The 115,343-nt window shown below is 44.2% G+C and carries 104 protein-coding genes (2 of these 104 cut by a window edge); 63 read left to right on the plus strand and 41 right to left on the minus strand.

Features of this window, described 5'->3' with window-relative positions; genetic code table 11:
- Positions 1–1,327, minus strand: partial view of a DNA polymerase I gene (gene polA / locus EMP01_RS09815; RefSeq protein ID WP_129021347.1) — the 5' portion only. The gene continues 1,481 nt to the left of window position 1, outside the view; the window shows 1,327 of its 2,808 coding nt (coding positions 1–1,327); its start codon is at positions 1,325–1,327; its stop codon lies off the left edge, out of view.
- Positions 1,328–1,743: 416 nt separating this feature from the next.
- Between polA and EMP01_RS09820 the strand changes: the two genes are divergently transcribed.
- Positions 1,744–3,090 (plus strand): porin, encoded by a 1,347-nt coding sequence (locus EMP01_RS09820; RefSeq protein ID WP_237559514.1) that lies wholly within the window; start codon positions 1,744–1,746, stop codon positions 3,088–3,090.
- A 55-nt stretch (positions 3,091–3,145) separates the two neighbouring features.
- Here EMP01_RS09820 and EMP01_RS09825 read toward each other — a convergent pair whose 3' ends face one another.
- Positions 3,146–4,507 (minus strand): DUF58 domain-containing protein, encoded by a 1,362-nt coding sequence (locus EMP01_RS09825; protein ID WP_129021348.1) that lies wholly within the window; start codon positions 4,505–4,507, stop codon positions 3,146–3,148.
- 10 nt (positions 4,508–4,517) lie between these two features.
- On the minus strand, positions 4,518–5,063 hold the full coding sequence (locus EMP01_RS09830) for an RNA methyltransferase (protein WP_237559515.1): 546 nt from the start codon (positions 5,061–5,063) through the stop codon (positions 4,518–4,520).
- A gap of 87 nt (positions 5,064–5,150) precedes the next feature.
- Between EMP01_RS09830 and EMP01_RS09835 the strand changes: the two genes are divergently transcribed.
- On the plus strand, positions 5,151–5,468 hold the full coding sequence (locus EMP01_RS09835) for an ATP-dependent Clp protease adaptor ClpS (RefSeq protein WP_237559516.1): 318 nt from the start codon (positions 5,151–5,153) through the stop codon (positions 5,466–5,468).
- Here the strand turns inward: EMP01_RS09835 and EMP01_RS09840 are convergent.
- Positions 5,465–5,908 carry a PaaI family thioesterase gene (locus tag EMP01_RS09840; RefSeq protein WP_129021349.1) on the minus strand — a complete coding sequence of 148 codons (444 nt, stop codon included), beginning with the start codon at positions 5,906–5,908 and terminating at the stop codon, positions 5,465–5,467. The two genes, EMP01_RS09835 and EMP01_RS09840, sit on opposite strands and share 4 nt — an antisense overlap.
- Positions 5,909–6,001: 93 nt before the next feature.
- Between EMP01_RS09840 and EMP01_RS09845 the strand changes: the two genes are divergently transcribed.
- Positions 6,002–6,958 carry a hydrogen peroxide-inducible genes activator gene (locus EMP01_RS09845; protein WP_129021350.1) on the plus strand — a complete coding sequence of 319 codons (957 nt, stop codon included), beginning with the start codon at positions 6,002–6,004 and terminating at the stop codon, positions 6,956–6,958.
- A 559-nt stretch (positions 6,959–7,517) separates the two neighbouring features.
- Here the strand turns inward: EMP01_RS09845 and EMP01_RS09850 are convergent.
- From EMP01_RS09850 to EMP01_RS09870, 5 genes are all read right to left on the minus strand, one after another.
- The gene (locus EMP01_RS09850) at positions 7,518–8,003 is read right to left on the minus strand and encodes a DUF6799 domain-containing protein (RefSeq protein WP_129021351.1); all 486 of its coding nucleotides are present in this window, start codon (positions 8,001–8,003) and stop codon (positions 7,518–7,520) included.
- Between the two features lie 113 nt (positions 8,004–8,116).
- A complete protein-coding gene (locus tag EMP01_RS09855; RefSeq protein WP_129021352.1) occupies positions 8,117–8,506 on the minus strand; it encodes an SRPBCC domain-containing protein in 390 nt (129 codons plus the stop codon).
- Between the two features lie 114 nt (positions 8,507–8,620).
- Positions 8,621–9,481 carry a twin-arginine translocase subunit TatC gene (gene tatC, locus EMP01_RS09860; protein ID WP_237559517.1) on the minus strand — a complete coding sequence of 287 codons (861 nt, stop codon included), beginning with the start codon at positions 9,479–9,481 and terminating at the stop codon, positions 8,621–8,623.
- Between the two features lie 19 nt (positions 9,482–9,500).
- Positions 9,501–9,953, minus strand: coding sequence for a ribose 5-phosphate isomerase B (rpiB, locus tag EMP01_RS09865; protein ID WP_129021353.1), 453 nt, complete (start codon positions 9,951–9,953; stop codon positions 9,501–9,503).
- Between the two features lie 89 nt (positions 9,954–10,042).
- Complete coding sequence (locus tag EMP01_RS09870; RefSeq protein WP_129021354.1) at positions 10,043–11,026, minus strand: pyruvate dehydrogenase complex E1 component subunit beta; 984 nt, start codon at positions 11,024–11,026, stop codon at positions 10,043–10,045.
- Positions 11,027–11,220: 194 nt separating this feature from the next.
- On the opposite strand from EMP01_RS09870, the gene rpsP reads away from it, so the two are divergent.
- The 5 genes from rpsP (at position 11,221) to EMP01_RS09895 (ending at position 18,646) form a co-directional block, all read left to right on the plus strand.
- Positions 11,221–11,760 (plus strand): 30S ribosomal protein S16, encoded by a 540-nt coding sequence (gene rpsP, locus EMP01_RS15785; protein ID WP_129021355.1) that lies wholly within the window; start codon positions 11,221–11,223, stop codon positions 11,758–11,760.
- A gap of 83 nt (positions 11,761–11,843) precedes the next feature.
- Complete coding sequence (gene rimM / locus EMP01_RS09880) at positions 11,844–12,371, plus strand: ribosome maturation factor RimM (protein WP_129021356.1); 528 nt, start codon at positions 11,844–11,846, stop codon at positions 12,369–12,371.
- Positions 12,372–12,418: 47 nt separating this feature from the next.
- On the plus strand, positions 12,419–15,148 hold the full coding sequence (locus EMP01_RS09885) for an FtsK/SpoIIIE family DNA translocase (RefSeq protein ID WP_129021357.1): 2,730 nt from the start codon (positions 12,419–12,421) through the stop codon (positions 15,146–15,148).
- Between the two features lie 192 nt (positions 15,149–15,340).
- Positions 15,341–16,972 (plus strand): T9SS type A sorting domain-containing protein, encoded by a 1,632-nt coding sequence (locus tag EMP01_RS09890; protein ID WP_161971306.1) that lies wholly within the window; start codon positions 15,341–15,343, stop codon positions 16,970–16,972.
- 84 nt (positions 16,973–17,056) lie between these two features.
- On the plus strand, positions 17,057–18,646 hold the full coding sequence (locus tag EMP01_RS09895) for a T9SS type A sorting domain-containing protein (protein WP_129021359.1): 1,590 nt from the start codon (positions 17,057–17,059) through the stop codon (positions 18,644–18,646).
- Between the two features lie 59 nt (positions 18,647–18,705).
- On the opposite strand, the gene lptC is transcribed toward EMP01_RS09895, so the two are convergent.
- The 3 genes from lptC to EMP01_RS09910 are packed head-to-tail and all read right to left on the minus strand — an operon-like array spanning position 18,706 to position 21,355.
- On the minus strand, positions 18,706–19,248 hold the full coding sequence (lptC, locus tag EMP01_RS09900; protein ID WP_161971307.1) for an LPS export ABC transporter periplasmic protein LptC: 543 nt from the start codon (positions 19,246–19,248) through the stop codon (positions 18,706–18,708).
- A 51-nt stretch (positions 19,249–19,299) separates the two neighbouring features.
- A complete protein-coding gene (locus EMP01_RS09905; RefSeq protein WP_129021361.1) occupies positions 19,300–20,637 on the minus strand; it encodes a hypothetical protein in 1,338 nt (445 codons plus the stop codon).
- Entirely contained in the window at positions 20,627–21,355 is a 729-nt protein-coding gene (locus tag EMP01_RS09910) for a type III pantothenate kinase (protein WP_129021362.1), read from the minus strand. The genes EMP01_RS09905 and EMP01_RS09910 overlap by 11 nt, the downstream gene beginning before the upstream one ends.
- A 95-nt stretch (positions 21,356–21,450) precedes the next feature.
- Between EMP01_RS09910 and priA the strand changes: the two genes are divergently transcribed.
- Complete coding sequence (priA, locus tag EMP01_RS09915) at positions 21,451–23,895, plus strand: replication restart helicase PriA (RefSeq protein WP_129021363.1); 2,445 nt, start codon at positions 21,451–21,453, stop codon at positions 23,893–23,895.
- A gap of 470 nt (positions 23,896–24,365) precedes the next feature.
- Here the strand turns inward: priA and pfkA are convergent, their stop codons facing one another.
- From pfkA to EMP01_RS09930, 3 genes are read right to left on the minus strand one after another with little or no spacing between them, the layout of a single operon-like run.
- The gene (gene pfkA, locus EMP01_RS09920) at positions 24,366–25,337 is read right to left on the minus strand and encodes a 6-phosphofructokinase (protein WP_202616046.1); all 972 of its coding nucleotides are present in this window, start codon (positions 25,335–25,337) and stop codon (positions 24,366–24,368) included.
- 16 nt (positions 25,338–25,353) lie between these two features.
- A complete protein-coding gene (dut, locus tag EMP01_RS09925) occupies positions 25,354–25,788 on the minus strand; it encodes a dUTP diphosphatase (protein WP_129021364.1) in 435 nt (144 codons plus the stop codon).
- Positions 25,789–25,810: 22 nt separating this feature from the next.
- Positions 25,811–26,575, minus strand: coding sequence for an inositol monophosphatase family protein (locus EMP01_RS09930; RefSeq protein WP_129021365.1), 765 nt, complete (start codon positions 26,573–26,575; stop codon positions 25,811–25,813).
- 330 nt (positions 26,576–26,905) lie between these two features.
- Here EMP01_RS09930 and EMP01_RS09935 point away from each other — a divergent pair, with 330 nt between their 5' ends.
- Positions 26,906–28,579 carry a tail fiber domain-containing protein gene (locus tag EMP01_RS09935; RefSeq protein WP_129021366.1) on the plus strand — a complete coding sequence of 558 codons (1,674 nt, stop codon included), beginning with the start codon at positions 26,906–26,908 and terminating at the stop codon, positions 28,577–28,579.
- A gap of 72 nt (positions 28,580–28,651) precedes the next feature.
- Here EMP01_RS09935 and accC read toward each other — a convergent pair whose 3' ends face one another.
- Together accC and EMP01_RS09945 are read right to left on the minus strand one after the other, a co-directional pair.
- Positions 28,652–30,127: an acetyl-CoA carboxylase biotin carboxylase subunit gene (gene accC / locus EMP01_RS09940; RefSeq protein WP_129021367.1), complete on the minus strand. Its 1,476-nt coding sequence runs from the start codon at positions 30,125–30,127 to the stop codon at positions 28,652–28,654.
- 118 nt (positions 30,128–30,245) lie between these two features.
- A complete protein-coding gene (locus EMP01_RS09945) occupies positions 30,246–30,659 on the minus strand; it encodes a BrxA/BrxB family bacilliredoxin (protein WP_129021368.1) in 414 nt (137 codons plus the stop codon).
- A gap of 131 nt (positions 30,660–30,790) precedes the next feature.
- Here EMP01_RS09945 and EMP01_RS09950 point away from each other — a divergent pair, with 131 nt between their 5' ends.
- From EMP01_RS09950 to EMP01_RS09995, 10 genes are all read left to right on the plus strand, one after another.
- Positions 30,791–31,828, plus strand: coding sequence for a formimidoylglutamase (locus EMP01_RS09950; protein ID WP_129021369.1), 1,038 nt, complete (start codon positions 30,791–30,793; stop codon positions 31,826–31,828).
- 63 nt (positions 31,829–31,891) lie between these two features.
- On the plus strand, positions 31,892–32,689 hold the full coding sequence (locus EMP01_RS09955; RefSeq protein ID WP_129021370.1) for a DUF3822 family protein: 798 nt from the start codon (positions 31,892–31,894) through the stop codon (positions 32,687–32,689).
- Complete coding sequence (locus EMP01_RS09960) at positions 32,680–33,228, plus strand: RsmD family RNA methyltransferase (RefSeq protein ID WP_129021371.1); 549 nt, start codon at positions 32,680–32,682, stop codon at positions 33,226–33,228. The genes EMP01_RS09955 and EMP01_RS09960 overlap by 10 nt, the downstream gene beginning before the upstream one ends.
- 19 nt (positions 33,229–33,247) lie before the next feature.
- On the plus strand, positions 33,248–33,835 hold the full coding sequence (locus EMP01_RS09965) for a hypothetical protein (protein ID WP_129021372.1): 588 nt from the start codon (positions 33,248–33,250) through the stop codon (positions 33,833–33,835).
- Between the two features lie 21 nt (positions 33,836–33,856).
- Positions 33,857–34,672 (plus strand): purine-nucleoside phosphorylase, encoded by an 816-nt coding sequence (locus tag EMP01_RS09970; protein ID WP_129021373.1) that lies wholly within the window; start codon positions 33,857–33,859, stop codon positions 34,670–34,672.
- 3 nt (positions 34,673–34,675) lie between these two features.
- Positions 34,676–34,960 (plus strand): YHS domain-containing protein, encoded by a 285-nt coding sequence (locus tag EMP01_RS15615; RefSeq protein WP_202616047.1) that lies wholly within the window; start codon positions 34,676–34,678, stop codon positions 34,958–34,960.
- A gap of 92 nt (positions 34,961–35,052) precedes the next feature.
- Positions 35,053–36,105 (plus strand): bifunctional diaminohydroxyphosphoribosylaminopyrimidine deaminase/5-amino-6-(5-phosphoribosylamino)uracil reductase RibD, encoded by a 1,053-nt coding sequence (ribD, locus tag EMP01_RS09980; RefSeq protein WP_129021374.1) that lies wholly within the window; start codon positions 35,053–35,055, stop codon positions 36,103–36,105.
- On the plus strand, positions 36,092–36,688 hold the full coding sequence (locus EMP01_RS09985; RefSeq protein WP_129021375.1) for an IMPACT family protein: 597 nt from the start codon (positions 36,092–36,094) through the stop codon (positions 36,686–36,688). Before ribD ends, EMP01_RS09985 begins: the two co-directional genes overlap by 14 nt.
- Before the next feature lie 69 nt (positions 36,689–36,757).
- Positions 36,758–37,603, plus strand: a complete 846-nt coding sequence (locus EMP01_RS09990) for a hydroxymethylglutaryl-CoA lyase (RefSeq protein ID WP_129021376.1) — start codon at positions 36,758–36,760, stop codon at positions 37,601–37,603.
- A gap of 88 nt (positions 37,604–37,691) precedes the next feature.
- On the plus strand, positions 37,692–38,444 hold the full coding sequence (locus tag EMP01_RS09995; protein WP_129021377.1) for a hypothetical protein: 753 nt from the start codon (positions 37,692–37,694) through the stop codon (positions 38,442–38,444).
- A gap of 73 nt (positions 38,445–38,517) precedes the next feature.
- Here EMP01_RS09995 and EMP01_RS10000 read toward each other — a convergent pair whose 3' ends face one another.
- Entirely contained in the window at positions 38,518–39,048 is a 531-nt protein-coding gene (locus EMP01_RS10000) for a TlpA family protein disulfide reductase (protein ID WP_161971308.1), read from the minus strand.
- Between the two features lie 38 nt (positions 39,049–39,086).
- On the opposite strand from EMP01_RS10000, the gene EMP01_RS10005 reads away from it, so the two are divergent.
- The gene (locus tag EMP01_RS10005) at positions 39,087–40,361 is read left to right on the plus strand and encodes a replication-associated recombination protein A (protein ID WP_129021379.1); all 1,275 of its coding nucleotides are present in this window, start codon (positions 39,087–39,089) and stop codon (positions 40,359–40,361) included.
- Positions 40,362–40,372: 11 nt separating this feature from the next.
- Here EMP01_RS10005 and EMP01_RS10010 read toward each other — a convergent pair whose 3' ends face one another.
- The gene (locus tag EMP01_RS10010; protein WP_129021380.1) at positions 40,373–40,897 is read right to left on the minus strand and encodes a DinB family protein; all 525 of its coding nucleotides are present in this window, start codon (positions 40,895–40,897) and stop codon (positions 40,373–40,375) included.
- 78 nt (positions 40,898–40,975) lie between these two features.
- On the opposite strand from EMP01_RS10010, the gene EMP01_RS10015 reads away from it, so the two are divergent.
- The 3 genes from EMP01_RS10015 (at position 40,976) to EMP01_RS10025 (ending at position 45,133) form a co-directional block, all read left to right on the plus strand.
- Positions 40,976–41,626, plus strand: coding sequence for a SanA/YdcF family protein (locus tag EMP01_RS10015; RefSeq protein WP_129021381.1), 651 nt, complete (start codon positions 40,976–40,978; stop codon positions 41,624–41,626).
- A gap of 72 nt (positions 41,627–41,698) precedes the next feature.
- Positions 41,699–43,564, plus strand: a complete 1,866-nt coding sequence (locus tag EMP01_RS10020; protein WP_129021382.1) for an Nramp family divalent metal transporter — start codon at positions 41,699–41,701, stop codon at positions 43,562–43,564.
- A 63-nt stretch (positions 43,565–43,627) separates the two neighbouring features.
- A complete protein-coding gene (locus EMP01_RS10025) occupies positions 43,628–45,133 on the plus strand; it encodes a phytoene desaturase family protein (protein ID WP_129021383.1) in 1,506 nt (501 codons plus the stop codon).
- Here the strand turns inward: EMP01_RS10025 and EMP01_RS10030 are convergent.
- Positions 45,130–45,924 (minus strand): hypothetical protein, encoded by a 795-nt coding sequence (locus EMP01_RS10030; protein ID WP_129021384.1) that lies wholly within the window; start codon positions 45,922–45,924, stop codon positions 45,130–45,132. The two genes, EMP01_RS10025 and EMP01_RS10030, sit on opposite strands and share 4 nt — an antisense overlap.
- Before the next feature lie 434 nt (positions 45,925–46,358).
- Between EMP01_RS10030 and pnp the strand changes: the two genes are divergently transcribed.
- The 14 genes from pnp (at position 46,359) to argH (ending at position 64,153) form a co-directional block, all read left to right on the plus strand.
- Positions 46,359–48,701 (plus strand): polyribonucleotide nucleotidyltransferase, encoded by a 2,343-nt coding sequence (pnp, locus tag EMP01_RS10035; RefSeq protein ID WP_129021385.1) that lies wholly within the window; start codon positions 46,359–46,361, stop codon positions 48,699–48,701.
- Positions 48,702–48,812: 111 nt separating this feature from the next.
- Positions 48,813–50,852 (plus strand): M13 family metallopeptidase, encoded by a 2,040-nt coding sequence (locus tag EMP01_RS10040; protein ID WP_129021386.1) that lies wholly within the window; start codon positions 48,813–48,815, stop codon positions 50,850–50,852.
- Positions 50,853–51,013: 161 nt separating this feature from the next.
- Positions 51,014–51,496, plus strand: a complete 483-nt coding sequence (locus EMP01_RS10045) for an RNA polymerase sigma factor (protein ID WP_129021387.1) — start codon at positions 51,014–51,016, stop codon at positions 51,494–51,496.
- A complete protein-coding gene (locus EMP01_RS10050) occupies positions 51,496–52,308 on the plus strand; it encodes a hypothetical protein (protein ID WP_129021388.1) in 813 nt (270 codons plus the stop codon). The genes EMP01_RS10045 and EMP01_RS10050 overlap by 1 nt, the downstream gene beginning before the upstream one ends.
- Before the next feature lie 6 nt (positions 52,309–52,314).
- A complete protein-coding gene (locus tag EMP01_RS10055) occupies positions 52,315–53,214 on the plus strand; it encodes a porin family protein (RefSeq protein WP_129021389.1) in 900 nt (299 codons plus the stop codon).
- A 208-nt stretch (positions 53,215–53,422) separates the two neighbouring features.
- Positions 53,423–55,375: a tetratricopeptide repeat-containing sensor histidine kinase gene (locus EMP01_RS10060; protein ID WP_129021390.1), complete on the plus strand. Its 1,953-nt coding sequence runs from the start codon at positions 53,423–53,425 to the stop codon at positions 55,373–55,375.
- 542 nt (positions 55,376–55,917) lie between these two features.
- Complete coding sequence (locus tag EMP01_RS10065) at positions 55,918–56,643, plus strand: GNAT family N-acetyltransferase (protein ID WP_129021391.1); 726 nt, start codon at positions 55,918–55,920, stop codon at positions 56,641–56,643.
- On the plus strand, positions 56,636–57,853 hold the full coding sequence (locus tag EMP01_RS10070) for an argininosuccinate synthase (protein WP_129021392.1): 1,218 nt from the start codon (positions 56,636–56,638) through the stop codon (positions 57,851–57,853). The genes EMP01_RS10065 and EMP01_RS10070 overlap by 8 nt, the downstream gene beginning before the upstream one ends.
- Positions 57,840–58,823 carry an N-acetyl-gamma-glutamyl-phosphate reductase gene (gene argC / locus EMP01_RS10075; protein WP_129021393.1) on the plus strand — a complete coding sequence of 328 codons (984 nt, stop codon included), beginning with the start codon at positions 57,840–57,842 and terminating at the stop codon, positions 58,821–58,823. Before EMP01_RS10070 ends, argC begins: the two co-directional genes overlap by 14 nt.
- A gap of 15 nt (positions 58,824–58,838) precedes the next feature.
- The gene (locus EMP01_RS10080) at positions 58,839–59,984 is read left to right on the plus strand and encodes an aspartate aminotransferase family protein (protein ID WP_129021394.1); all 1,146 of its coding nucleotides are present in this window, start codon (positions 58,839–58,841) and stop codon (positions 59,982–59,984) included.
- Positions 59,985–59,997: 13 nt separating this feature from the next.
- Positions 59,998–60,975 carry a Rossmann-fold NAD(P)-binding domain-containing protein gene (locus tag EMP01_RS10085; RefSeq protein ID WP_129021395.1) on the plus strand — a complete coding sequence of 326 codons (978 nt, stop codon included), beginning with the start codon at positions 59,998–60,000 and terminating at the stop codon, positions 60,973–60,975.
- Positions 60,968–61,747, plus strand: a complete 780-nt coding sequence (gene argB / locus EMP01_RS10090) for an acetylglutamate kinase (protein WP_129021396.1) — start codon at positions 60,968–60,970, stop codon at positions 61,745–61,747. Before EMP01_RS10085 ends, argB begins: the two co-directional genes overlap by 8 nt.
- On the plus strand, positions 61,744–62,862 hold the full coding sequence (locus EMP01_RS10095; protein WP_129021397.1) for a M20/M25/M40 family metallo-hydrolase: 1,119 nt from the start codon (positions 61,744–61,746) through the stop codon (positions 62,860–62,862). Before argB ends, EMP01_RS10095 begins: the two co-directional genes overlap by 4 nt.
- The gene (gene argH, locus EMP01_RS10100) at positions 62,855–64,153 is read left to right on the plus strand and encodes an argininosuccinate lyase (protein WP_129021398.1); all 1,299 of its coding nucleotides are present in this window, start codon (positions 62,855–62,857) and stop codon (positions 64,151–64,153) included. The genes EMP01_RS10095 and argH overlap by 8 nt, the downstream gene beginning before the upstream one ends.
- 49 nt (positions 64,154–64,202) lie before the next feature.
- Here the strand turns inward: argH and EMP01_RS10105 are convergent, their stop codons facing one another.
- The 7 genes from EMP01_RS10105 to EMP01_RS10135 form a co-directional block, all read right to left on the minus strand.
- A complete protein-coding gene (locus EMP01_RS10105) occupies positions 64,203–65,495 on the minus strand; it encodes a DEAD/DEAH box helicase (RefSeq protein ID WP_129021399.1) in 1,293 nt (430 codons plus the stop codon).
- A 152-nt stretch (positions 65,496–65,647) separates the two neighbouring features.
- Positions 65,648–66,874: an MDR family MFS transporter gene (locus tag EMP01_RS10110; RefSeq protein WP_129021400.1), complete on the minus strand. Its 1,227-nt coding sequence runs from the start codon at positions 66,872–66,874 to the stop codon at positions 65,648–65,650.
- Positions 66,875–67,020: 146 nt separating this feature from the next.
- Positions 67,021–67,404 carry a DUF1573 domain-containing protein gene (locus tag EMP01_RS10115; protein WP_129021401.1) on the minus strand — a complete coding sequence of 128 codons (384 nt, stop codon included), beginning with the start codon at positions 67,402–67,404 and terminating at the stop codon, positions 67,021–67,023.
- A 32-nt stretch (positions 67,405–67,436) separates the two neighbouring features.
- On the minus strand, positions 67,437–67,907 hold the full coding sequence (locus EMP01_RS10120) for a DUF1573 domain-containing protein (RefSeq protein ID WP_129021402.1): 471 nt from the start codon (positions 67,905–67,907) through the stop codon (positions 67,437–67,439).
- A 384-nt stretch (positions 67,908–68,291) separates the two neighbouring features.
- Positions 68,292–68,948: a CoA transferase subunit B gene (locus tag EMP01_RS10125; RefSeq protein ID WP_129021403.1), complete on the minus strand. Its 657-nt coding sequence runs from the start codon at positions 68,946–68,948 to the stop codon at positions 68,292–68,294.
- A 63-nt stretch (positions 68,949–69,011) separates the two neighbouring features.
- On the minus strand, positions 69,012–69,947 hold the full coding sequence (locus tag EMP01_RS10130) for a hypothetical protein (RefSeq protein WP_129021404.1): 936 nt from the start codon (positions 69,945–69,947) through the stop codon (positions 69,012–69,014).
- The gene (locus EMP01_RS10135) at positions 69,934–70,629 is read right to left on the minus strand and encodes a 2-C-methyl-D-erythritol 4-phosphate cytidylyltransferase (protein ID WP_129021405.1); all 696 of its coding nucleotides are present in this window, start codon (positions 70,627–70,629) and stop codon (positions 69,934–69,936) included. The genes EMP01_RS10130 and EMP01_RS10135 overlap by 14 nt, the downstream gene beginning before the upstream one ends.
- 247 nt (positions 70,630–70,876) lie before the next feature.
- On the opposite strand from EMP01_RS10135, the gene EMP01_RS10140 reads away from it, so the two are divergent.
- The 6 genes from EMP01_RS10140 (at position 70,877) to EMP01_RS10165 (ending at position 77,330) form a co-directional block, all read left to right on the plus strand.
- Entirely contained in the window at positions 70,877–71,419 is a 543-nt protein-coding gene (locus tag EMP01_RS10140; protein WP_129021406.1) for a glutathione peroxidase, read from the plus strand.
- A gap of 14 nt (positions 71,420–71,433) precedes the next feature.
- Positions 71,434–72,513: a DUF5074 domain-containing protein gene (locus EMP01_RS10145; protein ID WP_129021407.1), complete on the plus strand. Its 1,080-nt coding sequence runs from the start codon at positions 71,434–71,436 to the stop codon at positions 72,511–72,513.
- Entirely contained in the window at positions 72,510–74,285 is a 1,776-nt protein-coding gene (locus EMP01_RS10150; protein WP_129021408.1) for a BamA/TamA family outer membrane protein, read from the plus strand. Before EMP01_RS10145 ends, EMP01_RS10150 begins: the two co-directional genes overlap by 4 nt.
- Before the next feature lie 65 nt (positions 74,286–74,350).
- On the plus strand, positions 74,351–75,604 hold the full coding sequence (locus tag EMP01_RS10155) for a DUF1015 domain-containing protein (RefSeq protein WP_129021409.1): 1,254 nt from the start codon (positions 74,351–74,353) through the stop codon (positions 75,602–75,604).
- A gap of 2 nt (positions 75,605–75,606) precedes the next feature.
- Positions 75,607–76,158, plus strand: coding sequence for a DUF1599 domain-containing protein (locus EMP01_RS10160; RefSeq protein ID WP_129021410.1), 552 nt, complete (start codon positions 75,607–75,609; stop codon positions 76,156–76,158).
- Between the two features lie 8 nt (positions 76,159–76,166).
- Positions 76,167–77,330 (plus strand): BT_3928 family protein, encoded by a 1,164-nt coding sequence (locus EMP01_RS10165; RefSeq protein ID WP_129021411.1) that lies wholly within the window; start codon positions 76,167–76,169, stop codon positions 77,328–77,330.
- A 75-nt stretch (positions 77,331–77,405) separates the two neighbouring features.
- On the opposite strand, the gene EMP01_RS10170 is transcribed toward EMP01_RS10165, so the two are convergent.
- Positions 77,406–79,643, minus strand: coding sequence for a Tex family protein (locus EMP01_RS10170; protein WP_129021412.1), 2,238 nt, complete (start codon positions 79,641–79,643; stop codon positions 77,406–77,408).
- Positions 79,644–79,832: 189 nt separating this feature from the next.
- Between EMP01_RS10170 and EMP01_RS10175 the strand changes: the two genes are divergently transcribed.
- From EMP01_RS10175 to ruvX, 4 genes are all read left to right on the plus strand, one after another.
- Positions 79,833–81,782: a peptidylprolyl isomerase gene (locus EMP01_RS10175; protein WP_129021413.1), complete on the plus strand. Its 1,950-nt coding sequence runs from the start codon at positions 79,833–79,835 to the stop codon at positions 81,780–81,782.
- Between the two features lie 132 nt (positions 81,783–81,914).
- Positions 81,915–82,691, plus strand: a complete 777-nt coding sequence (locus EMP01_RS10180) for a carboxypeptidase-like regulatory domain-containing protein (protein WP_129021414.1) — start codon at positions 81,915–81,917, stop codon at positions 82,689–82,691.
- Positions 82,666–83,370: a DUF5683 domain-containing protein gene (locus EMP01_RS10185; RefSeq protein ID WP_129021415.1), complete on the plus strand. Its 705-nt coding sequence runs from the start codon at positions 82,666–82,668 to the stop codon at positions 83,368–83,370. The genes EMP01_RS10180 and EMP01_RS10185 overlap by 26 nt, the downstream gene beginning before the upstream one ends.
- Positions 83,371–83,375: 5 nt before the next feature.
- A complete protein-coding gene (ruvX, locus tag EMP01_RS10190; RefSeq protein ID WP_129021416.1) occupies positions 83,376–83,786 on the plus strand; it encodes a Holliday junction resolvase RuvX in 411 nt (136 codons plus the stop codon).
- Between the two features lie 7 nt (positions 83,787–83,793).
- On the opposite strand, the gene EMP01_RS10195 is transcribed toward ruvX, so the two are convergent.
- Entirely contained in the window at positions 83,794–84,405 is a 612-nt protein-coding gene (locus EMP01_RS10195) for a porin family protein (RefSeq protein ID WP_129021417.1), read from the minus strand.
- 236 nt (positions 84,406–84,641) lie between these two features.
- Here EMP01_RS10195 and EMP01_RS10200 point away from each other — a divergent pair, with 236 nt between their 5' ends.
- Positions 84,642–86,651 (plus strand): T9SS type A sorting domain-containing protein, encoded by a 2,010-nt coding sequence (locus EMP01_RS10200; RefSeq protein WP_129021418.1) that lies wholly within the window; start codon positions 84,642–84,644, stop codon positions 86,649–86,651.
- 513 nt (positions 86,652–87,164) lie between these two features.
- On the opposite strand, the gene ychF is transcribed toward EMP01_RS10200, so the two are convergent.
- Positions 87,165–88,262: a redox-regulated ATPase YchF gene (gene ychF / locus EMP01_RS10205; RefSeq protein WP_129021419.1), complete on the minus strand. Its 1,098-nt coding sequence runs from the start codon at positions 88,260–88,262 to the stop codon at positions 87,165–87,167.
- A 142-nt stretch (positions 88,263–88,404) separates the two neighbouring features.
- Between ychF and EMP01_RS10210 the strand changes: the two genes are divergently transcribed.
- The 7 genes from EMP01_RS10210 (at position 88,405) to EMP01_RS10240 (ending at position 95,740) form a co-directional block, all read left to right on the plus strand.
- Entirely contained in the window at positions 88,405–89,172 is a 768-nt protein-coding gene (locus EMP01_RS10210) for an alpha/beta fold hydrolase (protein ID WP_129021420.1), read from the plus strand.
- Positions 89,173–89,182: 10 nt separating this feature from the next.
- Positions 89,183–90,337: a glycosyltransferase gene (locus EMP01_RS10215; RefSeq protein WP_129021421.1), complete on the plus strand. Its 1,155-nt coding sequence runs from the start codon at positions 89,183–89,185 to the stop codon at positions 90,335–90,337.
- 28 nt (positions 90,338–90,365) lie between these two features.
- The gene (locus tag EMP01_RS10220) at positions 90,366–90,806 is read left to right on the plus strand and encodes a hypothetical protein (RefSeq protein WP_129021422.1); all 441 of its coding nucleotides are present in this window, start codon (positions 90,366–90,368) and stop codon (positions 90,804–90,806) included.
- 61 nt (positions 90,807–90,867) lie between these two features.
- On the plus strand, positions 90,868–91,470 hold the full coding sequence (locus EMP01_RS10225) for a phosphatase PAP2 family protein (protein WP_129021423.1): 603 nt from the start codon (positions 90,868–90,870) through the stop codon (positions 91,468–91,470).
- Positions 91,471–91,480: 10 nt separating this feature from the next.
- Positions 91,481–94,378 (plus strand): DUF5686 family protein, encoded by a 2,898-nt coding sequence (locus EMP01_RS10230; RefSeq protein WP_129021424.1) that lies wholly within the window; start codon positions 91,481–91,483, stop codon positions 94,376–94,378.
- 87 nt (positions 94,379–94,465) lie between these two features.
- Positions 94,466–94,936, plus strand: a complete 471-nt coding sequence (locus EMP01_RS10235; RefSeq protein ID WP_129021425.1) for a hypothetical protein — start codon at positions 94,466–94,468, stop codon at positions 94,934–94,936.
- 84 nt (positions 94,937–95,020) lie between these two features.
- On the plus strand, positions 95,021–95,740 hold the full coding sequence (locus EMP01_RS10240; RefSeq protein WP_129021426.1) for a lysophospholipid acyltransferase family protein: 720 nt from the start codon (positions 95,021–95,023) through the stop codon (positions 95,738–95,740).
- 275 nt (positions 95,741–96,015) lie between these two features.
- Here EMP01_RS10240 and EMP01_RS10245 read toward each other — a convergent pair whose 3' ends face one another.
- A complete protein-coding gene (locus tag EMP01_RS10245) occupies positions 96,016–96,210 on the minus strand; it encodes a hypothetical protein (RefSeq protein ID WP_129021427.1) in 195 nt (64 codons plus the stop codon).
- 241 nt (positions 96,211–96,451) lie between these two features.
- Here EMP01_RS10245 and EMP01_RS10250 point away from each other — a divergent pair, with 241 nt between their 5' ends.
- Both EMP01_RS10250 and EMP01_RS10255 read left to right on the plus strand, forming a co-directional pair.
- On the plus strand, positions 96,452–98,176 hold the full coding sequence (locus EMP01_RS10250) for an amidophosphoribosyltransferase (RefSeq protein ID WP_237559518.1): 1,725 nt from the start codon (positions 96,452–96,454) through the stop codon (positions 98,174–98,176).
- A gap of 289 nt (positions 98,177–98,465) precedes the next feature.
- Positions 98,466–99,533: a 3-oxoacyl-ACP synthase III family protein gene (locus tag EMP01_RS10255; RefSeq protein WP_129021429.1), complete on the plus strand. Its 1,068-nt coding sequence runs from the start codon at positions 98,466–98,468 to the stop codon at positions 99,531–99,533.
- A gap of 89 nt (positions 99,534–99,622) precedes the next feature.
- Here the strand turns inward: EMP01_RS10255 and EMP01_RS10260 are convergent, their stop codons facing one another.
- The 6 genes from EMP01_RS10260 to EMP01_RS10285 all read right to left on the minus strand — a co-directional run bounded on the left by EMP01_RS10260 (position 99,623) and on the right by EMP01_RS10285 (position 108,225).
- Positions 99,623–100,132 (minus strand): hypothetical protein, encoded by a 510-nt coding sequence (locus tag EMP01_RS10260; RefSeq protein ID WP_129021430.1) that lies wholly within the window; start codon positions 100,130–100,132, stop codon positions 99,623–99,625.
- Between the two features lie 10 nt (positions 100,133–100,142).
- Positions 100,143–100,502, minus strand: coding sequence for an arsenate reductase family protein (locus EMP01_RS10265; RefSeq protein ID WP_129021431.1), 360 nt, complete (start codon positions 100,500–100,502; stop codon positions 100,143–100,145).
- Positions 100,503–100,506: 4 nt separating this feature from the next.
- Positions 100,507–102,336 carry a UbiD family decarboxylase gene (locus tag EMP01_RS10270; RefSeq protein ID WP_202616049.1) on the minus strand — a complete coding sequence of 610 codons (1,830 nt, stop codon included), beginning with the start codon at positions 102,334–102,336 and terminating at the stop codon, positions 100,507–100,509.
- 111 nt (positions 102,337–102,447) lie between these two features.
- Positions 102,448–105,771 carry a TonB-dependent receptor gene (locus tag EMP01_RS10275; protein ID WP_202616050.1) on the minus strand — a complete coding sequence of 1,108 codons (3,324 nt, stop codon included), beginning with the start codon at positions 105,769–105,771 and terminating at the stop codon, positions 102,448–102,450.
- Between the two features lie 144 nt (positions 105,772–105,915).
- Positions 105,916–107,445: a GH3 family domain-containing protein gene (locus EMP01_RS10280; RefSeq protein ID WP_129021432.1), complete on the minus strand. Its 1,530-nt coding sequence runs from the start codon at positions 107,443–107,445 to the stop codon at positions 105,916–105,918.
- 147 nt (positions 107,446–107,592) lie between these two features.
- On the minus strand, positions 107,593–108,225 hold the full coding sequence (locus EMP01_RS10285; RefSeq protein ID WP_129021433.1) for an HAD hydrolase-like protein: 633 nt from the start codon (positions 108,223–108,225) through the stop codon (positions 107,593–107,595).
- Positions 108,226–108,381: 156 nt separating this feature from the next.
- Here EMP01_RS10285 and EMP01_RS10290 point away from each other — a divergent pair, with 156 nt between their 5' ends.
- The 3 genes from EMP01_RS10290 to EMP01_RS10300 all read left to right on the plus strand — a co-directional run bounded on the left by EMP01_RS10290 (position 108,382) and on the right by EMP01_RS10300 (position 110,198).
- On the plus strand, positions 108,382–108,648 hold the full coding sequence (locus tag EMP01_RS10290) for a hypothetical protein (RefSeq protein ID WP_129021434.1): 267 nt from the start codon (positions 108,382–108,384) through the stop codon (positions 108,646–108,648).
- 66 nt (positions 108,649–108,714) lie between these two features.
- Positions 108,715–109,839 carry a glycosyltransferase family 4 protein gene (locus EMP01_RS10295; RefSeq protein ID WP_129021435.1) on the plus strand — a complete coding sequence of 375 codons (1,125 nt, stop codon included), beginning with the start codon at positions 108,715–108,717 and terminating at the stop codon, positions 109,837–109,839.
- 11 nt (positions 109,840–109,850) lie between these two features.
- Complete coding sequence (locus EMP01_RS10300) at positions 109,851–110,198, plus strand: YraN family protein (protein ID WP_161971309.1); 348 nt, start codon at positions 109,851–109,853, stop codon at positions 110,196–110,198.
- Between the two features lie 6 nt (positions 110,199–110,204).
- Here EMP01_RS10300 and EMP01_RS10305 read toward each other — a convergent pair whose 3' ends face one another.
- The gene (locus EMP01_RS10305) at positions 110,205–110,858 is read right to left on the minus strand and encodes a murein L,D-transpeptidase catalytic domain-containing protein (protein ID WP_129021437.1); all 654 of its coding nucleotides are present in this window, start codon (positions 110,856–110,858) and stop codon (positions 110,205–110,207) included.
- 93 nt (positions 110,859–110,951) lie between these two features.
- On the opposite strand from EMP01_RS10305, the gene EMP01_RS10310 reads away from it, so the two are divergent.
- The gene (locus EMP01_RS10310) at positions 110,952–112,901 is read left to right on the plus strand and encodes an ABC-F family ATP-binding cassette domain-containing protein (protein WP_129021438.1); all 1,950 of its coding nucleotides are present in this window, start codon (positions 110,952–110,954) and stop codon (positions 112,899–112,901) included.
- Positions 112,902–112,943: 42 nt separating this feature from the next.
- On the opposite strand, the gene EMP01_RS10315 is transcribed toward EMP01_RS10310, so the two are convergent.
- On the minus strand, positions 112,944–113,711 hold the full coding sequence (locus tag EMP01_RS10315) for a class I SAM-dependent methyltransferase (RefSeq protein WP_129021439.1): 768 nt from the start codon (positions 113,709–113,711) through the stop codon (positions 112,944–112,946).
- Between the two features lie 57 nt (positions 113,712–113,768).
- Positions 113,769–114,260, minus strand: coding sequence for a YajQ family cyclic di-GMP-binding protein (locus EMP01_RS10320; protein WP_129021440.1), 492 nt, complete (start codon positions 114,258–114,260; stop codon positions 113,769–113,771).
- A 178-nt stretch (positions 114,261–114,438) separates the two neighbouring features.
- On the opposite strand from EMP01_RS10320, the gene EMP01_RS10325 reads away from it, so the two are divergent.
- A complete protein-coding gene (locus EMP01_RS10325; protein ID WP_129021441.1) occupies positions 114,439–114,891 on the plus strand; it encodes an META domain-containing protein in 453 nt (150 codons plus the stop codon).
- On the opposite strand, the gene EMP01_RS10330 is transcribed toward EMP01_RS10325, so the two are convergent.
- Positions 114,892–115,343, minus strand: the end of a protein-coding gene (locus tag EMP01_RS10330) for a class I SAM-dependent methyltransferase (RefSeq protein WP_129021442.1). It continues 730 nt past the right edge of the window; 452 of the gene's 1,182 nt are visible here — the last part of the coding sequence; its start codon lies beyond the right edge, outside the window; the stop codon is at positions 114,892–114,894.

Here is a 115,343-nt window from a genome sequence, read left to right on the forward strand (position 1 = left end):
CCGGTCCGGCAAGAAATTGCTGATACCATTTCAGTATTATAATATCATATTTGATATTCTGTCCGATCCAGGTAATGGAATCATCGTTGAAGAGTGGGGCGAAAGCGGCAACAGTCCTCATCGCCTCATCCTGGTCTGCACTCACGGGCACGTAATAAGCCGTACCTTTTTCTACGGCAAAGCTCATGCCCACCATCTCTACATTATTTGGATCGGTACCGGTGGTTTCGGTATCGAAACAGATCTCTTTATATTTTTTAAGTTCCTCAATCAATGAGGCAATCGCCTCCGGTGTATCTACAGTATGATACTGGTGTGGTGTGTCTTTTGCGGTTTTGAAGGATACAAACAGCTCCGGGGCAGCAGTTGCTGTATTGCTTTTGCTTTCTGCAACCGCCACTTCATTACCAAAAAGATCTAACTGTACTTTTTCATTGGTGGTCACTTTAAAGGCATCACCCAGTATACGTTTGCCCAGTGTGCGGAACTCCAGTTCGGTAAATACTTCTACCAGATCCGCTTCATTCATTTCGCTCAGGCAAAAATCCTCTTCATGAAAATGCACTCCCGGTACATTGGTAATGATGGTAGCCAGTTTTTTGGAAAGAATCGCACTTTCTTTGCCCGCACGCACCTTTTCCCCTAATGCTCCCTTAATGCTATCCGCATTGGCCAGTACATTCTCCAGTGTATCGTATTCTTTAAGCAGTTTTGCGGCTGTTTTTTCACCCACACCGGCAATACCCGGAATATTATCTACTGCATCGCCCATCAGGCCCAATATATCTATTACCTGCTCACAACGTTTAATATCCCATTTGGCACATATCTTCTCCCCATCCAGAATCTCTTCTTTATTGCCCATATAAGCAGGCTTGAAAATATATACATTGTCTTTGCAGACCAGTTGTCCATAGTCCTTGTCCGGTGTTACCATATACACCTCATATCCGGCATCGGCTGCCTGCCAGGCCAGTGTACCGATGATATCATCGGCCTCGTAACCATGGCTTTCAATAATCGGAATATTGAAGCCTTCTATAATACGTTTAATATCCGGAATAGCGGCCAGCAAATCTTCCGGGGCTTCCTGTCTGTTAGCCTTATAATCTGCAAAATCAACATGACGCTCTGTATCGCCGGGTGTATCGAAACAGATAGCGATATGTGAGGGCTGGTATTTTTTGATCAGGTCGATAAGGGTATTGGTAAAGCCAAACTGCGCATTTGTATTTTTTCCGGTAGAGGTAATCCTCGGACTGCGGATAAGGGCATAATATGCTCTGAATATAAGTGCAAAGGCATCCAGAAGGAACAATTTTTTCATTGGACGAAGATACTGGATCGCCGGAAACTAAAAAAATTGCAATAGAGCATTTAAGACCAGTGAGCAAAGACCTGAAAACAGTCAGTTTATACTGCTTTCCTCGCGCACAGATATCATATACTCTGGTCACCCCTCACCAGTCTATGGCATAGGAATTTTATCATTAAAACCACCGGCCTCAAAAAATCATATCGCCATCGATGCCACCCCATGTCGTCCATTCTTAAACAAAAAATGCTCTAATGTATTTTCTATCAGTGCTTTAACCCAGTTTCATTAAAGAAAAAGTCTTCTGCTTGCAGAAGCTGGAGGAGAAACACTTAATAATAAGATAACATTGAACTATATGTGAGCTTAAAAGAGAAAATTACTTTTGCCGAAATTTTAAAATCAGATTACGAAATCATTATTAAATTATGAAGAAATTATTACTGATCGGCAGTGCAACCTTAATGACTGCTTCAGCCATCTGGGCTCAGGAAACCAAACTGGACGTATATCCTAAGCGCAATATGGGTAATGATCTCCTGATCGACATGATTGATACGACTACTGCTATGGGTAAAAAGATGTTATCTATTGCAACTAAGTTCGGGAATATCAGCTTCTCCGGTTACTTGCAACCGCAGTTTCAATATATACAGACACCAGGTGCGGCCAGCTATAATGGTGGTGACTTTGCCCCTAATTCAGACAATCGTTTCCGTATACGCCGTGGTCGTTTGCGTATGGACTATACAGGATATGACAGCAAAGGCAGACCTTCCTCCTATTTCGTTTTACAGTTTGACGGTACGGAGCGTGGTGTAAATGTGCGTGACTTCTGGGGTCGTTATTACGAGAATGAACTGGAACTGTTTCACTTTTCTGCAGGTATGATGGCGCGTCCGTTCGGTTTCGAACTGCTGTACTCTTCTGTAAACCGTGAAGCACCGGAGCGTGGCCGTATGTCGCAGATACTGATGAATACGGAGCGTGACCTCGGTTTCATGTTCTCCTTTGCCCCAAGAAAGAAAGATACTAAACTGAAATGGCTGGGTGTTGATGTCGGCATCTACAACGGGCAAGGTCTGACCGGCACCCAGGAGTTTGACAGCCATAAAGATGTGGTGTCAAAATTATCTTTTAAGAAAATACATATCCCTAACACTAAGGTACAGTTCTCTGCCGGTGTCAGCTATTTCAATGGAGGTATAGCCAGCCAGAACAATACTTATTACCGTTATACCAATGACCTTATGACGGCAGACAGTGCGGCAAAAAATACGGGTAAGATATTGCCCAGACAATATTACGGTGCAGATGCTCAGATACAAATTGCCAATAAAAAAGGCTGGTCTGAGTTCCGCGGTGAGTATATTACCGGTAAGCAGACGGGTACGTTAAGCACTACCATAACTCCGGGCTCTTACCCTCTGACCAGTACAGGCAGCATTGCTCCTCTGGCAGTAAGAGACTTTAACGGTGCTTATTTCTATTATTTACAACACCTGGGTTCTACCAAACATCAGCTGGTACTGAAGTACGACTGGTACGATCCGAATACCCGCGTATCGGGCAATGCAGTAAGCGCTGCTAAAAACCTGACTGCGGCAGATGTAAAGTATAATACTTTTGGAGGTGGTTATGTATACTACGTGACCCCAAACCTGAAAGTAACTTTATGGTATGAGCATCCGGTAAACGAAAAAACAAGCATCAAAGGCATGGAGAATGATCTGAAGGACGATAACTTTACCTGTCGTGCACAATTCAGTTTCTAATCATACATCCAGATAAAAAAGGATCGGCCCGGAAATATTCCGGGCCGATCCTTTTTTATCTGGATTGCTTTAATAATTGTTTTAATGCCGTTTCATTTTTGAGGATCGCTTTTCGCTGTGGAGAAATCATCCAGGCTGTATGCCTTTGTTCTGTTTCGGGTTGCGGATGTTTCATAAATACCCGTTTCAGCCAGGAAAAAGAATAATGATCAAAGCCTTCTGATAATGTTACCATGTGTACATATTGATCATCGGAAAGCTTTTCCAGCAATTGTTTGACTTCATTATAATCGCTCAGGGAATGGATACAGAATATGCTTCCTTTCTGCGGATCGGCATAATGCAGCAAAGTAGTTTCCTGTTGCCAGACTGCCTGTGTAATACGGTGTTGCACCTGTTCCGCCTCCGGACGATCTGTCCTGTCTGCCTTTACGTTCTGTTCGGATACATAATGGATCATCAGTCCGTCATTTTGCTGCAATTGCATATAGAGGCTCCAGACTGCCTGTTTGTAATAATTGAGCATTTCATCTGCAAGGCCGTCATCCAGCAATAAGCCTCCAATGTGGTTGTAAAAACTGGCATAGAAATAACATTCAGAAGCATACGGGTTGCGGATCTCCGGATTGCGTACAACCAACTCACGGCTACGTCCATATATTTTCCAGACAATGCGGCGCACATCATCACCGTATTCAAATTGCTTATAATTGAGGTATTCGCCTTCTACCTTACGCATCTGTTCTATGCGCACATCTATTTCCTGCTGTGCCTGTGGCAATACCTCTGCAACATTGATCCTGTTTGCCTGCGGCGGATGGTAAAACTCGCCCTGTAAGGGTTGCGGCACATAAAGGCGTATCAGCCGGAACATATCTTCAAAGTATAAGGTAGCACCTGTAACCTGATAGGCTTTGATGTCTCTGAAATACAAATCACTTGTCCCGGAAAACTGCTGCACCTTAAGGCTGTGGCTGCGCCTGAGCACAGAGGCCAGTACAAAAGGTTTGCTCAGTCCATAACGGTCTATACGAAGCCTGCCGGAAATAAAACCAAGAAAAGGTCTCCAGTCATACTGAAGAGTAGGGTGAATGTGCAAAGCAGCATCCTGCATATCGCCCGTCTGCAGATCCAGTTTAAACGATGCCCGGCCGCTACGGTTCAATATGCGATAACGCATATAGGCCAAGATAGTGGTAAGCAACGATATTCCGATCAATATAAGTGCGAGCAGCCCTGCAATCTTGACCAGCAAGACCAGTAAGGACTGGTAACTATTGTGATCACTATCATTTGAAGCATCGACCGGGTATACATAACGATAAGTCAGCCATGCCAGCAAACCGATCAGGAATATATTAAACCGGACCGGACTGTGGGTGAGTATAAACCTTATTTTAAGGAGCAGCTGCTTCAAAAGCGGATTTTTATTGATTAAAGGTACGAATCAGTTCCCAAACTATGATTCCTACTGAAACGGAGATATTCAGTGAGTGCTTGGCTCCGAATTGCGGAATCTCCACCACCTGATCACAAAGTGCCAGTGCATCATTGCTTACGCCCTCAACCTCATTACCAAATATAACGGCAATTTTCTCTGTGGGATTATATTGTATCGTTTCCAGGGAGATGCTGTTATGTACCTGCTCTGCGGCTATAATGCGGTACCCGTCTGCTTTAAGCTTTTCCAGTACCGGAACAATGTTTTTTTCATACTGCCAGTGTACAGTCTCTGTTGCACCCAATGCGGTTTTATGAATTTCACGATGCGGAGGGCTGGGGGTGTACCCGCAGAGCACGATCGATTCCAGGCCGAAACTATCTGCCGTACGGAAAACCGAGCCCACATTATGCATGCTGCGTACGCTATCCAGTACTATAGTGAGGGGAAAAGTATGTGCTGCTTTGGCATCGGCAACGCTGAGGCGCTGCAATTCATTCATTTCTTTTTTACGGAACATTGGAGATGTCATAAGATTGCAAAATAACAAAATGTTGGTGTCCGGCTAATGGTTTTTTGTATAATTTTGCCAGACATTTAATTCTATATTAATATAAGTATGTATCCTGATATGATGAATATGTCGCCGTACAGCACCGTGGCGCATACACAAATTGATATTGACACCGATGTACTGGTAGCTGAAGAGACCGGGCTGATCCAGAGCCTTATCGTGTGGAATGATGAAGTAAATACCTTTGACTGGGTGATAGAATCGCTGGTAGATATTTGCAATCATACCCCTGAAAGTGCAGAACAATGTGCACTGATTGTACATTTCAGCGGCAAATACGCCGTAAAAAAAGGAGACTTCGACACCTTAAAACCAATGTGCGAAGCACTGCTGGACAGAGGGATTTCAGCCACTATAGGCTAAACCATACTGTATTGCATAGAGGTTGAACTCAGGTTGCTGGTCGCTTTGGCCAGCAGGGTATTGTTTTCAAAATGATGTACCCTTACCTCTACATGCATGATCTTTTTACCCATACGAATCACTTCTGCCGTGGCTTTCAAACGTTCACCATTTTTAATAGCGTACAGGAAGTCTACATTCAGATTGATGCTGGTATAGTGCGTTTCAGCCTCCATTGATAATACTGCAAAGCCGATCACTTCATCAATCACCAGGCTCATCATGCCACCGTGGATATTCCCGTAAGGATTACACATCTCCGGTCTCACCAGCATAGACACTACTGCTTTATTCTTTTCTATCGCTTCCATACGCACATTCAGCCAGCTGCCCGCAGGCGATGGGGTATTATTCAATTCCTGTCCGATGAGCGATTGTAATAAAGAAAGAGACAATTTCATATCCGTATTTTGAGGGCACAAAAGTAACAGAATTTTACAGATCTAATCTCACAAATTGTGTTAAGTTTGTAGATAGATGTAATTGAAGACCTTATGACATTAACTCAACTAGAATACGTAGTAGCCGTAGCCACTTATAAAAGTTTCGTTGCTGCTGCGGAAAAGTGTTTTGTAACACAGCCTACCTTAAGCATGCAAATTCATAAGCTGGAAGAAGAATTCGGCGTAAAGATATTTGACCGCAATAAACATCCGATTGCAGCGACTGAAATCGGTGCACAGATCGTTGCACAGGCCAAAAATATCCTGGCAGAATCGGCTAAGATCAGCCAACTGATCCAGCAAAGCCAGAGTGAGGTTAACGGTGTATTCAAACTGGCGGTTATCCCTACCATTTCTCCTTATATACTGCCTAAATTTTTAGCAGCTTACGCAGAAAAATACCCGAAGATAAAACTGGTGGTTACCGAAATGCAGACCGAAGATATTATTGCCGGACTGGCCGCAGATGAACTTGATGCCGGTTTACTGAGCACCCCGCTGGAGAATAATAATATCAAAGAATATCCCTTATTCTTCGAGCCATTGGTGGCGTATTTTGCAGAAGGTGGTGAGCCTTTACAGAAGAGAATGGTGAATCCTAAAGACATTGACCTGAACAACATCTGGTTGCTGAATGAAGGGAACTGCCTGCGCAACCAGGTACTGAATTTATGTTCAGAAAACATCATGAAACTACAGGACGAAAAGCCGTACAGCTTCGAATCAGGTAATGTAGATATGCTGCGTAAAATGGTGGATATGAACGGCGGTGTAACGGTTCTTCCAGAACTGGCAACCTTTGACTTTAATGAAGATGCACAGGAACGCATTCGCTACTTTGAAACCCCGGAGCCGGTAAGAGAAATTTCACTGGTGACCAATAATCACTTCGTGAAACTTGCGGTACTGCAAACGATCATTGATGAGATACTGGAAATGGTACCGGAGAAAATGAAGGTGCAGAAATCGGACCGTAAAGTACTGCGCATACAAACAGCAAAATTGTAATACATCTTTTATATATAAGAAACTGAGTATCCGCTTAAAGGAAACAAAGTCTAGTATTATGATTTAAGTATCCTATATATCTTTTGGTACCTTTTGCCTTGATGCAAAAGGTACCGCCAAAAAATCAAGGCTGTATAAATCCCTGGCTAAAAATCAATGTGTCGGTCGGTCGCAAACCAGACTCACTTCGTTCAGACAGTGGTTTCCGACTTTATCGACCGAGCCAATGATTTTCTTGACGCCGGATTTATAAGGCCGTTCTAAGCGGTCTGTACTGTACGGATCGCTTATTATTTTCATCACAGCGATAACCATTTTGGAGTGGAGCTGCGATCGTTGAGCATCGAACGGATCACACGTTAAGCTCAGACGATCAATGCACGCAACGGTACAAAATGGTGGTGCCCCGCAATCGCCTTGATGAAAACAAAGGCATTTTTGGTCCTTTTGTTGCCGGACAAAAGGACGGACAAGATAGGTTACTACATGCGGATAGTCAGATATAAGAATATGGCCTGCTGGATCAGCAGGCCATATTCTTATAATCATTTAATAATATTTAGCGAGTAGTATCACGAATCTTGTCTCTTACATCGCGAATGGCCTCTTTGGTATTATCAACAGCTTTTTGAGTACCCTCTTTAATATCCTTCGCCGCTTCTTTTGTAGCATCCTTAGTCGCATCCCAGGCATTTTCTACAGCAGCACCGGCCTTGTCGAAGAATGCACCAGTACGGCTTAATGTATATCCCTCATCAAGGACTACCATTCTGCCTTCTTTTTTCACTTCTCCACGCTGCGTCACCACAGTACCGTCAGCCAGAATGATCTCGCCGGTAACCGGTACCCATTGACCGTTTTCATATACCACAACGACACCACCTTTGCGCATAATATCACCTTCCGTTACTGTATAAGGCGTAGATACAGGAGGGGTAGTACTAGACATCGGATCATTCTTCATATCTGTAGTACTTGTTTCTGCAGTGTTTTTACAAGCAGTTAATGACGCTGCAACTGCGCAGATTAAGATTACTTTTTTCATGTTTGTCTGATTTTAATGATCAAATAGTCAACCAATGGTTAATCTGTTTCCACTTTAAAAGTAAGCCCAATTTCGACGCCTCGCAGGAAATTTGTATTAATTTAACGACTGTATCAGCCGCGTTCATCAAGATAAAACTCGATCAGAGAAGCAATGTACGGGTCTTCCCATCCCTCCGAAATATCCTCATATGCCTCATCGGGAATATTAGTATGCCGCAGTTCCAGTGAGGTGCCTTTTTTATCTTCATGCAGTTTTATAGTCGCAATCGACGCTTCTTCCTGCTCTCCGAAATACCATTCCTGTACTATTTTCTTACCCGGTTCCAGTTCCAGGAAACGGCCCACAATCGCCCCGTCCCACATAGAGAACTCGCCGTCGACTACAGCATTCATTTCCGTTTCTGCACCCGTCCAAAGGGCTACAGTTTCCTCGCGGGTCAGCGCCAGGTATACTTCTTCGGGGCTGGCCGGTATGATAAAATATTTCTTAAAATCCTGCATATGTCAATTTTGTTACAAAAGTAAAGGTTCTTCATGGAATAAGACCGGAAGCACCTATAAATAATAAAGCCGGAATATAGTTCCGGCTTTATTATTTATAATATCGATTAGCGCTTACCAGGGTAAGGTTTCTTTCGCTTTCTTTTCTCTTTCTTTAGTCAGACGGGCGCTGATATTGATACTCACCTCATACAGCAATACCAGTGGTATCGCTACCAGGAAGATACTGAACCAGTCCGGAGGAGTAATAATAGCTGCCAGTACCATAATGATCACAATCGCGTAGCGACGATTATCGCGCATCAGTTTTGGTGTTAAGATACCGATCTTAGCCAGGATATACACCAGGATTGGCAGTTCAAATACAATACCCATACCAAATACCAGGTCACTCATTGTGTCGTAGTAGTTAGAAATCGTAATAATATTATCAAACTGCGGACTGAGCTTATACGTGGCAAAGAAATTAATCGTAAACGGTGCAATGATGAAGTAGGAGAACAGTACGCCCAAAAGGAATAAGCTACTGGCCCAGAACACGATACCGCGGGTATGTTTCAGCTCATTTTCGGTCAGTGCCGGACGGGCAAATTTCCAGAACTCCCAGAACACATACGGGAATGCAGCAATAAAGCCGATCATAAAACTGGAAGAGAAGCTCATCATAAACTGGCCGCTCAATTCCGTATTCTGAAACTGAACCGTGATCGGTTCCATACATAAGGCATCAACATGCAGCAGTTTGCCCAGGGAGCAAAACCACTTATAGGCAATAAAGTCCTTATTTGCTGGTCCCAGGATCACATATTGGAATACCCACTCAATATTGAAAAATACAAATATGGAGGCAATAATAATGGCAATGAATGCACGTACAATATGCCATCTCAATGCTTCGATATGGTCCATAAAAACCATCTCGCCATTGGGATTGCCCGTGGCACGTTTTGCGAGAAATTTATCTAAAATACTCAACGAATCTTAATTTATGCAATTACAGGCTGATCTTTTCGGCTCTTTTTTCATGACGTCCTCCTTCGAAATCTGTAGAAAGGAAGATCTGTGTCATCGCCTGTGCGGTTTCGTAAGAAACAAAGCGTTCCGGCATACATAATACATTAGCATTATTATGTTGTCTCGCCAGACCTGCCAGTTCTTCATTCCAGCACAGTGCTGCACGAATACCATTGTGCTTATTTGCTGTCATACAAACGCCATTACCACTACCGCAGATCAGGATACCAGCTGTAGCCGCTCCGCTTTCTACCATTTCCGCTACAGGGTGTGCATAGTCAGGATAGTCAGTACTATCGGTAGAGTAGGTGCCTTTATCTTCTACGGTCCAGCCGTTTTCGATCAGGTAAGCCTTGATCTTTTCTTTGTATGCAAATCCGGCGTGGTCGCAGCCGATAGCTAATGGTAACGATTTATCGAATGTGTGTGTCATAAGGATTGCAAAATTAACGATTAATCAATTGTGAACAGCATAAAAAAGGTGCAAACTCTTGTTTACACCTTTAAAATTATGTTTAAAATTTATTTTTTAATGTACATGGCTTCTTTTACCATTTTCACCGTACGGGCTACATCCGGCAGATATGCAGCCACCAGATTCGGTGCGTAGTGCATATTAGTATCTGCAGAACACAGGCGCAGTACCGGTGCATCCAGGTAATCGAATGCATCTTTCTGTACGCGGTATGCAATCTCGGAAGATACAGAAGCAAATGGCCATTGTTCTTCAACGATCACACAACGGTTTGTTTTCTTTACAGAATTCAGGATTGTTTCATGATCTAAAGGACGGATCGTACGCAGGTCAATCACCTCGGCACTGATACCTTCTTTAGCCAGTTCTTCAGCAGCACCCAGTGCTACTTTCATCATTTTATTATAAGAAATGAGGGTCACATCAGTACCTTCTCTTGCGATGCGGGCTTTACCGATCGGGATCAGGTATTCTTCTTCCGGTACTTCACCCAGGTCACCATACATTACCTCAGATTCCATGAAAACAACCGGATCATCGTCGCGGATAGCCGATTTCAATAATCCTTTTGCATCGTAAGGGTTGGATACTGAAATTACTTTCAGACCAGGAATATTAGCATACCAGCTTTCGAATGCCTGAGAGTGCTGTGCACCCAGCTGGCCTGCAGAGCCATTTGGTCCTCTGAACACGATCGGGTTACCGAAGTGGCCACCGCTCATAGATAACATTTTAGCAGAGTGGTTCAGGATCTGATCCAATGCCAGTACAGCAAAGTTCCAGGTCATGAATTCTACTACAGGACGCAGACCATTGGTAGCAGCGCCTACTGCAATCGCAGCAAAACCTAATTCAGCAATCGGGGTATCGATAACTCGCTTAGCGCCAAATTCATCCAACATTCCCTGACTCACCTTATATGCTCCGTTGTACTGAGCTACTTCCTCTCCCATTAAAAAAACACGTTCATCTCTGCGCATTTCTTCCTGCAATGCCTCACGTAAGGCCTGACGAAAAGCTATTTCTGGCATAATTTTAAAATTATTCTTAGTATTTGTAAAACGATTATTTTTGATAAAATTGCGGTAAAGATACAGCACATTTCTGAATGTTGTACAATAATTCAGAAAGACCTTTTTTACTCTAAATAGTTTTTGGCTTTTTTGGATTTTGATTGTACATTTGCAGTTCATTTTTTTGTTAAACGCAAATAATTTCAATTATTATGGCAGTAAAAATCCGCCTGCAACGCCATGGGTCTAAAAAACGCCCATTTTATTTCATCGTAGCTGCTAACAGCACGTCTCCTCGTGATGGTAAATTCATCGAGAAACTGGGTACTTATAACCCATTAACGGTACCTGCAACTATCCGTATCAATCGCGAAAGCGCTCTGGAATGGTTAAACAAAGGTGCTCAACCAACTAACACCGTACGTCGTATCCTTTCTTTCAAAGGTGTGTTATACATGAAGCACTTAATGCGCGGTGTAGCTTTAGGTCTGTTCGACGAAACAGCTGCTAAAGATAAATTTGAAAAATGGAACGCTGAGCATGAAGTTCTGGTTGCTAACCGTGAAGAAGCTCACCGTAAACACAAAAGCGACAAACGTCACGCTACAACTCAAGAGTCTGTACGTCGCGTAGAAGAGAAAGAAGCTGCAAAAGCACAAGCTAAAGTACAAGCGGAAGCTGAAGCTACTGCAACTGAAGAAGCACCAACTGAAGCTCCTGCTGCTGAGGGTGAAACTCCAGCTGCTGAATAAGCTGAAAAGCACTTTCGATATTATTGTAAAAAAGGAAATAACCAGCGTTATTTCCTTTTTTAATGTTGTAATTTTACCACTTTATGAATGAGTACATCCAAATTGGAAAAATAACCCATACGCATGGCCTGGACGGTACCGTAATGCTGATGCATCACCTGGGAAAAAATAAGGAATTAAAACAACTGAAGCATATCTTCATTGAGCTGAAACGGGAAAGTTATATCCCGTTTTTCATTAAAAAGATTACTGTTGGTAATGAAAAAGAACTGTACGTAGACCTGGATGAAGTGGATACCATGGAAGCGGCAAAGGCCTTAAGTGGCAAGGCGGTCTACCTCAGTACAGAACAATATGAAAGAGTAAAACCTAAAGACCAAGAAGTGAATTTCGTGGGCTTTGAGGTTTGGGATGAAACCTTTGGCCAGATCGGAAAGGTAGATGAACTGCTGGAGACACCGGGACAACTGCTGGCGACCATCCTTTATAAAGGTGAGCAGGAGGTGATTGTACCACTTAATGAACAAACCATAAAATCAGTAAATATAGCCACCAAAACCCTGCATCTGAACCTGCCGGAAGGATTACTGGATGTATACCTTGATGCATAGACGCATGCGGAATGTATATTGTTTTAAAGAATTGCGATTATTAAAGTATGCCTAAAGAAGCTATTAAAAAAGAACAGAAACCAAGCCCGAAAATTAATCCCAAACCGGTTCCCAAACCTACGGACCCGGCCATCATTGCGCAGCGTAAAAAAAATATCCGACTGACCATTGGCTTCCTGGTAACCCTGATTGGTTGTATCTGGACGCTTTCTATCATCAGCTATTGTTTTAACTGGCGCCATGATCAGAACAAACTGATATCCGGTTTGTCTCTTGGGGAATTCTTATTTGATGACAAATCTCCGGTACGCAACTGGGGCGGCCGTCTGGGTGCTGCCATGTCACACCTCCTGGTATTCAGAGGGGTAGGGGTTATGGCTATCGTATTTACGGCCTGGATCATTGCCAAGGGTATAAATATATTATACGGAACACGTTATATCAATACCTCCAAATGGATCCGCTGGATGGCCCTGGCCTTCCTGTTTGTGAGCCCGCTCTTGTCCTTCACTATGGGCGACCAGGCATTCCCCTATGGTGGTGCATTGGGTAATGGTATTGTATCCTGGACAGAAGGCTTTGCCGGTAAGCTGGGTACTGTATTTGTGCTGATCACAGTATTCCTCATCTTCGCATTTATTGTATTTAATTTCGACATTAAACCATGGATGGCTAAGGCAAGACTATTGGCTAAACGCACGGTTACCGATCCGGAACGCGATACCGATACAGTTATAGATGAAGAGAATACGGAGGATACTACTGAGAAACCATCTTATCAATTTTCTACTGTTTATCCTGATGATGAAGATATTCCGGTAAAAGAGGACATGAACGGGGAGAACCGTTTACTGGCCGACGATGCCTTACCACATAAAATACATCTTGAAGAGGATGTCCAGGATCTGGGCATGAAACTGATTGATGTAAATGAGCCTGCTCCTATGCAGTACAACAGCCCTGAACAGGAACTGAATATACCGGATCATATGATCATTGCACCGGTGTCGGCTGTGCCGGAAACCATTACAGTACCTACCGCACCTGCACTGGAAATGGAATTGCCTGTTGAAGAAGAGGAGGAGGAAGAAGATTTTGAGCCGGAAATATATGTACAGCAGGGTGCGGAACAACATGATGACCTGGCCTTTGATACCTTTGAATCGGATGATGAGCAGGAAGACGATGACTTTATAGTAAACAAGCCCGTTATTGAAGAAAAAAGCATTCCGAGTAATGGTGGTCATATCAGTATTGAAAGCGGCGAACCCTATGATCCTTCACTGGATCTGCCCAATTACCGCTTCCCGACACTGGACCTGCTGGAGCAATTTGCACAAGGCGATATCGCTTATGACCGCGAAGAACTGGAGCGTAATAAGAACCAGATCATTGCTACCCTGAAGAGCTTTGGTATTGAGATACAGAAAATATCAGCTACGGTAGGACCAACAGTAACCCTGTATGAGATTATACCGGCAGAAGGGGTGCGTATTTCTAAAATCCGTAACCTTGAAGATGATATTGCCCTTAGCCTTGCAGCACTGGGTATACGTATGATTGCCCCGATTCCGGGCAAGGGTACGATCGGTATTGAGGTACCTAATGCCAATAAGCAAATCGTATCCATGCGGGCATTATTATCCAGTGAAAAGTTTGTCAATAATAAGATGAGCTTACCGATTGCATTGGGTAAGAAGATCGACAATGAAAACTATATTGTGGACCTGGCTACGATGCCACACTTACTGATGGCGGGTGCTACCGGTCAGGGTAAGTCTGTAGGGATCAATGCCATTCTGGTATCACTCTTATATAAAAAGCATCCTTCTCAGCTGAAGTTTGTTATGGTGGATCCTAAAAAGGTAGAATTATCTATTTACCGCCTGATCGAAAAGCACTTCCTGGCCAAGCTGCCGAATGAGGAAGAAGCCATTATCACAGACACGAAAAAAGTAATCAATACCCTGAATGCGCTGTGTATCGAAATGGACAACCGCTATGAGCTGTTGAAAGATGCCGGTGCCCGTAACATTAAAGAATACAATGAGAAGTTCATCAAGCGTCGCCTGAATCCTAACGACGGCCATAAATACCTGCCGTTTATTGTACTGGTGATTGATGAGTTTGCCGACCTGATCATGACCGCAGGCAAAGAGGTTGAAATGCCGATTGCCCGACTGGCACAGCTGGCCCGTGCGATTGGTATTCACATTATCGTAGCGACACAGAGACCTTCGGTAAACGTTATTACCGGTATTATCAAGGCCAACTTCCCGGCGCGTATAGCCTTCCGTGTATCTTCTAAAATCGATAGCCGCACCATCCTGGATACGGGTGGGGCAGACCAGCTGATTGGTCGCGGGGATATGCTGATCTCTCATGGCAGTGAACTGATCCGTCTGCAATGTGCATTCGTAGATACACCTGAAGTAGAAAGAATTGTGGAATTCATCGGAGATCAAAGAGGCTATCCGTCCGCATTTGAACTGCCGGAATATGAGGGTGCTGAAAACGAAGGTATGGAAGAGAAGAATATCGACCTTTCTAAAAGAGATAAGATGTTTGAAGAATGTGCCTATATGGTAGTCAACTCCCAAAGTGGCTCTACCTCTATGCTGCAGCGCAAATTCAACCTGGGTTATAACCGTGCCGGCCGTATTATGGACCAGCTGGAGGCCGCAGGAATTGTGGGCTCTACACAAGGTTCCAAACCGAGAGATGTACTGGTTAAAACCGAGTACGAACTGCAGGAAATCCTGCAATCATTCCTCTAGATTCTATATATATTCTGATAATAAAAAGGCACCTGTACAGAAGTACAGGTGCCTTTTTATTATCCCGGGTTAATTTAAGTCAATAAATAGTGACTTAATGTTTTTGTGACACGATTTACTTCTCTTTTATGTGTATTACAAGTACATTAGTGTATTCATTTACCCTCTAAAAAGTACAACCCTCTAATGAACATGTTACGACCATTAAAAACACTGACCTTAAGTTCTTGCCTGATTGCAGGAACCATTTTCAATGCAGCTGCACAGTTTTATGTACCACCTATCGGGCCTGAATTTATCTATGGAGACCCATCGGTAGGTAAACCTCAAAGCATTTCCTGTTATGCATTCAGGGGGCTCAATACCCCAATGGCATTCGGACAGACTGACGTTTATCTGGCGGCCTGGACCAATCCCGATCCGGGAGCAGTAAGTGAGGTAACCTGGCAATTTTCCGTATCCGGCAGCCCTACAGCACTGTTATACCAGGGCAGCCAGTTGTACACAGATGTGGCCGATCTCGAAGTAGGGGCTATGCGCAACCTGGGCACCAATACTACACAGATCTATGTGGCTTATTACAAACTCGGTTCGGGGCATTTTGTAGATATTTATGATATCACTACATCGCCTTTCAACCCTGTTGTGTACAATACAACCATGAACTTATCTTCCTCGCCGACATATGGACGCATCCGTATGGACTCACATAGTACCGAGCTGCGCGACATGGTTATTGTATGGGAAGAACCGGGTGTGGGCATAAGAACGATGGCCGGAAGAGATGGTACCTGGTACGCACCAAAGACCCTGGATAACACCTTCGGAGAAGCAGGTCCCGACGTGGCTTTCTGTCGTACAAACAATGGCATTAATGTCCATTATGTACACCACAAAGTGGGTATGGTGATTACAGAATCTGTAGTTCCATATTCGGCACTGCTGGGTGGTGGATCAATTGTTTATCCTTCAGTGGAGGATGTTAATGTATTGAGTAATCCGCTCAGATCCAGACTGATGCTGGATGCACCGGATGACTACAATGTAGACAACTGGGCTTATACCTATACCGACAATCATATAGATATATCTGTCCAGTATATGGATCATAATACCAGTAGTACGGCTGGTAATGTGAGTGTCAGTTCCGGGGCATTGGGTAATGTAGGCACCGCAGGTTCGCTGAAAGTATTTACACCGACTATACATTACGGTATGGGCGCATTGGCTCCGGGAAATCCGGGTGCAACAGACCAGATCCATGTGGGCTGGTACAGCACCGATGGTATCGGATTTAACCGGTATATCGCGCTGGAAATGAATGAGAGCGGCAGTAGCTTAATCAGTCCGGCAGACTACCTGGATCTACCTAGTGGCAGTAACGCGACCACCTATCCGCTGCTTCCGTACACAGGTATTGCCTTCAGCAAAGGCGATCTTAAATATGCACCGGATTACATGTACGCTGTGTATTATGATTATGACGGACCTAGTGGTCAGTTCAACCTGCATCATGCCTTCCACGACTGGGGCACAGGAGCATTTAAAGGTACCAAAGACCTGAAAGCCGTTACGGGTACCTATCCGAATCCGTTTAATGAAACCATCAATACATCTGTTACCCTTAAAGAAGCTGGTGTAGCAACCGTAGAACTGTTTGATATTACCGGTAAAGTAATCGCACAAACAAAGGCATCGCTGACCGCAGGGACACATAGCCTTCAGTTAAACGGATTGCAGAACATCACACCAGGTGTTTATTTCATAAATACAACCATTAACGGATTGAAAACTGATAGCAAAGCCGTTGTTAAGCAACAGTAATATTTCCGACATCCGGAGCTTTAGCATAAAGCTCCGGATGTTCATCACCTCAACAGACATTTACTTATCCTCTAATAAACAATCATGTTAAAACCATTTAAAACATTGGCCCTCAGCATAGGCTTGATTGCCGCTGCCGGAAGTCTATCCTATGCACAAACCTTTACTACTGGCGTAGCTCCGGAACACGTTTTCGGCAGTCCGCAGATAAAAGATCCGACTAATGTTTCTGCTTATTCATTGCTGAATGTTGAAAGTGCCTACGGTACACACAACCTGGTATTGGCCGGCTGGGGCAATGCCAACAAGGGTAATTACAGTGAAGTAGTATGGCATTACGTTGACCCGTATTCGGTTACTGTAATTGACAGAGGTGTACTGCCTTATGATGATGTAGCCGAACTGGATGTAGCAGCCATACAAAACGGCGCCAATACCCAGATTGTAGTAGCGTACTACCGCTATGGTGCAGGGCACTTCCTGGACTTCTACGATATTACACCAACCTCTACCACTCCGGTTCTGACTTATACAAAGCAGTTATCTGCATCACAGAATTATGGCCGCATTCGTATAGACTGCTTCAACAAGAGCATGGCTGCGGTGGTATGGAATAATCCCGGCGTAGGCATACAGGTTATGGCCGGTAATTACTACGGGCAATGGTCTGCACCGGTTACCATGATCACCAGTACAGACCAGAAAGACCCTGATGTAGCCGTTACCCGTGCCGCAGGCAATAGCACGATCTATATGGTTACAGACAATAGCCTGGGTACTATAACCGTGGGTAACCTGGACTGGAACTTTGTGATGGCACAAACTACACCGACAGTTGCGTTTCTGAATATAGAAGATGTTGACTATGGTACTAATCTGTATGGCAAAACAGTGCTGGATTGTCCGGACCTGTGTATCTATCAGAACTGGGGTTATACCTATAGCGACGGCCAGACTGTTTTTGTACGCAGCAGAGACCACTTCAGCACAGGCGTACCATTTACGGTAGGGGTAAACTCCGGTGCGCTGGGCAATAATCCTACCACAGGCTTCAAAGCATTCTCTCCGACCATACACTACGGCCTTACTGAATATGGCAACTCCTGGACAGATCATGTATCTACAGGATGGTATGCCACTAATGGTAATGACAAAAATCTGTATGCCGGTATACAGATGAAAGCAGACGGATCTGCTTATGTAAATGCACCTGATTATATGGGACTGCCTAATTCTGAGATGCCTAATGTGATACAAAGCCCTCCGGGTATTGCCTACAGTAAATCGGACCTGGAAGGCACAACGAACTACCTGTATGCAGCATACTATGATTTTGATGAAAGCATTGGTGAGTATCGCCTGCACCATGCATTCAAGCCATGGGGTACGAACACATTCAAGGGTACTAAAGACCTGAAAACAGGGCAGGGTACCTATCCGAATCCGTTCAGCAATGTGATCAATACTTCTGTAAACCTGAACGCAGCAGGTATTGTGAAACTTGAACTGTTTGACGTGACCGGCAAACTGGTCGCACAGCAGAAATCTGCACTGGCTGCGGGTACACATACCCTGCAACTGGCCGGCCTGGCAGATATCACATCAGGAGTATACTTCCTGAATAGTACTGCTAACGGAGCTAAAATCGCTTCCCAAACGGTGATTAAAAAATAACCCGATTGTATGAACACCATAAAAAGGCCCGCTCGATTGAGCGGGCCTTTTACTTATTTTTATTCTGTAGGGGGCATCTGGTCTTTCTCTACCGGTATCGTACCGGTTTGGTTAAAGATGCGTATCCAGGAAAAATCTCGATTGGCTTCAAGGCCCGTACCATAGGTAATGGAGCTGCCCCGGATAATCTGTACCGGTTTCTGCGTATAGAATTTCTGCAGGTCGTTATTCCAAACCATCTGCTGGGTCTTTAACTGCTCTCCCTTGTCATTGACCACCAGTACACTATCCTGCACCAGTATGTTACTGCTTTGGGTATAGAAGCGTGCTGTCTTGGCCGTTAGCACACTCTCTACCTTCATACTGTCATTATAGAACTCTACTTTAAGCCCTTTGTTCATATCCAGGTACGGAGGTTTAGCCTCCTCATTCTGTATGAATTCTTTAGTCCTCAGGCGGGCTTTGGTATGACCTTCTTTACTGAGAATTACGGTCACACTATCTGCACGGTCTATCAGCATTTCCTCTTTAGTCACCATCTTATTAGATTGTGAAATAGAATCTTCTTTACAACCGGCAGGTATCAAAGCGAGACAGGTCATTATACAATATAATGACCTGCTTCGTAAATATGTTTTTCTAATTGGATTCATTTAGTCGTATTTCGGTCTGCGGAACCAAAGGTCATTGAAACGTAATCCCACTGTGAATTTCACATAAAACTCACGGGCCAGATCATTGGCAATAGTACCTCTGTTGCCCATATCCAGCGACATGTTTAAGGCACCGCTCTGCTCGTAATAAGGTCTGAATGGTAATTGTAAACCGACAGTCAGGCCATAGTAATTGATATTGGTATTAGTCTGATCCCAATACACATAATCCTTACCATAGTATGCACCAAAACGGTATGTCATTGCCGAAAAATACTGTTTGGGAGTTGCTTTCACATTCGGAATCACCTCACCACCGATAGAAATGCGGTAAGCATTCTGTCCGATATTCGCTTCTGAAGCACCGAAACGATTAAATACAGACCAGTCTGCATAAGTAATGTCCAGACCGAAATCGTAGTTATTTGCTTTTCCGTAGTGGATACCAAAACCAAACTCAGCCGGCATTGTCATCTTACCTTTCTTATCATACACAGCACTTACTGTATCTGTAATCGCACCACCAGGGTTGTTTAATACAGTATCGGTACCGGCAACAAAATACTCTGAACGGGAAGTGTTGATCTTCTGCGATAAAGTACCGGTTGCACCTGCACTGATGTATTGATTATTTTTCAAACTCGCCTTGTACATCATACCACCTTTCCAGTACAAGCCGCCGTATATATCCTTGCGGGAGATATCCGTATTACGGGTATAACTGGAGTTGGAATCGATTACATTAAAGTAAGAAGAATTACGGATGTTACCGAACAGGTAACCCGCATTTACCCCTACACTGAATCCTTTAGCACCACCAGATAAACCGATGTAGGCAAAGTTTAAGTTCCCTTCACCATTGTGTGTCTGTAATGTTTTCCCCAGTCCCTGCACCATAACGCTGTCAGCAGAGTTATAATACACCTTAGAAATAGGCGTATACCCCAGGTTCATAGCCAGGTGGCGTTGTTTCAATGGAAAAGCAAGGTTAAACTGACTGATCGTAAAAGTACCAGACTTGGTTACATTATCCCCGATGCGCACATTGTTGGACTGCATATCTATTGCAAATTCCAGTGTCGTTCTGTTCAGGTAAGTATAACTCGCAGGGTTATAAGCATTGATTGTATAATCTTTGGCATAACCATTGGCTATTCCACCCATTCCTCTTAAGCCTGCACTTCTTGTATCTACCATATTACCGATACCGTAACGGGTATACGGAGAGTTGATCCTGCCCGCCTTCGGTTCGGAGGTATTGACTGTAGCCTGAGCCCAGGCACCTAAAGCAGAAAAAGTGAATAATAAGGAAAGAGTAAGGTGTTTGTTACTGCGCATTATAGTCTAAAATTAAGTTCAATCCCTTAAACAGGAATTTCGGGTCTGCAAATATCTGTTTTTTTATTTTGTTTTCAAAAAAGGACAGGTTACCACCGGTAATGATCACGGCCAGGTTTTCGTAAGTCTGCTCATATTCATCAATAAAATAATTCAGCTCACCTGCAATTCCGTTGATTACACCGCTCTTGATACTACTTTCTGTATCATATCCCAGCAGCTGTACGTAACCTATTTCTTCTATTAACGGCAATTTATCCGTTTGCGTATTTAAGGACTCAAATCTTAATCGTAAACCCGGAGAGATGGCTCCACCACGGAAAAACTTATTATGCGTAATGAAATTATAAGTAATAGCAGTACCAATACTAATCACCAGGCAATTGCGTCCCGGATAATGATGTTGTGCCGCTACAGCCAATGCTACACGGTCCATACCTAAAGTGCCTGGACTGGCATAAGCATTCACAATCGGCAAAGCACTATGTTCGTTCAGCACATGAAAGTAAGCACACTTATCAGCCAACAAAGTATTGATTGCTGTATCATGATTAATAACCGAAGACAGGATAGCCTTTGAAGGGGAATAGGTGTCAATAATATCTTGTACCGCCTGCAAAGCCCGCTCAGCAGGAAAACTAAAACGGTCTACTAACTGGTCTTTATCAAATAAAGCTGCTTTACAAAGGGTATTTCCGAAGTCTAAACAAAGGTTCATGTGCTCTTTTTCCTGCAAAATAGTTATTTTTATGTTTCAACAACAACTCTTTAACGAGACAAATCTTAAATTCGCAGGCTTACAGACGACCATCAGTGTTATTCGCAGAAATTATATTACCCTTACATTTATCCAGAACCCTTACCTACGGCGTACCGGTTGATCTGCAAGACCAGATCAGGGTAGGCATGCGCGTAGAGGTCAATATGGGCCGTAACAAGCTTTATGCCGGTATTGTGGCCGAGCTGCATGAGCGTGCCCCGGAGCAATATCATGTAAAACCCATCCGCAGTATCATTGATGATCATCCTATCGTTAATCCTACACAACTTCGTTTATGGCAATGGGTATCATCCTATTACATTGCAACGCTGGGCGATGTGATGCAGGCCGCGTTGCCGGCTCACCTCAAGCTCATGAGCGAGAGTCTGCTGGTATGGACAGATATGTATGATCAGGTGCCCGATGGTCTGAGCGATGACGCCTTTATCATTGCAGAAGCATTGCTGATCCGTAAACAACTGACCATTTCTGAAGTACATCAGTTATTGCAGAACAGTAAACACTCCGTAAAAGCCATTAATGAAGTGCTGGAAACCGGCGCGGCTGTGGTGTCGGAGATTCTCGAAGAAAGATATAAAGTCAAAAAAGAAAAATACATCTTCCTGCAGCAGCAGTATGAAGAAGAAGAGGCACTGAGGGCTCTATTTAATGAACTGGAGAAAAAGCCAAAACAGCTGTCTATTCTCATGACCTTCCTGCACCTGCGCAAGGCCCTGAAAGGCATAGCCCAGGCCGATCTCTGTAAGCGCACCAATGCCACATCAGAACAGATTAAAGGTATGGTGAGCAAGGGTATTTTCTATGCAGAAGAGATTGCTACCGACCGCATACTGGATATTGCCAATACCCAAACCAGGGATCTGCATTTAAGTGATGCCCAGCAACAGGCTTATAACAAAGTACTGGACTCCTGGGATAAACATACCACAACATTATTACAAGGTGTAACCGGCAGTGGTAAAACCATGCTGTACATACGCCTGATCAAAGAACAGATAGAGCAGGGAAAGCAGGTACTGTTCCTGCTTCCGGAGATTGCACTGACCACCCAGATACTGGCCCGCTTAAGAGCCTATTTCGGAGAAGAGCTCGGTGTATACCACTCCAAATACAGTAATAATGAACGTATAGAAATATGGAAAAAAGTAGCCGATCAGCGCTATAAAGTGGTAATCGGCCCACGTTCTGCGCTCTGGTTACCGTTTAACGAACTGGGCCTGATCATTGTTGACGAAGAGCATGATGGATCTTACAAGCAGCAGGAGCCCAGTCCCAAGTTTCATGCAAGAGATGTAGCCATATACCTGGCAAAATTGCACCAATCCAAAGTACTGCTGGGTACGGCTACACCATCTATAGAATCGGCCTACAATGTACAGAAAGGCAAGTATGGTTTTGTTGCGCTTACAGAGCGCTTCAGGGGCGTATCCATGCCGGTAATAGAGACGGTAAATGCCAGGAATACACAGACGGCTTTATCGCCCATACTCACGCTGGATCTGCTTTCCGGCATACAGGATGCGATTAAGGAAGGTAAACAGGTAATCCTGTTTCAGAACAAAAGAGGCTATGCACCCTTCCTGATGTGCGGCTCCTGCGGCTTTGTGCCCCAGTGCAAAAACTGCGATGTATCGCTGACTTATCACAAAGCAACCGACAAACTACATTGCCATTACTGCGGTACCAAAACCGCACCCATAAAGCATTGTCCGCAATGTGGCAATGCCCAGATAAGTGCCCGGACCTTTGGTACAGAGAAAATAGAAGAAGACCTGCAACGCATCTTCCCGCATTTTAAAGTGGCCCGTATGGACTGGGATAGTATGCGCACCAAAAACAGGCAACTGCAACTCATTGAAGATTTCTCGGCCGGCAAGATCGATATCCTGGTGGGTACACAGATGGTGGTTAAAGGCCTGGACTTCGAAAACGTTGCCCTGGTGGGCATCCTGAGTGCCGACAGCTTGCTCAGTTATCCCGACTTCAGGGTGTATGAACGCGCCTTTCAGCTTATGGAACAGGTAAGCGGCAGGGCAGGGCGTATGGATGGAAACGGGAAGGTGCTGATCCAGACGCATAAACCTATGCACCCCATCATACAGTATATCAAGCAGCATGATTTCAAACAGTTTTATCTCTTCGAAATCGGCAACCGCCAGCAGTTTACTTATCCACCTTTTGTACGGCTGATCAAGATGATCGTCAAGCATAAAGATCCGCTGAAAGCGGCCCAGGGTGCTACTATGTTTGCACAGGGACTGAAAGAAGCCCTTCCTGATATCTACATACAAGGCCCGGCAGAGGCTATTGTACCGCGTGTGCGCAATATGTATATACAGGAGCTGCTGATCAAACTGCCACTGGACATGGCTTACATACAGCAGGTGAAGGCTCATATAAACAGCCTGATACAGACTGTACCGCAAAACCGCGGCTTCTCTGCATTACAGATCTTTGCAGATGTAGATCCGAATTAGATTTTAATGATTCCGCTTTAAAGAACAAAAGCGCATAGTACTCATTTGGTTTCCATTTTTAATTATTGCTACCTTTTGCCTTGATGCAAAAGGTACCGCCAAAAAATCAAGGCTGTATAAATCCCTGGCTAAAAATCAATGTGTCGGCCGGTCTCAAACCAGACTCGCTACGCTCAGACAATGGTTTCCGACTTTATCGACCGAGCCAATGATTTTATTAACGCCGAATTTATAAGGCCTTTTAGAGCGATCTGTTCGATACGGATCACTTACTGTTTTCATCATAACGATAGCTATTTTGGTTGATGCCTTGCGAGCCCTGACAATCGAAAGTTTCGTACCATAAGGTCCTCGAAGGGTAATGTCATGATTAAAGCATCTCCTTTTTGAAAAGCAATTTATTCGCCAGGCATGCAAGCAAAACGGTATTAAGTGTTTGACTTAATACCGTTTTACTTTTATCTTTTAATTTAAGAAGACAATACCCGTACCATATCCAGCAGATCATCATCTATAGGCTGGTGTTTCTTCACCACACTATCCATATGAGCAAAGGCGATCTGATTATTAACGATGCCCACCATCTCCTGAGATTTACCTTCTTTCAAAGCCAGTACAGCATGGTATCCCAGGCGGCTGGCCTGTACACGGTCGTAATAAGTAGGTGAGCCTCCACGCTGTATGTGCCCCAGGACGGTATGGCGAATCTCCATAGCCGGGAATTTATGTTGCAGTACATGCGTCAATGGCTCTGCACCAAAATCATCACCCTCAGCCACCACGATAATATGCACATTTTTACGGCGCTTCTGATCATAGTCGATCATTGCCGCCACACGCTCTACATTGGTAATACGCTCCGGAATCAATACCGATTCTGCACCGGTGGCGATGCCACTGTTCAGGGCAATATAACCTGCATCACGCCCCATTACCTCTATAATAAATAGACGATCATGTGCCGCCGCAGTATCCCTGATCTTGTCAATCGCTTCAATCGCTGTGTTTACTGCAGTATCAAAACCAATGGTATAATCAGTACCTGATATGTCTTTGTCTATAGTACCGGGAATACCGATAATCGGCACCTGATGCTCGGCATACAGGGCACAGGCCCCTCTGAAACTACCGTCTCCGCCAATTACAACCAGGCCATCCACACCATGTTTCTTCAGGTTAGCGGCCGCTTTACTACGACCTTCTTCAGTCATAAAATCCTTGCTGCGTGCTGTTTTCAGCATGGTGCCTCCCATCTGTATGATGTTGGCCACATCCCTGGACTCCATAGGAAAGATATCATCGTCGATAAGCCCCTGGTACCCATAACGAACACCCATTACCGCAATACCATGATATATAGCGGTACGCACCACAGCACGTATTGCCGCATTCATACCGGGTGCATCTCCTCCTGAGGTCAGCACCGCAATTTTTTGTATCATAAAGTTCTTTTTCTGATTATTTCGTTCCGGTATGGCCAAAACCACCCGCACCACGCTCACTGTCTTCCAGTATATCCGTCAGTTCCCAGATAATGTGTTCATGCTTTGCGATGACCATCTGTGCCACACGCTCACCATGTTCGATAACCTGAGTATCTCCAGAAAGGTTTACGATCGGAATTTTAATTTCTCCGCGGTAATCGCTGTCGATTGTACCCGGCGTATTGATCACGGTAATGCCTTTCTTGATCGCCATACCGCTTCTCGGGCGTATCTGTGCTTCATAGCCCAGTGGCAGCTCCATAAACAGACCGGTAGGCACCAGTGCTCTTTCCAGCGGTTTCAGCTCAATAGGATAATCCAGGTTGGCAGCCAGATCCATACCTGCAGAGCCCATGGTCTGATATTGTGGTAGCGGATTTTTAGAACGGTTGATGATTTTTACTTGCATATATAATTTAAGATAACAGAATTTAAGAGCATAATAATTGCAGCATGTCCTCGTGCAATACTTTGTTTGTTGCCAGGCTTTCCTTATCCCAGATGGTATAAGGCTGGTTAGAGAAATTGGTCACTTTGCCTCCGGCTTCTTCCACCAACAGGTAACCGGCCGCAATATCCCATGCCTGCAGGTTAAACTCCCAGAAGGCATCAAATCGGCCACAGGCCACCCAGCACAGATCCAGCGCAGCAGAACCCAGACGGCGCACCGGGAATCCCTGCTTCACTATTTTAGCAAAGATATCAACAGGATGCACTTTCGTTTCAGGGAAATGATAAGGGAAACCAGTCACCAGAAACGCATTCTGAATCGTGCTTTTAGCAGATACTGATATAGGCTGGTCATTTAAGAATGCTCCTTTACCTTTTTCAGCAAAGAACAGTTCATTCATCATAGGATTATATACAGCCCCCATAATGACCTCTTCATTACGCGCCAGGGCAATACTGACACAGCAAAGCGGCACACGATGTGCGAAGTTTACCGTACCATCGATCGGATCAATGATCCATTTATATTCCGCATCTTCATTTTCATTCCCGAATTCCTCACCCACAAAACCATGATCCGGAAAATGCGCTTTAATTGTATTCACGATAAGTTCCTCAGAAGCTTTATCAATCGTAGTGACGAGATTATTGATCCCGTCTTTATGGCTGATCTCAAATTCCTGGCTGAATCCTTCTTTCACCAGGGCTCCGGCCGCTTTAATCGTACTTAACAGTACTTCTTTCATGTTTCGATCTTTATGTAGTGCACAAAGATAACCCTGATCCCCAAATTCCGAAAAATTATTAAAGCCGTACTCAGAAGCTTAACAATAGATAATACCAGTCAATATCATAAAAATTTTACATACTTAATAAAGAATTAATTTCACTATTGTGAGAATAATACATACTTTAGTATTCACATCTAAGAGAATTATCACTAAAAACAAAACACAGTTACAACTATTACCTACACCAAAAGAAAGAAAAGGGTATTGGTACCATCCTTCAATACGCATAAAGAGGTAGCGGAAAATCTGACAGAGTACGCAAAACATTTCAAAACAGTTAATCTTATGAAAGCAAGTACACATGCATTGCCCAATGTCTCTATGAAGACGAAAAGATTTCCCTTTGTTGCCGGTTTTGTAACCTTAATGGCTTTATCAGCCCAGGTGCAGGCCCAGAATGTTTCATATAACCTCAACTCTGTGCCCATCGGCGGCGGACAGAGTGTTGCCTTAGGTTCGGCGGCCCTGACGTCTAATTCAGGAACGGCGAATACCGGTATTGGTTTTCGTGCGCTGAATGCAAACGCCGGCGGGGGATACAATGCTGCAGTGGGCGGCTATTCACTTGCCTTCAACGTTTCCGGTATGTACAACTCTGCACTGGGTTACCAGTCGCTGTACAGCAATACCGGCAGCAACAATACATCTGTTGGTTTCAGATCCATGTATATCAATTCCAGTGGAGCAGATAATACGGCCATTGGTTTCGCTGCTCTCTATACCAACTCTATCGGAAGTTATAACGTGGCTAACGGTTTTCAGTCTCTTTATTCCAACAATAGTGTAAACAATACCGCAATCGGGTATAATTCTCTGTATGCTAATACAAGTGGCCGTGACAACTATGCCGGTGGCTACCAGTCTATGATGAATAATACTACCGGTGGTTACAATGCTGCAGTAGGTTCTTACTCTATGCACTTCAATGTGGCCGGCCAGTACAACGCTGCACTGGGATACCAGGCACTGTATGGTACTACCGCCAGTAACAATACTTCTGTAGGTTTCCGTTCCCTGTACCTGAGTACCAGCGGTCCGAACAATACTGCTGTAGGCTTTGCGGCATTATATAATAACAGTACCGGCAGCAGCAATACAGCCCTGGGTTATAGCGCAGATGTAGCGGCTAACAACCTGGATAATGCGACTGCTATCGGAAATAGTGCAGTGGTAAACCAAAGCGACAAAATACGTTTTGGTAATGCAACGGTAACAGTAGTAGAGGGTCCTGTAGCCTATACTTTCTCCGACGGTCGTTTTAAAACGAATATTACAGAAGAAGTAAAAGGCCTGGAATTCATCAACAAATTAAGACCAGTAGTCTATAACCTGGATACCAGAAAAATTACGGAATCCTGGACTAAAAATATGCCTGAAGAGCAGCGTAAACAGCATATGAGCCAGGACTTCACGGCCTCTACAAAGATCCGTCAGACAGGCTTTATTGCACAGGAAGTAGAGCAGGCTGCGAAAGATGTCAATTATGATTTCAATGGGGTACATGTACCAGCTAATGATAATGACAACTACAGCATTGCCTATGCTGAATTCGTGGTGCCGCTGGTAAAAGGCATGCAGGAGCAGCAAAAAATGATCGAAGATCAGCAAAAAGTAATCGATCAGCTGCAACAGCAACTCAGTGAACTGCAAAAAGTACAGAGTGGTACAACCAGCCTGGAGCAGAACTTTATGAGTGATGCCAGCATTGAGCAGAACGTACCTAACCCATTCTCTCATGAAACGGTGATCCGCTTTACCTTACCGGCACAGGTAAATAATGCTTTCCTGACGGTGTATGACTTACAGGGCAAGCAGGTAAAAACCATGCCGATCAAAGATCGCGGTAACTCATCTGTTACCTTCACAGCCGATCAACTGGCAGCAGGAATGTACATCTATTCCATCATTGCCGATGGTAAAATAGTTGGTTCTAAAAGAATGGTGATCGCTGATCGCTAATACTGTATGCAGACATAAAAGTAAAAGTCACCCGTATACGGGTGACTTTTTTTATCATCAGGATAAATCAATTTATCGTTTCATTTTCCATTTACTACCGGCAGCAGTCTGACTGGCTACAGGAGCGGTTTTCTTACCTTGCTCCCATAATACACCCGCAAGCGAAGCGGCAACATTCATTTCCGCATCATCCTGTACGATCAGGTATTCCGGTTTGTAATATTTATTGATGAAGTTGGTATCGAACTTACCTTCTGCAAATGCCGGCTGGCGTACAGCCCATTTACCGAACTGCAGGGTAGTTTTAATGCCCTTTATCTTATATTCATCTACAGCACGGCACAGGCGGTCTATAGCCTCTGCACGGTCTTTACCCCAAACCACCAATTTAGCAATCATCGGGTCATAGAAGATAGGAATATCCATTCCCTGCTCATAACCGTCATCTACACGCACGCCATTACCTTGCGGGCGCACATAGATTTCCAGTTTACCAGTATCCGGTACGAAATTATCTAAAGGATCTTCGGCACATACACGCAGTTCAATAGAGTGACCATTGATGGTCAGCTCTTCCTGGCTGAAAGACAATTTCTCGCCACGGGCTACACGGATCTGCTCTTTAACCAGGTCCACACCGGTAATGTATTCCGTTACACAGTGCTCTACCTGCAGACGGGTATTCATCTCCAGGAAATAGAAGTTCAGGTCATCATCTACCAGGAACTCTACTGTACCGGCACCATAGTATTTACAGGCTTTGGCCACATTTACGGCGCATTCACCCATAGCTTTACGTATATCGGTAGTCAGGCAGGAAGAAGGCGCTTCTTCGATCAGCTTCTGGTGTCTGCGCTGTATAGAACATTCTCTTTCGAACAGGTATACGTAATTGCCATGCTGGTCGCCCAGGATCTGGATTTCGATATGTTTAGGAGAACCTACATATTTCTCAATAAATACATCATCATTGCTGAAGGCGCTCAGGGCTTCACTTTTAGCCATGCGCATCTGCTCTTCCAGCTCTTCTGTATTATTCACTACACGCATACCTTTACCACCACCACCGGCGCTGGCTTTGATGAGGATAGGGTAGCCTACACGGTCTGCAATTTCATGAGCCTCTTCTACACTTACCAGTGGCTTATCTGTACCCGGAACCATAGGCACATCAAAGGTCTGTGCAGCTTGCTTAGCAGCAATCTTGCTCCCCATCATATTGATAGAGTGAGCACTAGGCCCTATAAAGGTGATACCGGCATCGGTCACCGCTTTGGAGAATTCTGCATTCTCACTCAGGAATCCGTAACCCGGATGGATACCATCGACACCCAGTTGCTTCGCCACTTCAATAATCTTATCAGCTCTCAGATAAGACTGGGCCGAAGGAGCCGGTCCGATACAAACTGCCTCGTCAGCATATTGTACAAAGGGCATAGTACGGTCAGCCTCTGAATAGACGGCAACGGTCTTGATGCCCATTTCTTTTGCAGAACGCATAACGCGCAGTGCAATTTCGCCACGATTGGCAACTAATATCTTCTGCATACTCAATGAAATAATTGCGTAATTTTTGGAGGTCAAATTTAGAACAAAAGTATGTACAAATAAAATGTGCCGGAAAATTTACCGGCACACTTATCAACACAATTATAAAATTCCTGTTTTAGCAGTACATTTCGTACGCTTGCTGCAGGTTAGCGGCAATCATTGCGGCAGAACGACCTTCGATCATATGACGTTCGATCATATGTACCAGCTGACCATCTTTTAATAAAGCGATAGCCGGAGAAGATGGTGGGTAAGGCAGTAAGAATTTTCTTGCTTCCTGTACACCTTCTGCGTCAAAACCGGCAAATGAAGTCACCAGGTGATCTGGTTTCTTTCCTTCACCATTCAGAGAAGCGACAACTCCCGGACGGGCAGTACCTGCAGAACAACCACATACTGAATTGATAACCAATAAAGTAGTGCCACTTTGCTTCATTGCGTCCTGAACCTGTGCTGTATTTACTATTTCCTGGAATCCGTGTTGAGTCAACTCTTGTTTCATCGGATTCACTAATTCTGCTGGATACATATTCTGATACTATTTATTTTAAGTAATGATGGCAAAGTTAATTCTATTATTGACACGATACAATAAATTCACTTTAACCCCGTATTGGAAAAGGTTATAAATACTATTTTTGTAGCAAACACATAAGCTTTATGCCTTCACTTAAGCCATATTCCTTCGCAGATATCCAGCATTTTTTCAGCCCCAGGGCCGGAGAAGAGAAACTGGGACAGACCATTTCGTACCCTGGCAATCATGCCTGGGAAGCAGCATTAAAGGAGGCCGAAGCACCATATGTATTGCTGGGCATACCCGAAGATATAGGCGTAAGGGCCAATAATGGTATAGGTGGCGCCCATACCGGCTGGACCGCTTTTCTGTCTGCCTTTTTAAATATCCAGGACAATAATTACCTGTGCGGCAAAGACTTCTTCCTTTTAGGCCATATAGATTGTGCTGCATTACTGGAGCAGGTGGCTCATACTGAACATGCTGCGGAACCGGAGCACCTGAGAAAGGCTACTGCTGCTATTGATCTGGTCGTAACGCCCGTTATCCGTCATATAGTGGCCGCGGGTAAGATACCGGTAGTAATCGGGGGCGGACACAACAATGCCTATCCTTTACTGAAAGGCTTGTCTGAAGCACGACAATCACCCATCAATGTCATTAATATGGATGCCCATGCCGATTTCCGCGCACTGGAAGGAAGGCACAGTGGCAACGGATTCCATTATGCTTATAAAGAAGGTTACCTGAAGCATTATGCCGCATTCGGCCTGCATGAAGGCTATAACAATACCGACATCTGGAACCATTTTAACCAGAACGAAGACCTGTGCTATGTAACTTTTGAAGACATATACCTGCGCCGGAAGCAATCATTTGAACAAGGCCTCAAGCAATGCCTGGAGCATGTATGTGCTACTGCTTACGGTATTGAACTGGACCTGGATTGCATCACGGATACCTTAAGCAGCGCCTTATCTCCGGTAGGCTTTTCCCGTACGGAAGCATTACAGTATATATACACTGCCGCCAGTCATGAAAAGGCTGCTTACCTGCATTTACCAGAGGGCGTGGCACAGCGGGCAGATGGCATGACATATCCTTCCATAGGCAAGTTGCTGGCCTACCTGGTTCAGGCTTTTGTCAAAGGGAATAAAGAACTGGTAAAATCAGGCACTTAGCCTGTATCGGAGTAATTCAGATTCATTATCTTTGCCCTTTTAGATCGCTTGTTATATTTTAATATGTTAGATAATCTTACACCGTATTGGAGCTATAGCGTAGAAGGTTTTAAGGCAACTGATGTTACAGGAGAGGAACTGATTATCTGGAAGAACGGATGTTGTGTGTACCTGTATAACGATACAGATATACTTGAAGCTTACGTCTATACCAATACACAAAACTGGGACGAAGCATTTTTTGAAAAAATATTCCTGCACGAGGCCATGGGTCTGCATAACCAGAAAATTAAAAAAATCTGGGTGGCTGATGAGCGTGCACTCATTATCCCGGAAAAATTGTTCCTGGGTGAAGAATCGCGTCTGTGGCTGAAAAGATTGCATCATATCGGTCCTGATGATGACATTTTCGACAATAAAATACCGGAAATCAACGCCCATGTGGTATATGCTTATGACAGCAAGATCGCGCAACTGATGAAGCGTTACTTCAATCATTTGCAGGTGGTATCCTTATCCCGTTTTTCGCTGGGCAATATTGCTACTGATCATGGGGACAGCGTAGCCAACCTGATCCTGCTGCAGAATGAGGCATTGCTCAGTGTAACCAATTCCGGCAAATTACTGGCGCATCAGACATTTGAATTTGAAACGGTAGAGAATGTGGTGTTTAAGATCGCCCTGATCGCTGAGAAAAATGATTTCGATCCATCCCTGGCACAATTCAACGTATCCGGGATTATTGAAAATGTGGAAGAGTTTGCACTGGATCTCAAAACGTATTTTGACGATGTGCAGATCATTACCGGCGACAAAGGACCTATTTTACAACTTATTAAACAGATCATTAAATGCGCATAATCGGGGGCAGATTCGGAGGCAGAAAATTTCATCCGCCGGCAAAATTACCCAATACCAGACCAACTACTGATATTGCTAAAGAAGGTTTATTCAATACACTACAGAATCTGGTCGACTTTGAAGGAGCCAAAACACTGGACATCTTCGGGGGTACCGGCAGCATCAGTTACGAGCTGGCGTCCCGCGGGGCCACAAACCTGACCATTGTAGAAAGAGATAAAGTACCGGCAACATTCATTCGCAAAACCGCACAGGAACTGAATATCGAAAACTTCAACCTCATACAGGGCGATGTGTTTAAATTCCTGGCACAGTGTACAGATAAGTATGATTTTATCTTTGCAGGACCGCCTTATGCGCTGCAGGAAATAGATGATCTGCCGAGAATCGTCATAGAACGTGAACTGATTGCAGAGGATGGCATTTTTGTACTGGAACATACACCACGTAACAATTATGAAAATCATCCAAACCTGCTGCGGGTTAAAAACTACGGTACTACTATATTTTCATTTTTTACCGCAAAGCCGCAGGCATAAATAATAAATTCATTATCATATGACCGAAATTTCACCTAAAGAATCTCTTTTCCAGGACCTGATCGAAGATTGGCAGGAACAGAAAGTTATGATCAAGGAGCAGATCGCACTGATCGATCCTATGGCGACTTCCCTGCGCAGATCTATGGCAACCCGTTTTCTGAATGCATCGCTGAATATACTGATGGAGATTATCATGTATCTCCTGAGTATGGGCAGTATCGTATACCTGTTTTTCATGAATAACCTTGGCCCTTTCTTTGTGATGGGCAAGATGACAGGTTACCCTGAAATTGTACCGGGAAAGATCAGCTCAATGGAAATGCAGCAATTTGAATATTCTGTAAAAGGAATGTTTGTACTGCTGGCGCTTTTATTCCTGATCATTGGCCGTATGCTTGCCAACATCCGTAAGAAAAACAGTACGCTGAGCCTTGCCGGTAAAAATATGAAAACCATTACAGGTCAGCACCTGAACCGTAAGAGCCATATCGATGCACTGGAGCAGAAGCATGTCATGACCCTGCCCCGTACCGACATCAATATAGATTCTATCAGTCCTATTAATCAGACCGATACGGAAAATCCGGAGGATTCTTTATTATAAAAGCTAAACACAAGAACAGAAATGACTTTTGAGCAAATCCAAGAGACAGCCGAATATATAAAAGCACAGCTGGAAACCCTGCCGGAATACGGCGTTATCCTGGGCAGTGGTCTGGGCGGACTTACCGAAGCGGTAACCGTTACCAAAGAACTGCCATACACAGTAATTCCAAACTTCCCGCAGTCTACAGTAGAAGGCCATGCCGGCAAACTGATCTTCGGAACTATCGGAGACAAACAGGTAATCATGATGGCCGGTCGTTTTCACTATTACGAAGGCTATGACATGCAGGAAGTAACCTTCCCGGTAAGGGTAATGAAAGCACTGGGCGTACATACTCTTTTTGTCAGCAATGCTGCCGGAGGAATGAACAAAGACTTTAAGATCGGCGATATCATGTTCATTAAAGATCATATCAACCTGTTTCCGGAACATCCGTTGAGAGGCAAGAACGATACCCGCCTGGGTACCCGATTCCCGGATATGAGCGAACCATATAGTTATGACCTGCTGGATAAGGCTAAAGCTGTTGCAGCAACTGCCGGCATCCCGGTACAGGAAGGTGTTTATATCGGTTTACAGGGTCCGACTTTTGAAACAAGAGCAGAGTATTACTGGCTGCATGTTATCGGTGGTGATGCTGTAGGTATGAGTACCGTACCAGAAGTGATTGTAGCCATTCACGGAGGCATGAAGGTGTTTGCAGCAAGCATTATTACCGACCTGGGTATCCGCGAAGAACTGAATACGATCACCCATGAAGAAGTACTGGCTGCGGCTAATGAAGCGGCACCCAAACTAGCTAAAATTGTAAGTGAATTAATAAAATCATTATAAGTTATGAAACAGATCTTTTTATTTTCTGCACTGGCACTGACTTTCGCTGCCTGCGGCAACAGCAATAAAACAGAAGAAAAAGCGACAGCTACTGAAACAAAAACTTCAGAGATGGCCGCAACAGAAACAGTAGCTCCCGCGAACGGACCTAAAGATCCGGTATGTGAGATGGACAAAAAAGCAGACTGGGATCAATACACCGTTTACGGTGGAGATACTACCTGGTTCTGCAGCCCGCACTGTAAAGAAACATTTGATAAAGATCCGGCGAAATTCGCTAAAAAATAAACCGTCAACGGTAAAAAATGTTCGTCACAGTTTGTCGGGTATCGATACCGGGCAGCCTGTAACGAACATTTTTGCTGATGCAAAATGGATTAATGGAGACACACGCAAAATATATGTACCGCTGTCTGGAACTGGCCATGAAAGGGCAGGGCCATGTAGCACCCAATCCTGTAGTGGGTTCGGTCTTGGTGTACCAGGACCGCATCATCGGGGAAGGCTGGCACCGGCAATATGGCCAGGCACATGCCGAGGTCAATTGCTTTAACAGCGTGGCTACAGCAGATCAGCACCTGATCGGGGAGAGTACATTATATGTAAGCCTGGAACCTTGTGCCCATTATGGCAAAACGCCACCCTGTGCGGAACTGGTGATTCAGAAACGCGTAAAAGAGGTGGTAGTGGCCTGCGAAGATCCGTTTGCAAAAGTGGCCGGCAAGGGCATAGCCATGATCCGTGCCGCAGGCATACCGGTGATTACCGGTATACTGGAACAGGAGGCCCGCGCATTAAACAAAAGATTCTTTACCTACCATCAGCATCAGAGACCCTATATCATCCTGAAATGGGCGCAAAGTGCCGATGGCTTTATTGCTCCCGAAGCAGGCCGGAAAGTAATGCTCAGCAATGCTTTGAGCCAGCGATGGGTACATCGTATGCGCAGTGAAGAACAGGCTATTCTAGTGGGTTACCGTACCGCAGTGCAAGACAATCCTTACCTGACCAATCGTTTCTTTGGCACACAGCAGCCACTCCGTGTCATTATCGACCCGAAAAATGAATTGCCGGAAGCACTACATGTAAAGACTGATGGCTTAGCTACCTGGATTTATACTGAAACTTATGAAGGTATTGAGGCGCAGACATCCTACATAAAATTGCCTTCAGGACAGGATTTCATATCCTCACTCTTACAGGACCTGTATCAAAAGGGCATCAACAGCCTGATTGTAGAAGGAGGCACGCAAACCCTGCAATCCTTTATTCATGCAGGTTTATGGGATGAAGCATTTTGTATAGAAACACCAGTTCAGCTCCACAGTGGCACACCTGCACCGATGCTGCATCCTGCCGTAAAGAAAGAACGCATTATCCTGGACGACAACATCATCCAGCAATACACCAGACCCAATCATGAATACTTATAAGACGATCAAAAGCACGACCACAGCAGAGTTCAGGGACAGGGGCAGTAAATTCCTGGCCTATACCTATCCTTTAAATCATGCCGATGAACTGAAGACACATATACAGACCTTAAAGAAAGAGCATCCGAAAGCAGTACATCATTGCTATGCATACCGCATCGGTATTGACGGACAACAGTTCCGTGCCAATGATGACGGCGAGCCATCGGGTAGTGCAGGAAGGCCCATACTGGGTCAGATCGATAGTGCCGGACTGACCAATGTACTGGTCGTAGTAGTCCGCTATTTCGGTGGCACCTTGTTAGGCGTACCGGGGCTGATCAATGCCTACAAGAACGTGACCACAGATGCGCTGGCACTTTGTGAGGTTGTAGAGAAGAATATTGAATACACACTCGGACTGAGTTTTGATTATACAATCATGAACGAAGTGATGACTGTGCTGAAACAATATGAAGTAAGCATCCTGAAACAGGACATGCAGTTATTCTGCGAGTATACTATCGGTATTCCCCTCATCCATAAAGAAGCCTGCCTGCAACGACTGGCCGACATCTACGGGCTCACCATAGTGGATGGCTGATCACGATATAAGCAATAATCCGTATTTTTGACAAGCGTTAGAAACGCAATCACGACATAAGCATTAATCATGACTTTAATAGAATGTCCAAGAGACGCCATGCAAGGCTGGTCTCACTTCATACCCACCGCCACTAAAGTGGCTTACCTGAATCAGTTATTAAAAGTAGGTTTCGATATCCTGGATTTCGGTTCTTTTGTATCTGCCAAAGCCATTCCGCAACTGGTAGACACTAAGGAAGTGATCCGCCAACTGGACATGAGTAATACCCGCAGCAAGCTGCTGGCGATCATTGCCAATGTGCGCGGGGCGCAGGATGCAGTTGTCTATGATGAGATTACTTATTTAGGATTCCCGTTCTCTATCTCCGAAACGTTCCAGATGCGCAATACCAATAAAACGATTGCCGAGTCTCTGGAGCAGGTAGAAACGATTCAGAACTTATGTACCCAGAACAATAAAGAGGCTGTATTATACCTGTCTATGGGTTTCGGCAATCCTTATGGAGATGAGTACAATGCCGATATCGTATATAAATGGTTTCAGACCCTGGTACAATTAGGGGTAAAACATATTGCCCTGGCCGATACCGTGGGGGTTTCCAACCCGGAGAATATTACCAATATTTATAAAAAACTGATCCCTGAATTTCCGCAGATCCATATCGGAGCGCACTTCCATTCCACCGCACAGTCTACAGAGGAAAAACTACAGGCAGCCTGGGATGCAGGCTGTACCAGCTTCGACACTTCTATCAAAGGTATAGGTGGCTGTCCTATGGCTAATGATGATCTGGTCGGTAATATCGCTACAGAACGTTTACTGGACTTTGCAGATAAAAATAACATTCCGTTGTCCATCGATAGAGCAGCTTTTAACGAAGCAATGCTCATGGCCTCAAGCGTCTTTATCTGATCTAAAATATTAAATTATCAAAATATGTTGTAATTTTCAGATGGGGATACTACATCCCTGTCTGAAATCACAACATATTTGCTTTTATATGAAAAAAAATCTACTGTACATTTTCCTCGCAACCCTTACCCTCAGCTCCTGTTACCGTCCGCTGTACCGTGCAGAATCGGTGTATGACCCCATGCTGAGCAAACAGGGCGAAGTCGCTGCCAATGCCTCTGTGCTGGTAGCAGGCGTATATAATTTTCCGTCTTTCGATCTTAATGTGGGCTATTCTCCGGTACAGAGCCTGGGTCTTAAAGCATCTTGGCGCAACCGTGGCTTTAACAGCAATGGATCTATAGATAATGATGACTACATCCGCAAGATGGGTGGCAGCTCATTCGAAGGCGGTATCGGGTATTACAACCGATTTGGGAATAACGGGCTGGTATCTGTTTATGGTAACTTTGCCGCAGGTGTGAACCGCGACCATTCCTATTACACGGCCAATAATCAGGTAAGAGATCGTCTGAACTCCCGCTTCAGAGCATTCTCTCTGCAACCCGCTGTGGGTATGGCTAAGAAGAATGTGAGCCTTGTGGGTGGCGTAAGACTAGGTTTCTATCAGTTCTACGATATTAGTGCTTACAATATGCATTACACACAGGAGCATTACAACAGTGTATCTAATACGCTGTATCCGATCTTCGAACCCTATTTCAACTTTGAAGCCGGTTCTTCCAATATCCGTTTCAATTTTCAGGCGGGTTTTGCCGTAGCCCCGGGAGGCCCGGATCTGGATGAGAACTTTTTCACTCCAAAAGTATCTGTAGGCATTACGGCACGCTTCGGAAAATAAATATTTTAAGCATACATAAAAACGGGTATTTTGTTACACACAAAATACCCGTTTTTATATTATTGCGCTCCGGTTACTTTGCCTTTCCGGAGATAATAGACAACAGCTCTTTAGCACTGATGCTTCCGTTATGCTTATACTTCAGTGTATGTTTTTCAGTATACACATTCGTTTGAGGCAGTGCCTTAAACTCATACAACTGGTAGATTACATCAGAACGATCAGCACCTATAATTGCATGTGGCAACTGTTTTAACCCTGTGGCTTTAATAAAATCATCCAGGTAAGGCTTCATATCTTTAGCCCCGATAAACACCAGCGGAATGGCCTCAAACTCTTCTTTATGCTTCACAATATCCTTTGCCAGATCCTGACAGTGATCGCAGGTTGGGTTGAATAGTACAACAATAGCAGACTTTGCAGGAATATCCTTCTCTGAATGAAAATGTCCATCACTGGTTTCAATGCTGAAAGCCGGTATCGGCGCATTGATCTGTTTATACTGATCCAGGTCGTCGGTTACTGCTGTACTCACTTGTTGCGCCTGTACATATGTCGTCGAAAGCATTGACAAACATAAGGAAAGCGCTATTTTCTGTATCATTTGACGTAATTTTGAGTCCATAAAAATAGTGCATTTTCATGAATAATAAATCCGGTACACCACCATTGGCAGAGCGCATGCGCCCGCAGCGCCTGGAAGATTATGTAGGGCAGGAGCACCTGGTAGGTGCGGGTAGTGTATTGCGGAATATGATAGATCAGAAGCAGCCGCATTCGCTCATTTTCTGGGGACCTCCGGGCATCGGTAAGACCACCCTGGCGCAGATCATAGCCCATGAGTCCGGTCTTCCGTTTTTCAGTCTCAGTGCTATTGAAAGCGGCGTTAAAGAAATACGCCAGATCATTGACCTTTCGAAAAAAGCCGGCAAAGCCTTATTGTTTATAGATGAGATACATCGCTTTAACAAAGCCCAGCAGGACAGCCTGCTCGGTGCTGTAGAGCGGGGTTATATTGTACTGATCGGTGCCACTACAGAAAATCCGTCTTTTGAAGTCATCAGCGCCTTACTGAGCCGTTGTCAGGTATATATCCTCAAACCTTTTACCGTAGATGATCTGAAGCAATTGGTGCAGCGTGCTATAGCGCAGGATGAGCTCATCACACAGATGGATATCCATATTGAAGAATGGGAAGCATTACTGCAATTGAGTGGTGGGGATGGACGCCGCATGCTGAACTTGTTTGAGATTGTAGTGACGGCTCTTCCTGAAGGCACTAAAGTCATCACGAATGAAAAGGTTCAATCTATCATACAAAAGAAAATGGCCTTATATGACAAGACCGGAGAGCAGCACTATGATATTATTTCGGCCTTCATCAAATCTATGCGGGGCAGCGATCCCAATGCAGCAGTATATTATCTGGCCCGGATGATTGAGGGTGGGGAAGATCCCAAGTTTATTGCCCGGCGCATGGTCATATTTGCCAGTGAAGATATCGGCAATGCTAATCCCAATGCGCTATTGCTGGCGACCTCCTGCTTTTCTGCAGTAGAAATGATCGGCTATCCCGAATGCCGGATCATCTTATCACAGGCCGTTACTTACCTGGCCTCTTCTGTAAAAAGTAATGCTTCTTATGAAGCCATTAATATGGCACAGGCTATTGTGCGGCAGACCGGAGACCTTTCGGTACCGCTGCACATACGCAATGCACCGACCAAACTGATGAAAGATATAGGTTACGGCGATAACTATAAATATGCCCATAGTTTTGAAGGACATTTTGTTGAGCAGGAATTTCTGCCCGAAGCCCTTGCCGGAACGAAGATATATGATCCGGGGCCCAATCCTTCGGAAGATAAGCTCAGGGCTTATTTGCGACAATGCTGGAAAGAAAAATACGGGTACTAGACCCGTATTTTTTATTTTAAGTATCGTTCTGTAATAATCTTACGGTGATGTAGTTCATGGCCCATAATAATCCAGGCACAGGCCCGCACGGACATGGCTGCCTGACTGGCAATACCGGAGCGTTCTGTCTGCTTCGCAGTCAGGTTATTAAAGAAAGCTATCGTCAGGTTGCGACAGGCATTATATTCCTTCAGTAGTTTGGTCAGGGGAATCTTATCAGCCAGGGCTTGTTTGGCAAATTCATTTTCATCAAAAAACGGTAGCGGTGTACGATCCATACGTGCAAAACGCATCGCACGATAAACGAATACGCGCTCTACATCGATCAGGTGCATCAGCAGGTCTTTAAGAGACCATTTACCCTCTGCATAAGGCGTGGTCAAAGCTTCCGGACTCAGGGACTTGTATAATGCAGTAACTTCCCTGGCAGAGCCTTTCAGCTGATCCAGTACACTCGTTTCTGTCGGTACCATGGCTATATAGGTATCATAATACAAAGCATATTCTACATCTCTGGGCTTATTGATCTTCTTCATAAAACGCAATCATTAGGGGGCGAAAATTAAGATTTTATTTCAAAAACAAAGGATTATTTTGCAGTAGATAATTGATCTATGAAAAAACTAAAAATCCCCCTGATTGCTGCCGGTGCATTAAGCATTTTCGCTGCCGGACTGGTATACGGCATTAAAAAGAAAGTGAACCCGCTTTGCTACAGCAAAATAGAAAAGCTACCTCAAACCTATACTGCAATTATATTTGGTGCAGGCATTCGCAATAATAAGCCCAGTGCTTACCTGCAGGACCGTTTGGATGCAGGAATTGAACTCTATAAATCCGGGAAAGTAAAAAGACTCCTGCTCTCGGGAGATAATGGTCAGGATGAGTATGATGAACTGACGGTAATGAAAGAATATTGTACCGCACATGGAATACCAGCCGAAGATATATTTGTGGACTATGCAGGTTTTGATACGTACTCTACCGTATACCGGGCTAAAGACTTGTTTAAGGTAGATGAAGCCATCATGATCAGCCAGAACTATCACCTGGACCGGGCGGTATACCTGGGCGAGGCAATGGGCATCAAATCTTATGGCTATGCCGCAGACCGCGAGGGTGGCTATGCACTCATGCAGAAAAATAAGATGAGAGAATACCTCGCATTACTAAAATCGTTTGTGGACGTACACGTCGGACGCAAGCCCCGTTTTCACGGAGGGGATATTAACATACACGGCCCTTCGAACTACTATAAAAAATAATATCTACGATTTGCCCGCACAATTCCTATATTTGCTTAATAAAATTGTTTTACAAATCTAACATTTGAAACATTGAGCGGGCAGCATAAATCCTTACATGATGTACACAGCAGTGTAGATATAGCTTCTAAGAAGTCGTCCTGGCGCAAGATCATGGCCTTTTTCGGTCCGGCATACCTCGTAAGTGTAGGTTATATGGACCCGGGCAACTGGGCTACAGACCTGGCCGGTGGCTCACAGTTTGGCTACACCCTTATCTGGGTGCTTTTATGCAGCAATATTATCGCGCTCTTCCTGCAATCGCTCTGCACCCGACTGGGTATCGTAAGAGGACAAGATCTGGCACAATGTAACCGGGAGACCTATCCTAAAGGGATGAACTTCATCCTTTATCTGTTGGCAGAAATTGCCATCGCAGCCTGTGATCTTGCAGAGATACTCGGTATGGCGATCGGGTTGCAATTGTTGTTCGGTCTGGACCTGATCTGGGGGGTACTCATCAGTTTCGGAGATACCTTCCTGCTGCTGTATCTGCAAAGGCTGGGTATCCGCAAAATGGAACTGTTTATCATCGGTACCATATTCATCATTGGTATGTGCTTCCTGATCGAAATGTTCCTGGCCAAACCGGATATGCACGCGCTGGTTCAGGGTTTCATTCCATCTATACCCAATACACAAGCCTTATATATTGCCATTGGTATTATTGGTGCAACTGTAATGCCCCATAACCTGTACCTGCACTCTGCACTGGTACAGACCCGCAAGATTGAAAAGGATGATACCTCTATAAAAAAAGCTTTAAAATATAACTTCTGGGATAGTGCCATTGCCCTTAACCTGGCATTCTTTGTAAATGCCGCCATCCTGATCCTTGCTGCATCAGTATTTCACCGTAACGGCATGACACAGGTGGCAGAGCTGGAGGATGCACACCAGCTACTGGCCCCGACATTGGGCACAGAATGGGCTTCCAGGCTATTTGCCATTGCACTGATCGCTGCCGGACAAAGTTCAACTATTACCGGTACACTAGCCGGACAAATCGTTATGGAGGGCTACCTGCAATTAAGGATCAGCCCGGCTTTGCGCCGTATCATCACCCGACTGTTAGCGGTAGTACCTGCAGTAATTGTGATCCTGGTCATGGGTAACAAGGGAGTAGGGAGGCTATTGATTTTTAGCCAGGTACTGCTCAGTATGCAGTTATCATTTGCCATTATTCCGCTGATCTATTTTGTGAGTGATAAGGAAAAAATGGGCCGCTTTGCAATCTCTATGTTCAGCAAAATAGTTGGCTGGTCTATCGTAGTACTGGTCGGTGGCCTGAACATGAAGCTGGTCTATGAGTCGGTAACTGATGTGCTGGCTATGGATGTAAGTGAAGGGCTCAAAACCCTGGTTGTTGCTGGCGGTATAGGCCTGGTCGTGCTCCTGTTACTAACCATCCTTTATCCGCTGTATCGTCGCAGGCACAGGGTTAATCTGGACATCCATCACCAGTTACATATCAGTACAACCAGCGTTAATGAATTCAATACCATTGCGGTGGCACTCGACTATTCCGAGGTAGATAACAAGACGCTGAGCTATGCACTGAAGCTGGCGAATACGCAGTCCAGGCTGGTACTGATCCATATTGTGGAAAGCGCTGCCGCCAAACGTTCGGGCCACGAAACCCAGGATGCAGAAACACTGAAAGACCAGCAACACCTAGATAACTATGCCGCCTTTATTACAGAGAAAGGATACAATGTATTACCCATACTGGGTTATAATAACCGCGTAACGGAGATTGCCGGTATCTGTAAAGAATATAGTGCGGACCTGCTTGTAGTGGGCAGTCACGGGCACAGGGGACTTAAAGATTTCATTTACGGGGAAACGGTAAATAACCTTCGTCATAAAGTAGATATTCCGGTATTCATCGCGCAATAGTAAATTGCAATTTTAAGGTTCCGTATATATCCAGTAAAATCTTTATTATATTTGACAGGATATATGAAACACCAGGTTGTTATTATCGGCTCCGGGCTGGGAGGATTGCTGACGGCTGTACTATTGGCCAAAGAAGGCTTTGATGTAGCGGTGCTGGAGCAAAACAAACAGATCGGGGGCTGCCTTCAGTCTTTTTCATTCGACAAGAAAATATTTGATAGTGCTGTGCACTATATAGGCTCACTGAATGAGGGTGAGGTACTGCACCGCATATTTAATTATGCGGGCATACAACAGCACCTGCAATTGCAGCGCCTGGATATGGATTGCTTTGACCAGATCATATCCGGTGCAGACGATAAGTCCTATGCGCTGGCGCAAAACCTGGACCATTTTACCGAGCAGCTGAACAGCTATTTCCCGAAAGAACAGGCGGCTATAAAAGAGTATGCCCGGCTGCTGCAATATACCTGCGATCATTTTCCCTTATACAACCTGCGCATGGGTGATGCCAGTGAGAAGCATAAAGTTTCGGACTGGAAGTTATCATCAGTACTACAGGAAACAAAAGCCAGTCCTGCATTACAGCAGGCACTGACCGGCAATGCTATTCTATATGCAGGCCGTCAAGACAAAACACCTTTCTATCAACATGCACTGGTCAGCCAAAGTTACATTGACAGCTCCTGGCGGTGCACCGGAGGTAGCGGACAGATCTCAAAGCAACTGTGGAAGCAATTGATGGCTTACGGAGGCACCATATACCGGCACGAGCAGGTAAAAGAACTGACCGTACAAAACGGCAAAATTGAAAAGGCTGTATGTACATCGGGAGCAGAATACCAGGCAGACCATTTTATCTCCAATATCGCTCCGCAACAGACGATTGCCCTGTTGTCTGATCAGTCTATACTCAAGCCTGTCTTCAGAAACCGTATACAGCAGGCACCACTTACCGTAGGCTCAATTATGGTCAATATGGTATTGCAACCGCAACAGGTCCCCTATAAAAACTACAATATAAACTGGAATAAAACGAACAGCCTTGAGGCTATTGATTTATTATCGAAGGAGTTTCCTGTAAATTATTCCATTTACTATACCGAAGACCGGCAGCATCCGGGATATGCAGAATCTGTATCTATCCTCAGCTACATCAATACCGATACGTTTGAAGCATGGCAGGATACGTATAACAATACCCTGGCACCATCGGGACGCGATGATGCATACCAGGAATTCAAAGCTTCCCTGGCAGATACATTGATGAATGTAGTGGCACAACGCTACCCGGAATTGAGGCAACATGCAAAATCCAGCAAAGTGGCGACACCACTCAGTTATAGAGATTACCAGGGCTCTATGAAAGGGGAGCTATATGGTATAGAAAAAGATGTAAATATGCTGAATCAATCCAGCCTTACCACTAAAACAAGAATACCCAACCTTTACCTTACGGGGCAAAATGTAAACCTGCATGGTGTACTGGGCGTAAGCATGACCGCCATTTCTTCAACAGCAGATTTTGTAGGTATGGAGTACTTACTGGATAAGATCAATAAACCCTAAAGCAGATCATAAGTCAGGCGGATACCAAATGAAGCATAGGTCAGCTTTTGTACTGCAGCATTGCCCATCTCATATTTATAGCTGACATTATAACTGCGGCTTACCGCCAGACCTGCATTACTGGTATAAAACGAGTAACTGAAAATCAATCCAAGTCCGAGTTTATTGGTCAGCGCATTATAATTGAGCCTTTTGTAACCCAGATACAGATTAGCGTTACCTACTCCGAAATGCTTCCCGTCATTGTTGATGGATATAGTTTCCGTGGTTCCAAAGCGTACGCGCTCTTTGGTGGACAGCACAGTGGTACTATATGTAGTATCTGATATAGAGCTGATCCTGGGAAGATACATAGGCAGAGAAACACCGGCACTAATCGTGATCTGGTGTTTACCACCATAGGTCATTACTTTACCCACTTCGATATGCGGCTCAAATACCAGTACTGAAAGACCACCACTACCCAGTTCCCCCTTCGCATACGTTGTATCGGAGGTGGGGGCATAAGTCTTACGATAGCGATACGCAAAGTTTCCATTGCCGATTGCTACACCACCAGCCAGGAAGAAGCCTGGTGTAAACTGATAGCGATACTGGAAGCCAAGGCGAACAAATGGCGCTACTCTGCTCTTATTCGTTCCCGGACCGCCCATCGCAGTCATATTCTGATTAAGGTCAGCAAACACGCTGACATACTGACGATCAGGACGGGGAACATAACGCGTTACGCCCTGTGCCATAATCATATTGCCTGTACCAAGCAGGCATAAAAACAAAAAAACACCTTTCATATAAAATTAAAAAGTCAATACTCCTTTATTAATATATCAGTGGTAAGATTCGAGTAGAGTAGAGCCACAAGATAGTGAATTATCTCATATGAAATTCAGTAATAAAAAAATAAACCCTTGTGCTGTTGGGAGTTAGGGTAAATTCAAGTTCACTTTTGAGTATCTGTACATAAACATAAAGCAATCTAAAATATATAATAGTTTAAGGGGTAAACGGATTGCCCTGCCCTTACTTTTCTTTGCATATTGCTCAAAAAACACTTATTATCAGAGTGTTATAAGATCATATTGTGTTTACAATAAATTGTAATTTTTTATCGCTTTTAATACTTACCTTCGCAACACCTTATAATATGGTTAATTATTTAGAAGCCTTAACCATATTATTTTTTAGCTGAATATGGCTTCTAAGCTGAATCTTAAAAAAAAGATATATGACATTAAATCCAACTTCGGTTTCCTTTACTTTAGAAAATGGTAAAGAGGTAATAATCGAGACAGGAAAACTCGCCCGTCAGGCTGACGGTGCGGTTACCGTTCGCTGCGGCGATTGCGTAATATTAGCTACTGTAGTGGCGAGCAAAGAACCTAAACCAGGTCAATCTTTCTTCCCGCTGACTGTTGATTATCAAGAAAAATTCGCTTCTGCCGGTCGTATTCCGGGTTCATTCTTCAAACGTGAAGGCAGAATCAGCGATTATGAAATATTAATTTGCCGTCTGATCGACAGAGCATTACGTCCTCTGTTCCCTGAAAGCTACCTGTGTGAAGTACAGGTACTGGTTTCCCTGATCTCTAATGATGACGAGGTAATGCCTGATGCACTGGCTTGTCTGGCTGCATCTGCTGCACTGGCGGTATCTACTGTACCTATCCAGGAAATCATTTCTGAAGTACGTGTTGCCCGCATCGCTGGTGAAATGGTAGTAAACCCTTCACCTGCACAGATTGTAGATGCTGATATGGACTTCATCATCGCTGCCACTGAAAAAAACATCATGATGGTAGAAGGTGAGGCGAAAGAATGTCAGGAAGAAGACATGATCAAAGCGATCGAAGTAGCACACAATGCTATTCGCCAGCAAGTAAAAGCTCAGGAAGAATTAAGAGCAAAAGTTGGTTCTCCTGCAAAAAGAGAAGTAGCTCCATTTGCTGAAAACGAAGAAGTAAAAGCAGCTGTTGAAGCATTTGCTACTGAGCGTATGCTGGAAATCGCAAGAGCTGGTAGCAGCAAACACGATCGTACAGACGCGATTAAAGCTTTGAAAGAAGAATTAATGGCTAGCTTCGGTGAGGAGCCTTCAGAAGAGACTATTGCTTTTGCAAAACGTTATTTCGACGATATGCAATACTACAAAGTACGTGATATGATCCTGGATGAAAGCCGTCGTTTAGATGGTCGTAAACTGGATGAAGTACGTGGCTTGTATATTGAAACAAGTGCATTACCAACCCCACACGGTTCTGCATTATTTACACGCGGTGAGACACAATCTCTGACCACCGTAACTTTAGGTACCAAAGACGATGAATTACTGATCGAAACTGCAGGTACATCTAATTATCAAAAATTCCTGTTACACTATAACTTCCCGCCATTCTCTACTGGTGAGACCAAGCCAATGCGTGGTCCGAGCCGCAGAGAGGTAGGACATGGTAACCTTGCAAAACGTTCCCTGTACCAAATGATGCCAAAAGATTATGCGTATACTGTACGTGTAGTTTCTGACATCCTGGAGTCTAACGGTTCTTCTTCTATGGCTACTGTATGTGCCGGTTCTCTGGCGCTGATGGATGCTGGTGTTCCTTTCCCTAAACACGTAAGTGGTGTAGCGATGGGTCTGATCAGCCGTGCCAGCGATGGTAAATGGGCTGTACTGACCGATATCTTAGGTGATGAAGATCACCTGGGTGACATGGACTTTAAAGTAACCGGTACCCGTGATGGTATCTGTGGTATCCAGATGGATATTAAAGTAGATGGCTTAAGCATGGATGTAATGCGTCAGGCATTAGCACAGGCTAATAAAGGTCGTTTACATATCCTGGATGCGATGTATGAGGCTATGCCAGCATACAGACCAGAACTGAAACCACAAACTCCACGTATTGAACAACTGATCATTGATCGTGAGTTTATCGGTGCGGTAATCGGACCAGGTGGTAAAATTATCCAGGAAATCCAACGTACTACCGGTGCTGAAATCAACATCGAAGAAGTTGGTGAAACTGGTGTAGTAAAAGTATTCTCTAACAACGGTGAGAGCCTGAATGCAGCGATGAACTGGATCAAAGGTATCGTAGCGATTCCTGAGGTTGGTGAAGTATACGAATCTACCGTTAAATCTATCATGCCATATGGTGCGTTCGTAGAATTCATGCCGGGCAAACAAGGTTTACTGCATATCTCTGAAGTAAGCTGGAAACGCCTGGAAACACTGGAAGGTGTACTGAATGAAAACGAGGTGATTAAAGTAAAACTGCTGGGAGTAGACCAGAAAACCGGCAAATTCCGACTGAGCAGAAAAGTACTGATGCCTAAACCAGAAGGTTATGTAGAGCAACCGGAAGGTGAAAGAAAACCACGCAGAGAAAACGGTGACCGTGGTGATCGTGGTGACAGAAGAGATCGTAACGATCGCGGTGATCGCGGTGGCGACAGAAGAAATGATCGCGGTGACAGAAAACCACGTGAACAAGCTGAAGCACAAAACACACAGCCGGTAAACAATGAAAGCCCTGCAATCGATCCATCGGATGCGGATCTGGCACTGTAAACCGATCTGAAAATAATATAAAAGGTGTACCGGAATTAATCCCGGTGCACCTTTTTCTTTTGCTCTTTTTTAGCACTGAATAGCTTATCTTTGAGACCCAAACATTAGGTTATGTATTCAAAATTGTATTCTAAAAAGTGGTTATTACTCTCAGCCACTGCATTATTTATGGCGCAAAATCCAATTCAAGCACAAGAAAAAGTACCGGCATATCCGATCAGCGATATGGATCGTACCGCACATGCCTGTGATGATTTCGACCAGTTTGCCAACGGTGGCTGGAAGAAGAATAATCCGATTCCAAGCACAGAAAGCCGCTGGGGTGCATTCGGTATCCTGGATAAAGAAAATAAAGATGTACGCATCAAAGGTATTATCACTGAAATACTGGCACAGCCTAACCTTAAAAAGGGAACAGAAGCACAGCAGATCGCAGATTTCTACCGTGCCTATTCAGATGTAGCTACTTTAAATAAACTGGGCATTAAACCGATCCAGAAATATGTAGACCAGATCACTGCTGTAAAGACGGTGAAAGAATGGACCAAACTGACAGGATCCCTGGATCTTGCCGGTGTTGATGGTGTGCTGGGCTTCGGTATATATGCCGATAAAAAGAACAGCAAATGGAATGCGATATACGCAGGACAAAGCGGTCTGAGTCTGGGTGAAAAAGGATTCTACTCCCGCGATGATTCCAGCGCAGTAGCTATCCGTAAAGAATTCACCATTCATATCAACAAAATGTTTGCCCTGGCCGGTTGGAAAGATAAAAATCCGGGAGAGAACATCCTTAGATTTGAAACGGCACTGGCTGCATTACAATTATCCAATGTTGAGTTGAGAGATCCTGTAAAAACCTATAACAAGATGCCTTATGCAGAAATGAAGGCACTGGTTAAGGATTTTGACCTGGATGGCTACCTAAGCCATCAGGGTTTTAAAATTGAAGAAGTAATCGTTCAGAATAAAGAATACCTGAGCAGCCTGAATGCGTTGCTGAATAATACACCTGTAGAAACACTGAAACAATATAGCCGCTGGCAGTTACTGTCTTCTTTCGCAGGATATTTATCAGAGGACCTTCAGAACGAAGATTTCCGTTTTGGCAGCACGGTAATGCGTGGTGTGAAACAACGTAAATCTCTGGAAGAAAGAGCGACTACTGCAACCAATGGCATCATGGGTATGCCTTTAGGTAAACTGTTTGCTGCTAAATATTTCCCGGAAAGCTCTAAACAAAAAGTTGCTGAGATGATCGAGAATGTACGCACCGTTTTTGGTGAGCGCATTGATCAGCTGAGCTGGATGAGCCCGGAAACAAAAGTAGAAGCACGCAAGAAGCTGGCTGCATTTACCTACAAGATCGGTTATCCTGATCAGTGGAAAGACTATTCTACTATCGATATCAAACCTAATACACTGGTGGAGAATGTAATCTCTGCACGTAAATGGGGACATAAAGAATCGATCAATAAAATAGGCAAGGAAGTAGATAAGAAAGAGTGGGGTATGTCTCCGCAAACTGTCAATGCTTACTATAGCCCATTAAACAATGAAGTTGTATTCCCAGCTGGTATCCTGCAACCTCCATTCTTTAATCCTGATGCAGATGATGCGATCAACTACGGTGGTATTATTGCCGTAATCGGTCACGAATTCAGCCACGGATTTGATGATAAAGGTTCTAAATATGACGCTGAAGGCAACATGAAAAACTGGTGGACAGAAGAAGACCGTCAGAAATTTGATGAGCTGGCTAATAAATATATTGCTTACTTCGACCAGCGTGAAGTATTGCCTGGTCTGAATGTAAACGGTAAACTGACTATCGGTGAAAATATTGCCGATCTGGGTGGTTTAACCCTCGCTTATCATGCCCTGCAAAAATCATTGAAAGGTAAGCCAGAACCGGCCCTGATCGATGGTTTTACCTGGCAGCAACGCTTCTTCCTGGGCTGGGCTCAGGTATGGCACACTAATATTAATGATGCAGCTCTGCGCCAGCAGGTGCTGACAGACCCGCACAGTCCGGCTGCTGACCGTATCAATGGTCCTATGCCTCACCTGATCGAGTTCCATAATGCATGGGGTACTAAAGAAGGTAATAAATTATATTTACCGGAAGCAAGCCGTATTGTAATCTGGTAAGATTATATTCGTTGCCTATATCCGTAAATGCTTGTGTGGCGCGCCTTCGGCGCGCCACACTTTTATATATGTACACTAAAAAAGTAACACAAATTACATAACAATAAAAAATATTTAAAAACTTTTGTAACTTTTTTGCTCCACATCCGATTAACTATCAAATGACCGCACAAGAATACAATATAGCTGTTGAAGAGTGGGCAGACCGGCTTTACCGGTTTGCACTCAAAACCGTCCAGGAGCCGGAAGAAGCGAAAGATATTGTGCAGCAGAGCTACGAGACCTTATGGATAAACCGGGAAGACGTATCGCCGGAAAAAGTAAAAAGTTACCTGTTCACCATTGCACACCGACGATGTATGGACCATTTCCGAAAGCCGAGAAACAGTGAACTACACCAGGAACAGATTACCGCAACCGTTAACCCAAACCAACATAGTGAATGGAAAGGATATTTACAAGAAGCATTAAAAATTCTCGATAAACAAAGCAAAACCCTCATCCTGCTTAAAGATTACGAAGGGTATAGTTACGAAGAAATAGGCAGGATAACCGAGCTCAGTCATGCACAGGTTAAAGTATACCTGCACAGAGCAAGAAAAACATTAAAAGAGTACCTCATCAGTAAAAAACAGATATTGTAATGAAACATACGGACAATCAATACATCGAAGAGCAGATCTTACTGCTGGTAGACGGAGAGCTTGATCCGGCTCAGGAGCAGAACATACGCGATATTATCGCGGGCAGCCCTGAGTACCAGGAACTGTATGACACATATCTTTCCTTAAAACTGGAAGATGAGCAGGATATCGTGTGTACGTTTAAGGATGAGCTTAAAAAACCGGAAACAATAGCCTTTGTACCTGCACCAAAACGCAGCAGCAGATGGCCATATTATGCAGCAGCTGCACTGGCACCTATAGCCATCGTATCTGCACTGTGGTTCGGCGCACAAAAAGAACAACTGTACAAAGATAACAGCCTCGTTAAATCGCAGCTGCCACAGAATCTGAATACGGCATTACCACCTGCACAGGAGCCTGCAGGTAACAATAAATCAAAAAATAATACCAATACACCTGTAAAAAGAAAAACTGAAAAAATAGTACGCAAAGCCAATCCCGATCCCGGAACACTGGCATTGATCAAACCAGAGGAAACAACTCCTGAAGTACAAAGGACTGTTCACCTCCTGGCTAACCAGACAACAGGCACTTCTGTTGCAGCAGTACGGACAAGCCCTATACGCCCTATCGCTGAAAACAATACTACCGCAACGGAAGATATGGCCCTTGCCCTTGCTAAAATAGCCAAGGATGACCATGCTCCTAAAGGCCTGCTGGGCGATGTGATCAATGCCGGAAACTGGTTGCTGAATGAAGAAAAAAGCACCACCGTTGAAATCTCATTAGGAAACTTTATCCATAAATCATATACCATAACCCTAAAATAATTAAACATGAAAAAGTCCATATTCATTGCATTAAGCGGAGCCTTATTGAGCCCATTATTCGCACAGGCACAAACAAAAGAAACAACAGTTGTTACTAAAGAGAAAGACGGTGATGTAGAGATGTACGTCATTGAAAATAAGGATAACCAGGATACTTCTAAAAAGAGTACAACCTATATCTCTATCGGCTCTAACGGCATCCGTGTCAGTGACAAAAAGAAAGAAGCTGCGTATAAAAAGAAAAGATTCCAGGTGCAATGGGGTATGCTGGACCTGGGCCTCAATCTGCTTAACGACCAGACTGTATATAATGTAGCGGACCCGGCTTTGATGAACAACTTTGCCAATATTCCTGCGGATAAAGTAAACGGAGATATTTTCAGCCTCAAAAACGGCCGTTCCTGGAATGTAAATATCTACCCGGTTATGTTCAACTACAAAGTTGTAAGTCAGAAAAACTTTAAGATGAACCTGTATACAGGTGTTGGGTTGCAGATCTATAATTTCCGTTTCAATAAAAATATTACACTGCAAAGTGAACCTGATTACAAAATCAAAATGGATGATGTAGCCTTCACTAAAAATAAAATGTCTGTACAGTACCTGACTGTGCCTTTGATGCTGAACTTCAATCACCGCATTGATAAAAGTAACTGGCTTACTTATGGCTTCGGGGCAAGCTTTGGCTACCGCCTGAGCAGCTGGACCAAGCAGATCTCCGGAGAGCGCGGCAAAGTGAAAAATCACGACCAGTTCAACTTTAGTGATTACAATGTAAACCTGAATGCAGAGATCGGCCTGGGAGAAGTTCGTTTCTTTGGTTCATACCAACTGACTAACCTGTACAAAACAGAGTCTATCACGCACCAACCAATTGCATTCGGCATCCGTTTCGGAGGCATTTAATACTGATTACCCTTCTATAACATATGGCTCTTCCTTTCCAGGAAGAGCTTTTTTTATTTTGAATAGCCAATATGATTGCAGGCATCAATCCATATATTTATGCGTGAATAATGTCAATAGTTTTTAAACTGTTTTAAAATTAGTATTTTACTTCCGGACGCCGAGCTAACTACTTGTTTTGTGGTGACCAGAAGCAGATTAAATAACAATGAAAAAAAAATATCATTACACAGGTCTGAAGCGGATCAATAGCATTCTTAAGTGGACGCTAATAGTAGCCTTCATTGCGCTGATTACCTATATTATAGTCTCAAAGGCTACTAACAGAAATATCAAATGGCTGAATCATAAACAGGCAGGCCTTCAGCAAATTGACAGCTTAAACCTGCGGGCGCTTTTCCTTTCTGATAACCAGCATTTTGCCGAAGCAGAAAAACTGATCGATAGTGCTATTTACCTTTCAGACTCTATTTCCTATAAAAAGGGTATGGCAGACGGACTCTTCGGTGCAAGCAGGATACAGTATATAAAAGGAAATTATGAAACAGCACTGGAATGTGCCTTAAATAGCCTGCACATCAATACAGGAATAGCAGATGATGTAACTATTTCAAGGGTACGCAACCTTTTAGGCCTGATTCATCTGGCGCAAGGCGAAACAAGTGAAGCATGTGAAGAACTAAATCTGGCCCTGAACATTAATCTGCGGTTGAATGATTCTACCAAATTAGCAGCTAATTATTTCAATATTGGTCTCTGCTTCAGCGAACAGTCATTATACCGCGAGGCAGAAAGCGCTTACCGTACTGCTGCATTTATAGCACAGAAAACCCGGCAAAAAAACATCGAACTCATGGTGCAGAACAGGCTGGGGGAGATGTATTTCAAAATGGGCAAGACACAGGCTGCCATTGATTATTACTACAGGGTAATTAAAGATACGGTCTATCAGAATGACTGGGAGAACAGCTTTGCCTATACCGGCCTGGCGGAATGTTATGAACGATCTGGCTACAACTCGATTGCTGTTGACTATGCCGAAAAAGGATGGTTGCTGGCACAGAAAAACGGCACTAAATGGGACGCTAACCGCGCCCTGGCTGTATTAGGAAAAATCTATGCCGCAATGGGTAACTTCGAAAAAGCATACCAGTATACGCTTTTAAATATCCAGTACCAGGATAGTTTGTTCAATGAGAAAAAACAGTCCAGCATTAATGCGCTTAATTTAAAACATCAGCGCTTACAGAATTATAGCTTGCAGCAAAAAAACCTGATATCAGCGCAGGAAAATAAATTCCAGCGGGTAGTCATCATATGCTTCCTGATAGTCACAGCACTTTTAGTAGTACTCATCATTATCATCTACCGATCCTCGGGGCAAAAAGATTTTTTAAACAAAGAGCTTACCGAAAAGAGCCGTTTACTGGCTTTGAGAAAGGAAGAAATCAAACGGCAGAAAGACCAGCTTTCTGAACTGAATGAGACAAAGGATATGATACTTTCCGTGATCAGTCATGATTTGCGCTCACCACTTTCCTCCATCATCCTTACCCTTAATGTGATCAGGAATATGGATGTTTCCAGGGAAGACTTCCAATCTATTCTGGAAAAAATGAATCACCATACACTGGCCACCCGCAATATGATTGATCAGCTGTTAAACTGGGCGAATAGTCAGAGCAGGGGATTAATAGCCTATAAAACGGAGATCAATGCTTATGAAGTAACGGAAGAGATACTGAGTGTTTTTGAACACGAAATAGTAGAAAAGCAACTTGCTGTAAAGCATACGGCAACTGCATTTGCAGCAATATTTGCAGATATTGATCAGTTCCAGGTCATCATCCGTAACATTATAGATAATGCCATAAAATTCACTCCGGACAAGGGCACTATCAGCATTGACTACCAGTCCAACTTAGATTCGACAATCATTATCATTAAAGATACAGGCGTAGGTATGTCTGCCGAGAAATTGTCCAAATTATTCCATTCATCAGGCAAGCAAATAAACTCTTTCGGCACCAAAAATGAGACAGGATTTGGCATTGGCCTGACCCTGGTAAAATCATTTGTAGATGCCAATGGCGGCAAAATTGAGGTCAGCAGTTCGCCGGGAAATGGCACCGAATTTCACATTTATTTCCCCAGGCCATAAATACTTCAAAAGCAAGAAATATCAGATACAACTTTTAGCCAATCGGAAGGAGTTTACGATAAATTAATCCTGCCGCAAACTTATGTTCATCTGTACCTGTTATTTTTGATTTTGACGGAAGAACAGCGCATGGAGTACAGCAAACGAACAAAGTCTGCAGATTTTTTTTCAGGCTTCAGGACATTTTTTTGAAATCATACAAACACAATACAGGAAAGGATTACAGCGATGCTCTAACAAACTTTTAATATAACAATCAGAAAATATTCATATTGTGCATCTTGTTTTTTTCGATTTATGTAATACATTTGCCGCACATTTTACAAAATTGATCAACTCACTTACATATCAATTTGCATGCGATACCGCTGGAATAACAGCGGGCCCTCTTTCGCATTTTACCCCCAGATCATCGCGACGATAGACTGGTAGTAGTTGTTTACAAACTGCTATCAGTGCTTGGAAATAAACGCTGCACACCAAATCCGTGGTGTTGCATGCGTCGTTTTGTATCTATACGTACCATCTAAAAATTTATTTACGTGAAAAACACTAAGTTGATTTTTCGCACTGCGCAAGAGGCAGATATTCATTACGCAGAAACGATCACCATCGAAATGGAGCGGAGTGCTAAAGTCAGAGGAACAGGAATCGCCAAGCGGTCGCCTGACTACATTGCTCAGAAAATGATCGAAGGCAAATCTGTCATTGCACTGACGACCGATAATGATTGGGTAGGGTTCTGCTATATCGAGACCTGGAGTCATGGTGCTTTTGTGGCCAACAGCGGCCTTATCGTCAACCCCGATTACCGGGCACTGGGTGTAGCCAAATCCATCAAGAAACAAATATTTGAACTCAGCAGGAAGCTCTATCCCAAAGCAAAGATCTTCGGACTCACTACCGGGCTCGCCGTGATGAAAATCAATAGTGACCTGGGTTACGAGCCAGTTACCTATAGCGAGCTGACTCAGGATGAGCAGTTCTGGTCCGGATGTAAAAGCTGTATCAATTACGAGATCCTGACGATGAAGGAGCGTAAAAACTGCCTCTGCACGGCAATGATGTATGATCCTGAAGATCATTATTCACCTAAGATCACCCGCCAGTTTTTCAAAGAAAAGAATAAGGTCTTTGAACGACTGGTACGCTTCAAACGCAATAACATGCTGGGCAAACTGATTAAAGCCACGACCCAGAAGAAGCAGAAACGTAAGGCAGAACAACAAGCATCATTAAACACACAAAACAAAGAAAGTCATGAGTAAGAAAGTTGTTTTAGGATTCAGCGGAGGCCTGGACACTACTTATTGTGCCCAGTATCTGTCGCATGATTGCGGGTATGAAGTACACAGTATCATTGTGAATACCGGAGGTTTCGACCAGGAAGAACTGGATGCTATAGCGGCACATGCCCAAAAGCTGGGCGTGGCCTCACATACCGCCATTAATGCAGTGGAAGATTATTATGATACCATTGTCAAATACCTGATCTACGGCAATTGCCTTAAAAACAATACCTACCCCCTCAGTGTAAGTGCAGAGCGTTTATGCCAGGCAGTACACATAGCCCGTCATGCACAGGCTATGGAAGCCAATGCAGTAGCTCATGGCAGTACGGGAGCAGGTAATGACCAGGTACGGTTCGATATGATTTTTCATCAGCTCATACCTGGCATTGAGATCATTACACCCATCAGGGATATGCAGCTGAGCCGTGCAGAAGAGATCGCATACCTGCAATCCAAAGGTGTGCATATGAATTTTGAGAAAGCGGCCTACAGTATCAATAAAGGACTGTGGGGTACCAGCATAGGAGGCAAAGAAACATTGCAAAGTCATGGCGTATTGCCGGAAGAGGCGTGGCCTACACCCTGCACCCAGACAGAGATGCAGGAGTTAAGCCTGTATTTTGAACAGGGAGAGCTGAAGGCGGTTAACGGGATTAGCTATTCACATCCTGTAGATGCTATCAAAGAAGTACAGCGTATTGCCGGGACATATGCCATAGGCAGAGGTATACATATCGGGGATACTATTATCGGGATCAAAGGCCGTGTCGGTTTTGAAGCCGCAGCTCCAATGGTCATCCTTAAAGCACACCATGCACTGGAAAAACATGTGCTCACCAAATGGCAATTGCAGTGGAAAGATACCCTGTCGCAATTTTATGCCAACTGGCTGCATGAAGGCCAGATCCTGGACCCGGTGATGAGGGATATAGAAGCCTTCTTTACCCACAGCCAGCAACAGGTAACAGGAACAGTATATCTGCACCTGTATCCGTATCGCTTCCAGGTAGCTGGTGTAGACAGTGCATATGACCTGATGCGCAACGATTTCGGACAATACGGAGAAATGAATTCTGGTTATACCGGGACTGATGTAAGAGGCTTCAGTACCATATTCGGCAACCAGGTAAAAATATGGAATGCTGTACAGGCAGCACAAAAAACAAAAGCAGATGCAGATTATTAAAACAGGAATTATAGGCGGGGCGGGCTATACAGGCGGAGAACTGATCCGTTTATTGCTGCAGCACCCTTCTGCACAGATCAGTTTCATACACAGCAGAAGCAATGCAGGCAAGCCTGTACATACGGTACACAGTGATCTGCTGGGCGATACGGAACTGGTCTTTACCGATACAATCAGCGAGGATATTCATGTACTTTTTCTGTGCCTGGGGCATGGAGAATCGGCAACCTTCCTGCAGCAGAATACGCTTCCGGAGCATATCCGTATTATAGACCTGGCCAATGATTTCAGGCTTAAAGCACAGGCTGTAACAGGTACTCGTCAGTTTGTATATGGTTTGCCGGAACTGAATAAAGCAGCCATCAGCACGGCACAATCTGTAGCCAATCCCGGTTGTTTTGCTACAGCGATACAACTGGGCCTCTTGCCATTGGCGGCCAAAGGCATGCTGGGAGAAAGCTATATTACCGGCATTACCGGTAGTACCGGGGCCGGACAATCATTGAGCAGTACTGCTCATTTCAGCTGGAGGGCCAATAATATACAGGCTTACAAAACCCTTACCCATCAGCACCTGGCAGAGATTAGCGAATCTCTGGAGCAGGTACAAAATGGATACACACAACAACAATTACATTTTGTGCCCTGGCGCGGAGATTTCCAGAGAGGTATTTTTGTCAGCAGCCAGGTGAAGTGCGGCGTAGCCTTAGAAAAAGTTGCTGCCTGGTACGAAGACTTTTATAAAGACCATCCTTTTGTGCACCTGAGTAGCACTCCGGTACATTTAAAGCAGGTGGTCAATACCAATAAATGTATCCTGCAGCTGGAACAGGAAGGTGATCTTTTAGTCATTCATTCTACCATCGATAACCTGATCAAAGGTGCATCCGGACAGGCTATACAGAATATGAACCTAATGATGCAGATCCCGGAAACCAGCGGACTGTATCTTAAACCATCAGCATTTTAAAAGCATTGATATAACATGAAATTATTTGACGTTTACCCGATCAATCCGATACATATTTCCAGGGCACAAGGCTCCTATGTATGGGACAATCACGGACAGCAGTATCTGGACATGTATGGCGGTCATGCGGTGATCAGCATAGGACATACACATCCTCACTGGACACAGTCTATTACCGAACAACTGAACCAGATTGCTTTTTACTCCAATTCTGTACAGATTCCTTTGCAGCAGCAACTGGCCGACAAATTAGGCCAGGTATCCGGCAAAACCGATTATCAGTTGTTTCTCTGCAACAGTGGTGCAGAAGCAAATGAAAATGCCCTGAAGCTGGCCTCATTTCATACCAATCGTAAAAAAATTGTAGCCTTCAGCAAAGCATTTCACGGGCGCACCTCACTGGCGGTAAGTGCTACCGACAATAAGCAATATATAGCCCCTGTCAATGAAACGGACAATGTGATCTTTCTCCCGTTTAATGATGAAGCGGAGCTTAAAGCGTTGTTTGAGTTTGAAGGAGAGCAGATTGCTGCAGTGATTATTGAAGGGATACAAGGCGTAGGCGGCATCAATATTGCCACACCTTCTTTTCTGCAACTGATCCGTAGTCTTTGCGACCAGTACGGTTCGGTATATATTGCCGATAGCGTACAATGCGGTTATGGCCGTTCAGGTAAGTTCTTCAGCCATGACCATGCCGGGGTAGATGCAGATATCTATACTATGGCTAAGGGCATGGGTAATGGCTTTCCTGTAGCCGGCATCATTATTGCACCGCATATAGCACCAAAATATTTTATGCTGGGCACCACCTTCGGTGGCAATCACCTGGCCTGTGCTGCGGCTCTGGCCGTGCTGGATGTGATCGATCAGGAACAACTGATGGATAATGCCCGTGAAACAGGGGAGTACCTGATGAATGCCCTCCGTAACATAGAACCCTTGCAACATGTGCGCGGCCATGGACTGATGATTGGTTTTGATGTACCCGAAAGTATCGCTTCTTTAAAGAAACACTTACTGGAACAATACCACATTTTTACGGGCGAAGCAAAGCCTAATGTGATCCGTTTACTGCCCAGCCTGGCATTGAACCGTGCAGAGGCAGATGCTTTCCTGACCGCGATACAACAAGCAATCAAAGATTTACAACCTTCTTAAAATTACCGTACAAATGAAATACTTTACTTCCGTAAATGATATTAGCCGGAACCAGATTTCCCCTTCTGCAGCAATCGATCAGCTGATTAATGAAGCGTTACAATACAAGCAAGATCCTTTCAGGCATCAGCACCTGGGCCGCAACCGACGTATGGGGCTGATCTTTCTGAATCCCAGTCTGCGCACTCGTTTGAGCACACAGGTAGCTGCGGAACAATTAGGCATGCAGGCCATTGTATTTAATGCCGGCAGTGAAGGCTGGACCTGGGAATTTGAAGAAGGCACTATCATGAACGGCAGTACAGTGGAACATATTAAGGATGCTGCACCTGTACTGAGCCAGTATTTCGACATCCTGGCTATACGTACATTCCCGGGTTTAAAGGACCGGGAAAGTGATTACGCAGAAGCCTATTTACAGCAATTTATCCGCTACACAACTGTTCCGGTCATCAGCCTGGAGAGCGCAACATTACACCCACTGCAATCGCTGACTGATCTGATGACCATCCGCGAACAACAATTATCCTCAACACCAAAAGTAGTATTGTGTTGGGCACCGCATGTAAAACCACTACCACAATGTGTGGCCAATAGTTTTGCGCAGTGGATGAGCGCATGGGACCAGGCCAATTTCGTGATTGCTCATCCTGAAGGGATGGACCTTGATCCGAAATATACTACCGGTGCACTCATCAGCCATGACCGTATAGAAGCCATCCGGGATGCAGACATTATCTATATCAAAAACTGGAGCAGTTATAAAGACTATGGGACCATGGCCGCGCCGCAAGACAACTGGATGCTACAGGATCAGGACCTGCAATACGCTCCGTATGCGAAGGTGATGCACTGCCTGCCGGTACGCCGGAATGTAGAATTAAGCGATGCCATACTGGACGGCCCTAACAGCCTGGTGACCCAGCAGGCGGGCAATAGAGTATGGGCTGCACAGGCCGTTATCGCACAAATATTACAGCAATATGCATAAGATAAATATTATTAAGATTGGCGGAAGTATCATTGATGATCATCAGAAACTGGAATTATTCCTGCAGCAATTTGCCCAGCTGCCCGGAAAAAAAATACTCGTACACGGCGGCGGTAAACTCGCTACCAGAATGGCTGAACAGATGGGCATACAGCAGGAAATGGTGGAGGGGCGCAGGATTACAGATGAAGAAACCCTTAGAGTGGTGACCATGGTTTATGCAGGCTACATCAATAAAAATATCGTAGCCCAGCTGAAAGCTAAAGACTGTAAAGCAGTGGGAATCTGCGGTGCTGATGCCGACATCATCCGGGCACATAAACGTGATGCACTGATCGATTACGGATATGTGGGCGATATAGACACTGTGCGGATCAAGGCTATGAAACGATTACTCAAGACTGTAGATACTATTGTTATTGCGCCCATCACACATGATGGCGCGGGCCAATTGCTGAATACGAATGCAGACACCATTGCACAGGAAGTAGCTAAGGCGTTGAGCAATGATTATAAAACGCAGTTGATCTTTTCTTTTGAAAAAGCAGGCGTATTGCTGGATGTAGCAGATGATGCATCGGTCATCACGAAGCTGAAACCAAAAATGTATAAGCAATTAAAAAAAGAGGACCGCATATTTGCCGGGATGATACCCAAACTGGACAATGCCTTTGCAGCCCTTAAAGCTGGTGTACACCGCGTATATATAGGACAGGCAGAGCATTTGCCGGATTTACTGGAAGGCCGTTGCGGCACAAAAATTGAGATATGACAGGCGCTCCTACACAGCTGATGAATGATGCGCTGCAACTGTTACAGAACCTCATTGTCATTCCGTCTTTCAGCAAGGAAGAACAGCAAACCGCAGCCTGTATAATGCATTGGTTGAAGGCTAAAGGCATTGAAACGAAGAGATGCGGGAATAATGTTTATGCCCGCAACCTGCATTTCGATGAGCACAAGCCGGTGATCCTGCTCAACTCACATCATGATACGGTAAAACCTAATCCTGGTTATACACGCGATCCTTTTCAGGCAGTAATTAACGACGGACGTTTGTACGGATTGGGGAGTAACGATGCAGGAGCAAGCCTGGTATGCCTCATCAGCGTTTTTACCGCTTACTATGCCAGAACGGATCTTCCTTTCAACCTGGTGCTTGCTGCTACAGCAGAAGAGGAGATTAGTGGGAGCGGGGGTATTGAATTACTATTGCAGGATACAGCATTCCGGGAATACACGGCATATGCACAGGGGCTTGAAAGCCAGTCCTGGTCTGCTATTGTGGGCGAACCGACCTTGATGCAATTGGCAGTTGCAGAACGCGGATTGCTGGTTATTGATGCATACGCAAAAGGTGTAGCAGGACATGCTGCAAGACAGGAAGGTGTCAATGCGCTGTATCAGGCAATGGATGATATAAATACCCTGAGGGCATACCATTTTGACAAAGTCAGTCCGTTGCTGGGCCCGGTACAGGTTAATGTTACCAGTATTGAAACGAGCAACAAGCAACACAATGTTGTTCCGGCTGATTGCCGGTTTACAATTGATGTCCGGGTTAATGAACTGTATAGCCTGGAGGAAGTATTGCACATCCTGCAACAGCAGGTACAGAGCCGTTTACAGGCACGCAGCCTGAGGCTAAGGCCAACCTCCATTTCGGACCAACACCCGCTGGTGCAGGCTGGCATGCGTACTGGCGCTAAGCCCTATGGCTCTCCGACTACCAGTGACAAAGCATTGATGCCATTTCCTGCATTAAAGATGGGACCGGGCGATAGTGCCAGAAGTCATATGGCGGATGAATTTATTTTTATTGATGATCTACAAAAAGGCATTGATGGATATCATGCCCTTTTACAAAATATAATTGCTTATGAATAAGCTTTGGCAAAAAGAACAAACCGATGTATCGGAAGCTGTAGAACGGTTTACGGTGGGACGGGATAATGAATTTGACCTGTTACTCGCTGCTTATGATGTACAGGGTTCTATTGCACATGTACAGATGCTGGGCGAGGTAGGGCTGATGAGCACAGAACAGGCTGCTGCGGCTATTGAGGGATTACAGTGTATTGCCCAAACCATTACAGCCGGTGATTTTTTCATAAGACCCGGTGTTGAGGATATTCACTCTCAGGTAGAACTATTGCTGACAGAAATGATTGGGGATATTGGTAAAATGATCCACAGCGGGCGTAGCCGTAACGACCAGGTGGCTTTAGACATCAAACTATACCTTAAAGATGCCTGCCTGGACCTTAAAAACAATATAGCAGACCTGTTTACAAGCCTTATACAGCAAAGTGAGCAGTATAAAGATGTATTGATTCCCGGTTATACCCATTTGCAGGTAGCCATGCCTTCCTCTATAGGATTATGGCTGGGTGCATATGCAGAAAGCCTTACCGATGATCTGGCACTGCTGGCCACTGCATATGATCTGTGTAACAAAAATCCATTGGGTAGCGGAGCAGGGTATGGCTCTTCTTTTCCATTAGACCGAAAACGCACTACAGCGTTACTGGGCTTTGAAGACCTGCACTGGAACAGCATTTATGCGCAGATGAGCCGTGGCAAAACAGAGAAGACGCTGGCTTTTGCCCTATCAGGTATTGCGGCAACACTAAGCAGATTGGCTATGGACTGCTGCCTGTATATGGGACAGAATTTCGGGTTCATTTCCTTCCCGGATCAACTGACTACCGGGAGCAGCATTATGCCGCATAAAAAGAATCCTGATGTACTGGAACTCATACGGGGTAAGTGTAATCGTATACAATCTATCCCGAATGAGCTGAGCCTGTTACTGGCAAATCTACCCAGCGGCTACCACAGGGAGTTACAGCTGACCAAAGAGATTATTTTCCCGGCCATCAATGAACTGAATAACTGCATTCAGATGATGAAACTAATGCTGGATGCCATAAAAGTACGGCAGGATATACTGGAGGCAGATATGTATACTTATATCTTCAGTGTAGAAGCGGTCAATGAACTGGTAGGACAGGGTATACCATTCCGGGATGCGTACCGGCAAGTGGGCAATGATATTGCCGCTGGCACTTTTAAACCGGCAAGAAGCATACAACACAGCCATGAAGGCAGTATAGGCAACCTCTGTAATGATGAGATTAAAAAGATAATGGAGCAGACCTGTAAACGGTTTGTCTAGTATATGAAATATAAAAAGCGCCATAAGAAATAACTTATGGCGCTTTTTATTATGCTTCTTTAGATCTCAGATCTGGTTTTTTCTTTCTTTTTTTAGCCATTGCAGGTGCCTGCGATTTAGGCTTACGGTCTCCACCACCAGCTTCTGTCTGGTGTTTACGACCATTCCTGACTGGCTTTTCAGGAGCTTTCTTTTCCATGTTCTTCATCGGATAGTTATGATCCTCAACAACCGGGATTTTCATTCCGATTATCTTCTGAATATCCTTAACGTAATCTATCTCATCAATATCACAGAAAGAGATTGCTACGCCATCGGCTCCGGCACGACCACCACGTCCGATACGGTGCACATAAGACTCTGGTATATTCGGGATCTCGTAGTTAATAACGTATTTCAACAGATCGATATCAATACCACGGGCAGCAATATCGGTTGCGATCAGTACTTTGATGGATTTATCCTTAAATCGGGAAAGTGCCTGCTGTCTTGCATTCTGCGATTTATTACCATGTATGGCCATAGCCGTAATATTTCGTTTATGCAGGATTTTAACGAGCTTATCGGCACCGTGTTTGGTACGGGTAAATACCAGCACGCTGTCATCAATCTCGTTCAGTAACAGATCGGCCAGCAATTGGTACTTACTGGAGCGATCAACATAATACAAACTTTGTTTGATCGTTTCTGCTGTAGTCGATTCCGGTGTAACAGAAACCTTAACAGGATTAGTCAGGATTGTATCTGCCAGTTCCTGGATCACCTTAGGCATAGTCGCCGAGAAGAATAAGGTTTGTCTTTTAGCCGGAAGCAGTTTAATTACTTTGCGTACATCATGGATAAAACCCATATCCAGCATACGATCTGCTTCATCCAGTACGAAAATTTCGATATCTGAAAGTGAAATGATCTTTTGCTGAATCAGGTCGAGTAAACGGCCCGGAGTAGCAATAAGAATATCTATGCCTTTCTGCAGCTGATGTACCTGTGGTACCTGGCTTACACCACCAAAAATAACGGTATGTTTTAAATGCAGGAATTCACCATATTCGGCAAAGCTCTCATCGATCTGTATAGCCAGTTCGCGGGTGGGAGTCAGAATAAGTGATTTGATGCGTGGTCTTTGTCTTGAAGGCCCTTTGGCATCCAGTACCTGTAAAATCGGAATAGCAAATGCTGCTGTCTTCCCGGTACCGGTCTGTGCACAGCCTAATAGATCTTTATGATTGAGTACATGAGGTATAGCCTGTTCTTGAATGGGGGTAGGTTGCTGATAGCCCAACTTGTCTAATGCCAGTAAGATGGGTTTTATCAGCTGTAAAGATTGAAATGTTTGATTCATAAAAAATAAACGGGGCATACTGCCCCGACTTGCAAAGGTCCGTTATTTATATCAAAGATTATGTTAGAATTATAATGTTAACCTGAAAACGCTGATGATTTATGCCAGAATAGCACCCAGCCTCTGTTCCCGCTGATCACAACGTCCGTTCATCAGGCTTTGGAATGAGGAAAAAGCTTCTTCACACTGAAGTAAAAACCAATACTGGCTAGTAATAACAGAATGCCTGTTCCGATCCATAACCGTTCAAAACCGTATATACTGGCTATTTTAGAACCCAGCAAAGGTGATATGATAAACGCAATCGCAACAGAAATACCATTCATACCCATATAGCTGCCTTTGTTGAACTTACCCGCGCGTGCGGCAGTAATGGTCGACATAAAGGGCAGAATAAGTATCTCTCCCAGGCTGAGGAAGGTTATAGATACAAAAAGCCATAACATATGATGAGAGAAGCCTAATATACTGTAGGAAACGGCACACAATATTGTACCGATTACCATTGTATGGGTAATAGTCCATCTGCGTTCAGCAATATGTACCAGCAGCATTTCAAACAATACCACTACGATACCACTGTAGCCCAGTAATATACCTATCATTCCCTGATCTAGTTTTACCGCATCTTTATAGAACAAGGGCAGGGTATTGAGCAACTGAAAAAAACAGATGGAGAAAACTGAACACAACAAGCAAAAAGCAACAAAACGCATATCCCTGTACGGAGAGCGATCCTTTGCCGGTTTTACATCCTCTACAACAACCGTTTCTTTCTGTGCAATAAACCGTGCATGTCTCTTTCTGAAAAAGTATATATAGGCAAAGCCTGCAACCAATGCTGCGGCTGCATTAGAGAAGAACAGGAAATTGTAAGATATGGCAGATAATAATCCTCCAAGTGCAGGACCTATGGAGAAGCCCAAATTCACGGCCATACGGTTCAGCGAAAATGCCCGGGTGATATTTTCCGGACGGGCATACTTTGCGATCGCAACAGAATTGGCCGGACGAAAGACCTCACTGGTGATGCTTTGAATCAATACCATTACGGCCAGGGATGCCGGTGTATGAAACAAGGGCAGCAGGCAGAACATAGGAACACTGGCAAACAGGCTGAATGACTGTACTTTAAACTCTCCGATACGATCAGTGATATAACCACCTAACCAGGAGCCTACAACTGAACCGATACCAAAGAAACTCAATACCATACCGGAATCGGCCAGACTGAATTTCAAGTGATCCACCATATACACTCCCAGGAAAGGCAATACCATAGAGCCAGCCCTGTTGAGCAGCATTACAATGGATAGCATCCAGGATTCTGTAGAAAGTCCTTTAAATGAGTCGGTATAGATTCTGAAGAGTCGTTGCACAGTGATTAGATAGTTTGCAAAAGTAAAGTATACAGGCTTGTCCGGGAAGCATTTAGAAAAGTTTACCACAACATAACCTGGTATAAAACAGCAGAGAGGCTTCTTATGGAAGCCTCTCTGTTTAAAGATCAATATATTATCCGGAATTATTTCACCACGTTGCCCGTGATCTTTAATTCCACCGGCACTCTGCTGGCATTGGATTTGATATAGATAGATTTATTGATTGGTCCTACGCGATTTGCCGTATTGTATTTGACGGTAATTTTGCCGGTTTTACCAGGCAGGATCGGCGCTTTAGGCCAATCCGGAGTAGTGCAACCGCAAGAAGACTCCGCCGTTTGAATTAATATCGGCTGATCTCCGGTATTCGTAAATTCGAATACGTGCACGGCATCAGGTCCTTCTTTAACGGATCCAAAATCAAAAGTATTATTGGACTCCTTAAATTTGAATGCAGGACCACTTTGCGCGAAAGTCGCAACGGAGAACGTAAGTACCAGTATTAATAAAGAGAGTGTCTTTTTCATTTTCATAAAATTAAAGCGTAAAAAAAGCAATATTAGTTAGCTTTCATTACTGATTTTGTCTCTGGAGCAGAAGTAGCTGGTTTTGGAGTTACGCTACCAGTAATCTGCAGTACTTTAGTACCTAAATTAGAGGTTACAGTAATGCTCTTATTGATCGGACCAGGACGACCCGGAGTAGAATATGCTACACGGATAGTGCCTTTTTTACCTGGTTTTACAGGCTCTTTAGACCAGGAAGGGCTAGTACAGCCACAAGATGCAGTAACAGATTGTAAGATAATCGGTTCTTTGCTTTTGTTTACAAATTCGAAGTCAAATTCAGCCTTATCACCTTCTTTAACGGTACCGAAATCATGAACTTCTTGTTTGAACTTCATTCCATCAGCCGGATTTGCAGCAGTAGTTGCTTCTTTTGCTTTTAAAGACTTTCTGTTTTCCTGAGCAAAGGCAGCAGTAGTACCCATTAATAATAATACTGCTAAAGACATCAACGGTTTTTTCATTTTTTATTAAAATTTATCAGTTTGAAAGAAATGTTTGCTTGTCAAAGTTAATACTACAAGACATAGTATAAAAGACAATTCGGGTTAATTGCCAGTTAAAAACATATGTATAACTTAACTAATCCCGAATTGCAAGATGTGCATTTAATTAAATTCTATTGGGGCAGCTGTATTTGCTTTTCTTTCCTGCTGCACAACCCTGAACCAATGTTCCGGCAAATAACACAGCAAATACAACAACAATAACGCGAAGGTATTTTTTCATTGAAATAAATTATTTTATATGATTATTTTTTAGACTATATATAACAAAGTTAGTAAAATTTGAATATCTTCCAATAATTAATTTTTTGAATATTTTAACTAATCAGAATCAATGCTTTACTAAAATTCCATTTCCTTCACATCTGCAGCAATCTCTAATCTTCCTTCGGTCTTAGCCTTAATATCTTCTATAGTTACACCAGGTGCATATTCTTTTAGTAAGAAACCATTTTCTGTAATCTCGAAAAAGCCCAGATCAGTCACTACACGCTTTACACATTTCAAACCTGTAATCGGTAAACTACACTGTTTCAGCAACTTAGAATTGCCCTCTTTATCAGTATGCATCATGGCTACAATAATGTTCTTGGCAGAAGCAACCAGGTCCATAGCACCACCCATACCTTTCACCATTTTACCAGGTACTTTCCAGTTTGCGATATCGCCCTGGTCAGAAACCTCCATAGCGCCCAGAACAGTAAGATCTACTTTACCGGCACGGATCATTCCGAAACTTAATGCACTGTCAAAATAGCTTCCGCCCTGACGCAGGGTTACGGTTTGTTTACCGGCATTGATCAGGTCCGCATCCACTTCTTCTTCGGTAGGAAAAGGTCCGATACCCAGCATACCATTTTCACTCTGCAATACGATCTCGATATCGTCCGGCACGTTATTGGCCACCAGGGTAGGCACCCCGATACCCAGGTTTACGTACATGCCGTCTTTCAGTTCTCTGGCAATACGTTTTGCAATTTGATCTCTGTTTAAGCCCATGATTGATGGTTGTATTTTATGATACGCAAATGTATATATTTTTTTGAGGATGCCAAGAAGAAATTAGTATGAAAATGAAGCGGTAAAGTTCACTCTTTCTCTTGCTTTGGTCACCACTTTCCAGTTGCCTTTATAACTGATAAATGATGGCAGTAATTCTTTACCGATCTGCCTTAAATCTACATGCATAACTACATCAAAATCATAACCCAAAGCATCATAAGAGAGGGAATAGTCACGGGAGATGATAGAGTAGTCTGATGGACGGAACCAGGTTACGAACCGGTTGATCACAACTTTTTTTGCATATTCCGGTTTGGGTATGGCTTCAAAACAATAGGCTTCCTCGCCGTTCTTCTGCTGTGCCGTAAGCTTAAAATCATACATTTTAGCCACTTCAGGGTCAAAAATCCCCACTTTATTGCCGATAAACGGTAACCCTGGGATGCTGCTGCCCGGGTTGAACATAAGCATTTTCAGCTGCACTTTGCTCTTCTCTATACGGTTCTTCCCGGACAATTCGCGGTCTAAAGAGCCTCTTACAATGTTATTATCATTACAGACGGTGCCTTTGGTAAAGAACAAACCGGCAAACAGCTCTGCGGTAAAATAATTATACTCCCCTTTGCGGTCGTAGAAGTCTCCGGTCGCGGTTTCCTCAAGTACCCTCATTGTGCGGCAACCATCACGGAATATCTGTTTGGTTTCACTATTCAGTGTAGCCTGCACGCCTCCCTTCTTATTATATGCTGCAATATTATTCTCTGCATTATACGTGCGCAGGCGCATGGTTTTAAATGCCTTATAAAAAGTAGTATCTTCTTTAATGGCCTGTATAAATTCTGGTACATTAAATCCTCTCTGCCGGGCAGAAACGATTACTTCATCCAGGGATATAGGCATATAAAACAGAGAAGTATCCACTGTTTGTGCTGCAGCACGGCTGCTCCAGAGCAGTAATACTGCCATCAAGAAAGCAAAAGTGTTATTTCTGTTCATGGTGTAGCGTTAAAATAGCGGTAGCAAATATCATGTCTTCCGGTGTGGTGATTTTTATATTTGTTTTTTCTCCTTCCACCAGGAAGACCTGTTGACCATAAGCCTCTACGACAGAGGCCTCGTCTGTAAAACTATCCTGGTAAGCTTGTTCGAATGCAGGAAGCAAAATAGAACCTTTAAAGGTCTGTGGTGTCTGAATAGCCCGCAGTTGTTCCCTGTTTACCCCTTTAGAGCCGGTTTCTGTCACTTCACGAATACTGTCACTGACAGCAACCGCAGGAATAGCAGAACCATGCGCCTCTGCAGCCATAAGGCATAGTTGAATCAAAGCAGAAGAGAGGAGCGGACGTACTCCGTCATGCACAAATATAATATCATCTGTACCGGCTTCCCGCAGGCCATTACGCACACTCTCATAACGAGTGCTACCGCCGGTTACAATCGTTATATCTATACCTCCGGCAAACTGCTGCAGGATCATATTGGCATAACTGATATGGTCTTCAGGCAGCACCAGTACGATACGTATACCCGGAATGGCCTGCTGAAACGCAGCAACAGTATGGTATAGCACCGGTTTGCCATCTAAAGGCAAGAACTGTTTGGGCATTGCATTCTGCATCCTCAGGCCTTTGCCACCGGCTACAATTACGGCAATGCAGTTTGTATTTTCAGCGTTCATGGAATAGTTAGTGATCTTTTATATCAGCTGCAAAGGTAATCAGAACAGACATTTGCCCCTAATATTTACTATTTTCGCAGGTATAGAAAATTTAAGCTTTTGATCTGCATTGTGAATATACATATTTCCCTGTGGGTATCTTTCTCTTTCTGTCCTTATATATAGTGTCTTATCGGATACAACCGATTTCGTAACTACATTTTACCGTAACTTTGAACTGCATAATTAATATTTAAAATTCACAACAATGAAATACATCCTTATGGGCCTCCTCTCTTTCCTGTTTGCCTGCAAACCAAAGGCAAATGCACAGCTTCCGAAATCAATTTATGAGTTCAAGGTAGAAGCCCTGGACGGTTCCACTATCGACTTTGCTGACTTTAAAGGCAAAAAGATCCTGATTGTAAATACCGCTTCTAAGTGTGGATTTACTAAGCAATACGAAGAGCTGGAAGAATTATACAAACAGTATAAGGATAAACTGGTGATTATTGGTTTCCCGGCTAACAATTTCATGAGCCAGGAACCAGGCAGCAATAATGAGATTGCTGAGTTCTGTAAGAAAAACTATGGGGTAAGTTTCCCTATGGCGGCTAAGATTTCTGTAAAAGGAAAAGATATGGCTCCGATATATCAATGGCTTACTACCCAGGATTATAATGGTGTGGAAAGCAGTTCTGTAAAATGGAATTTCCAGAAATACCTGATCAATGAACAAGGTAAGCTGGTACAGCATTTCAGCCCGGCTACAAAGCCAATGAGCGAAGAGATTGTATCTCTGATTAAATAATATTATCTGCCTGAATGAGTCAATATTTCAAAGGACTAATACTGTTCTGCTGCAGCATTGTGCTGTTTACAGCCTGTGTTAAAGACAAGCCTAATCCCGGCAATACGGGTAATCCTGCTACTGAAGACAGGAAGATACTGATTGCCAATGAAGGGGTATTCGGTAATGGCAATGCTTCGCTGAGTTATATCAATACAGTTACAGACAGCATTATCAATAATGTGTATACTATTGCAAATAATGCACCGCTTGGCGATGTGCTTCAGAGCCTTACCGTGTGGAATGGTAAACTGTACCTGGTAGTGAACAATTCCAATAAAATTGTCATTGTAGACAAAAAAACATTTGTCAAACAGGGAGAGATCAGTGTAAATCAGCCGCGTTATATACAGATAGTAGATCAGCACAAAGCTTATATTACCAGTATGTATGGCCGTCGCATATTTGTCCTGAATCCAACTACCAACCAGATCACAGATACGATCACTACTACTAACAAGAATAATGAGGGCATTACATTATTGAATAATAAGGTGTATGTATGCCCCTGGGATACCGGTTGCAATTTCATTTATGAAATAGATCCTTCTACAAATGTCATCAGCCGCCAGATCAATATCGGTGGCTACGCACCAACACAGGTGCTGGTAGATAAGAATCAGAAATTATGGGTACTAGCCGGTAATCATACCTATAACAAACCTTCAACGCTGACACAACTGGACCCGTTTTCTGGTAGTATGATTAAAACCATTTCCTTCGGAAGCGATGCAGATCTGATTAAGCCGGCATTTAACCCGGCTAAGGATACGATTTATTTTATCGGGGTGAATTACCAGGGTACTGCCAATGCCTACAATGGTATTTACAGAATGCCGATTACCGCAACGCAGGCACCCACTCAGGCCTTTATCGCGGCACAACAATTGCAATATTTCTGGGCATTAGGCATAGACCCGGCCACGGGCCTGATCTATGTCGGAGACCCGAAAGGATTTATACAAAAGGGTAGTGTACTCGTTTATCGGCCGGATGGCACACCGGTAAAACAATTCCTGGCAGAATTGGGACCGGGTTATTTTTACTTTGAATGATTGTGATCAGATACCTGTTGTTATGCATCATACTGGGGCTTACGATAGCCCGTGTGCAGGCGCAGGACAGCCTGCGTAAAGTGTTGTGTATAGACAGCAAGGATCCTCAATTATTTAAAGAGGCGCAAAACAAGACGTTCAGCAATGAATATCTGGCCCGTGATTTTATACAGGGTTTTATCTCCAGCCTGCACAAAAAAGGATATCTCGAAGCAGCTGCCGACAGCTGGCAGGTACAGACAGATACCATACATACTGTTATCTATACCGGCCCGGTATATACCATCGGTAAGATAAGTCTGCACGATATCCCCAAGGTCATCCTGAATAATACAGGCATCATAGAACGGGATTATACCAACAAGGTATTGAGTGCTCAAAGGATAGGGAACCTGATGGAGCAGATACTCGTCTATGCAGAAAACAATGGATACCCCTTTGCACAAACTTACCTGGATAGTATACAGCTTGATAGTGCGCGGGTGTTGCACGCGGTGTTGCGCTTAAACAAAGGGCCGTATATCACAATAGATTCTATACGCTTATCGGGCAATGCACAGGTAGACCGCCTGTTTCTTCAATCTTACCTGGGCATTAAAGAAGGCAAACCGTATAATGAAAAAGCGGTACGGGGCATTTCAAAAAAAATCCAGGAATTACCTTTCCTCCAGGAATCCCAGCCCTGGATCATGAATTTCACCATAGACCGCAACAACCTCGACCTCTATCTAAATGATAAAAAATCGAACCAGATCAATGCACTGGTAGGGCTGCAGCCTAATAGTGAGGCCAGCAGGCGTTTTACCTGGACCGCTGACATATTACTGCTACTCAATAACACTATGGGCTATGGCGAAACATTTAATATTACTTACAAGAATCTGCAGGTTCGCTCACCTCAGCTCAATGCAGGTCTGATCGTTCCATACATCATGGGCTCGAATATAGCTGTCGATGCAAAATTTGAATACTTTGGGAGAGATACCTTATTCCGCCGCACCTCTTACGAGGCTGGTCTTCGCTACCTCTTCAGCTCTAAAGATTATATCCGTATTGCCTTTCAGTTATACAATAACAGGGTAGCTAATCCCGATATCGCTTTTGTACAGCAATACAAGACCCTGAACGACAATATTGATATAAATACCCGCGGGTTGAATGTAGAGTATGTTATGAACCGGACCAATCATATACAAAACCCGGTACGGGGCTGGGCCGCACAGATCAGTATGGCTGGCCTGCAACGGAAGGTATTGCCCAATGAAAATATCCTTTCGATCAATGATGGATTTGATTACAACACTCTGTACGAAGCCGCCAATAGGGACAAGGTGCAGTATCGTGCTATAGCCTCCCTGCAATATTTTATACCCCTGGCAAAACTGCTGACGATCAAAACCGGGTATGAAGGCGGGTATATCAGCGGCCAAAACCTGTATCAGAATGAACTATACCAGATCGGGGGCTTTAAATTACTCCGTGGCTTTGATGAGCGTAGTATTTATGCGAATCAGTACCATGTATTTACGGCAGAGTTAAGGACCCTGCTTTCTCCACAATCCTACTTCTTTCTCTTTGCCGATGGTGGCAAGACCTATACCCGGTATAACCTTACCAATAAGACCAATACACCGCTCAGTTTCGGTACAGGTATAAGCCTCGAAAGTAAGTCCGGTATCTTCAATGTGGTACTGGCCCTGGGTAAGCTGGACCAGGAGCCATTTCAGTTCAGGAATACTAAAGTCCATTTTGGATATGTAACCTACTTTTAGCAAGAGAAATAAAATAAAAATAATACCTTAATTTTGGCCTTCTTCAAAAAAATAAATTAAACTGCATGGCAAAAATAGCACCGTTTAAAGGTTTGCGTCCAAGAGCTGATATAGTCGAGAAAGTGGCTGCCTTGCCCTATGATGTTTCCAATAAAGATGAGTTAAATGCATCTAAATGGAATCATTTCAATTTTAATCACATTACCCGTTCAGAAGTCGATCTGCCGGAGACCACACATCGAAACAGTCCGGAAGTATACCTGAAGGCGAAGGACAACCTGGAGCGTTTTATTAAAGAAGGTATCCTGATACAGGACAACCAAGAGTGTTACTATATATATCAACTGGTGATGAACGGCCGCAGTCAGACAGGACTGGTGTGCTGCTCTTCGCTGGAAGACTATGCAGAGGATCGCATCAAGAAGCATGAATTTACGCAACCGGACCGTGTACTGGACCGCGCTAATCATATTAAAGTAACCGGTGCACATACAGGACTGGTATTCCTGGCGTGTAAAGATGTATCCGACATGAACCGTACGCTGGAAGACTGGAAAACCAATCACCAGCCGGTATATAAGTTTGCTTCTGAAGATCAGATCAGCCATACTTTCTGGGTAGTGGACAATCCAGAAATCATTGCACAACTGACCACTATTTTCGAGGAACAGGTACCGAATACATATATTGCAGACGGTCACCATCGTACCGCATCTGCATCTCAGGTAGCAGAAGAGTTTACCCAGAAAAAGGGGATCGCCACCGCTGACCAGTATTACCTCACCTGCATATTCCCGGAAAGCCAGGTTGCCATTATGGATTATAACCGACTGGTGCTGGATATGGGTACGATCAGCAAAGAAGCATTTCTGGAAGCATTGCAGCAAGATTTTGAGATTACTGCTGTACCGGAAAATACACCATACCGCCCGGCCAAACCGCATGAATTCGGTATGTACCTGGATAAGCAATGGTACCAGCTGCAAGTGAAGCCAGGTTCTTATAAAGACAATGCTGTAGACATACTGGATGTCAGTATCCTGCAGCAGAATATATTCAGCAAGATATTGGGTATCCATGATCCGCGTACCGACAACCGCCTGGAGTTTGTGGGTGGTATCCGCGGCTTGTCATACCTGCAGGAGCGGGTAGACAGCGGAGATATGGCTATGGCCTTCTCTTGCTATCCGGTTAGTGTGGGACAATTATTTGAAGTAGCCGACAGCGGCTCTGTAATGCCTCCTAAATCGACCTGGTTTGAACCAAAAACGAGAGACGGTCTGGTAGTACACTTACTTAATCATAGCACGAAACAATAATAATGAATAATACAACAGCGCAATATAATGGGGTGATCAGTGCATGTGAAGACGTGTTTCTGAAAAAGGCAGCAGACTATGGTACATCCTGGCGTATGCTGCGTCCGATCTCTATTGTAGACCAGATCTATATCAAGGCCTGGCGTATACGCCAGATACAGGAAAATAAAGGCGTACAGAAGATTGAAGACAGTATAGAAAGTGAATTTTCCGGTATTATAAATTATGGTTACATTGCCCTCATACAAGCAGGTCTGGACGATAAAGCACCGCTTGATCTGCCGGTAGATACGGTTAAAGAACTATATGATGTACAGGTAGATTCTGTACGGGAACTGATGCTGAAGAAAAACCATGATTATGGAGAGGCATGGCGCAATATGAGCCAGGAGTCTTTTGCCGACCTGATCCTGACCAAACTGCTGCGTATTAAGCAAATACTGGCCAATGATGGGAAGACCGTGATTTCAGAAGGTATAGATGCCAATTTTTGCGATATCATCAATTATGCCATTTTTGCTTTAATTTTAATCGAAGAACAAAAAAATAAATAGCTTTTATCATGAACATGAATGCCCAGGCAATTGCTCCACAGAACAAAAAGGCAGGTTATTACATACTGAATACCGTACGTGTACTGGTAGGTCTGTTGTTTATCTTTTCCGGACTCATCAAGGCTAATGATCCTTCCGGACTGGCCTATAAGATGGACGAATTTTTTGAAGTATGGAAGATGCAGTCTTTTGTAGCATACAGCCTGTACATTTCTATAGCCATGATTACCTTTGAGATACTGGCCGGTGTAGCCATGATCATCGGCTACGCATACCGTTCGGTATCATTCCTCATTCTCCTGCTCACCATATTCTTTACCTTCCTTACAGGCTATGCAGTTATATCGGGCAAGATAAAGGAATGTGGTTGTTTCGGAGATTGTATTCCCCTGAAAGCCCATCAGTCTTTTATCAAGGATTTAGTGTTACTGATCCTGGTATTCTTATTATTCCTGGGCCGTAACAGCATTCCGGAATTGTTCAAGAAAATGTGGGGACATGTGGTCATCATTGCCACACTCATCATTACCCTGGCCATACAGTTCTATACCTTAAGACATTTACCATTCAGAGACTGTCTGCCATACAAACCAGGCGTTAATATCTGGAATGATATGCAAGTGCCTCCCGGTTCTAAACCGGATGTATATGCCACTATGCTGGTATATGAAAAAGATGGCAAAAGAGTTGAATTTACACAGGAACAGTTTATGCAGGATTCCACTTTATGGAACCTGAAATATATCGAAAGCAAGACTACACTGATAGAAAAAGGTAATGCTACACCTAAGATCCAGGACTTCGCAATCAGAGACTTTGCAGGTCAGGATTATACAGAGTCACTACTTAAAGATCCGGGCTATTCTTACCTGTTATTTGTAAAAGATGCTGATAAAGTGAAAGGCAAAGACATGCAGGATCTGCAAAACCTGATTCGGGAGTGTTATGCAAAAGGCATAGGATTCTATATCCTTTCTGCTAATGATGAAGCGGCCACCAATCGTTTCAAAGCCCGCTACAAACTGGACGCGGATGCATATGCGATTGACGGAACGGTATGTAAGACAGCTATGCGCAGCAATGGTGGCCTGATGCTGATTAAAAATGGTACGATTATAGGCAAATGGAGTCGTTACGATTATCCAAAAACGGCTGTAAATCCAAAACAGTAATTACTGTCCGGAACATATAAAAAGAGAAAGGATGCTGATACAGCATCCTTTCTCTTTTGTATGACTTTTCTTATTTTATCTTTTGAATTTACTTTTCAGATGGCTGAGTGCATCAGAGAAGTTTTCGTGCTTTGGCTCTGCCGGAGCAGCTTTCTTAGGTCCGCCATGCTTCTTTGCCGGAGCAGCTCCCGGAGCCTGTGCCTGTTTGATGGAGAGGCCGATTCGCTTTCTCGGAAGATCCACTTCTGTAACCAGTACCGTTACCTTATCATTCAGTTTTAAAGCCTCACCCGGATCGCTGATATATTGATGAGAGATCTCCGATACATGCACCAGTCCGTCTTGTTTCACTCCAATATCAATAAAGGCACCAAAGCGGGTAAGATTGGTGACAATACCCGGTACAATCATACCTATGGTCACATCTTCAATGCTGTAGATATTAGCATATTCAAACTGCTCCAGGCCGCTACGCGGATCCAGTCCCGGTTTTCTCAGCTCTTTAATGATATCCTGCAGGGTATGCAGACCGGTAGTGTCGGTTACATATTTAGCAACATTAATGCGCTTGATCGCTTCTTCATTGCCCACCAGGTCTTTCAGCCCGATTTCCAGATCAGCAGCCATCTGCTCCACAATCGTGTACGTCTCGGGGTGTACACCAGATGCATCCAGCGGATGACCGGCATTAGGAATGCGCAGGAATCCGGCACATTGTTCAAAAGCCTTATTGCCCAGACGGGGCACCTTAAGCAATTCCTTACGGCTGGCAAACTGTCCGTTTTCGCTGCGGTACTTCACAATATTCTCCGCAACACCGGAACCGATGCCACTTACATACGATAATAAATGCTTACCTGCAGTATTCAGGTTTACACCAACCGCATTCACACAGCTCTCTACAGTCTGGTCCAGCTTCTCCTTCAGGCGGGTCTGGTTTACATCATGCTGGTATTGACCTACACCAATACTCTTCGGATCAATCTTCACCAGCTCAGCCAGAGGGTCCATCAGGCGGCGACCGATACTTACTGCGCCTCTTACAGTTACATCATGCGTCGGAAACTCTTCACGGGCTGTTGCCGATGCAGAATAAACAGAAGCACCATCTTCATTCACCAGGAAAACCGGCAGATCCAGTTTCAGGCCTTTTACAAACTGCTCTGTTTCGCGGCCTGCGGTACCGTCACCAATGGCAAATGCCTCAATATCGTATTTCTGGGCCAGCGAACGGATGGTATGTTCCGCTGCATTCAATCTATGATTTTTTTCATGCACATAGATCAGGTCATTATGTAATAAATCTCCTTTATCATCGATCACCACCACCTTACAACCGGTACGGTAACCAGGGTCAATGGCAATAATACGTTTAGAGCCGAGCGGGGAGGAGAGCAGTAGCTGGCGCAGGTTCTCTGCAAATACACTGATCGCTTCCTCATCCGATTTTACTTTCAATTCCATACGGAATTCGCTTTCCAGGCTGGGTTGCAGCAAACGACGATAGGCATCACGGATCGCTTTCTTTACATGATCAGATGCAGCACTACCGCTTTTCAGATACTCCGCTTCAATTGCAGCCAATGCCGTTTCTTCTTCCGGAGCAATGGTCATCTTGAGAATGCCTTCCATAAACCCTCTCATTACCGCAAGCATACGGTGTGATGGTATTTTAGCTACCGGTTCCGAAAACTCGAAATAGTCTTTATACTTCGCACCTTCTGTTTCCTGTCCCATCAGCACCTTACTCTGCACAGTCGCAGTACGTTCAAATAGCTGGCGCATACCGGCACGTATTGCCGCATCTTCATTTACCGTCTCTGCGATAATATCTCTTGCACCCTGCAAGGCAGCATTTGCATCTGCCACCTGTTCATTGATATAAGCTTTGGCCTCTTCTTCAGGATCACCGGCCTTCTGCTCCAGCAACCATAAAGCCAGGGGCTCCAGTCCGTTTTCTCTTGCAGTCTGTGCTTTTGTTTTACGTTTCGGTTTATAGGGCAGGTATATATCTTCCAGTTCATTAATCGTGGCTGCCTTGTCCAGTCTGGCCTGCAGCTCTTCGGTCATCTTACCCTGCTCTGTGATCGTTTTCTCTATAAATGCTTTACGATCCGAAAATTCCTGCTGAAATTTAGCCTCATCCTGTATCTGCTGTATCTGCACCTCGTCCAGCGCACCTGTTTTATCTTTCCGGTAACGGGCGATAAAAGGTATGGTAGCACCTTCTGCCAGTAATTCCAGCACGGCAATAACACCAGCCTCTGCAATTCCTGATTTTTGGGCAATAATCTTCGAATGTGTCGTATGCATAACTCTGTTTTAAGGGTAATAAAAGGAGGCAAATATAACCTCTTATACCATAAATTCAATTTCATTTTTAGCCCATAAATTCCTATAATATGCCTGTTTGAAACATTTTTCCCGATCAGGATAAAATGCTTCTCTGTTAGCAAAAGAATAATTAACTTAGCCCATCAAAATTTAATTTTTACTTCAAAGATGAACAAGAAATATTCTGTATTATTAGGTATCAGCCTGGGGGTAACAGTAATGTCCGCACAAGCCCAGACCGTATTTACAGTTGGCAAAGACGCCATTTCCAAAGAGGAATTCCTTGCCGGCTATAAAAAGAACAGCTCTAATAATACCCTGCGTTACGATTATAACTCTCTGAATGAATTTGCAAACCTGTACGCATTGTACAAAATGAAGGTAAAAGAAGCTGAGACTTTACGCATGGATACCCTTGCCGTCCTGAAGAACGATATCAATAATTATAAAACGCAGCTGGCCCGCAATTACCTGACCAGCAAAGACAATGTGAGCGCTCTGACTAAAGAGGCTTATGAGCGCAGTAAAACAGAACGTAAAGTAGCGCATATTCTGGTGCAGCATTATACTGCTGATCCGACCAACGATGCTTCCAAGAAATTTATTGACAGCCTGTACAACCAGATCAATACCGGAAAGGCATCTTTCGAGGATATCGCTAAAAGATATTCTATGGATAAATCTACCGGAAACCTGGGCGGAAGCCTGGGCTATATCACAGCCTTACAGACTCCATACGAATTTGAAAATGTGGCATACAGCACTCCGGTAGGGAGTATGTCTAAGCCTTTCAAAACACAATATGGTTACCATATTATAAAAGTACTGGCAGAAAGACCAACCAATGGTACGGTAGAAGTGGCACAGATCCTGTTGCCTACAGACAATGGCACTCCGGATATGGTTAATGAGCAATTGAAGCTGGCCAATGAGATCAGGGCTAAAGTGATCGCTAAGCAGGCTACTTTCGAAAACATGGTACGCCAGTATTCTAAAGATGAATATTCAGTGAATAATGATGGTAAATTGCCTGCATTCAAAACGGGTAAAATGACCGAAAACTTTGAGAATGCTGCATTCGGGCTGAAAAACCCAGGCGATATATCTGAACCATTCGTAACCGATTACGGAATTCACCTGCTGAAACTCATCTCTAAAAAACCATTAGGCACTTATGCCGAAGAGGAAAGAGAGCTGACAGCAAAAGTGGAGCAAAACAGCCGTTTCGAAATTGCGAAACAAAAAGATATGGCAGAAGCGAAAAAACGCCTTGGCTTTAAAGAGTTCCCGGAAAATATGGCGGCGATGATTGCTACCATTAACCAGAGTGATCTTGAAAAAGGAGCAACCTTGCAGGAATATCCGCAACTGACCGCAAAATTATTCGAAGTACAGAGCAAGTCTTATAGCCAAAAAGACTTCCTGCAATATGTAAAAGACCTGACCATGGGTCGCCTGAATGGCCGTAAGGAAGATGCTTTCCGGGAGTTATACCGCATCTATACCGATAAAGTGATTACTGATATCCTGGTTGATGAACTGGAAAAGAACAATAAGGAATACCAGGGACTGGTATCTGAATACCGGAATGGTGTACTGATATTTGACCTGATGGATAAAAACATCTGGTCTAAGGCTACCAAAGACACTGTGGGCCTGAGGAATTTCTACAAGAGCAACAGCAGTCAATACCAATGGCAGCCTGGCTTTGACGGGGTGATCTTCCAAAGCAAAAATCATGAAGCCTTAACACAAATCCATGATGCGCTGGCACAGGGACTTTCGGTTGAAGATGCACTGGCCAAAGTGAACACACCGACTACCAGTGAAAAGATATACCAGCAAACCGGCAGATTTGACTTCAGCAGTGTAAGCAATTTTGACAAAAACCAACTGAAAGAAGGAAAAGTAAGCGACATAAAATCTGACAATAACGGCGAAACGCTGATCTATCCAAGTAAGATTTATACTACTGCAATGCCTAAAACGCTGGACGAAGCAAAGGGTAGTGTAGTAGAAGATTACCAGAAGCAGCTGGAGAAAAACTGGGAAACGGAGCTGCGTAGTAAATACACCTACAAATTAAATACTGATGTGCTGAAAAAACTGGTACGTTAAAAAATACCGGACAGGGCTGTGGAGCATACCAAATTGCAAGGTTTTAGCGTTTGGTTTGCATATCACAGCCTTGTTGCTTGATAATAAAGCCATTGAATCCGTATCTTTACCGTGAATTTTAATAACCCTGCTTTGAGTAAACGTAATTCTACTGTCAAATATTTATTTGGCACACTTGCTTTTCTGTTCTGCTGTTTATGGAGTATTGTCCCATCATTTGCCGGAAAAATGAACGGTATCGTGGTGGATCGTATGTCTAACCAGCCTATAGATGGCGTCAGCATTGTAAATGTACATACCGGCAAAGAAGTGATTACCGATGCTGCAGGTAAGTTCAATATTGAAGTATTTAAAGGACAACTTGTAGAGTTTCGCGTAGCGGGTTATGATGTAGCTACTGTAAATGTAAAGTCGGATAACCTGGCAGCTTATTATAACATTCAGCTGAATGAAAGCAATACGATCATTGATGAGCAATTCCTGCGCAGAGATTATTTTGCAGAAGCAAAGATAGACAGCATTAAAAGACGGGAACTGTACCAGCAGGCACTGGATCATTATAAACTAACCGGCCTGGATATCATACAACATCCCTTCGATGCGCTGAGTAAACGTAACCGTATGATCTGGAAGTTCCAGCAGAATTATGAATACTGGGAGCGCAGCAAATTTATCGATTATGTTTTCAATGACCGCCTGATTGTACAACTGACCCAGTTAAGCAGCGATAGCCTGGAGCTGTACAAACGCTTATACAGACCTCCTTATGTATTCATCCGCAATATGAATGAGTACGAATATTATACCTACATTAAAAACTCTGTACGTGAATTCCGTGAACGCAGTGCCAGACAAGAGTTTACCAAACCAGAAGAAAAACCATATGAACCATATAACAGCGAGCGATAAGCATACTATTCTTCGCAGGAGCTCCCGCAACAGGGTAGTATCCTGGTGCTTTTTCCTGCTGATCATTATTACCTGTGCCTGCAGCAGTTCGCAGACATCAGCACAGGAGACTTTAAGTACCACTACACCTGATACGGTTTCCGGACTAAAGGTAATGCCGCAAACCACGGATAGCAGTGCAATTGTTGTGCTTCCGGAAACGAAAAGACATGGCGTTTTTTCCTGGAAAGATTCGGTAATCATCCCTAAAAGATCAGCATTGTATTCTATGCTGTTTCCAGGATTGGGACAATTAAACAATAAACAGTACTGGAAACTTCCTGTTGTATACGGTCTGCTGGGCGTGGGTGTGTACTTCTTCCAGGACAACCTGAAGAACTATAACCAGTTCCGTCTGATCTACGCCAATCGCCTGAACAATGTCTATACCGATAAGTATGTAGGGTTATATGATGATGTGCGGATCAAGAATGAACGGGATTATTATAAAAAATACCTGGATATGACTGTACTGATCGGTGCTGTTGGTTATGGGCTACAGATTATGGATGCCAATGTATTTGCCCATTTGAAAAACTTTGATATTTCGAACGATATTGCTTTTCGCATAAAGCCATCGTTTCAACCTACTCCCTGGGGCCTTAGCCCTGGCGTAGGAGTAGCCTTTCTCCTTAAATAAATTACATGCCAAGAATTATTGCTATAGATTACGGAAAGAAAAGAACCGGCTTAGCCATCAGCGATCCGTTAAATATGATTGCTAATGGTGTCGGTACTATAGATACAGAAAAACTGGTCTGGAACCTGAAGCAGTTATTCGCAGAACATGAAGTAGATACTATATTGCTGGGCTATCCTAAAAACCTGGATGGTACCGATACAGATATTACCGCTAAAGTAGACAAGTTCTACCAGCAGTTACAAAAGCTATTCCCGGATAAGAAAACCATTTTGTGTGATGAGCGCTTTACCTCTAAAATGGCCTTTCAGGCCATGATCGACAGCGGCCTGAAGAAAAAAGACAGGCAAAACAAAGCGCTGATCGATGAGATCAGCGCCAAAATTATTCTTCAGGGTTACCTGGATCATCAGTAAACCTTCCCTATTCTTCAGATTGTTTTGAGGATTTGCGTGAACCAGCTTCCTCTCTGATTTGGTAGTATTCAGATTTGATTTTTTTAGACGGCAGGTGAATCTGGAATCCCAGGTTTATATCCAGACCGGAAGTATTACCGGTACCATAAGTACCCTGGTATCTTACCATTGTTTCCAGGGCCACATTTGGCGTCAGGAAATAGGCATACCCTGCACCTACTCTGAGGTTAAAACCAACCTCAACATCTGTCTGACCAGCAATGCCGACACCCACTTCACCAAAGAAGCGGCCTTTGTTCAGGACATTATCAATATTAAATTCTTTCGGTGCAAAGTAATAACGACCGAATGCGCCGATACCGTAATTAAAAATCGGGTCTATACCCTTAATTGCAGTAAATCCGATAGGCACTTCAACACCAACCGCCAGGTTGTTCTGGATAAAGTAACCCACTTTAGGAGATAAACTCAGGCTTACGCTATTAGAGCTTCCCAAACCGAAATTCAGGTTCCCTAACTGGCCTCCAACTAAAAATGTTCCTTTTTGTAACTGTGCATTTGCCTGGTTAGCAAAAGCAAGGCCCACCAGGGCCGCTAAGGTAAATGTGATTTTTTTCATTTTGTCTTTGTTTAATGTTTTAGAAATAAGCAGCAGATACACAAAAGTGACACCACTCCCTTTAGACAAATATAGGATATTCAATCTTAAAATTGAGTTATCAATTAGCAAAAAACAGAATTAACACATTATCTAAATATTACCTGAATGTTATCTAATTTTTAAGAAAAGTCAATACAGGCCTAGCGATCAGCTTATTAATTACTTTTGTCTCAAATAAAATAAAACAGTAATTTATGAGCACATTTTTTCACAAATTCGTAAATAAACTGGCCTGTACGGTATTACTGGCTGGTGTGGGAATGACAGCAAATGCCCAGACTTATTCCGAGAATTTTGAAACACTGACGAAGAACACCTATGGTACTGATACCATTACCCTGAACGGTGTTGAGTGGATATTCACAGGTTCGCTTGCGGGTAACTCGACTGCAGATTATAAGCTGGGTAATGTATCGGTTCGTATGGCGGGAACAACTAACAGTACCTCAAATACGGCAACTTCCAAAATACAAATGAAAAACAATAAGCCTGGCGGTATCGGACAGGTTTCGTTTGTATACAGAAGATATGGTACAAGTACTACAGAAGGCGAGATCCAATGGTTAGTACAATGGAGCCCGGATGGTAATACCTGGAACACCCTGGATACGATCGTACCAACGGCAAACGTACAAACGTATATGCATACACTGAACCAGCCTACAGCGAGAATACGCGTATGGGGACACGGTTTCACCGCAGGTACAGCCAATACAAAACGTATGAACCTGGACAGCCTCGTACTGACCAATTATGCGACAAACCCGGCAGCTTTATACCTGACCAACCAGACGCCAATCGGCGCTAATGTACCGCTGGCTACAGATTCTCTGACAGCAACCTTCTCGAATGCGATTACGGCAAGTACGGGTAGTGTTAAACTGTACAAAGTAGGGCAGAGTACACCAGTAGCAACCTTTACCGGTGCAAATGCTACTATTTCCGGTAACAAAGCTAAATTCAGCCCGGTTACATTACAAAATAATACCGCTTATTATGTAACCGTAGATACCAATACATTTACATACAATGGTGCGGGTAACAGCCCGGTGAGCGGTACTGCAGCCTGGACATTCCATACCGTAGATACTACACCTTCTGTACCAACCGTAACTTACAGAATCCCTTATGGTGCCAATGTAGATCCTAATACAGATTCTATCAGCGTTACCTTCTCTGCTAATATTACCGGCGGTGCGGGTAATGTAAAATTATACAAGAATGGTCAGACAGCTCCTGTAGCTACATTTGCAGGCAGCAGTGCAACTATCAGCGGTAACAGAGCGAAGTTTACCCCAATTACTTTAGAGCCTGCAACTTCATATATCATCAAACTGGATGCTAATGTAGCTACAAACAGTGCGGGTGGTAATGATACTGTATCCTGGACATTCACTACAAGAGATACAGCACACTATACCAGCTTAAATGAGAATTTTGCTAACTGTATCAGCACTGCAATCGGTGTATTCGGTCGTTACAATGCAACCGGTACTAAAGTATGGAACTGTTCCAACTTTGGCCATAACGATACCAATGCAGTATACATCAACGGTGGTTCTTCTGCTACCGCTTCTGAAGCAAACAGTGACTGGCTGATCTCTTCCCGTAAGTTTGATTTTGCTGCAATGACTAATCCTACGCTGAGTTTCTGGCAGAAAAGACGTTTCGGTGGTTCCGTAACCCGTACTATTAAAATCTCTACAAACTATACTGGTGGTGGTGATCCTGCTGCTGCAACCTGGACAACCTTAACCGTACCGGCACTGGCTTCTGCTCCGGATTCCAATGTATGGTCTCAGGTAAAAGACATCAACCTGACTGCATATAAAAATACACCTTTCTACCTGGCCTTTACTTACGAGTGTGGTACCACAGGTGCTTATGAGCTGACTTATGATGATATTAAAGTTGAGAATAAAACAACCGGCATCAATACTGTAAAAGGTGCATCTGTAGACCTGCAGGTTTTAGGTATGCCAACCTACAATACCATCGAACTGAATATCGATATGAAAAACAGTGATAAACTGGAGATCAGCGTATTCGATATGATGGGCCGCAGAGTAGCCGTGCACAACCATAATGCACAGGCCGGCAGCAACAGAGTATCCCTGACAGATCTGAACTTATCTACTGGCATGTATGTAATCCAGGTAATGGGTCAGAAAGGTTTCGGTACTGTAAAAGCAGTAGTGCGTTAATAACAAGCATAACATACATCATCTTACATAGCATAAAAGCAGCTCTTCGGAGCTGCTTTTATGCTTGAATGAAGTGAATGAATATTTACCGGAAATATATCATTTTTGTATTGCGAAGTGAAAGGAGATTTTTCGACTACACTTCGTTTCGCTCAAAATGACGAGGTTGATGCCTTGATGAAAACAATAAGCGATCCATACAGAACAGATCGCTCAAAATGGCCTTATAAATCCGGCGTCAAGAAAATCATTGGCTCGGTCGATAAAGTCGGAAACCACTGTCTGAGCGTAGCGTTCTGGTTTGCGACCGACCGACACATTGATTTTTAGCCAGTGATTTATACAGCCTTGATTTTTTGGTGCTACCTTTTGCATCAAGGCAAAAGGTAGCAATAGAAAGTAACGCAAGGAAACAGGCAAATCTTTGTTTCCTGTAAGCGGATAATCAATTTAACTTAAATAACAAAGGCAGCCTTCCGGCTGCCTTTGTTATTTAATGGTATACTTTTATAATTATACGTTGAAACGGAAGTGCATTACATCACCGTCCTGTACGATATATTCTTTACCTTCAATACGCAGTTTACCTTTCTCTTTACATCCGGCTTCGCCACCCAGTTCGATATAGTCATTATAAGCGATTACCTCAGCTTTAATAAATCCTTTTTCGAAGTCTGTGTGAATCACACTGGCTGCCTGAGGGGCTTTCCATCCTTTGAGGATCGTCCAGGCACGTACCTCCTGCACACCTGCAGTGAAATAAGTGATCAGGTCAAGCAGGGTATAAGCTGCACGGATCAGGCGGTTCAGACCTGGCTCTGTAAGGCTGTATTCCTCCAGGAACAACGCTTTATCATCCGGATCTTCCATTTCAGAAATCTGTGCTTCGATATTATTACACATAACAATGATCTGTGCACCTTCTTCTTCCGCAACTTTCTTCAGCGCTTCAGAATACTTATTACCTGTATGCATAGACGCTTCGTCAACGTTTGCAACATACAGTACCGGCTTGGCTGTCAGCAGGAAGATATCAGCGATAGCCTCTTTGTCTTCACCTTCCAGTTTCAGTCCGCGAATGTTCTTGCCTTGCTCCAGGTGACCTTTACAAGCCATCAGTACATCCAGTACTAACTTTTGCTTAGGATCAGCCTTAACCATTTTCTCTACACGGGCTATTTTCTTTTCCACGCTGGCCAGATCGGCCAGTTGCAGCTCTGTATCAATAATTTCTTTATCGCTAACCGGGTTGATCATCCCTTCTTCACGCAGGATGTTTTCATCCTCGAAGCAACGGATCACGTGTGCGATCGCATCTACCTCACGGATGTTACCTAAGAATTTATTACCCAGTCCTTCCCCTTTGGAAGCACCTTTAACCAAACCTGCAATATCCACAAATTCGATTGCGGTAGGCAGTATACGCTGCGGCTGCACAATCTTAGCCAGTGCATCCAGGCGCTCATCGGGTACATCTACCAGGCCCACATTGGGTTCGATAGTACAGAATCTATAGTTAGAAGCTTGTGCTTTAGCACTGTTACTTACTGCGTTAAATAAGGTGGATTTACCTACGTTGGGCAATCCTACAATTCCTGCCTGTAAAGCCATTGTTGTTGAAAAAATTTTTGCAAATGTACTGATATTTTATCAATACCCGAATGACCAGGGCTTATCTTCCTGTGTTCCGGTCAAATATTTTCCCTGATACCTTATCTTTGCCCCGAATCAGCTTCAATACCGTATTTGAACCATGCAGTCCGGAAAGATATCCTATCAAGATAATATACTTCACTTTGCCCGATACGGCAATGGCCCAGCTTTATTACTGGCATTTCATGATAAAGGGCAGGACCAGTCCTTTGTCAAGCCACTGGCCGCGCAGTTGGGCGGGCGCTATACCATTATCTCCTTCGACCTGCCGGGACATGGACAGTCTCAATGGAAAAGCCCGATGGATAAAACAGCCCTGGTGACGATTACCGAGCGATTCAAACTGGAATTCAACGCTGACAAACTGGATATACTGGCCTGCGGCAGTGGCGGTAGGTTTGCCCTTACACTGGCAGAACAACGCTGCGAATGGATTAATGCCCTCTGGCTCTTCGACCCGGAAGGTTTATACCATTTACCCTGGTACAGTGCCCATACAAGATCGGTACCGGGCAAAGGATTATATCGCTTTTTTGCGGCTAATCCCAAACGCGCCATCTCCATCCTGAATGCTTTATCTTCCATAAAACTGGTAAAGAAGGACAATGTGGCCTATATGCAGGAAGAGCTGCATCAGACTGAAAAAGATACGGCTACAGCGCAATTATGGGCTTTTACCAAAGACATTATTCCGGAACCGGATAAGGTAAGGTGGCAGCTCAAAAAGCATGGGGTACAGGTGCAACTGCATATCTCGGCTGTACCACAGAAACGGGCATTGACCTTTGCAAAGAAACTGGACGTCGTACAGATACATCCTGACAGCAGCCAGCAGCAACTGTTTGAGGCATTTATACAAAAGGCATAATCTACAGAAGATGATCTACACTTTAGCGTTCTGTACCCTTTGCATATTGTATGTTGTACTGATGCTGTTATACCGCTATGGTTTCAGTCAGGAAAGACAAACCACTGCTGTATCAGAAGGGTATATTAATGAATACCCATTTTTTTCTATCATTATACCGGCACGGAACGAGGCCAATAATATTGCAGCCTGCCTGCAATCTATACTCAACAATAACTATCCCGGTGACCGGTACGAAATTATCCTGATCGATGATTTTTCTACTGACGATACTGCGAATATAGCAAAACAATTGTTGCTACCGCCGCATCGTGTACTGCGACTGAAAGACCATCTCAGTGCGGAAGAACGGATCAATGCATACAAAAAGAAAGCCCTGGAGATCGCTATCCAGCAATCAACAGGCGACTATATCATCACTACAGATGCGGATTGTATACTGCCTTCGCAATGGCTAAACTTATTTGCCTCGGCCGTAGCAGAACAGGGAGTGCACTTTGTGGCTGCGCCGGTATCTTTCACCCCATATCAGCAAAACGATTCCTGGCTGTATTATTTCCAGAGCCTGGATTTTATGACCATGCAGGGCATCACTGTGGCGTCCAATAAACTGAATCTGGGCAATATGTGTAACGGAGCCAATATGCTCTTTTCCAGACAAGCCTTTGAAGCAGTTGATGGCTACAGGGATATTGACCATAAGGCATCAGGTGATGATATGATGCTGATGCAGAAGATTCAGCGCCGATTTCCCGACAGTATACGTTACCTTTTTGAACATCATGCGATAGTCGAAACCCCTGTTCAGCCTGACTTTGCTTCGTTTATCAATCAGCGCATCCGCTGGGCATCCAAGGCCGATAGCTACCCCCAGTTTAAGATGACCCTGATCCTGCTGGTGGTATACCTGTTCAATTGCAGCCTGCTGTGTACTGCTATCATTTCATTTATATGGCCTTTATATTTTCCGGTGCTGATTTCGGCACTGGTTATCAAAGTATTGGCAGAACTCTTTTTTCTTTTTCCCGTGGCCCGGTTTTACCGTAAGAAAAGCGAATTAATATTTTTTATATTTTTACAACCATTGCACATCTTGTATATCATTATTGCGGGATTTTTAGGTAAATTTGGTACATATTCCTGGAAAGGGAGAACCGTGCAATAAATGTACACTTTGAAAAACTATAAAAAATATGCGTAAAATCATCGGCATCCTGTCCCTGCTGCTCATAGTAGGTATAGGCGGATATATATACTGGTTCTACATTAACCGTTTCAGTGACGGACAGCGGGAAGGTGTATTACAGAAGTTTTCCCGTAAAGGAAATGTCTTTAAAACCTATGAGGGAGAAATCCTCATGTCCGGATTCGGAAGGGTAGGAGGCAACTTTCAGGCACAATACTTCTACTTTAGTGTAGAAGATCCAAAGGTCGTTGCCACTATGGAACAGAACATCGGTAAAAATGTGATCATCCATTATAATCAATACCGAAAGAGTCTGCCCTGGCGTGGAGAGACCTATACCAATATGAATGAGAAGAGAGGACAATATATAGTAGATAAAGTAGAGGTAAGCAATACACCGGTGCAACCCCAGCAACAGCAGGCTGCAGAGGATATCATTGCTTATTAGCATACAAACAGCACCTCTGGGATAATACAGTAACACAACATTACGCAGCACACAACCGGGTATGATAGCAACACTATTGGAATTAGACAGGTCTTTATTTTTGAAAATAAATACAGAATGGATCAGCCATTTTACAGATGTCATTATGCCAGTATGGCGCGACGCCAAGACCTGGGTTCCTCTTTATATAGTAATTATTGTACTGTTGTTCTACCGTTTCGGCATCAGGGTATGGCCCTGGTTGATTACAGTTGGCCTTATGATCTTATGCAGCGATCAGCTCAGCAGCCATCTGATCAAGCCACTGGTAGCAAGGGTACGCCCCTGTAATGAGCCTTTACTGGAAGGCCAGGTGCGCAGATTGCTGGGATACTGCAGTGGCAGCTACAGCTTTACTTCTTCTCATGCGGTAAACCATTTCTGCATTGCAACATTTATATTCTTCACACTTAAGGAGCATACCGGTAAATGGATCGGGGTTTTGTTCCTGTGGGCATTCTCCATTGCATACGGGCAGGTATATGTGGGTATTCATTATCCCCTCGACATTACCTGCGGGGCAATAATAGGTACAGGCATTGGTTACCTTTTTGCAACACTATTTAACCGAAAAGTAAAACTGCCCACGGTTCGTAAGACTTTTCAAAAAGCAATAGCTTCATAAATCATTTTCATTGACAAAATCCTTACACCATATCCTATTTGCCATAATGGCCCTGTTCTGTGTATGCTCCACTACGGTGTTGTATGCGCAGAAAGTGATTATTGGTAAGGTTATTTCCGAAAAAGAAAAAACACCGTTGGCTGGCGCTATGGTTATATACGAGCAGGACACTGCCCGTACAGATAGTCTCGGTGGCTTTATCTTGTCTACCCAGTCAGCAGCCCGTCAACTATTGGTACTGGCACCCGGTTATACACAGTCTATTGTTCCCTTACGGGAAGAGGCAGACCTGATGCTGACCATTATGCTATATGCAGAAAAAGAGGAAGGCATTTTTGTGGATGACCGCAAAGCACCTAAAATGCTTCATGTCGATTCGCTGAAAGGCCAGGGAAATGACACTAGTACCTTTACCGGAACAGTGGGTAAGATAGCCGGCTACATATATGGTCGGGACAAAACAGAAGCTATGCCCGGCGTAGCTATATTTCTGAAGGAAGAAGAGGAGGGGGCCTTAAGTGATGACAGCGGTCATTTCGAAATCCTCTTCAATGGCGACAAACAGTCCCTGCATATATCTGCCCTGGGTTATGAAGAATTAGATACCATAGTTGCTGCAGGTACTACAGATCTGAAAATATACCTGAAACCTATAGAAAAGGAGCTGGGAGAGGTAATGGTACTGGCTAGGAGAAAAGGTCGCTATCGCAATAAAAACAACCCGGCTGTAATGCTCATCAGGCAGGTGATTGATCATAAAGAACAGAACCGTATGCTGAATGATGAGGATGCAAAGTTTGTTTCTTACGACAAGATGGTCTTGTATGCCAGTAATCTGCCGCGGTCGATCAAACGCAACTTTTTCTTCCGTAAGTTTCGATTCCTGTTCCAGAATGAAGATACTACAATGATGAAAGGGCGCAAACTGTTGCCCCTGTTCGTCACCGAAAATATTGCAGACAATTACTGGAGTAAATCCCGGCAGAAAAAAGCGACGGTCATGACCTCTGAAAAGCGCATGCGCTTTGGCTCCGGACTGATAGAAAGCAATAACATTTCCTCCTTCCTGGACCGCTTGTACGACCAGGTAGATATTTATGATAATAAGATCAGGGTGCTGAATAATTTCTTTCTCAGCCCGATTGCTCCTGCGGCACCGCAACTGTATAAATACTACATTGTAGATACCACTATTGTAGATGGCCATAAGGTTGTGCAGCTTGAGTTTGAGCCCCGAAATAAAAAAGATTTTTGTTTTATGGGCAGGATATTTGTGACCCTGGATCCGGACTATGCGGTGACGAAAATACAGATGGGCATTCCTAAAGGGATAAACCTGAACTGGACCAATGATCTGCGCATAAATTTAGGATTTGAAAAGCAGGCTTCTAATGGTAAGTACTGGCAGACAGAAAGCAATTACTTTGTCAACTTCGGGCTGTTCAATTCTAAGCGGGGTGCTGTAGGGGTACGTAATATACGGCGCAGCGATTACCAGGCCAATGTATCCATTCCGGATACGGTATTTAAAGAAAAGCAGCAGTCCTTAGAATATTTCGGTGATACCACGCTGAAGCGCGACAATGTATTCTGGGACGATAACCGCCCGGAACCGCTTACGTATCATGAAGAAAAAGCTTACCGTAATGTGGATAGCCTTATTACCCTAAAGGCCTACAAGAATATGATGGAGTGGGGCTATGTACTGGCCAGTGGCTATAAGAACCTGGGTGCTGTAGAAGTCGGTAGTCTCTATGATCTCTATACCTACAACCAGTTAGAAGGTCATAAGTTCAGGGTAGGTGCCCGAACCAATATTAAAAAATGGCAACGCTTCCTGGTAGAAGGTTATGCAGCATATGGTACACGCGATGAGCGATTTAAGTATTATATCGGCGGCAGCTATTCCCTTGCTAAAAAGTATATTTATGGCTTCCCTTCAAACTATATCAAACTCAGCTACCAGAGTGATGTACGGGCACCAGGGCAGGCATTAGGCTTTGCCACCCAGGAGAAAGTTGCAGACATTGCCAAGCGCGGCGATGGCAACCGCTGGATCTATAACAAGCTTTTTACTGCACAATACACAAAAGAGTTGCACAACCATATGACCTTTACCCTCGGTTATAATAACTGGCAGCAGGAAGCAGCAGGAAACCTGTACTTTGCCCGGGCCTCTGACCAGATGGATACTGTGCGCAATATCAACACCAATGAGTTCAGCCTCAACTGGCGCTGGTCTCCCAATGAGAAGTTCTACCAGAACAAACGTTACCGCGGCTATATGAGCAACGGGGCATTGGCCCTTTCGATGAAGGCCACAATGGGCTTTAATGAGGGATATGGTGCGCAAACGATACCTTACCAGAGACTAGATGCCAATCTGACTAAAACATTTTTCCTGGCACCACTTGGAGAGGCGCGCATCACCCTGAATGCCGGTTACCTCTGGGGCACTGTACCTTATCCATTGCTGTTTATACCGCAGGCCAACCAGACTTACCGTTTCAGCGTAGGCGCGTACAACCTGATGAACTTTATGGAATTTGCCAGTGATAAATATGTGGGACTTATTGTTGACTATCATATGAAAGGCTTCGTACTGAACCGTATACCACTGGTCAATAAACTCAAGCTCAGAGAAGTATTTTGTTTCAAAGCATTGTACGGTGGCATACGTAATGATAACCTGCCCCAGTACAACAAATCATTATTACTGTTCCCCGCAGATGCCAATGGCAGACCTATTGTCAACAGCTTGGGCACACTACCTTATATAGAAGCGAGTGTGGGCGTAGAGAATATACTACAGGTACTGCGTATCGATTTCGTAAAGCGATTTACGTATACCGATCTGCCTAATGTATCGCCTACCGGTATTCGTTTCAGCTTCGGATTTGACTACTAGAAAATAGTCACAGTTTTGTCACATAAAGTCTTGTCAAAATCGGCTTTCTGAAGCTTTTTGTTTTATATTTGCCCAAAACAAAAAATCATGAATACAGGACTATTACATGTACACAGCCTCTTACGCTATCTTATTGTGATCGTAGGTTTATGGGCTATTTTCAAAGCTGCTTCAGGTATGAGTGGCGGAAAAGCATATACCAAATCAGACCAGAGACCAGGTTTGTTTTACCTCATCTTTATGGATCTGCAGCTGGTGGTAGGCCTTTTGTTGTATGTAATGGGTGGTTTCGGCATCAAGCGTATCAAGGAAATGGGTATGGCTGAGGTGATGAAAGACCAGATCAGCCGTTTTTTCGTAATGGAACATACCTTGGGTATGCTGATCGCACTGATCCTGGTGCATATAGGTTATGCACAAACCAAAAAAGCAACACTGAGTGATCAGAAAAAATACTCCAAATCATTCTGGTTCTTCCTGATCTCCTTTATCATCATTCTGGCATCTGTGCCATGGCCTTTCAGAGAGCTGGGCAGAGGATGGATGCCGGGTATGTAATCTTTTTAATTATATTGTATATTGCAGGGTATGAAGCACAACACTTCATACCCTTTTTATATAGGTAAACACAGCCTTTGAACCATGCGCTATCTCTATGTCATTTATGCACTGCTCACTTTTGTGATCGGTTTCCTGATTCGCCTGCCTTTTATACTTCTGTTCAGCCTGGATGGCGTGCGGGGCCGAAAGGCTACCTGGAAGCTGGTACAGCTCTGGAGTATAGAGTGGTTTTTCCTGATCGGAATCCGCAGCCGCAGGATATTCGAAGCCCCCCTGGACGCAAAAAAAGGGCCATATATAGTAGTGGCCAATCATATTTCCTACATGGATATACCGATCCTGTTCCGGACATTGCCGTTTTATGCGCGGCCGCTGGCCAAATTTGAGCTGGGAAAGATACCCTTGTTCGGTTTTTTGTACAAACAACTGGCGGTTACAATAGACCGCTCCAGCGGCAAAAGCAAACTTGCCGGCGTGCATAAGTTAAAAGATACTATAAATGAGGGTGGAAGTATACTTATTTTCCCCGAAGGAACGTTTAATGAAACAGGAGCACCTCTTAAATCGTTTTATGATGGTGCCTTCCGGGTGGCGATCGAAACCCAGGCGCCTATACTGCCGGTTGTCTTTTTAGACGCATTGTCGTTATGGCATTATAAAAGCTTCTGGTCATTGAAGCCGGGGATAAACAGAACTGTATTTCTGCCGGTAATTGATACAGCCAAATATGGAAAAGATATGCACCAGCTAAAGGAAGACACCTTCAAAAGCATGGAAAAGGCTATCTTGCAATATAAGTAAAATTTATTTTATTTTTTGTCAAAAAAATGTGACAAATTAACATACACACATTTAAGAAAAATAAGTAATTTTGTATTACAAATAGATGTTCAATTTTATGGAGTGCACATTTAATGCCCCGTTTTATTGTATTTATATTTTTTTGTTTTGTTTTTAGTTTAAGAAAAGGTAGTTGCCGTATATTTTTATACCAGTGACTACCTTTTTAATTTACTGAAAATCAGACGATTGCCAGGCTTGCAGCATTTCTTAATGTGTCTTGCTATCATTATAACTCATGATGACACCAAAATAATACCCCTTAAGCTGCTGGTTAATAACCAGTCTTTGGGTACAGTAATGGTCCAGCCGATTTCTTTGCTGTGATAGTTGATGGTTTTTGGTGCAGCTACAGTCTCTGCAGACTGATCATCGGTATGGCAGGCCATTAGCCCCAAACACAATCCTGCTAACAGTATCAGGTATCTCAAGAAGTAAATTTGCAGCAATTTAGCTTAAAAATGTTAAAATCATTATAGTATAAATACTGGTTATGCAAGCATTACATTTTTCATTGTATAAACATCGAAATAATTGTAACTTTGCAAACCTATGTCAGATGCAATTCACCACGAATGTGGTCTCGCTTATGTTAGGTTGCTCAAACCTATTTCATACTACTTCAAAAAGTATGGTACTGCATTTTACGGCTTGAACAAGCTGTACCTTTTAATGGAAAAACAACACAACCGCGGTCAGGACGGAGCCGGCATCGCTACATTAAAACTGAATGTAGAGCCAGGTTACCAGTACATGCACCGTTTGCGTGTATCCGGACCAGGAGCCATTAAAGAGATCTTCAACCAGGTGAATAACGAGGTGGAGGAGCTGGAAAAAATGTATCCGGATCTGAAAACACACCCGGGTATGCTGAAAGGCTATCTGCGCTTCATGGGCGAAACAATGCTGGGTCACCTGAGATACGGTACGCAAGGCCGTAACAATGTTGCCTTCTGTCACCCATTCGTAAAACCGGACATTAACCCGGCAAGAAACCTGACTATGGCAGGTAACTTTAACCTGGTGAATACCGATGAATTGTATAATGCACTGGACAGCCACCCGACACAGGAAGAGCGCACCAGTGACCTGGGTGCGATGATCGAAACCGTTCATCACTACCTATGCCAGGAAGAAGCACTTTCTCCGGAAAACCCGAATATCGCAAGAGTACTGCAACAGGCAACCAGCAAATTTGACGGTGGTTTTGTTTGCGGCGGTCTGGTGGGTAACGGCAGCAGCTTCGTGATGAGAGATAAAAACGGTATCAGACCTGCATATTATTACCAGGATGATGAAGTGATCGTAGTAGCCTCTGAAAGACCGGCTATTCAGACCACCTTCAACCTGCAGATCGAGGATATTAAAGAATTAGAACCGGGTCACGCCGTGATTGTAGATGCCGATGGCACCTTCAATAATGTCCGTATCCTGGAAGAGTCTCCTAAAACCGCTTGTAGCTTCGAACGTATTTATTTCAGCCGCGGTAGCGATGCTGATATCTACAAAGAGCGTATCGCTTTAGGAGAGGCATTATCTGCTGACGTACTGAAAGCGATCAACCATGATCTGAAAAACACGATTGTATCCTTCATTCCGAATACGGCCGAGATCGCCTTCTATGGTCTGATCAAAGGTCTGGAAACCTGGCTGAAAGATGTAGAGGTGGAGCGCATCATCAAGAATAAAGATACCATGAGCGATGAGGAGATCAGAGAACTGATACACCGTCGTGTAAGGATTGAAAAAATAGCCATTAAAGATGTGAAACTGCGCACCTTCATTACCGAAGACAGCAGCCGCGACGAAATGGTACAGCACGTATATGACATCACTTACGGAACTGTAAAGCAAGGTGTTGATACCCTGGTAGTCATCGATGACAGTATTGTAAGAGGTACTACTTTACGCCAGAGCATCATTACCATGCTGGATCGCCTGAAGCCAAAACGCATCATTATCGTTTCCTCGGCACCGCAGATCCGTTACCCGGATTGTTACGGTATCGACATGAGCCGTATGGGCGATTTTATTGCCTTCCAGGCTGCTGTTGACCTGTTGAAAGATCAGGGCAGAGAATCGGTAATGCAGGAAGTATATGACCTGATCAAAAATGCTACCGATGAGCAACTGATGGAAGAAAACTATGTACAACGCATCTATGCAGGCTTTACGGATCAGCAGGTAAGCGATAAAATCGCTGAATTACTGAAACCGGAGCATGTAACGGCACAGGTAGATATCATTTACCAAACCGTAGATGGCTTGCATAAATCTTGTCCGCATAATACCGGTGACTGGTACTTTACCGGCAACTACCCAACCAAAGGTGGTAACCGCGTAGCGAACAAGGCATTCGTGAACTATATGGAACGTAAGACAGGAAGAGGGTATTAATCCCGGACTGTTTATCAATAAATAGCAATGGCTGAGCGGGTGCTCAGCCATTGCTATTTAATCCTGAGATCATTTCCAGCAAAGCAAAGCGATGTCGGGCATGTACAAAATACTGGTTGTAAAGGCAATGTCCGCTCCGGCTGGAATGATGAGCAGCAATAATGACAATTGACTTACATCTTAACGATACGTTTTAACAGTATCCTTATGGTATCCACAATATAATTGGATACATTTGAGTAAGGCAAGAAGGGAATATTCCTGATATGATCCGTTGCCTTTGTATGTTATGAATATAGAAATTACCGGTACCGGCTGTTTTATACCGACAGAAACCGTTACCAATGCGCACTTTTCCGACCACTCCTTTTATATGGAAGATGGAAATCCGTTCCCGCATTCCAATACAATCATTACCCGAAAATTTGTTGATATAACCGGTATCCGGGAGAGAAAGTATGTTTCTGAAAACCAGGCCAATTCTGATATTGCCTTTATTGCAGCAGACCTGGCGGTTAAAGACTCCGGCATAGATCCGGAGACGCTGGACTATATTATTGTAGCCCATAATTTCGGAAATGTCATTAACCAAACCGTACAGACAGATCTGGTACCCAGCATTGCCGCAAGGGTTAAGCATCAGCTACGCATTAAAAATCCGAAGTGTGTGGCCTATGATGTGATTTTTGGCTGTCCGGGCTGGATAGAAGGGGTCATACAGGCACAGGCTTTTATTAAGGCCGGTATGGCCCGTAAATGCCTGGTGATTGGTTCCGAAACGCTATCGCGGGTGGTAGACCACAATGACCGCGATTCGATGATCTATTCTGATGGTGCGGGCGCGACCGTAATCGAACTCATGCCGGAAACGGATGAGCCAAGGGGCATACTGGCTTTTGAGACGGCCAGCTTTACTTATGATGAAGTAGGGTATCTGAACCTGGGCCCTTCTTATGATAAAGAGCGCGATCCCAATATCCGCTATATCAAAATGCAGGGAAGAAAAATATACGAATTTGCCTTACAGCATGTACCTGTGGCTATGGCCAGCTGCCTGAAGCAGAGTGGTATTCCCATAGAACAGGTCACCAAAGTATTGATACACCAGGCCAATGAAAAGATGGATGAAGCCATTCTGCAGCGCTTTTACAAATTATATGATATGGAAATACCTGAGGGTATTATGCCCATGAGTATTCAAACCCTGGGCAATTCCAGTGTAGCCACGATACCCACATTGCTGGACCTGATCCTGAAAGGCAAACTGGAGGACCAGTCACTGTCTAAGGGAGACATTATCCTTTTTGCCTCTGTAGGGGCGGGGATGAATATTAATGCGATTGTATACAGGTTGTAATCCTGATCTATAAATACTTCTGTAAACCATAAAGGATGAGCCTATGCTCATCCTTTATGGTTTACAGAAGGTACAAAACATTCGTAATACTATTCCGTATCCATAACTAATTTCAGCGAATTGGTATAATCATTATCAAAATGTACAGACACGATCTCATTGATCAGAATATCCATAGTGTCTGTTTTCCGGGCATAGCTATCCACTAATTGAACTGTAATCTGCTCCGATTGAACATCTATTATGCTACCGATATAACAAATCTTTTCAGACTTCAACTCAAACTGCAACAGACCATATGTATTCTGAATAGTGAAAAAGAGTGCTGTCTCATTTTCTGATAACATTAGACCAGAAGTGCCGGATAACACTCCTTTACGTTGCACTATATTTTGCTTGAATAGCTCCTCTTCATCTTGTCGAAAAGCGGACACCTTTTTATTATTAATGAGCATATATCCGTCAATAACATAATCTACCGGATTAGATTTCATCAACGTCCAGTGATCGTTATATTCCAGAACCACGCCGCATATAGGGGTACGTCTGTTTTTCACTTTTAAGGAAACAACTTCATTGATATAAGATTTCTTTACCATCCTAATCCGGTTATTTACCTTGTTTAGCCTTTACATATTCCTCGACCAGCTCCGGCGGGCGGCCTACGATGGCCTTATCGCCATCGATCAGGATAGGGCGCTCCAATAGGATAGGGTGCTCGACCAGCACTTCCAGCCATTGCTCGCTTGTCAGTTCTATATCGCCATACAGTGCTTTAAACAGGTCATCTCCGGTACGTACAATATCCTTTGCTTCCTTACCCAGCTTATGCAGCAGCTCAGTCAGTTCTGCTCTGCTCAAAGGATCGGCCACATAATCACGGATGGTATACTCAGCAGTGCTGTGTTGCATATAATCCAAAGCACAGCGGCTTTTGGAACATTCATTTCTATGTAATAAAGTCATCATTGTCTTATTTGTTTAAATGGGCTAAACTGCCCCCTGGTGCAAAGAAACGGTCTACCATGACCTCTACTTCAGGATCAGGAATCAGTGCCGGTGCATGATGCGGTTTTACGCGGGCATCGATAATCAGGTGATCACAGCCCCAGTGCTTATGTTCATAAAAGGCATTGATGCCATGAATATCATGCGAAGGGTTACTGCGCGTAAAGGTTACCCAAAGAAAGTTACTTAATGTTTTTGCGGTAAAGGCCGCATCATCGGCCAGTACAATCATCGGTGTACCCTCCGGCAATTGCCCGTTCAGTCTCGCTTCCAGTTCGCGCATCTCTGCGCTCACCTGACCGTAGGACTGAAACTGTGGTGCCTGCAATACCACCACACCCGGCAGCACCATATGTGCCGGACCAAAGCCCTGCAACTGCTGTAATACAGCAGGCACTTCTTTATCAAGCGTACGTACCGGATCGCCACAGGCAGCAATAACTACCTTAGAACCGGTGTTCAATCCCGTACCGGAATAGTCCAGGGTATCGATGGTGGTATTGGTCTGGAAGTGTATATCCCGCTTCAGGTCTATACGGGAGAGGATATAAGTCAGGAAGTCTGCCTCCTTATGTGTACTCAGCTCCTGTTGCTCCTGTGCGGCAATAAACAGGTATTTGGCCAGGCTCAGTTGCCCGGTACCCAATATGCGATTAGCCACGGTCAGGATCTCTGCCGGTCTTTTTACTTTCTGATAAGGTGTATAGCGTTCATATCCGATCGCAAATAAAAGCGGATGTACACCAGCTACATCTACAGCATGTACCTCTTTCACACCCGGCACTTCTTTAGGCATAGCTTCGCCTGTAAGTTCGTGTATCAGGTCACCAAAGGCAGTATCTTCCTGCGGTGGGCGACCCACTACGGTAAATGGCCAGATGGCATTCTTGCGGGCATATACCTGCTTCACCTTCATGACCGGGAAAGGGTGGGTGAGGCTGTAATAGCCCAGATGATCTCCGAAAGGCCCTTCGGGCTTGGTCTCATCGGGATAGATATCGCCGGTAATCACGAAGTCGGCATCATGGCTGATGCAATACCCATCTTCATAACTGTACCGGAATCGTCTGCCGGATAGTAAACCCGCAAAGGTCAGTTCGCTCAAACCCTCTGGCAGCGGCATTACCGCAGCGAGGGTATGGGCCGGCGGACCACCCACAAATATGCTCACCTTCAGCGGCTGTCCCTTACGAGCCGCTTTCTGCTGGTGTACGCCTATGCCACGATGTATCTGGTAATGCAGACCGATCTCTTCGTCCTTGATATATTTATTGCCCGAAAGCTGTATGCGGTACATACCCAGGTTAGCATTCATCACACCCGGTTTTTCGGGATCTTCACTGTATACCTGCGGAAGGGTGATGAAGGCACCACCATCCATAGGCCAGTGATGGATCTGCGGCAGATCACTGATCCTGATGCGCTCAAAATCATTGGGCAGATTACTATATTGCTTCGGCAGGGCATTCCAGGCAGCAAGGCCGGTGCGTATATGTTTAAAAGGAGCTTTCAGCGCCTTCATAGGATCATTCTTCAGCCGTATGATCTCTTCGGTTTTTGCTATGGTCTCTCGAAACAGGAATTTGCTGCGATCCAGGTTGCCAAACAGATTTGATGCGGCACGGTATTTAGAGCCTTTTACTTTTTCAAATAAAAGGGCTGGCCCATGCTGGGCAAACACCCGCAGGTGCAGGGCCGCCATCTCCAGGTAAGGGTCAACTTCTTCTTTAATTCTGACTAATTGTCCCTCCTGTTCCAGGTCCAGGACACTCTCTTCTATGCTTTTATGAATCATTATTTCGACGGAGTAAAACAGCTACAAATATACTCCGAAATGATGAGTCAGGGGCATAAAAAAGGTTCCGGATGGCTTCCGGAACCTTAAGGCAAAAGTAAACAATATAGACTAGAAAGTATAGCGAAGGCCGATCTGCATACCCCAGGTGCTGGAAGAGTTTACGCTCTTCATAAAAGCTTTTTTAGGGAATACGGTCTGGCCGTTTTCTTTAACAGTAAGCATATTGAAGCTTGGTTTACCATCGGAGGATACGCTGTTTACCACCAATGGCGTATAGGCATACTGGTTACCATTGTTCAGCTGGCTGTAATAACCCCAGTCTTTGTTCAGGAGGTTACCCACATTCAGTATATCCAGGCTGATCTGTAACGTATTGCGGCGGTTGTTTTTACCGAAACGGGTATACACATCCTGCAGGATACGTGCATCGAAGCGGTTCAGCCATGGCAGCAGACCAGCATTACGTTCTACATACTCGCCTTTGTACTTAGACAGTACTTTATCATTAGCCAGGAAGGCATCAAATGCAGCTCTCTGCTCCTCTGCACTATAGGTCTTACCCCCAACGGTCAGCGGTACAAAATTGATCTCAGAAGAGCTGGCCGGTAAGTACATCAGGTCCAGAGACACCCCGTCCTTATTGATATCTCCGGAATAAGTATAGGCATAACGGCCCTGGTTGGAACCCTGGTAGAACAATGATATGGTAGTCGCCAGGTGATCGGCATAATTAATACGATAAGAAACTGAACCTACTACACGGTGCGGAATAGCGTACTGAGAGATACCCAGTAACTGCTCATTCGGATCGTTGATAGAATAGTTATTAGACCAGGCAGAGTTGGCTGCCGATCCCGGGTTACCGGTGATGTCTTTGGCCGCAGAATAGTTATAGAATAAGGAACCGCTGAATCCATGATAGTTGCTCACACTCACACCCGCAGAAGCCGCTACAGACTGCCCCAGGCTGCTGTTGGCCAGTACCGGGATAATGGTTCCGGTACTATTGGTATACTTCACATCATTATTAAAGTAATCACGGGTATCACCACCATTATTCAGCTTGGCCGTAGCTGCTTTCCTGTTGGCATTATACTGATACACGCCTACGATATCTTTGGTATAAATCACATCTGCGGTGAATACCAGCGGCGTATTGCCCAGTCTGTAATCGATACCCACATTGGATCTCCACACCTGCGGCATTTTAAAATCCGGATCGATCAGGGAGAAAGAACCCGGTACGGCTGCTTTAGGAGAAGACGGAAAATCTGAGGTCAGCTTGCTCGGCCAGTACATCGGATCTGCCTCCAGGTGATCAATTTTATTCAGGGTAGCTGCACTTACCGGCTCAAAGGTATTCTGGATTACACCGGCATTTGTCGGCATATTGGTAAACCATACGAACGGAATATTACCGGTAAAGATACCTGTACCACCTCTTAATTGCAGGGAACGATCACCTACTACATCGTAGTTGAACCCTACACGCGGGGATAACATGATTTTTGATTTAGGCCACATTGCAGTGGTAAAGGTTGTCGGTACGCCTTTGTTATTCAGTAACTGTACGGTATCTATAGAGGCATTGCCCACCGGTTTGTTGAAGAACAGGGGCATATCTGCACGCAGACCGTAGGTCAGTTTAAACTGCGGATTTACATTAACCTGATCCTGTACATAAAGACCCGCCAGGCCAAAGTTTACACGGGCATAATTATCTGCACCATTATAGGCATAAGTCACGCCATATGCAGTAGGCTTGCCTCCAGCAAGGAATTCAGATACGGAGTTATAACGATAGTAGGAGGTACCCATACGCATATAGCTATTGGCATAGCTCATGGTCTGGAAGTTAAGCCCTCCGGTAAAGTTATGTTTGCCTACCTGATACGTAATATTGTCTACGATGTTGATGTTATTATTGATCACATCATTATTGTAGGAGAATAGTTCTGTACCAAAGCTCATGTAGTTGTTCTTACCGGTACGCTTTCCGGTAGAATCTGCCGGCTGCAGGTCACCATCCCAGATATCTACAAAAGGAAACAGGTTGCCCGGTGTACTGCGGGTATCCTGTATGCGGCTGTAGGTAGCCAGTAACTGGTTAGATACCTTCGGAGAGATCTTGCTGTTGAGCTCTGCTGAAACAGACATTACCTTGTTCAGGAAAGAGTAATTGGCATTCTCGAATGAAATAGATTCGGAACCGATACGGGATGCCGTAGAGCGGGGATTAGGACCGGATGTGGCATTGGTACCCTGATCGGATGTACCCCGCATCTGGTTGTATTTTACCGTAAGGGTATTTTTATCATTTATGTTCCAGTCCAGGCGCAGTAAGCCTTTGATGTTATTATTGACATAGTTATCGGCATAGCCTTCATAACGTCCGGGATCATAACCATATTGATTTTTCAGGTAATTGCTTACCGACATCAGGTCGCTTTCTTTTACGCGGGTTACATTGGCCTCACTGCCATTGCTGCCATTATTCGCTTTCCAGAGATTACCCTGGCTCAGCTGGTTTTCATATTCGAAGTTGGCAAAGAAGAACAGTTTATTCTTAATGATCGGTCCGCCGAAACGCACACCGTATGTCTCGCCCGAAGTACGGCTTGATTTGGCTAATGTATCGCTACCCACCTTAACACCATTGAAGGATTTAGGGCGCAGGAATGCGTATGCCGATCCGGTAAAATCATTGGTACCGCTGCGGGTCACCGCATTGATTCCGGCACCGGTAAAGCCCGTCTGGCGTACATCATAAGGAGCAACGTTCACCTGCACTTCTTCAATCGCATCGATAGAGATCGGCTGGTTACCACCACCTGGCAGCGGATCGGAGCTGAGCCCGAAACCATTATTAAAGCTGGCACCATCGATCTGTACATTGTTATATCGTCCGTCACGACCGGCAAAGCCATTACCATTGGCCTGTGGCGTAAGACGGGTAAAGTCTGTAAGGCTTCTCTTAATCGTAGGCATACGACTGATCGTCGTTACATTGATATTGGTAGAAGCACCGGTGCGATCGCTGTTCAGCAAAGGATTTTTAAAAGCCAGTACCTCTACTGCACTCAATTCCTTGTTCTGATCTGCACCTATTTTAGCCTGTAATACATAATCATCTCCCAGGGCCAGTGTAAGGTCTTTATATACCTGCTCGCCACTGCCCATAGAGCTTACCGTAACGGTATACGGGCCACCGGGGCGCATACCCTGCATACTGAAATAGCCGTTCTCTGTACTAACGGTACTGTATTTCGTTCCGGATGGCATATGTATTGCGGTCACAATTGCTCCGGGAACAATAGCATTCTGCTCATCTTTAACGGTTCCTCTGATACCCGATGTGGTTACCTGTGCACTGGCAACTATACCGGAAGCGATAAATGCTCCGGTCAACATTAACGCGTACTTGTTCTTCATAATTTATATTATTTAAAATATGAAACAAAAGTAGACAGCTAATATTATGGAATAATTACGGAATCGTTAATTGCAGACTAAGCCAAAAAAGCCCTGAAGTAAACAACTTCAGGGCCTTAATACTATGTACTATATTATTAACCTCTACTTTTTCAGGAACTCTTCCCAGTCTCTCAGCTGAGATCCTTTCAATACACGTGGGAATTTGTTCATCGCGCCATATTTACCCATATGCTTCAGGTAATCAATAAAGCGCTCTTTCGGCAGGATCTCTACAAAGACTTCCTTCAATGCAGATTGTCTCTCTACCGCGTAATCATCATTGATTTTACACAGGGTTTCATCAATAATCCTTTTAATCTGTTCTTTGTCCGCATCAACATTATCACAACCGATATACCATCTGTGTGCAAAGCGGTTCTCGTAAGCGAAGCCGGTCACGGTAAATTCACCGATATGAAGGCCTGTCTCACTCGCCAGTGCATCAATGGCTTTGTTCATATTGTCTACAGACATATGCTCGCCGCACAGGCTCAGGAACTGCTTGGTACGGCCTACAATGATGATCTCGTTATGTCTTACAGAGGTAAAACGCACTACATCACCGATGATATAACGCCATGCACCGGAACAGGTCGATAGCATTACGGCATAATCGATACCTTTTTCTACCTCGTGGATAAACTTGGTCTGTGCATTTGGTTTGATCTCGCCATCTTCCGTAAAGTTCTCTTCTGTAAACGGAACGAACTCAAAGAAGATACCGGAATTCAGTTCCAGTTGTATGCCTGAAACCCCAGGTCTGGACTGGAAGCCAAAGGACCCCTCAGAAGCCATATAGGTTTCGATATAAGTAACCGGCTTGCCCATCAGGCGTTTCAGCGGCTCGCGGTATGGTTCAAAAGCCACACCACCGTGAATATATACAGCCAGGTTAGGCCACATTTCATGAATATTATTCAGCTTGTATTTCTTCACAATCTCCTCCAGTACAATCAGCGCCCAGGCAGGAACACCACAAAGCGTGCCCACATTCCATTTAGGAGCACTCTCCACGATCAACTTGATGCGCTCTTCCCAGTTGGGGCTTTTAGAGATTTTCTTTCCTGGTTTGTAGAGTAAATTGGAGAATAATTTAGGCATATTCTTGGCACTGATGCCACTCATATCCCCCTCATAATAATCTTCGCGCTCCAGCAGGGAAGTGGTACCGCCCAGCATCAGGATGCCTTTGGTAAATGTTGCCGGTGGAATGTCGAAGTTGGTCATGGAATAGAATTGCTTCAATCCCACTTTTTTGATAGACCGGATCATATCAGAAGTCACCGGGATGTGCTTGCTTGCTGATTCCGAAGTACCGGAGCTCAGGGCGAAATATTTTACTTTACCCGGCCAGGCCACATCGCTTTCGCTTTTCAGACAACGATGCCACCATTGCTCGTGCATGGAGTTATAGTTATGTGCAGGAATGCCGTTTTTGAATACCATCGGAAAGTCAACCGCTTCCGAGAGTATTTTTTCAAATCCGTAATGTTTTCCGAAGGAAGTGTATTGGGCTTTTTCCAACAACTTTTTCAAAGTCTTGCGTTGCAGATTCCAGTCGTTGTCCTTTTTCTTGCTGAAACGTTTACGAATCTTAAGGGAACGGGAAATGATTTCTCCTATTAAAGGCATAATAAATTGAGACAGTAATGTTTTCAGGTGCGAAGTTAACTATATTCATTGTGCATTAACAAATAAAGTATTTAAAAGATAACACAACAAATGGCCATATTACGGTTAAATACAGTAAATAGAGTAGGGTACATGCACTCAGGCATCTCAGCAGCGCTGCTGTATCACCGCCAGTAACTCATCCGGTGTATGCGCCATAGAAAGTGCTGCATCACCCTGTATTACCCCGGCGCCCTCAAATCCCCAGCTGACCCATACCGGCTTTATGCCCGCCTTATCACAGGCCGTAATATCCCGCTGCTCATCACAAATATAGAGCACCTCATCACTATGCAGTTTTTGTTCCCGCAGAAATTTGCGGAAGACCCTGTCTTTACCAAAGAGCTTTCCCGAACAGTAAATATCATCCGGAGGTGCTATGCCGTTCAGCTCCATTATGCCCTTTATAATAACCGGATCATTGGAGGAAAGAATCCCGACCTTCAGTCCTGAAGTACGAAGAGTATCCAGCAAAGCAGCCATACCGGGAATAAGCGGCACATCCATTATCTGCTCCTGGTATATCGCAAGCATCTCCTTTCTGAGGAAGGGAAGTCTGTATAAGGGAACCTTCAGGTACAGGAAGCGGTCCAGCATAGACAGACTATTGATATAGTCCAGCTCTTCGGGCTTTATTGTCTTGAAATGATACTTTTCAGCAATGCGGTTAAAGGCAATTACCACAGCATCTTTAGAATCGACCAGCGTGCCGTCGAAGTCGAAAAGGACATATCGGATCATAATAAAATAGCTTCCCGGTATTATTGCGGGTCGGTCAAATGTACAATAAGTCCTACATATGTCATAAATTCGCCATTAGACACATAAAATTTATATTACTTTGTTAAAATGAAATGATTTAACTACTTTTGCACACGTTTTAAATCGCCAGTACAGATGACATCAAAAATGATCCAAAAGGAAGAGATTGAAAATTATTTAATCGTTCCTGCGGCACAAGACAAATCAACTTCTTTAATCAAAGAATTAGAATATGCGGTAAGATTGGGTAATGAGTATAAAGGTAAAACCATTATTACCTTCCAATCCTCAGAAGGCCCGCTGACTGTTGAAACGACAGTATGGTCCGTTACCGAAAGGAATATTCAGCTGAAAGGCGGAATCATTATTCCTTTGTCCAGCATCATTATGGTATCTTTCTAAAAAAATTCTTTTAATTTAACATATTCAGGGATAGTTTCGCGTAGAAATTATCCTTTATTTTTATTTATGAGAATCGGCGTCAATACAAGATTATTACTTAAAGGAAAACTGGAAGGCATAGGATGGTTTGCACATGAAACCCTGAAACGCATTGTGCAGGATCATCCCGAACATGAATTTTTCTTTTTCTTCGATCGTCCTTATGATCCGGAATTTGTCTTTGCCTCCAATGTAACCCCGGTAGTGATTGGCCCGCAAGCCCGCCATCCCATTTTATTTTATATCTGGTGCGAATGGAGCATTCCTCATGCGCTGAAAAAATACAAGATAGACCTATACCTATCTCCGGACAACTACGGTAGTCTGCGTACCAAAGTACCTACCTGTCTCGTTATTCATGACCTGGCTTTCGAGCACTATCCCAAATTTGTCAAGCGGTCTCACCTGATGCATTATAAGCATTATATGCCCAGGTTTGCCGCAAAAGCGACCCGCATTGCCACCGTTTCGACGTTTACCAAAGAAGACCTGGTTGAAAAATACAAGGTACCTGCAGACAAGATCGACGTGGTGTATAATGGCGCCCATGACGAATACAAACCTTTGCCTTACGAAGAGCGGAAAGCTGTAAAAGAGCAGTATACCGGGGGTAAAGAATTTTTCCTGTTTATCGGTGCCCTGCATCCCCGCAAGAACATTATCAATATGCTAAAGGCATTTGTAAAGTTCAAAAGGAGACAGAAAAGCCCGATGAAGCTGGTTATTGTCGGCCGCCTGGCCTGGCTTTCCAAAGAGATACAGGAAGCCAAAGACCGCATGCCTTATAAGGAAGATGTGATCTGGCTGGGATATAAGCCTGTAGAGGAACTGGCACGCATTACCGCTGCCGCCTATGCAATGCTGTATCCGTCATTGTTTGAAGGCTTTGGTATTCCTATCCTGGAGGCACTGACCTGTAATGTACCGGTTATTGCATCCAATACCTCTTCTATGCCGGAGGTAACCGGAGATGCCGGTATACTGGTAGACCCATCTGATGTAGACGATATTGCCAGTGCTATGGAGAAAATGTACAAAGATGAGCAGTTGCGTGACCGCATGGTACGCCTGGCGCCTGTACAAAGCAGCAAATTCAGCTGGGATAAAAGTGCGGAAAATCTATGGGCATCTATGATGCGTTGCGTAGAATAAACAAATCCGCTATGGCTACAAAGGGGAGTTACGGAGAACAACTGGCTGTTGCCTACCTGCAGGAAAAACAGCATAAGATACTGCATACTAACCTGCGCATTGGCCGCAGAGAGGTGGACATTGTTTCCCTGGAGGGTTCACTGCTGATATTTACAGAGGTTAAAACCCGTACCAGCTTTGACTTTGGCTATCCCGAAGCCGCCGTTACCCCACAGAAACAAGAACATATCAAAAGCGTTGCCGCAGCTTACTTACAGGAACATCAGGAGTATGAGCAGATCCGATTTGATGTAATCAGTATCCTGCTACAGAACGGAAAGGCTGTAGAATATCATCATATCGAAGGGGCTTTTTACTGAACCCGATCATTCATCAAAGATCTCGAGCAGCACCGGGCGTGTTGCTTTGTCAATAACCACAGCCACTTTCTTTAAAAAGGATGGTGCCAATGTAGGACAGCCATCGCTCTGGCAGATAGGATAGGGTGCAACCTCTCCACTGGGCACACACTCATGCGCATGTAAAACGACAAACCGTTCAAAGGCATTATTATTGGTACTGTCCAGGCCGTACAGCTTATAAGCCAGTCCGAATTTGCCCTGGTAGGGTGCCCCGATCATATAACGGCCCAGAGAGGTACAGCCACAACCTACTTCATTACCATAGCGCCTGCTGATCTGCACCGTTTCGTTACACCGGCCATGTGCCACAAGACTTTGCTGTATGACCCTTTTCTTTTGCAGGTCATATACAAAAAAGCGATTGCTTCCGGAAGGCAGCCGCATATCGGCCATCAGTACCACTGCGGTATCATAACCGTGCCTGCGGGCATAACCCAGCAACTTAGCTGCACGGCGGTCCAGTACGGAGCGAAGGGAGACATCAACGACAGGGGGCCGTTTCGCCTCGGGATTACGGTTACGGAATAAATAATTGGCAGTCTGTTGATAATGCAAGACACAAAAAAGAAGTACACTGGCCAGAATAATGCCACCAGCGAGTAACAATGCTTTTTTCATAATAATGATTACTGCAATTTATCCATTCCTTTGTTGCAAAAGGGTTAAATTTGCAATCTTTTTACTTGTACGAATATATAATCACCACGTAATATGCTTTTAGCACTTAATAATATAACCTTTTCTTTCGGAGCCCGCACCATGCTTGATGAGGCCAGCTGGCAGATCGGAGAAAATGAACGTATCGGACTAATCGGGCCTAACGGTGCCGGGAAATCTACATTATTAAGACTGATCACCGGAGAATACCGGGCTGAATCAGGCAATATGCAGAAAGCCAATGATACCACATTGGGCTTTTTCAACCAGGACCTGCTTAGCTTCTCGACTGATGACAGCATTGTTTCTGTATGTATGCAGGCTTATGAGAAGGCTGCCGAAATGGAAAAACAGATTGAGCAGCTGACCAAAGAACTGGAGACTAATTATGAAGATGAGGCATTGCTGCTGAAATACAGCGAGGCACTGCATGAATTTGAACTGGCCGGGGGCTATGAAATGGAACATAAAGCATCGGCAGTACTGGAAGGTTTAGGTTTCCAGACCAAGGATCTGCACCGTCCGTACAACCAGTTTTCCGGCGGATGGAGAATGCGTGTACTGCTGGCAAAAATCATGCTGCAGCAACCCGACATTCTGCTGCTCGATGAGCCTACGAACCACCTGGATTTACCCTCTATCGAATGGCTGGAAAAATACCTGCAATCTTATCCGGGTACGGTGATCATCGTATCGCATGACCGTTACTTCCTTGACAGAATGGTCACCAAGATTGTAGAACTGTTCCAGCAGAAGCTGCATATCTACTCTGGTAACTACTCTTTCTACGAAGAGGAGAAAGCTACCCGAATGGAGTTTATGGAGCGTGAGTACGAGAACCAGCAGAAATATATCAAACAGCAGGAACGCTTTATTGAGCGCTTCCGTGCACAGGCCACTAAGGCGGCTCAGGCGCAGAGTGCGATCAAACGCCTGGAAAAACTGGACCGTATAGAGCTGAATGAAGATAGCGGACCACGCATGAACATCAACTTTGCAGTGTCTGTGACACCGGGCAAGATCATCTGCGACCTGAAGAATGTTTCTAAAGCGTATGGTGACCTGCAACTGCTGAAAAATACAGATGCTGAAATTATACGTGGCGACAAAATTGCACTGGTCGGGGCCAATGGTAAAGGTAAATCTACATTAATGCGCATCATTACCGGCACTGAATCATTTGAAGGTACCCGTACCGGATGGCATAATGTAATTGCCAGTTTCTATGCACAGCACCAGCTGGAAAGTCTGAATATTGAACATACCATTCTGGAGGAACTGAAATCCTGCGGCAGTAATAAGACGGAGGTGCAGCTGAGACAACTCCTGGGTTGTTTCCTCTTCTCTGGCGATGATGTATTTAAAAAGATCAAGGTATTGTCGGGAGGAGAAAAGGCTAGGGTAGCACTGGCCAAGGTAATCACCAGCAATGCTAACTTCCTGCTGCTCGATGAGCCTACGAACCACCTGGATATGCAGTCTGTAGAACTGCTGATCGAGGCCCTGCAACAGTATGAAGGTACACTGATCCTGATTTCGCATGACCGTTACTTTGTGAGTAAAACGGCTAATAAGTACTGGGAGATTGAAGAAGGCAAGATCAAATCCTTCGAAGGCCCGTACGATGAGTGGATATACTGGAAAGAGAAAACAGCCGCTAAAGCAAAAGAAGCCCTGGCTGCTGAAAAGAATGCTCCGAAAGCGCCTGTGGTAAAGGAAACACCCGTGGTGACCAATAATAATAACCAGGTAAACCGCGCGCAGCAAAAAGAGGTACAAAAGCAACAGAAAACGGTAGAACGCCTGGAGCAGCAATTGAGTGAAGCGGTGAAACTGAAAGCGCAATATGAAAGTGACCTGGGCAACCCGGATATCTATGCAGATAAGGTACTGTTCAAGCAGGCTGAAGACCGTTACAGTGCTCAGCTGGCACAATGTGATGCCCTGCAGGCACAGTATGATACGGCTTTTGAAAAGCTGATGGAACTGGAAGAAGGATTGTAAGAGATATAAAATCTCATTTAAACATAGGCCGGCAGGATAGTATTATCTTAGCCGGCCTATATATATTTTAGTAGTATAATTGATTTGAATGGTATTACTTTCCTGATATTGTTCAAACAATTGTTCAAGGTCTGCGATCATGGCTGCATAAGCCTGGTGGCCCACCTTGGGCATATAAGAAGAAGACAATAATCTTCCCTTCAGTCCTTCAAAGTCAAAAATCTGCTGATTGGTAAACTCATGTTGTACACAGAGTCCGGGCGCAAAGAACATTTTAATATCGGCATATTCAATATTACGATGCTGCACCTGTACATAGTCGATCGCATACCGGAGAATCAGCTCATCGTATGCCTGTTCGAACCGGCTCTGGATTAAGCGTTCGTTCCATATTAGGATAACCAGTCCTTCGGGTTTTAGAATGCGTGCAAACTCTTTACGTACCGCAGCCTTATCAAACCAGTGAAAGGCCTGGGCAGCCATAAGCACGTCAATACTACCATCGTCCAATCCGGTATGCTCTGCAGTACCATCCTGTATACTGAAGGTTTCAAATTGCTGCAGATCTGCAATCGCTGCCTGCCGCATCTCTTGATTGGGCTCTACCCCAATAACCCTATACCCATGGTCGAGGAATAAACGACTGGAGATGCCGGTACCCGCACCTATATCTGCAATGCTATACTCCGCAGCAGAGAAGCCATAATGCTGCTCCAGAAACGGTACGATCGCAGCAGGATAACCAGGCCGGTACCGCTTATAGTCTTCTACGCGATCACTGAACCGTGTAGTGCTGTTTTGCTTGTCCATATTGTTTATACTTAAGGTTATGAAATCGGATAGGTGCCAAAAAAAATATGAAAAGCGTTAGCTTTTCATATTGATAAATTGTAATGGCAGTTCCAGCGAAGAGCTTCTGCACAGTGCAATGACTTCCTGCAGGTCATCGATTTTCTTGCCCGTTACACGGATAATATCGTCCATAATCGCCGCCTGTACTTTCGCGCCGCTGTCTTTGATCATTTTCACAATCTTTTTCGCATCGGTCTGGTCTATACCATTACGGATCTTGATTTCTTTTCTAACATATTTACCCGATGCCGTATGCTCTTTGGTCAGGTCAAAACATTTTGCATCCAGACCCTGGCGCATTGCTTTGGTCAAAATAATATCTTCTGCCTGTTTTAACTGCATTTCACTCTCGATTTCCAGTTTCAGTACGGAGTTTTTCTTATCCAGGTCTATTTCGCAATGGCACCCTTTGAAATCATAACGAGTGCTGATTTCCTTTTTAGCGGTGTTAATAGCATTGTCTAAAGTTTGTAAATCTACTTTACTGCTTATATCAAAAGAAGGCATAATAATAAGTTTACACAAAGATAGTATTTTATGTCTAAATCCGCTGACAGCAACAGCCTTACGCTTATGAAAAGGGCAAAAAATACTAAGCGTTGGTTAATCCTTCTAGTATTATATGTAACTTTAGCTCCTGCCGCATCTTAATTAAAACGTCCTTAAAACATAAAATTATTACAACATGAGATACTCGTTCCTGATCGCCGGTGCCCTGATGGCTACCGTTTCGCTGGGTAGCTGCGCTGCCGGTAAGAAAAACAAAACCAACACTAGTGTTATTACTAATGCAGAAGCGCTGAAACAAAAATGGATGGTGAAAGAAATCAGAGGCGGAGATAATGCTATGCTGCTGAAAAAAGCAGCATATATTACCTTCAACAAAGAAGATTCAAGAGGTGCGGCCAACTTCGGCTGCAATGGCATGGGCTTTGATTACAGTATTCCTGCTGTGGGTAAGATCAAATTCGGCAATGTGATCAGCACTATGATGTTCTGTGAAGGCATTACACAGATGGAAAGTGCATTCTCTCACGGGGTAAAAGACGAAATGAGCTATGAGATCAAAGGTCATTTCCTGTACCTGAAAGACAACAAAGGAGTGTTCCTGACGGCCGTAAGACCAGACTGGGATTAATTATATACCCGTTACTTTTTCAAGATAATGTTGTTGAATGCCAAAGTACGCTTTGGCATTTTTTATTTTATCCAGCAGCAATTGTTTCTGTGCCGGATCCTGGTGGCCTTTTTTAGCACCTACGATCAGTACATTTTTAGGTGTATGTGCATCAGATATAAATTCAAACACTTTGGTATGGTAGCCGAAATATTCCAGGATCAGTGCACGTATGCCATCCGTCACCATTTCTGACTGACGCTCGGTAAAGATGCCATGCTTCAGCAGGAAGTCCAGGTCATTATCTGCCTTATGCTGCTCTATCTCCCGGCGGATCTGTTTATGACAACAAGGTGCAACTACGATCAGGTCTGCATCACCATGAATTCCCTTAGCAATAGCATCGTCTGTGGCTGTATCGCAGGCATGCAGGGCAATCAATACATCGATCTCTTCGGGCTGATATGCTTCTA

It is taken from the genome of Edaphocola flava (genome assembly GCF_004118155.1).
GTDB classification, from domain to species: domain Bacteria; phylum Bacteroidota; class Bacteroidia; order Chitinophagales; family Chitinophagaceae; genus Edaphocola; species Edaphocola flava.

Bases quoted from the DNA above. Each gene is read 5' to 3' on its own strand.
- EMP01_RS09820 (WP_237559514.1), top strand. From the start codon at position 1,744: ATGAAGAAATTATTACTGATCGGCAGTGCAACCTTAATGACTGCTTCA.
- EMP01_RS09830 (WP_237559515.1), bottom strand. From the start codon at position 5,063: ATGACATCTCCAATGTTCCGTAAAAAAGAAATGAATGAATTGCAGCGC.
- EMP01_RS09835 (WP_237559516.1), top strand. From the start codon at position 5,151: ATGTATCCTGATATGATGAATATGTCGCCGTACAGCACCGTGGCGCAT.
- EMP01_RS09840 (WP_129021349.1), bottom strand. From the start codon at position 5,908: ATGAAATTGTCTCTTTCTTTATTACAATCGCTCATCGGACAGGAATTG.
- EMP01_RS09845 (WP_129021350.1), top strand. From the start codon at position 6,002: ATGACATTAACTCAACTAGAATACGTAGTAGCCGTAGCCACTTATAAA.
- EMP01_RS09850 (WP_129021351.1), bottom strand. From the start codon at position 8,003: ATGAAAAAAGTAATCTTAATCTGCGCAGTTGCAGCGTCATTAACTGCT.
- EMP01_RS09855 (WP_129021352.1), bottom strand. From the start codon at position 8,506: ATGCAGGATTTTAAGAAATATTTTATCATACCGGCCAGCCCCGAAGAA.
- rpiB (WP_129021353.1), bottom strand. From the start codon at position 9,953: ATGACACACACATTCGATAAATCGTTACCATTAGCTATCGGCTGCGAC.
- EMP01_RS09870 (WP_129021354.1), bottom strand. From the start codon at position 11,026: ATGCCAGAAATAGCTTTTCGTCAGGCCTTACGTGAGGCATTGCAGGAA.
- rpsP (WP_129021355.1), top strand. From the start codon at position 11,221: ATGGCAGTAAAAATCCGCCTGCAACGCCATGGGTCTAAAAAACGCCCA.
- rimM (WP_129021356.1), top strand. From the start codon at position 11,844: ATGAATGAGTACATCCAAATTGGAAAAATAACCCATACGCATGGCCTG.
- EMP01_RS09885 (WP_129021357.1), top strand. From the start codon at position 12,419: ATGCCTAAAGAAGCTATTAAAAAAGAACAGAAACCAAGCCCGAAAATT.
- EMP01_RS09890 (WP_161971306.1), top strand. From the start codon at position 15,341: ATGTTACGACCATTAAAAACACTGACCTTAAGTTCTTGCCTGATTGCA.
- EMP01_RS09895 (WP_129021359.1), top strand. From the start codon at position 17,057: ATGTTAAAACCATTTAAAACATTGGCCCTCAGCATAGGCTTGATTGCC.
- lptC (WP_161971307.1), bottom strand. From the start codon at position 19,248: ATGACCTGTCTCGCTTTGATACCTGCCGGTTGTAAAGAAGATTCTATT.
- EMP01_RS09905 (WP_129021361.1), bottom strand. From the start codon at position 20,637: ATGCGCAGTAACAAACACCTTACTCTTTCCTTATTATTCACTTTTTCT.
- EMP01_RS09910 (WP_129021362.1), bottom strand. From the start codon at position 21,355: ATGAACCTTTGTTTAGACTTCGGAAATACCCTTTGTAAAGCAGCTTTA.
- pfkA (WP_202616046.1), bottom strand. From the start codon at position 25,337: ATGATACAAAAAATTGCGGTGCTGACCTCAGGAGGAGATGCACCCGGT.
- dut (WP_129021364.1), bottom strand. From the start codon at position 25,788: ATGCAAGTAAAAATCATCAACCGTTCTAAAAATCCGCTACCACAATAT.
- EMP01_RS09930 (WP_129021365.1), bottom strand. From the start codon at position 26,575: ATGAAAGAAGTACTGTTAAGTACGATTAAAGCGGCCGGAGCCCTGGTG.
- EMP01_RS09935 (WP_129021366.1), top strand. From the start codon at position 26,906: ATGAAAGCAAGTACACATGCATTGCCCAATGTCTCTATGAAGACGAAA.
- accC (WP_129021367.1), bottom strand. From the start codon at position 30,127: ATGCAGAAGATATTAGTTGCCAATCGTGGCGAAATTGCACTGCGCGTT.
- EMP01_RS09945 (WP_129021368.1), bottom strand. From the start codon at position 30,659: ATGTATCCAGCAGAATTAGTGAATCCGATGAAACAAGAGTTGACTCAA.
- EMP01_RS09950 (WP_129021369.1), top strand. From the start codon at position 30,791: ATGCCTTCACTTAAGCCATATTCCTTCGCAGATATCCAGCATTTTTTC.
- EMP01_RS09955 (WP_129021370.1), top strand. From the start codon at position 31,892: ATGTTAGATAATCTTACACCGTATTGGAGCTATAGCGTAGAAGGTTTT.
- EMP01_RS09960 (WP_129021371.1), top strand. From the start codon at position 32,680: ATGCGCATAATCGGGGGCAGATTCGGAGGCAGAAAATTTCATCCGCCG.
- EMP01_RS09965 (WP_129021372.1), top strand. From the start codon at position 33,248: ATGACCGAAATTTCACCTAAAGAATCTCTTTTCCAGGACCTGATCGAA.
- EMP01_RS09970 (WP_129021373.1), top strand. From the start codon at position 33,857: ATGACTTTTGAGCAAATCCAAGAGACAGCCGAATATATAAAAGCACAG.
- EMP01_RS15615 (WP_202616047.1), top strand. From the start codon at position 34,676: ATGAAACAGATCTTTTTATTTTCTGCACTGGCACTGACTTTCGCTGCC.
- ribD (WP_129021374.1), top strand. From the start codon at position 35,053: ATGGAGACACACGCAAAATATATGTACCGCTGTCTGGAACTGGCCATG.
- EMP01_RS09985 (WP_129021375.1), top strand. From the start codon at position 36,092: ATGAATACTTATAAGACGATCAAAAGCACGACCACAGCAGAGTTCAGG.
- EMP01_RS09990 (WP_129021376.1), top strand. From the start codon at position 36,758: ATGACTTTAATAGAATGTCCAAGAGACGCCATGCAAGGCTGGTCTCAC.
- EMP01_RS09995 (WP_129021377.1), top strand. From the start codon at position 37,692: ATGAAAAAAAATCTACTGTACATTTTCCTCGCAACCCTTACCCTCAGC.
- EMP01_RS10000 (WP_161971308.1), bottom strand. From the start codon at position 39,048: ATGATACAGAAAATAGCGCTTTCCTTATGTTTGTCAATGCTTTCGACG.
- EMP01_RS10005 (WP_129021379.1), top strand. From the start codon at position 39,087: ATGAATAATAAATCCGGTACACCACCATTGGCAGAGCGCATGCGCCCG.
- EMP01_RS10010 (WP_129021380.1), bottom strand. From the start codon at position 40,897: ATGAAGAAGATCAATAAGCCCAGAGATGTAGAATATGCTTTGTATTAT.
- EMP01_RS10015 (WP_129021381.1), top strand. From the start codon at position 40,976: ATGAAAAAACTAAAAATCCCCCTGATTGCTGCCGGTGCATTAAGCATT.
- EMP01_RS10025 (WP_129021383.1), top strand. From the start codon at position 43,628: ATGAAACACCAGGTTGTTATTATCGGCTCCGGGCTGGGAGGATTGCTG.
- EMP01_RS10030 (WP_129021384.1), bottom strand. From the start codon at position 45,924: ATGAAAGGTGTTTTTTTGTTTTTATGCCTGCTTGGTACAGGCAATATG.
- pnp (WP_129021385.1), top strand. From the start codon at position 46,359: ATGACATTAAATCCAACTTCGGTTTCCTTTACTTTAGAAAATGGTAAA.
- EMP01_RS10040 (WP_129021386.1), top strand. From the start codon at position 48,813: ATGTATTCAAAATTGTATTCTAAAAAGTGGTTATTACTCTCAGCCACT.
- EMP01_RS10045 (WP_129021387.1), top strand. From the start codon at position 51,014: ATGACCGCACAAGAATACAATATAGCTGTTGAAGAGTGGGCAGACCGG.
- EMP01_RS10050 (WP_129021388.1), top strand. From the start codon at position 51,496: ATGAAACATACGGACAATCAATACATCGAAGAGCAGATCTTACTGCTG.
- EMP01_RS10055 (WP_129021389.1), top strand. From the start codon at position 52,315: ATGAAAAAGTCCATATTCATTGCATTAAGCGGAGCCTTATTGAGCCCA.
- EMP01_RS10060 (WP_129021390.1), top strand. From the start codon at position 53,423: ATGAAAAAAAAATATCATTACACAGGTCTGAAGCGGATCAATAGCATT.
- EMP01_RS10070 (WP_129021392.1), top strand. From the start codon at position 56,636: ATGAGTAAGAAAGTTGTTTTAGGATTCAGCGGAGGCCTGGACACTACT.
- argC (WP_129021393.1), top strand. From the start codon at position 57,840: ATGCAGATTATTAAAACAGGAATTATAGGCGGGGCGGGCTATACAGGC.
- EMP01_RS10080 (WP_129021394.1), top strand. From the start codon at position 58,839: ATGAAATTATTTGACGTTTACCCGATCAATCCGATACATATTTCCAGG.
- EMP01_RS10085 (WP_129021395.1), top strand. From the start codon at position 59,998: ATGAAATACTTTACTTCCGTAAATGATATTAGCCGGAACCAGATTTCC.
- argB (WP_129021396.1), top strand. From the start codon at position 60,968: ATGCATAAGATAAATATTATTAAGATTGGCGGAAGTATCATTGATGAT.
- EMP01_RS10095 (WP_129021397.1), top strand. From the start codon at position 61,744: ATGACAGGCGCTCCTACACAGCTGATGAATGATGCGCTGCAACTGTTA.
- argH (WP_129021398.1), top strand. From the start codon at position 62,855: ATGAATAAGCTTTGGCAAAAAGAACAAACCGATGTATCGGAAGCTGTA.
- EMP01_RS10105 (WP_129021399.1), bottom strand. From the start codon at position 65,495: ATGAATCAAACATTTCAATCTTTACAGCTGATAAAACCCATCTTACTG.
- EMP01_RS10115 (WP_129021401.1), bottom strand. From the start codon at position 67,404: ATGAAAAAGACACTCTCTTTATTAATACTGGTACTTACGTTCTCCGTT.
- EMP01_RS10120 (WP_129021402.1), bottom strand. From the start codon at position 67,907: ATGAAAAAACCGTTGATGTCTTTAGCAGTATTATTATTAATGGGTACT.
- EMP01_RS10125 (WP_129021403.1), bottom strand. From the start codon at position 68,948: ATGGGCTTAAACAGAGATCAAATTGCAAAACGTATTGCCAGAGAACTG.
- EMP01_RS10130 (WP_129021404.1), bottom strand. From the start codon at position 69,947: ATGAACAGAAATAACACTTTTGCTTTCTTGATGGCAGTATTACTGCTC.
- EMP01_RS10135 (WP_129021405.1), bottom strand. From the start codon at position 70,629: ATGAACGCTGAAAATACAAACTGCATTGCCGTAATTGTAGCCGGTGGC.
- EMP01_RS10140 (WP_129021406.1), top strand. From the start codon at position 70,877: ATGAAATACATCCTTATGGGCCTCCTCTCTTTCCTGTTTGCCTGCAAA.
- EMP01_RS10145 (WP_129021407.1), top strand. From the start codon at position 71,434: ATGAGTCAATATTTCAAAGGACTAATACTGTTCTGCTGCAGCATTGTG.
- EMP01_RS10150 (WP_129021408.1), top strand. From the start codon at position 72,510: ATGATTGTGATCAGATACCTGTTGTTATGCATCATACTGGGGCTTACG.
- EMP01_RS10155 (WP_129021409.1), top strand. From the start codon at position 74,351: ATGGCAAAAATAGCACCGTTTAAAGGTTTGCGTCCAAGAGCTGATATA.
- EMP01_RS10160 (WP_129021410.1), top strand. From the start codon at position 75,607: ATGAATAATACAACAGCGCAATATAATGGGGTGATCAGTGCATGTGAA.
- EMP01_RS10165 (WP_129021411.1), top strand. From the start codon at position 76,167: ATGAACATGAATGCCCAGGCAATTGCTCCACAGAACAAAAAGGCAGGT.
- EMP01_RS10170 (WP_129021412.1), bottom strand. From the start codon at position 79,643: ATGCATACGACACATTCGAAGATTATTGCCCAAAAATCAGGAATTGCA.
- EMP01_RS10175 (WP_129021413.1), top strand. From the start codon at position 79,833: ATGAACAAGAAATATTCTGTATTATTAGGTATCAGCCTGGGGGTAACA.
- EMP01_RS10185 (WP_129021415.1), top strand. From the start codon at position 82,666: ATGAACCATATAACAGCGAGCGATAAGCATACTATTCTTCGCAGGAGC.
- ruvX (WP_129021416.1), top strand. From the start codon at position 83,376: ATGCCAAGAATTATTGCTATAGATTACGGAAAGAAAAGAACCGGCTTA.
- EMP01_RS10195 (WP_129021417.1), bottom strand. From the start codon at position 84,405: ATGAAAAAAATCACATTTACCTTAGCGGCCCTGGTGGGCCTTGCTTTT.
- EMP01_RS10200 (WP_129021418.1), top strand. From the start codon at position 84,642: ATGAGCACATTTTTTCACAAATTCGTAAATAAACTGGCCTGTACGGTA.
- ychF (WP_129021419.1), bottom strand. From the start codon at position 88,262: ATGGCTTTACAGGCAGGAATTGTAGGATTGCCCAACGTAGGTAAATCC.
- EMP01_RS10210 (WP_129021420.1), top strand. From the start codon at position 88,405: ATGCAGTCCGGAAAGATATCCTATCAAGATAATATACTTCACTTTGCC.
- EMP01_RS10215 (WP_129021421.1), top strand. From the start codon at position 89,183: ATGATCTACACTTTAGCGTTCTGTACCCTTTGCATATTGTATGTTGTA.
- EMP01_RS10220 (WP_129021422.1), top strand. From the start codon at position 90,366: ATGCGTAAAATCATCGGCATCCTGTCCCTGCTGCTCATAGTAGGTATA.
- EMP01_RS10225 (WP_129021423.1), top strand. From the start codon at position 90,868: ATGATAGCAACACTATTGGAATTAGACAGGTCTTTATTTTTGAAAATA.
- EMP01_RS10235 (WP_129021425.1), top strand. From the start codon at position 94,466: ATGAATACAGGACTATTACATGTACACAGCCTCTTACGCTATCTTATT.
- EMP01_RS10240 (WP_129021426.1), top strand. From the start codon at position 95,021: ATGCGCTATCTCTATGTCATTTATGCACTGCTCACTTTTGTGATCGGT.
- EMP01_RS10250 (WP_237559518.1), top strand. From the start codon at position 96,452: ATGGAAAAACAACACAACCGCGGTCAGGACGGAGCCGGCATCGCTACA.
- EMP01_RS10255 (WP_129021429.1), top strand. From the start codon at position 98,466: ATGAATATAGAAATTACCGGTACCGGCTGTTTTATACCGACAGAAACC.
- EMP01_RS10260 (WP_129021430.1), bottom strand. From the start codon at position 100,132: ATGGTAAAGAAATCTTATATCAATGAAGTTGTTTCCTTAAAAGTGAAA.
- EMP01_RS10265 (WP_129021431.1), bottom strand. From the start codon at position 100,502: ATGATGACTTTATTACATAGAAATGAATGTTCCAAAAGCCGCTGTGCT.
- EMP01_RS10270 (WP_202616049.1), bottom strand. From the start codon at position 102,336: ATGATTCATAAAAGCATAGAAGAGAGTGTCCTGGACCTGGAACAGGAG.
- EMP01_RS10275 (WP_202616050.1), bottom strand. From the start codon at position 105,771: ATGAAGAACAAGTACGCGTTAATGTTGACCGGAGCATTTATCGCTTCC.
- EMP01_RS10280 (WP_129021432.1), bottom strand. From the start codon at position 107,445: ATGCCTTTAATAGGAGAAATCATTTCCCGTTCCCTTAAGATTCGTAAA.
- EMP01_RS10285 (WP_129021433.1), bottom strand. From the start codon at position 108,225: ATGATCCGATATGTCCTTTTCGACTTCGACGGCACGCTGGTCGATTCT.
- EMP01_RS10290 (WP_129021434.1), top strand. From the start codon at position 108,382: ATGACATCAAAAATGATCCAAAAGGAAGAGATTGAAAATTATTTAATC.
- EMP01_RS10295 (WP_129021435.1), top strand. From the start codon at position 108,715: ATGAGAATCGGCGTCAATACAAGATTATTACTTAAAGGAAAACTGGAA.
- EMP01_RS10300 (WP_161971309.1), top strand. From the start codon at position 109,851: ATGGCTACAAAGGGGAGTTACGGAGAACAACTGGCTGTTGCCTACCTG.
- EMP01_RS10305 (WP_129021437.1), bottom strand. From the start codon at position 110,858: ATGAAAAAAGCATTGTTACTCGCTGGTGGCATTATTCTGGCCAGTGTA.
- EMP01_RS10310 (WP_129021438.1), top strand. From the start codon at position 110,952: ATGCTTTTAGCACTTAATAATATAACCTTTTCTTTCGGAGCCCGCACC.
- EMP01_RS10315 (WP_129021439.1), bottom strand. From the start codon at position 113,711: ATGGACAAGCAAAACAGCACTACACGGTTCAGTGATCGCGTAGAAGAC.
- EMP01_RS10320 (WP_129021440.1), bottom strand. From the start codon at position 114,260: ATGCCTTCTTTTGATATAAGCAGTAAAGTAGATTTACAAACTTTAGAC.
- EMP01_RS10325 (WP_129021441.1), top strand. From the start codon at position 114,439: ATGAGATACTCGTTCCTGATCGCCGGTGCCCTGATGGCTACCGTTTCG.